We start from the raw sequence: 112955 nt of genomic DNA on the forward strand, positions 1-112955 counted from the left end.
CGCATTTCGGTGATCAGCTTTGTCGGGCTCACGTCGGACCAGGAACGGCAGGGCTTCGTCAACCAGCTCCAGATGGCCCTGTTCGCCTGGATCAAGCGGCACCCGGCGGGCGAGCGGCCGCTGGGCGGGCTCTTCGTGATGGACGAGGCACAGACCCTCGCCCCGTCGACCGGGCAGACGGCCTGCACGGCCAGCTCGATCGCCCTCGCCTCCCAGGCCCGCAAGTACGGGCTCGGGTTGGTCTTCGCCACCCAGGCGCCGAAAGGGCTGCACAACCAGATCGCCGGCAACGCCACCACGCAGTTCTTCGGGCTGCTCAACGCTCCCGCGCAGATCGACGCGGCCCGTCAGTTGGCGGAGGCCAAGGGCGGGCGGCTGCCCGACATCGGCCTCATGCAGAGCGGCCAGTTCTACGTGGCCGGGGAGGGCCTCGCGTTCGTCAAGGTGGACACGCCGATGTGCCTGTCCCACCACCCGAAGGCGCCGCTCAGCCCGGAGCAGGTCGTCGCCAGGGCAGCTCCGGCACAATTCCGGCCGGAGCGCAGTCACCTGCCGGACGCGCCGGCCGTCCGATAACGGACAGGACGCCGAACGCCTTCGCGACGCACTGTTGTAGCAGGTCAGAGGCGTGCGGATGGCGGGCCACAACCCATTCCTAGGGCCCGGCGGGGACAGCACCGTCCCCGCCGACACCGCCGTCACCGAGCCCGACCCCGCGACGGCCCCGGCCTAGCGCAGCGCCGGCCGCCCACGCACCGCGAGGTCGCACTCCGGCAGTCACCGTCCCGGGCGCCCGGGCGGAAGCCGCCTCACCGCCACCGACACCGACGTCCCCATCCCGGCAGCCACCGGAGCCGCGCGGCAACCCCGAGACGAGCGCGGTCGGCGAGCCGTACCCACGACCCGTCCCGGGCCCACGCCGTCGCGTGTCCGGCGACCCGGTCGTCGCCCGACCCATCCTCACCAACCGGAACCGACCGTGGTCACGCGCCGGTCGGTCCGGTCACCGAGCACGAGAGGAGCCGGCAATGGCCGCTCCCACCGCCACCGCCTCCCTGAACGCCTCCACCTACTCACCCGGCGACCAGATGATCCTGACGGTCACCTACGGCGACGCCGACACCAAGCCGGTGACCGTGACGATCGTGGTGACCGACGCGCAGGGCAACAGCAGCGCGCCGGTCAAGGTCACCGCCGTCATCGACCCGCTCACCCTCACCGTCACCGACGACTCCGGCCGCGCCTGGACCAGGGCGTCGGACAACGGGTCCGTCGCCGTCTACCGGGCGGTGGCGTGATGCCCCGGGTCACCGTCACGGTGCGTGACAACGGCGGGCGTACCGCCACCGCGACCGCCGACTACACGATCGCGCCGCCGGTGCTGGGCGGCTACTACCTCTCCGGCGGCGCCGACCCGAAGGCCGACATGGCGGGCGGCAACTTCCGCTCGCTGACCCAGTACCGCAGCTTCGCCGACGGTTACACCTTCCCCGGCTACCAGCGGCCGTGGCTGATCACGCTCGGCAGGGCAGGGGTGCAGATGAACATGGTGCTGGAGCTGAAGCACTACGGCGCGCCCGACGCCGGGCCGCAGACCTTCACCGTGGACGGCGTGACCTACACCGTCCCGGCGCCCGCGATGACCATCCAGCAGCGTCCGGGCACGACCTGGCCCCGGGCGTACGGCTACAGCCAGGTCCTGGCCGGGCACTGCGACGGGCTCTTCGCCCGCGCCCTGTCCCAGTACCGGACCCTGGGCTTCGGGGTGAACATCCAGCTTGCCTCCGAGCTGGACACCGACCACGAGTTCGGCACCACCGAGTCCGGCGTCACCTACCCGTGGGCGCAGTCGGACGCCCGCGCGGTGCAGGCGATGACGTACATCGTGAACTGGTTCAAGGCCCGCCGACTGCCCGCCGGCACGACGTTCTCGGTCGGGGTGGGCGGCTTCGACCGGGCCTGCTTCCAGCGCACCCACCCGGAGGCGCTGATGGCCAGGCTCGACTTCCTCCAGTGGAACGCCTACGCCACCAGCCCCACCCACACGGCGCTGGCCCGGTTCCGCCGGGCGAAGGACTGGGCGGTGGCCGACCTCGGCCCGGTCGCCCTCTCCCGCCCGGTGATCATCGCCGAGTGGGGCGTACGGGTGGCGGAGGTGCCGGACCAGGCGGGCTGGATCGCCACCGTCCCGGCCGCCATCGCCCAGCTCAACGCCGAGCGGGGACCCCGGATCGTGCGGACCAACTACTTCAACTCGGGCTGGGGCACCCTGTCGCCGAAGTCGACGGGCCTGGCCGCGCTGAAGGCGGCGTACGCCACCCGGCCGTACGTCTGAGCGGCCGGCCGGAGGTCCGCCAGGAGCCCGGGGAACCCGGCGGCGGAAGGATAGACGTCGATCATGAGGTCCATCGATGGTGGTATAAGATCCGTCGGATCGTGCGCAGGCCCGCTCGTGCGCCTCCTGGTGCGATGTCCACCGAGCCCGCTGCGCCAGGACAGCCATGGAGATCATGTGAAGTTCAGTCGTCGTCTCGCCCCTGCGATGGCCGCCCTCGTGCTCGCGGTCGGCGCCGTGGTCGCGCCGGCCGGCGCCGCACAGGCGCATCCGGCAGCGGACACGGTAAACGTCTATCCGCCGATCCAGGGTTCGTCCACCTGGGACCGGTTCGGTCTCTCCGGGCCGACCTCGCACCACATCGTCTTCGGCCACTGGGGCTACCCCAACGACTGGGCCGTCGACATCTACCGCAACCCGGGCGCCACGATCGTCTCGCCGTTCGGCACCAAGACCGCTTCCGGGCACCCGGTCGCCGTCAAGGTGGTCACCGTCCAGGCCGGCTGCGCGACCCGCAATCTCGCCGACGGCGGCTACCGCATCGGGCTCGAGGCCCGGGACACCACGACCGGGCAGATCCTCGGCCGGGCGGACGTGATGCACGTGAACAAAAAGCCCGGTGGCATCGTCGTCGGCGCCTCGGTCGGTCCGTGGACCAAGCTCGGCGAGACGGGCCGCTTCCGCTGGTCCAGCTGCTACCAGGTCAACGGTGACAGCGGGGTCCACATCCACCTCGAAGTCATCAACCAGCACCGCTACTCGTGCTACGTGTCCCGTGGTGCGAACACCGCCCTGACCGACCTGACCGTGGTGGGCAAGGTCGGCGTGCACTACACGGGGCAGCGGCAGCGCTGCTGACCCGTCGATGGACGGCGGGCGGGTGCCCAGGCTCCGGCCGGAAGCCGGGACACCCGCCCGGGTAGGGCGCCCGCGTGGGCTTCACCCAGGGTCAGTAGGCCAGCTCCACCGGCCGGCCGAGCACCCGCGCGCCGTTGTTGGCGAGCCAGCCCTCGGCCGCCGCCGCGTGCTGGCTGAACGTGTGGATGTCGCGGAACCGGCGCTGCAACGGTGACGAGTCCCGGGCCGCCCCGCCGCCGGCCGCCCGGTAGCAGGTGTCGACCGCGGCGGCTGCCCGCTCCGTCACCCAGGGCAGCGCGGCGGAGATCCGTGGGTGCAGCGCGGGGATCGCCGCCGGATCGGCGGCGCAGGCGGCCCAGAGCTCGTCGGCCAGGTCCCGCAGCAGCGCCCGGGCGGCCCGTACGTCCAGGTCGGCGCGGCCGAGCTGAAGGCGGAAGGCCGGCGAGTCGGCGAGCGACTGCCGGGCGTAGAGCCGCTGCCGGCCGCCCTCGAGCAGCGCGACCATGTCGTCCAGCGCGCCCTGCGCGATGCCGACCGCCACCGCGCCGAGGTGCAGGACGAAGTGGACCAGCGGCGCCACGAAGCCCGGCCCCGGTACGCAGGGCACGCCGGTGAACAGGTCGAAGCTCTCCTCCGTGGGGCAGAAGGCGTCCGCCACCTCGATGTCGTGGCTGCCGGTGCCGCGCAGGCCGAGCACGTGCCAGGTGTCGTGCACGGTGACCCGGGAGGCCGGGAAGAGCATGGAGCGCATCGCCGGCGGTGCCTCCGCCGGCCCGGCGTCCCCGGCCAGCACGCAGTTGCCGAAGATCCAGTCGGCGTGCCGGGCGCCGCTCGCGAACGCCCACCGGCCGGTGACCCGGAAGCCGCCGTCGACCGGTTCGGCGTGCCCCTGCGGGGCGAACCCGCCCCCGACGACCACGTCCGGCCCGTCGGCGTAGACCTTGTCGAACCGGTCGCGGGAGAGCATCGCCACCAGGTGCGGCGTCTCGGCGCCGATCATCACCGTCCACCCGGTGGAGCCGTCGGCCCGGGCCAGCGACTCCAGCACCCGCAGCCCGGTGCGCAGGTCCGCCTCGTACCCGCCGTGGCTGCGGGGGACGAACATCCGGAAGCAGCCGGCCGCCCGCAGCGAGTCGAGCAGATCGGCGGGCAGCCCCCGGGCCGCCTCGATCTCCCCGGCCCGGCGGGACACCTCCGGGAGCAGCGCGTCCACCGCCCCCGTCAGCCCGTCGGGGTGCTGGTCCTCCATGGGTTCCTCCTCGCCTCGTCGCTCGGCCTCCACTCTGGACCGGCGGGCGACCCGGGGCCAGGCTCGCCGCTATCGGATCCCCGCCACTTCGCGCGATGGGCATCCACCCGGTGCCGCCGCCCGGGGAAGGGCCGGAACGGCACGCCGACCCGGCCCGCTCCCTATGCTCGAAGCATGGAACTGCGGATCTTCACCGAACCTCAGCAGGGCGCGACGTACGACGACCTGCTCGCCGTGGCCCGCTGCGCGGAGGAGGCCGGCTACGGCGCCTTCTTCCGTTCCGACCACTACCTGAAGATGGGCGCGGTGAGCGGCGACCCCGGCCCGACGGACGCGTGGACCACGCTCGCCGGCCTGGCCCGGGACACCCGGCGGATCCGGCTGGGCACGCTGATGACCGCCGCCACCTTCCGGCTGCCCGGCCCGCTGGCCATCACCGTCGCGCAGGTCGACCAGATGAGCGGCGGCCGGGTCGAGCTGGGCATCGGCACCGGCTGGTACGCCGAGGAGCACACCGCGTACGGGATTCCCTTCCCGTCGCTGGGGGAGCGCTTCGACCGGCTGGAGGAGCAGCTCGCGGTCGTCACGGGGCTCTGGGCGACGCCGCCCGGCGCGACCTTCGACTTCGCCGGGACGTACTACCCGGTCAGCGACTCGCCCGCACTGCCGAAGCCGGTGCAGGACCCGCGCCCACCGATCCTGCTCGGCGGCATGGGCCCGAAGCGCACGCCCCGCCTGGCCGCCCGCTACGCCGACGAGTTCAACCTGCCGTTCGCCTCGGTCGAGGACTCCGCCGCCCAGTTCGACCGGGTCCGGGCCGCCTGCGCCGAGACCGGCCGCGACCCGGGCGAGCTGCGCTGGTCCAACGCCCTGGTGCTCTGCTGCGGGCGGGACGACGCCGAGGTGGCCCGCCGGGCCGCCGCGATCGGCCGGGAGCCGGACGAGCTGCGCGAGAACGGCCTCGCGGGCACCCCCGCCGAGGTGGTCGACAAGATCGGCCGGTACGCCGAGATCGGCAGCGAGCGGCTCTACCTCCAGGTGCTCGACCTGGCCGACCTCGACCACCTGGAGCTGGTCGCCGCCGAGGTGAAGCCCCAGCTCTGAACCGGCGGGCAACCGCCGCCCCACCACCGCGTCGACCTCCTGCGCCGACGACGGCGGGAAGTCGCGCGCGGGGCGGCGGCCCCGTCGTGCCGGCCGTCAGGCGTGGCCCACCTTGGGCGCCGGCCCCGGATGGGGCACCGGGCGTGGCGGGGGCGTCGGCGGCGGCGCCGGCTTGGGGCGGGGCGTGGTGCCCGCCGGGTACGCCCCGGCCGACGACATTTGTCCGATGCCGGTCGGGTCGATCTCCTCCTCGGAGGGGAACACGTCGCCCCGCGGGGCGGGATCACGGTAGCTGCTCATCGGCGTAGGGTTCCCCGACGGGGGCGCGGTAACCGTGCCCGATCGACCGGTTTCCGTCCCGCCGGTGCTCGTCGGATGATGCGTCCCGACGACCACGGTGTCGAACGGGGGTACGACATGGAACTGCACCGCAACCGGGGGGCGTTGGTGCTGCCCCTGGCCTGCGTGATCGGGGGCGCGGTGCTGCTGGCGCTGCCGGGGGAGCACGTGCTGCTGCGCCGGCTGGTCGCCGTCGGCGCCGTGCTGCTGGGCGGGGGCGTGCTGGTCGGCCTGCTGCGCCCGTTCCGGTTCGTCATCGGCGCCGACGGCCTGAACGTCCGCCGACCCGGGCTGCGCCGCACGATCGAGTGGACGGAGGTGGCGGCGCTGGCGCTGGCCCGGCCGCCCGCCCGGCAGGGGCTGCCGTCGACGCCTCGACTGCTGCTGGTCCCCGCGCCGGGCGCGCTGGCCGACCTGCCGGCCGACGCGCACCACCCGGTCGACGGCCGGGCCGCGGTGGAGCTGCTGGACCTGGCGCGGGTGCGGGAGAGGCCCGCCGAGGTGGCGGCGGCGCTGACCCGGCACGCCGGGGACCGTTTCGTCGACGCGCTCGGCGGGGCCCCGGCCGCCGACCGCCACCGCACCCCGTGACCACCGCCGGGGCCGGGCCGCGGCACAACTGGGCGGGCAACGTCCGCTACGCCGCCCGCCGCCACCACCGCCCCTCCTCGCTCGACGAGCTGCGCCGGCTGGTGGCGGGCAGCGACCGCCTCCGGGTGGTGGGCACCGGGCACTCGTTCAACCGCCTCGGCGACACCACCGGCGACCTGGTCTCGCTGGCCGGGCTGCCCGCGACCGTCGCGCTCGACCCGGACCGCCGGGCCGTCACCGTGCCGGCCGCCATGCGGTACGGGGACCTCGCGGCCTGGCTGCACGCGCGCGGACACGCCCTGGCCAACCTCGCCTCGCTGCCGCACATCTCGGTCGCCGGGGCGGTCGCCACGGGCACCCACGGCTCGGGGGAGACGATCGGCAACCTGGCCAGCGCGGTCGCCGGCCTGGAACTGGTCACCGCCGGCGGCGACCTGCTGACCGTGGACCGGGCGGCCGACGGGGACACCTTCGCCGGGATGGTCGTGTCGCTGGGCGCGCTGGGCGTCGTCACCCGGGTCACCCTGGACGTGGTGCCGACCTTCGAGATCCGCCAGCACGTCCGCCTCGGCCTGTCCCGCGCGGCGCTGGACGCGGCGTTCGCCTCGGCGTACAGCGTCAGCGTCTTCACCGACTGGCGGTCGCCGCGGCTGCGGGAGGTGTGGGTGAAGCAGCGCGCGGACGCGGCCCCGCTACCGGCGGACTGGCTCGGCACGACGGCGGCCGACGCGCCGCGGCACCCGGTGCCGGGCATGCCCGCGCGGAACTGCACCCCGCAGCTCGGCGAGCCGGGCCCGTGGCACGAACGGCTGCCGCACTTCCGGCTGGGGTTCACGCCCAGCAGCGGGGCGGAGTTGCAGTCGGAGTACCACGTGCCGCGCGGCTCGGCGTCGGCGGCGCTGGCCGCGCTCGATCCGGTGGCGCACCTGATCGCGCCGGTGCTCCAGGTCTGCGAGCTGCGGGCGGTGGCCGCCGACGGGCTGTGGCTCAGCCCGAACCACGGGCGGGACAGCCTGGCCATCCACTTCACCTGGACCGCCGACGCGGCGGCGGTGCTGCCGGTGGTGGCGGCGGTGGAGCAGCGGCTCGCGCCGTTCGCGCCGCGCCCGCACTGGGGGAAGGTCTTCGGCCTCGCCCCGGCGGCGGTCGCCGCGGCCCTGCCCCGGTACGCCGACTTCCTCGACCTGGCGTGCCGGCTCGACCCGGCCGGCACGTTCCGCACCGACCTGCTCGACGCGTACCTCCCGCGGCCCTGACGGGCGGAGGCCGGGGGAGCGGTCCGGTCAAGTGTCGGATGTTTGCCTCGGCGCGTCCGACGGCTTTCCGACAACCGGGTTCCCGTGGTTGCCTCTGACGACCCAGTCGTGTCCACAGAGGAGAAACATGTCCCCGGATCTGGCCGGCGCCGGCGACCGGTTGACGCCGATCGACAACCGCGACCTCGCCCCCATCACCGTCGTGGCCCAGTGCCTGGACAACCAGTGGGTGACCCAGGACCTGCTCGAACGGATGCTGAGCCGGCGGCTGTCGTACCGGGACGTCGAGCGCTCGCGTCGACGCGACGCGCGCGCCGAGTACCTACGCTCGATCCTCAACGCCGAGCAGGTCGTGGTGAACCGGGCGTACTTCTTCAACAACCCCGTCGTCCACCAGGACTTCACCACCGAGGGTCCCCAGCGGGACGCCTTCCGCGCGTTGCTCGACGAGAGCGTGCTCGTTCCGTTCCTGCTGTCCGAGCGCACTCCGGTGGCGGAGCCGCGGTTCGGCGTCGACTCGGCGGGCTGGTCGGCGTGGGTACGCGTGCTCGACGAGGTCGACACCGTCCGTTGCCTGCGCCTGTCCTGGGACGACGCGCAGAACCGGCTGCTCACCGAGCGCTGCATCATCGCCGAGTTCCGTCGCTTCCTGCTCCAGCTGCCGGCGTTCAACCTGGCGGAGCTCCAGCGGGACCTCCGGCTGGACGACGACAGCCTGCCGCTGCTCAAGCGCCGGTTGCAGGAGGTGGCTATGTGGGCCCTCAGCGCCGAGCAGGCCGACCGGGAGGGCTTCTACCGGGAGTTCCTGATGGAGCCCGACACCAACCCGGCCGACGGGATGTTCCGCGCCGGGCCCCTGGTCGCCGAGCTCAAGCAGCTCGTCGACCTGCGCTACAACACGGCCCTGCCGGACGCCGTCGACGGCTTCGCGCTCATCCCGGCGGACTCGCTGCGCCGCACGGCGATGCAGGAGTACCGGCGGGAGCGGCCCCCGGAGCGCGACATGGACGACCTGCTCGGCCTGCTGCGGACGCTGCGGCCGTACGCCTTCGACCTGGTGCAGCTCCCGCTGCGGATCGACCTGACCGGCCTCGAACTGCACCACGTGCACCAGGCCCGCCGGACCGACGAGTGGCGGGGGTACGTGGAGAGCCTCCGGGCCCTGCTGGACGAGCCGCTCGACTTCGTCACCCGCTCCCAGCAGGTGTACGACCGCTACGTCGCACTGGCCCGGCGGCTCACCGACATCGTGGGCGAGCGGCGGCTGGACCGGATCAACGCCTGGGAGCCCGTGATCCGGGTGACCGTCGAGGTGATGGGGAGCAGCGTCTCGATCGTGTTCGACGGCGACCCACGGGTGGAACTGGTCGGGGAGGTGGCCACCGAGGTCGCCGCGCGCGGGGCGACGGCCGTCGTCCGGTTCGCCGTGGTGGGGCGGGACCAGCGGCGGGCGGGGCGCGAACTGGGCACCGGTATCGACGTCATGCGGGTACGTCTCCAGCGGGCCGGGGAGGATTGGCGGGAACTCGTGCGCCGGCTGCGGGAGATGGGCTTCCCGGTGTCGGACGGCGACGAGGAGGGCAACGAGGCGAACATCGACCGGCCGGAGGGGGACGACGGTGACTGACGAGCGGGGCGAGTACGCCGAGCTGCGCAGGCGGCGGCCCGAGTACTTCACCAACCCGCCGGACGCGGCGGTCGAGATCCTCGACGGGGTGGAACAGGTGGCGGCGGCGGAACGCGCCAAGGCGGCGGCGCTGCGGGCCCGTGGCCTGCCGGTCGAGTGGAGCCGGACGGGGGTGGTCTACCGGGACGAGTACGTGACGCTGCTGCGCGACCCGGTCCGCCTCCCGGGCGGGGCCGTCGGGACGTACGTCCGGAAGCTGCCCACGGGCGGCGCCGACGGGGTCGTGCTGCTGCCGGTGCTCGACGGCGGGGTCGTGCTGGTCGAGCACTTCCGGCACGCCACCAGGCGTTGGCACCTGGAGGCGCCCCGGGGGTTCGGCGAGGCCGGGGTGGCCGCCGAGGAGCAGGCCGTCCGGGAGCTGCGCGAGGAGCTGGGGGTGGCGCCGACCCGCCTGGTCGACCTCGGTGAGGTGCACCCCGACACCGGCACCGCGACCGACGCCGTCCGCCTCTATCTCGCCGAGATCGCCGAGCTGGGGCCGGTCGGCGCGGCGGAGGGCATCCGGGCGCCCCGGGCCCACCCGCCGGCGCGGGTCGGCGAGCTGATCAGCGACGGGACGATCACCGACTCGTTCACCATCGCCGCCTGGACCCGCGCCTGGCTGCGCGGGCTGCTGGCGGCCGGGACGCGCTGATCCCGCGACCGTCCGGTGCCGGCCGCCCGTCCGTTCCCCGGCGGCCCGCTCCCGGTCAGTGCCGGTTGCCGGCCATCTGATCGCGGAGGCTGCCGCGCTGCACCGCCCGGCTGATGTCGCTCGGCGAGACGATCCCGACGAGGCGGCCGTCGGCCACCACCAGCGCGCGGCCGTCGGCGCACTCGCTGAGCCGGGGGAGCAGTTCGTTGAGCGGCTCGTCCGGCCGGGCGAGCACCAGCTCGTCGGCGCGGCAGGCCACCTCGGCCAGCGTGGTGCCGGCCCGGCGGTCCGCCGGGATGCCGCGCACCCGGTCGAGGGTGACCAGGCCGACGGGCCGGTCGTCCTCGGTCAGCGGCAGCGCCGTGTGCCGGTACGCGAAGAGGTAGTGGTCGACGAAGTCGCCCACCGTCATCTGCCCCGACGCGGTCTGCGGCTGCGGCGTCATCACGTCGGCCACCCGGATGCCCTGAAGCGCGCTGCCCATCCGGGCCTGCCGCTCCTCCATGCCGGCGGCGCCGATCAGGAACCAACCGATCAGGGCCAGCCACAGCCCGCCGAAGCCGACGCCGGCCAGGAACTGCCACAGCCCCAGCCCGATCAGCACCGCGCCGAGGACCCAGCCGGCCCGGGCGGCGACGACCGAGGCCTTCGTCCGGTCGCCGGTCGCCTTCCACACGGCGGCGCGCAGCAGCCGCCCGCCGTCCAGCGGGGCGGCCGGCAGCGCGTTGAAGACCGCCAGCAGCACGTTGATGCCGGCCAGCCAGGCCAGCGAGCCCAGCAGCAGCCCCTGCACCCCGGCCACGGCGAGCACGACCGCGATCGCGCCGAAGAAGAGCCCGATCAGCAGGCTCACCAGCGGGCCGACGCCGGCGATGCGCAGCTCCGCGCCCGGGTCGCGCGCCTCGCCGCGCAGCTCGGCCACCCCGCCGAAGAGCCAGAGGGTGATCCCGCCGACCTCCAGCCCGTTGCGCTTGGCGACGATCGCGTGAGACACCTCGTGGGCGAGCAGGCCGAGGAAGAAGACCACCGCCGCCGCGAGCCCCGCCAGGACGTACGCGGCGACCGGCCGGTCCGGGTAGGCCCGGGGGAACTGGTTGGCCGACAGCCCCCAGGCGATCAGCGCGAAGATGACCAGGACGCTCCAGTTGACCCCGACCGGTACGCCCGCGATCCGGCCGAGCCGGAAACTCGCCCTCATGTTTCGGGTACTACCCGCGATCGTCGCGCCCATGCCAGTTCGGAAGGCCATGCTGGCCGATGCCGCGACGGGCGGACCGTCCGATTACGAGGTCCTGGCCGGTTGCTGCGCCGGAACTCGGCGTGGTCAGCGCTCAGGCCCACCGCCAGCGGAAATGACGGACGGCGGCCCGCTGAACCAGTCGGGCCGCCGTCCGCAGAATGGGGATCAGAGCGAGCGGATGTTCTCCGCCTGCGGGCCCTTCTGGCCCTGGGTGATGTCGAACTCCACCCGCTGGTTCTCATCGAGGCTGCGGAAGCCACTCGATGCGATCGCGGAGAAGTGGGCGAAGACGTCGGGGCCGCCGCCGTCCTGGGCGATGAAGCCGAAGCCCTTGTCGCCGTTGAACCACTTCACGGTACCTGTAGCCATGTCTGCTCCTTCGCAGGCTGTTGGAGACCGCACGGTGTGCGGACTCTTGCGCCGCCGCGTTGATCGCCCGCGCCGAACCGACACGACAAACGAAAAGAGCGCCTGGATGAGGTTTCAGATAACCCCATCAGGCGCCGGAAACGTCTACGGAAATCAAAACTGCAACAAGGAGACCGTAGCACAGGCGGGTAACAGCCCCTGGTCTCCCTGCGTGTGTCCCTGTCCTGGCGGCGCGACATCCGCAGGTTCTTCGGGGTGCGGCAGACGGTCCTTCTCGTGGTGGAGAAGGACCGTGCGGCGCGGGGTCAGGTAGCGCCGGCCTGCTGGCGGCACTGGTGGTCGCGGTTGTGCTGGAGGGCCTCTTCCAGCTGGTCTTCGAGGATGATGATCCGGCAGGCGGCTTCGAGGGCGGTGCCCTGGTCGACCATCTCCCGGGCCCGTGCGGCCAGGCGCAGTTGGTAGCGGGAGTAGCGGCGATGTCCGCCGGCGGAGCGGAACGGGATGATCAGCTTCGCCTCGTCGAGGCGGCGCAGGAAATCCTGCGAGGCGCCCACGATCTCGGCGGCGCGGCCCATGGTGTAGGCGGGGTAGTCGTCGTCGTTGAGCATGTCGTCGGGTTGGGCCATACATTCCTCTTCGCGAACGAGGGCCCCGGCGCAACACGCGCCGGGGCCCAGGGTTACGGGTTGAGTACACCATCCACCGACAGGTTCGTCGGGTTCTCGTTTCCGCACCGTGCCGCTATCGGCAGGCGGTGCGAGGATCGCATAAGCGTGACCGGAGACCACCTCACGTTCGATGGGACTACGGCGTCCACCTCAGAACTTGCACTACGTCCTGACAGTGGGCGATCCAACGGCGTCCAGCCCTCCCTTTCCTCTTCTTGCATTGCCTACGGTTGCTGTCCGCCGATGCCGGAGCCCCACGCGACTTCATGGCCCCGCACATGTGCGGCGGATCCTTGCTGCATCAGGCGGAGCCCCGAACCTTGCATCGGCCCTGCCTGCGGTCTGCCCTGACCTGGAGTTACGTCAAGGTCTTGTCCTGCACTTGCCGTGTTGCGCGCGGTGATGTGGTTCCACCGCAGTTGCCGAGCGGGCCGCGAGAAGTTCCGGGCCCTGCTTCGACGCTCCTGCTCTCGTCAGCGTCTTTAACCGATCTCTGTCGTCAACGGAGGCAACACTACCCAGCCCCACCAAGAATGTCTAGTCTCGGGAGACCAGATTTTCTCGGCCGCTGATCGCGGGTTTCCCCACCGTGCCGCCGGCCCGCGGGGATGTGCGCCCGGCGACGCGCAGGTCGGCCAGCGCTTCGAGATGACCCGCGCGGTACGCGAGGTGCTGCGGGGGCGGACCCGCCGGTCAAGCTCACCGAGCGCGCGTCGACCCGCCTGGAGCGCGAGGAGAAGCTGCACCTCGTCCGCCCCGGCGGCGCCGTCATCGTGCGCGAGGACGGCGGCGACCTGCGCCGCCGAAGCCGGTCCGGTTCGTGGCTGTCTGAGCTGCGGTACGTAATCAACTGCTTACGGCGACGTTGACGGCTCCCCCGTGGACGTATACCTATTTAGTCATCGTCGTCAATCTTTCGGTCGCCGCCACGAGCCGATGGCCGGGAGACGCAGAGGAGTCCATGTGAACCGACGCACCTTCCGCCGCGCCGTCCTGTCACTCGGCATCGCGACGACCACCCTGGTCGCAGCGACCGGCACCCCGGCGTACGCCCGGCCCGACCACCCCGCACCGGCCCCGGCGGTCGCCAGCCCGGTGTTCGCCATCACCGACGGCGTGGCCCGTCAGGTGGCCCTCACCGGTCGGTCCGAGCTGACCCGGTTGGGCGGCTCCGCCGTGAACGGCCCGGTCGACCTGCTCGCCGCCGGCGTCGACGCCCGGCTCGCCGGCCAACTCCGCGCCGCCAACCAGCGACTGCTGGTCGCCAAGGGCCTGCCGGGCGGCACCGGCTCGCTGTTGCGGTTGCGGCTGGCCCACCCGGACATGCGCGCGGCGCTGGCCCGCGGCGAAGCGCCGCTGGTGGCCGCCACCCCGCCCGACGACTCGGCGACGAGCGTGACCGCCTACGACCGCTCCGGCGGCACGGTGGTGCTGGATGCCACACGGGTGCCGCGGCAGCCGGTGCTCGTGGTGGACGTGGACACCGAGCGGGCGCTCACCGCGGGGCTGGCGATGATGCGCCAGGAGCTGGGCGAGAGGGGCATCGGCCGGGCGGCTCCGGCGCGTCCGGCGACCCGCGCCTCCGGGGCGACCGCGTCGGCCGGTTACTGGGCCACCAAGGTCGACGCGGTCCGGCTGAGCGACGACGAGGAGCCCTGGATCAAGGGGGACGCGGAGATCTACAACCTCGTGGCCGGGTTCGGGTTGGACGGCAAAGTCAAGGTCGACCTCGTGCAGATGCCGTACCTGGATCACGACGGCACCACCTACCAGCCGAACCAGTTGCTGGTGCACTTCTCCTCGTACAAGTACAACCTGGCCGACGTGGTCATGATGGAGGACGACGGGGACACCAACTACGCGGCCCTGGTCAAGGCCATCGCGGGCGCCCTTCTGGTGATCGTGGACGGTGGCGCGTACACCCCGGTGGTCAACGCGATCCTCGACGCCATCCCCACCTCCTGGTACACCGACGACCCGGACTTCGTGGACGCCTGGTACACCCTGAGCACCGCCAGCAGCGGCCGGAAGTACGGCGCCGCCGCCAACGGCTGGATGGACCTCTCCCCGTACTGGGTCGCGCAGTTCTGACCGGGCCGCTCTTCGGGCATAGTGGCGGGGTGGCGAGGTTGACCGTGGAGACCGACGATCCGTACCTCTGGCTGGAAGATCTTGATGGTGCGGACGCCGCGCGGTGGGTGCGGGACCGCAACGCGGAGACCGTCGCCGCCCTGACCGGCGGCGACGCCTTCGCCGCCCTGCGCGCCGGGTTGCGGGAGGTGCTCGACGCGGACGACCGCATCCCCTACCCCGGGTGGCGCGGCGACCACCTCTACTACAACTTCTGGACCGACGCGGTGCGCCCGCGCGGGGTCTGGCGACGGACGACCCTGGAGCAGTACCGCCGGCCGGAGCCGGAGTGGGACGTGCTGCTCGACCTGGACGCGCTGGCCGCCGAGGAGGGCGAGAACTGGGTCTGGGGCGGGGCGACGGTCCTGCGGCCCGGCTACGGGCGCGCCCTGGTCAGCCTCTCCCTGGGCGGGGGCGACGCGGTCGTGGTGCGGGAGTTCGACCTCGACCGCCGCGTCTTCGTCGAGGACGGCTTCACGCTGCCCGAGGCGAAGAGCGACGTCTGCTGGATCGACGTCGACCACGTCTACGTCGCCACCGACTTCGGGCCGGGCTCGCTGACCTCCTCCGGCTATCCGCGCCTCGCCAAGCGGTGGCGGCGGGGCACGCCGCTCGCCGAGGCCGACGTCGTCTACGAGGGGCACGCGGACGACGTCGTCGTGTACGCCACGCACGACCCCACGCCGGGGTTCGAGCGCGACTTCGTGGGCCGCCGGCTGGACTTCTACCGTACGGAGAATTCCCTCCTGACCGGGGCGGGCGAGCGGGTCCCGATCGCCGTGCCGGAGGACGCCCAGTGGGACGTGCACCGGGAGTGGCTGCTGATCCGGCTGCGCTCGCCGTGGCCGGTGGCCGGGGTGACCCACCCCGCGGGCGCCCTGCTGGCGACCCGGTTCGACGCGTTCCTCGCCGGTGGGCGGGAGCTGACGGTGCTCTTCCGGCCCGACGACCGTACGGCGCTCAGCGGCTGGTCCTGGACCCGTAACCGGCTGATCCTGGCCACCCTCGTCGACGTGCGCAGCCGGCTGGAGGTGCTGACGCCCGACGGCGAGGGCTGGCGGCGGGAGCCGCTGCCCGGGGTGCCGGAGTTCGACCACAGCGAGATCGTGGACACCGACCCGGACAACGACGACGCCTACCTGCTCGCCTCGGAGGGGTTCCTCCAGCCGGCGACGCTGCGCCTCGGGCAGGTCGGCGGGGCGGTCGAGACGCTCAAGCGGGCGCCGGCGTCCTTCGACGCGGACGGCCTGGCGGTACGCCAGTTCTTCGCCACCTCGGCCGACGGCACGCGGGTGTCGTACTTCGTGGTCGGGGACCCGGACGCGCCCGCCGGTCCGACGCTGCTCACCGGCTACGGCGGGTACGAGATCTCCCTGACCCCGGGCTACAGCGGGATGATCGGCCGGGGATGGCTGGCCCGGGGCGGCACGTACGTGGTCGCGAACATCCGGGGCGGCGGGGAGTACGGCCCCCGGTGGCACCGCGCCGCGATCCGGGAGAACCGGCCCCGGGCGTACGAGGACTTCGCGGCGGTGGCGGCGGACCTGGTGGCCCGGGGCATCACCACGCCGGAGACGCTCGGCATCGAGGGCGGCAGCAACGGTGGGCTGCTGATGGGCGTGATGCTGACCCGCCATCCGTCGCTCTTCGGGGCCGTCGTCGCGCACGTGCCGTTGCTCGACATGCGGCGCTACCACCGGATGCTGGCCGGCGCCTCGTGGATGGCCGAGTACGGCGACCCGGACGTGGCGGCCGACTGGGAGTTCCTGCGCGGGTACTCGCCGTACCACAACGTCGACGGCGACCGGGCGTACCCGCCGGTCCTGCTCGTCACCTCGACCCGCGACGACCGGGTGCATCCCGGGCACGCCCGCAAGATGGCGGCCCGGCTGCGCGAGCACGGCCACGACGTGTCCTACTACGAGAACGTCGAGGGCGGGCACGGCGCGGCGGCGAACAACGAGCAGCGTGCCTTCGTCTGGGCGCTGACGCTGGAGTTCCTGTGGCGCAAGCTGGCCGGGCAGACGCGCCCGCCCCTGCCGCGCCGGTCCTCGCCGGCCGCCCTGGACGAGCGGGTCGCTCCCTGACCCGAGGGCGACGCGATCCGGGGACCTGCCGGCCGGCCGTGGGTGCCGGCGAACGGAACCGTCAGGCCGTCGGGGGCGGGGTGGGCAGCTCGTCGACCACCACCACCTCGCTGCCGGGGCGCACCTCGGCCAGCAGTTCCCGCTGGCCGCTCCTGGTGAGCCGGATGCAGCCGTTCGTGGTGTTCCGGCCCAGCTCGCCGTCGTGGTACCAGCTGTGGATGCCGATGTGCGCCCCGCGCAGGCCGGCCGGCACCGAGTCGGGGTCGTCGGGCACCGAGCCGAGGGCGTAGATGTCGACGCCCCCGTACACGCTCTGCGGCGGCGGGGTGCGGCCCAGGATGAAGGTCCGGCCCAGCGGGGTCTCCTGGCCGCGCTGGCCGAGGCTGACCTCCCAGCTGCGCACGGCCCGGCCGGCGCGGTACCAGGTGAGGCGGTGGTGCCTGCGTTCGATCACGATCTGGTCGGCCAGCGCCACGGTGGTGTGGCCGCCGGGCGGCAGCCAGGCGAGCGTGCGGTTGGCCGACGGGAGCAGCACCGCCGTCCAGCCGGCCCGCCGCTGGGCGATCGGCATGGTCAGCTCGACGCCGCTGATGGTGGGGTCGAGGAACGCCAGCGGCCGGCCGCCGGGGGCGGTGTAGGCGGCGATGCGGCGGGTCGGGTGCAGGCCCTCGGTCAGCGGCGTGGTGTCCATCGTGTCCCGATCGGCCGGGAAGCCGGTGGGCGCCGGGCCGTAGTCGACCACCGGCAGGTCGTCCGGCGCGGGCGCGGCGACGGGTACCCGCTCCGGCGCGGCGCTGGTCGGGGCCGCGCCGGTCGGCGCGGGTGGCCCGACGACGACCGGCGGCGCGGTGGGCTCGGCCCCGGGGGTCAGCATCCAGCCGGTGGCCCCGCCGGCCAGCAGGAGCAGGGGTACGCCGACGGCGGCGGCCAGCGCGCGGACGTGTCGCCGGTTCATTCGGTCAAAACACACAAACTAACTGTAACGGGTGAACGGCGGCGAAACCCCGTCCCGGCCGGAATGCCGGTCGGGACGGGGTCCGCAGAGGTGGAGCCTCAGCTCAGTCGCGCGCCCACGTGGATGGCGATCGCGTCGTGCGCGGGCACGTTCGCGGCGAACCAGCCGCCGCCGTCCACGGTGATCACCGGCCCGCTGCACGTGCCGTTGCTGAAGGTGCCGTGGACGACGTCGCAGTAGCGGCCGGCCGGCAGCCCGCTCTGGTAGGACCGGCCGTTGACCGCGGAGTCCTCGTCGTTGATCGTGACGTAGCCCTTGCCGGACCGGCCGAAGGCGATGTGGTTGTTGCCGTTGTCGTACCAGTTGACGACGCCGGCGCCCTCGGTGGCGTTGCGGAAGCCGACCATGTTGGCGATGACCGGCCAGCGGTGCTCGCACTCCCACCCGGAGTAGCAGGTGGCGTTCAGGGTCCGCCCGGAGCCGTCCGAGGGCGGGCCCTGGTCGCGCTGGCTGAACGTGTAGCTCGACATCACCGTCGGGGAGCCGTACGGCCAGGCGAGCATGAACGCGTTGGCCAGCGCGTAGATGCCCCGGTCGCGGTAGGTCAGCACCCCGCCGACGTCGCGCTGCGTGTCGTGGTTGTCCACGAAGACGGCCGCCGACGCGCTGGGCAGGTGCCCCCAGCCCTCGCCGAAGTTACGCAGGTAGGCGAGCTTCTCGGAGCGGAAGACCCGGGCCAGGTCCTTGCCGTAGCGGAACTCGTGCACGTCGCCGTTGCCGGTGTACTCGCCCGGCTGGATCGGCTCACCGGCGCCGTGGATGACCTCCTGCACGATGTACGCCGAGCGGGACAGCTTGCCCCTGATGGCGGCGATGTCGGCGGCCGGCATGTGCTTGCTGGCGTCCATCCGGAAGCCGTCGACGCCCAGGGAGAGCAGGTCGTTGAGGTAGCCGGCGATCTTCGTCCGGACGTAGTCCGACTCGGTCTTCAGGTCGGCGAGGTTGACCAGCTCGCAGTTCTGCACCTCCCACCGGTCGTTGTAGTTGGCGATGTCGTCGCCGCCGTTGCGGCCGCAGTGGTGGAAGTCCTGCGTCTGGTAGATCCCCGGATAGTCGTAGTGCCCGTACGCCGAGCCGGCCCAGCCGGTGCCGCCGTTGTCCTGCCCGGACATGTGGTTGACGACCGCGTCGACGACCACCCTCACCCCGGCGGCGTGGCAGGTGTCGACCATGGACTTGAACTGCGCGCGGGTGCCCTTGCGGGACTCGATCCGGTAGCTGACCGGCTGGTACGCCAGCCACCACTGCGTGCCCCGCACGTGCTCCTGGGGCGGCGAGACCTGCACCCAGCCGTAGCCCTTCGGGCCGAGGGTGGTGCGGCACTCGGTGGCCACCGACGACCAGTTCCACTCGAAGAGGTTGGCGATGACCTTCTTGCCGCCTGCCGGGGCCGCGCCGGCCGGGGGAGCGGTAGCGGCGGTGGGGACGATCAGGCCGGCGATCACGCCGAGGGCGACGATCGCCGACAACCGTCGATGTCTCTGCATGGAGGACTCCTGACGGGGTCTGGGGGACGGGGTGGTGGCGAGGCCGGGAGGCCCGGGTGCTGCCAGGATCTTGCAGTACGGCTTGAAAATTTCCGAAAGGTTACAAGCGCATTGCAAGCGCTGTCAATGCATGGGCATGCGTGAATGCCTCGGCCTGCCGGGGTCGCCTCGTCATCGCGGCCGAGCGGTCAGGTGGTTGCGTCGAGCCAGCGCGGCTCCGCAGACACCATGGCAGCCTGCCATCCCCGCCCAACCAGGGAGCAGCGGCACCGGCAGGCGTCGAGAGAGGTGCCGGCTCGGCCTGAGACCCCGTCAGGTGGAGCCGACGAGCAGCCCGCGATCGGCCATGAAGGCTCGCAACGTCTCCGCGTCCTCAGCGGACATCAAGCGGCGTGGGATCACGGTCGCCGGCATCCGGCCGACGTACACGATCCAGAACTCGGGGGTGTCCCGCACCCGGGCCACCCCGTCCCAGGCGATACCGCCGGACTCCGAGCCGCTGCGCATCATGATGTTGTCGTCGGTGATGTCGTAGGCGCCCTCGACGGCGTAGCGACCGGAGCGACGCCGGGCCCGCCACTGCACCCAGGGCGAGTACAACATCGACAGCAGGCCACCCAGGACCATCGCCATGCACAGCGACGAGACCCGGTCACCCCACGAGAACCCCCGCGAGACGGCAAATCCGACCGCCCCGACCGCCACCAGCGCCGCACCGACGTAGCCGAACTTACGCAACCGAACACTGCCGAGCGCAGCGGCCACGCGGCCCGGGTAGGCGGGATCGGCGGGGACGTCGAAACGGATGTGCACGTCAGAACGATAGTGCCCCCTACCGTTCGTCTGCAGCGCCTGACTCGCACCGGCCGGCCGGATCGTCCGTCGTCAGCGGTACGACCTCGACGCACCGGCCGGGATGACCTTCTCACCTGCCTCGTTGCCGCGGATCGGCTTACGACGGGTGGCACAATGCGCCTGTGTCGATCTCCGCGGAAGGCTCTCCCAAGGCTCGCATCGTCACGGGGTTGCTGCGGGACGACAACCGGGTGCTGCTGTGCCACCGATCTCCTCAGCGTCGTTGGTATCCCGACGTCTGGGACATGCCCGGTGGGCACGTGGATCCCGGGGAACTGCCCGGCGCGGCACTTGCCCGGGAGCTTCGAGAGGAGCTGGGCATCGACATCGCGGCGCCGTCGGGTCCGCCCGTGCACGAGGTTCATGCCGACACGTTCGACATGCAGATCTGGCTGATCGAGGCGTGGACGGGGTCTCCGGTCAACGCCGCGCCGGACGAACACGACGCCATCGCGTGGTTCACCGAAGACGCGCTTGGAGAACTGTCCCTGGCTCATGACAGCTACCTCGCGTTGTTCAGCAAGGTCCTCGGCGAGCATCGAGCCTGACCACGACCGGACACGCGCTCCTCAAGAGCAGGGGACGCCGAGCGGCCCGCCAGCCGCCGACCGAGGTTCAGTGGCGTAGACCCTCTGAAGATCACACGTGGGCCTCCGCTTCGGCGCCGGCGCGCGGAATTTCCGCGCGCCGGTGATCCGTCCGCCCTGTCGGTCCGTACTCGATGGGGAACAGGGCCGGCCGGTGGTGCGCCGCCGCGAGACGATCGAGGAGCAGATGGCCCGGGCACAACGGAACCAGAAGCCGCCCACCGTCCGGACCACCAGCACCAGCCGGGGGGCCCGCACCCGGTCCCGGCCCGCGGTGGCCCTGCTGACCCTCTCGGCGCTCGCCGTGCTGTGGGCCGCCACCATGCTGACCGGCGCCGGCTCGGCCGCGTACGCGTACGGCTTCTTCTTCACCGAGTTCTTCGCCGGGGTCGTCGCCCTCGTGGCGTTGAGCCTCACCGTGATGATGGGGCTGCTCGCCACCGACCGGCTGGTGCTGCTGATCCGGCACCGGGTGCTGCTCCAGTCCGCGCACCGGGCCGCCGGCATCCTCGGCGTCGCCGGGCTGGTCTTCCACGTGCTCACGAAGATCGCCACCGGCCGGGCGGCGAGCACCGACGCGGTGGTCCCCTTCGTCGGTGGACGGGGCCTCTACGTCGGCCTCGGCACGGTGGCCGCCCTGCTGATGGTGAGCGTGCTCTGGACCGGTGTCGTCCGGGCCCGCTTCGCCGGGGTCGGACCGAAGTGGCTCTGGCGCACCCTGCACTCGGCCGCGTACCTCTCCTGGCCGTTCGCCATCGTGCACGGGCTCAACGCCGGGCGGCCCGCGAAGCCCTGGGTGCTGCTGAGTTACCTCGCCTGCGTCCTGCTGGTCGTGCTGGCGCTGCTGGTCCGCCTCTCCGTCAGCCTCGGCCGGCGCCGCCGGGAGCAGCACCAGGCCGCCGCGATGAACCAGGCCCTGGCCGGGCGGCCGGCCGAGGACGCCCCGCGCCGGTCGCTGTTGCGGGGCCGGACCCGACGCGCCGACCGTCCGGCGGAGCCGGAGCGGCGCGCGGGGACCTGGGCCGGCGCCACGATCGCCGGTACCACGGTCACCGGCACCTGGTCCGCCCCCGCCGCGCCGCGCCGCGACCCGGAGCGGTTCACCGTGCCGGCCGTGCCCGAGCCCGGCACGATCCGCGACCCGGCACGCCCCCGCCGACGTGCGGCGGAACTCGCCCCGGCCGGTCGGCGCCGAGGCGAGGAGGAGCCCGCGTCGATCAGTTTCCGACGCGAGGAGGAGCCCGCATCGGCTGGCCGCCGGCGGGGCGAGGAGGAACCCGTCCCCACCGGCCGCCGCCGCGCCGGCGAGAGCACTCGCCGGGACCGTGCGGAGCGGGACGGGGCGCGGCGAGTGGTCTCGCCGCCCCGCCGCCGGGAGGAGGCTGAGGAACCCTGGGACAGCCCCCGACGCTGGGAGACGAGCGACCCGATCTCCGCCGGTCCCGTGTCCGCCGCGCCGCGCAGCGGCGGCGGCCGGCACAGCGTCGAGGACGACCGGGACCTCGAACCGGACTACTGGCGGCCCCCGGTCCGGTACGTCCCCGAGGAGGTCCCGCTGCCGGCCGACGACACCCCGACCCTGGTCGACCTCGCGTCCCGGCGGGCACGCCGGGCCGCCGGCGAAAGCCGGTCGGTGCGCCGCCGCCGGGTCAACGCCGACGCCGTCGACGGGGCGTACTGGGCCGGGCTGCGGGGTGAGGCGAGGTGATCCGGACGACCGTGCCTCCGGTGGCGTGCGTCGGCGAGCCCCGGCTCACCGCCGGCTTCGCCGAGTTCGGCCGGCTCGACCTGCCCGCCCACGAGGAGGTGCACGGGCCGGTCGGGCCGATGGAGCCGGCCACCCTGCTCCGGCTCGCCGAGGGCGTACAGCTCAAGGGCAAGGGCGGCGCGGGCTTCCCGTTCGCGAGGAAGCTCCGCGCGGTCCTGGAGTCCTGCGAGCGGCGGGACCTCCCGGCGGTGGTGGTGGTCAACGCCACCGAGGGGGAGCCGGCGAGCTGGAAGGACAAGGTGCTGCTCACCCGGGCCCCGCACCTGGTCCTCGACGGCGCCGCGCTGGCCGCGTACGCGCTGGACGCCGAGGAGATCGTCGTCGGGGTGGCCGACGACGGGGTGGGCCGCGACTCCCTGACCGAGGCGCTGGAGGAGCGCCGGATGCCGGCGCCGACGAGCATCGTCACCGTGCCGCACCGGTTCATCTCCGGCGAGGGCGGAGCCCTGGTCAACGGCATCAACGGCCTGCCGCACATCCCGCCGGGCACCAAGCGCCGCTCCAGCGACTCCGGCGTCGGCGGCCTGCCCACCCTGCTCTCCAACGCCGAGACGTACGCCCAGCTCGCGGTCGCCGCCCGGCTCGGCCCGTACGAGTACGCGGCGCTCGGCACCGACGACGAGCCCGGCACCGTGCTGCTCACCGTCACCGGCGCGGCGGGACGCCCGGCGGTGGTGGAGTGCGCGGCCGGCACCGCGCTGCGCGAGATCCTCGACCTGTGCGAGGTGCCGGACGGGCCGGGCATCCTGACGGGCGGCTACCACGGCAGGTGGATCACCCGGGAGGCGGCGGACCGGGCGGAGATCTCCCGCAAGGGGCTGGCCGCCGTGGGCGGCACCCTCGGCGCGGGCATCCTCGTCCCGCTCGGCGCGGACACCTGCCCGCTCGGTGAGGCCGCCCAGGTGGTGCGCTACCTGGCGGGCGAGTCCGCGGGGCAGTGCGGCCCGTGCCGGATGGGCCTGCCCGACCTGGCCCGCGCCGTCGACCTGGCGGTCTCCGGCAGCGCCCCGGTGGACGTGGTCCGCGCCGCCGCCGGCGACGTGAAGGGGCGCGGGGCGTGCAGCCACCCCGACGGTACGGCCCGGTTCGCGCTCTCCGCGATGGAGGTGTTCGCCGAGGACCTGCGGCTGCACACCACCGGCGAGGGTTGTGGCCGGCGGGTCCGGGCGGTGATGGGCCTGCCGGACGCCCCCGACCCGAACCCGCAGCGGCTCACGCTGGACTGGTCCCGCTGCGACGGGCACGGGCTGTGCGCGCACGTGGTGCCGGACTTCATCCGGCTCGACGGGAACGGCTACCCCGCCTTCCCGCCCACCCCCGTGCCGACCTGGCTGCGCGAGGGCGCGCGCAAGGCGGTCAAGGTCTGCCCCGAACTCGCGCTGCGACTCACCCCCGCCCCCTGAGGGGGGCGGGGGCGGCCGGCGGGTCAGCGGGGGGTGAGGCGGTCGGTGCCCAGGCGGGCCTGGAGGACCTCGGGGACCAGCACCGAGCCGTCGGGCTGCTGGAACTGCTCCAGGATGGCAGGGAAGAGCCGGCTGGTGGCCAGCGCCGACCCGTTGAGGGTGTGCACGAAGCGGGTCTGCTTGCCGCCCGGCTCGCGGTAGCGGATGGCCGCCCGGCGCGCCTGGTAGTCGCCGGCCCAGGAGACCGACGACACCTCCTTGTACTTGCCGGTGCTCGGCATCCACACCTCGATGTCGAGGGTCTTCTTCATCGACGCGCTGGCGTCGCCCGCCGACAGCAGGGTGCGCTGGTAGTGCAGGCCCAGCTTCTCGACCAGGCTCTCCGCGTGCAGGAGCATCTCCTCCAGCGCGGCGTCGGCCTGCTCCGGCAGGCAGAACTGGAAGATCTCCACCTTGTTGAACTGGTGGCCCCGGACGGTGCCCCGCTCGTCCGAGTGCGAGCCGGCCGCCTCGCGGCGGTAGCAGGGGGTGTACGCGAACGCCTTCAGCGGCAGCTTCGCCGTCTCCAGGATCTCGTCCTGGTAGGCCCCGAGGATCGCCGTCTCCGAGGTGGGCAGCAGGAACTGCCCGCGCGGGGCGGACTCCCGGTCCAGGTGGTAGACGTCGTCGTAGAACTTCGGGAACTGACCGGCGGCGAAGCCGGCGGTGTCCAGCAGCAGGTGCGGCGGGAGCAGGAACTCGTAGCCGGCGCTGATGTGCTCGTCGACGAAGAAGTTGAGCAGCGCCCACTCCAGCCGGGCGCCCATGCCCGTGTACATCCAGAAGCCCGAGCCGCCGAGCTTGACCCCGCGCTCGTGGTCGACCAGGCCCAGCATCCGGCTCAGCTCGATGTGGTCGCGGACCTTCTCGATCGCCGGCGGCTCGCCGAAGGCCCGGACGACCCGGTTGGCCTCCTTGCCGCCCGGCAGCACGTCGTCGGCGGGCAGGTTGGGCAGCTCGCTCATCGCGGTGCGCAGCCGCGCCTGCACCTCGTCCAGCTCGGACTCCAGCTCGGCGAGCTGCTTGCGGCCCGCCTCCGGCGTGGAGACCTCCGGCTCGGTGCCGGCGCGCTTCGCCGCCGCGTAGGCGCGCGCCTCGGCCTTGCGGCGCTGCCGCTCGCCGTCGATGCCACTGATCAGGGCGCGGCGTTCCTGGTCGAGCCGCTGGATCTCGTCCAGGGCGCGGTTGACCTCGGCGGGATCCAGTCGCTTCGCCAGCGCGGTCGCCACCGCCTCGCGATCCTTCCGGATCAACTCCATGTCGAGCATGCTGCTCCGTACGCTCCGTCCGGACGTCGGGTGGACCCACCGATGCTACCGCCGCGGCCCGCTCGCGCCCCGGCCCGGTCTCGACGACCCTTCCTTACCCGTCAGGCGGTCAGAGCCGGATGGGCATCAGGACGGAGAACGCCTCGACGTCGTCCGGCCGGCGCACGGCCAGCGGGGCGATCGGCCCGTCCAGCTCCAGCAGCAGCTGGCCCCGGCCGGCCGCGTCGAGGGCCTCCAGCAGATAACCGCCGTTCACCCCGACGCGGAACGCGTCGGGCTCCCCGGCCAGCTCGTCCGCCCCGAGCAGCCGTACCCCGCCCCGGCCGTCCGGGCCGAGCACGGTCACCGCGAGCGGCAGGCCGTCGTGCCGCCGGGTGACGACGGGGGCGTCGGCGCTGGTCAGAGCCGCCCGCAGGGCGTCGGCGTCGACCGTCAGCCGGTGTGCCGCCCCGTCGTCGGGCGTCGGGCGGAGCAGCCGGCGGTGGTCCGGGAAGTCGTACGGCAGGGCGGCGGCGTCGACCGTGCGGCCGGCGACGGAGACGGTGATCGTGCCGGCGGCCACCGTCAGCCGGGCCTCGGGGGTGCTCCCCGCGCCGGTGTCGAGCAGGGCCCGCACCTCGTCGACGAAGGCGACCGGGGCGAGCACCCGCACCCCCGGCCCGTCGACCCGGGCGTCCGCCCGCGCGACGGCCAGCCGGTGCCGGTCGGTCGCCACCAGCCGTACGCCGTCGGCGTCGGACTCGAACAGCACGCCGGCCAGCACCGGCAGGTCGGGGTCGGCGCCGACGGCGAAGCGGACCGCGTCCACGGCGGCGGCCAGGTCGGCGCGGGACAGGACGAGACGGGTGGTCATGGCGGGCTCCCCGGGATCGATGAGCGTACGGATCCGGGAGAGCTCCCTGCGGGCGTCGGCGAGACCGTCCTCCAACCGGCGCAGGTGCGCGTCGAGCAGGCGGTGGATCTGGGCCGGCTCGGATCGCAGCGCGGCGGCGATCTCGGCGACCGGCATGCCGACCCGGCGCAGCCCGGCCACCAGCCGGGCGGGGGCCACCTGGTCGCCCGTGTACCAGCGGTAGCCGGTCACCGGGTCGACCAGGGCCGGGGCCAGCACCCCGGCCGAGTCGTAGAACCGCAGGGCGCTCACGGTCAACCCGCTGGCCCGGGCCAGCTCGCCGATGCTGCGCAGGTCGCTCTCCACGGCGCCGATCCTGTCGTCTCAACCTGGTCGAGGGTCAACCCGCGCGGGACCGGGCGGCCCGACGGTCGGGGCCTGCGCTCAGCGGGGCCGGTCCAGCACCCGGAAGGTCATCCCCGACCGCACCAGCCGGTCCAGCAGCGCGTCGCCCATCGCCGTCACCGGGGTGACCTGCCCCGCCGTGGCCGGCAGTTCGTCGCCGGCCAGGCAGAGCGCCGACTCGCCGAGCATCTTCGCCGTCTCGTCGTAGCCGGGGTCGCCGCCGGCCACCTCGGTCAGCACCCGTCGCCCGCCGCCCGTGGCGACGAACCGGACCCGGAACCAGGACTTCGCCCGCTGCTGCGGCGTCGGCCCCTGCCCGGAGGCGAGCCGGCCGAGCAGCCAGCGCCGGGTCGGCGGCAGCTTCACCAGCGCCACCAGCCCACCCAGCCCGACCCCGCCGGCCAGCACCGTGGGCAGCCGCTTCACGGCGGCGAAGTGCCGGTAGCGGAAGTCCGGCCCGTACTCCGGGCGGGCGGCGGCCGAGCGGCGGACCACCTGCGGGTCGATGGTCGGCAGCGGCACGGTCCACATGCCCAGCTCCTTCGAGCGGGCGAGGCGGCCGGGCACCGCGCGTACCCGCCGCCCGGTCGGTCGCGGCTCGACCTGCCGCCGCTCGCGGGCCGCCCGGGACGCCTCGGCGGTACGGGAGAAGGCGGTGAGCGCCGAGTGGTACGTGCCGGCGGAGAACCGCCCGCCGGCCCGGACGAAGCCGTCGACGGTGATCGGCACGTCGTCCGGGAGGTGCTTGAGCGTGAACCAGACGCCCAGGTCGTGGGGGATCGAGTCGAACCCGCAGGCGTGCACGAGCCGCGCCCCGGTGCGCTCCGCCTCGGCGTGGTGGCGCATGTACATCAGGTCGACGAACTCGGGTTCGCCGGTGATGTCGAGGTAGTCGGTGCCGGCGCGGGCGCAGGCGGCGACCAGCGGCTCGCCGTGGTGCACGTACGGGCCGACGGTGGTGGCCACCACCCGGGCGCTCTCGGCGACCGCCCGCAGCGACTCCGCATCGGTGACGTCGGCGGTGAGCAGGGGCAGCCCGGCCAGCGCCGGGTCGATGGCGGTCAGCCGGTCCCGTACGGCGGCCAGCCTGCCAGGGTTGCGCCCCGCGAGCGCCCAGCGCAGCTCCGGCGGAGCGTTGCGGGCCAGGTACTCGGCGGTCAGCCCCCCGGTGAAGCCGGTGGCCCCGAAGAGGACGACGTCGTATGTCCGCTGCTCACGCATCCACCGAGTCTGCCACCCGGCGCGGCGGGCGGGGCGGCCGACGCGGGCGGTGTCGAAGCCTGGACAGCCGCGGGAGGTGACCCTGGTCGAGCTGTCGGGGCCGAGGTCGCCGGTCTTGACCTTGCCCCTCGGGCAAGGCCCACCCTGGTGCGTGCCGGTCGCTGTGATCGGGCACGAGGAGGATGTCGACGTGGGGCTGCTGACCATCGGGGCGTTCGCCCGGGCGGCGAGGCTGACACCGAAGGCGTTGCGCCTGTACGACCAGGTCGGGATCCTGCCGCCGGCCGCGGTCGATCCCGAGTCCGGATACCGGCTCTACGACCCGGAGCAGCTGCCGCTGGCCCGGCTGGTCGCCCAGCTACGTCGCCTCGGCATGCCACTGGCGAAGATCCGCACCGTGTGCGGCCTGGAGCCCGCGGCGGCGGCCGAGGCGATCACCGCGTACTGGCAGGAGGTCACCGCCGACACCGTGGCTCGCGCGCGGCTCGCCACCTTCCTCGTGGATCGTCTGTCAGGAGGAGGCACCACCATGGTCCAAGCGAATCCCACCCTTGTCGTCCGCTACGCCGCCGGGTGTGACACCGGGGCCGTACGCGACAGCAACGAGGACGCCGCATACGCCAGTGAGCGGTTGCTGGCCGTCGCCGACGGCATGCGAGGGCCTGGCGGCGCCGCAGCCAGCACGGCCGCCATCGACGCTCTCAAAGCGTTGGAACTCGCCGACGTGCCGGCCGCCGACCTGCTGACGATGCTGGCCGGTGCGGTCGCCGACGCCGACCGCACCGTGCGCGCGCTGGCGACCGACGACCACCAGCCGGTCACCACGCTGACCGCGCTGCTGCGCAGCGGCTCCCAGTTGGCCCTGGTGCACATCGGCGACACCCGGGCATACCTGCTGCGCGGCGGCGAACTGTCTCTGCTCACCCAGGACCACACCTGGGTGCAGACCCAGGTGGATCAGGGCAAGCTCGACCGGGACCAGGCTGCCGCGCATCCCGAGCGCGCTCTGCTGGTGCGCGCCCTCGGCGGCGGGCAGCAGGTCGAGGCCGATCTTGCGCTACGCACCGCCCTGCCCGGTGACCGGTATCTGCTGTGCTCCGACGGGCTGTCTGCCGTCGTCAACCGGGCCATCCTGCAATCGGCACTGAGCGTCGCCACCGATCCTGCGCTCACGGTGCGCAGACTGATCGACCTGGCGCAGGCCGAAGGGGCGCCGGACAACATCGCCTGCGTCGTCGCCGACATCGCTGCCGGGTAGACCCCCACGGTCCTGGACGCTCCCTGCGCCGTCGCGGCCCGGCGCAGGGAGTGCTGGGCCGCTGCGCGGAACCGCAGTCGTGGGCGTCCTCGACGTCGCAGCGTTGCGCCTCAGCCGCCGGCGGCCGGGAGATCAGGGCTGAGTACGGCGCGGACGCAGCCGTCGGCCCGGTCCCGGAACAGCGCGTATCCGTGCGCGCCCCGTTCCAACGGCAGCCGGTGGGTGGCCAGGTGCTCGGTACGCAGCTCGTCGCGGGCCATCCGTTCCAGCAGCATCGGGATGTAGCGCTGCCCGTGCTGCCGCGCGCCCCGCACCGTCAGCCCCTTCTGGGTGACCGCCCCGAGCGGGAAGGTGTCGACGAAGCCGGTGAACTCGCCGAGCAGGAAGACCGAGCCGCCCTTGCGGCAGGCGTGCACGGCCTCGCGGACGGCGGCCGGTCGCTCGGCGCCGCCGGCGAACCGTTCGGCGAGCGACCGGGGGCCGTGTCCGTCCCAGGCCGCCCCGACCGCCTCGACGCACACGTCCGGGCCCCGCCCGCCGGTGCGTTCGCGCAGCTCGGCGACGACGTCGGCGAGCCGGTGGTCGATCGTCTCCGCGCCGGCGTGCCGTTCGGCCATCCGCAGCCGCTCCTCCTCGGCGTCGACGACGACCACCCGCTCCGCGCCGAGCAGCCACGCCGCCCGGGCCGCGAGCTGCCCGACCGCGCCCGCACCCCAGACCGCCACCACGTCGCCGGGGCGCACCTGGCCGAGGTCCACGCCCATCCAGCCGGCCGGCGCGGCGTCGGAGGCGAACAGGGCGCGGTCGTCGCTGACCGACTCCGGCACGGCGAACGCGCCGACGTCCGCGTACGGCACCCGGACGTACTCCGCGTGGCTGCCGGCGAAGCCGCCCATCGCCCGGGGCTGGCCGAACGCCCCGCCGGTGGGATGGCCCCAGGCCGCCTCGGTGACGGCCGGGTCGGCGCTGCCGTTGTCGCAGCAGGAGGGCAGGTCGCGCCGGCAGTACCAGCAGCTGCCGCAGGCCACCGACGAGCAGACCACCACCCGGTCGCCGACCCGGTGCCGGCGTACCTCCGGCCCGGCCTCGACCACCTCGCCGAGGAACTCGTGCCCGAGCACGTCCCCGACGGCGAGGAACGGCACCCGCCCGGCCAGCAGCGGCAGGTCCCCGCCGCAGGTGGCGCTCTGCCGGACCCGGACGATCACGTCGTGGCCGTTGCGCAGCTCCGGGTCGGGCACCTGCCGTACCGCCAGCTCGCCCGCGCCCACCCAGCACAGCGCCCTCACCGCGGCGGTCCTGGCGGACGGTCGGCCGGCCAGCGGTCCGCGCGGAGTACCTCGCCGGTCTCGGCGAGCTGCTTGACCTCCCGCAACGCCCGCCGGACCAGCAGCCCGGGATCGTCGCCGACCAGGTGGGCGGCGAGCCCCGCCGGGGCCGCCGCGCCGGGCACCGGCCGGGCGGCCAGCTCCGTGCCCCGGCAGCCGGGGGCCGGCCGCAGCTCGACCTGCACCGCGCCGCCGAGCCGGCGCAGGGGCTCCGGCCAGCGCCCGCCGGGCAGCACCTCGCCGGGCGGGCGGTCGACGGTCACCACCTGCCAGCGCGCGGGCTGCGGGTCGGCGCCGGCCGCGCGGGGCCAGGCCGGCTCCTGCCGCCGTACGGCCAGCGCCCGGCCCGCCGCCGCGACGGCGAACGCCACCGCGGTCGCGCCCGCCAGCCGTCGTCTCCGATCCACCTCGGCTCCGCCTCCCGGTCCCCTCCCACGCCGGACGCACACCGGCGCGCGCGGCCGGTCGCCCGCGTACGACCAGGGTCGGCCGGGGCGGGGTGAAGCCGGCTCCCCCCGAAGGGGTGAACGGGCCCGCGCCGGGTAACCGCCGCCGGCGGGACCTGGGGGAGTGGACGCGTCGGTGGAGGGGCGGGGCCGGATGCCGGAGGACGTACGGGACACGGGAGTCGTCGCGGTCGCACCCGGGCCGGCGGGCACGCCGCTGCTGACGTCGCGGCTGTGCCCCGCCCCGCCGCCGGAACCGCTGGTGCTGCGGCCCCGGCTGCTGCGGGCGCTGGACGAGGGGACCGCCGGGCCGGTCACCCTGGTCCGGGCCCCCGCGGGGTGGGGCAAGACGACGCTGCTCGCCTCCTGGTTCCGGGCCGCCGGGGAGGCCGGCGCGCCGCGGGGCCGGGTGGGGCAGGGGCCCGTGACCGCCGCCGCCGGGGGACGCCGGGACGACGGGCCGACCGGTGCCGCGCCGGGCGACTTCGGCGCGGCGGCGGGCGTACCGGCGGAACCCCGCCGGCCCCGGGCGGCCTGGGTCTCGGTGGAGACGGGCGACGACGGGGACCGGCTCTGGTCCTACCTCGCGGCGGCGCTGCGCGCGGCCACCGGTCCCGCCGACGACGTGCCGGGGCCACCCGTGCCCGACCGGCCACCCCGCCCCGACCAGTTGGAGGTGCTGGCCGCGGCCCTCGCCGCCCGGGAACGGCCGGTGCTGCTGGTCCTGGACGATCTGCACCGGATCACCGACCCCGAGGCCCTGGCCGGACTGGAGTTCCTGCTCCGCCACGCCGAGCAGCGGCTGCGGCTGGTGGTCGGCGCCCGCGCCGGGCTGCCGCTGGCCGTGCACCGGCTGCGGCTGGCCGGCGAGCTGACCGAGGTCGGCCCCGACGAACTGGCCTTCGGCGACGACGAGGTCGCCGACCTGCTCACCGCGCACGGGGTGGCGCTGCCGGCGGCCGGGGTACGCCGGCTGTGGGAACGCACCGGCGGCTGGCCGGCGGCGCTCCGCTTCGCCGCGCTGGCGCTACGCGGGCAGCCGGATCCGGCCCGCTGGGCCGAGCAGTTCGGCGGCGACCAGCCGGACGTGGCGGGCTACCTGCGCGAGGAGGTGCTCGCGGGGCTCGACCCGGACGCGCGGGACGTGCTGCGCCGCTCCGCCGTCGCCGACGCGGTCTGCGCCGGCCTCGCCGACGCGCTGACCGGCCGGACCGACGCCGAGCAGGCGCTGGCCGGCCTGGCCGGCGACGGCGGACTGCTGCGCCGCGACGACAGCCGCCCGCCCTGGTACCGGTGCCCCCCGCTGCTGGCCGACCTGCTGCACGCCGAGCTGGGCCGGCTGCCCGCCGACGAACTGCGCGACCTGCACCTGCGCGCGGCCGGCTGGTACGCCGACAACGGGCGGCCCGCCGAGGCGCTGCGGCACGCGCTCGCCGGCGGCGACCACGACCGGGCCGCCGCGCTCTTCGTGGCCCGCTGGCCGGAGCTGGTCCCGTACGACCGGGAGACGCCCGCCGAGCGCCTGCCCGCGCCCCCGCCGCCGGAGGCCGTGCGCCGCGATCCGGAGCTCGGGCTGGCCTGCGCCGCCGAGCGGGCCCGGGCCGGCGACGCCACCGCCGCCGCCGGGCACCTGCGCGACGCCGTCGAGGCCGCCCGGACGCTGCCGGCGCCGCGCCGGGACCGGTTCCGGCGGCTGGCCACCGCGCTGGAACTCACCCTGGCCCGGCTGGCCGACGACCCCGAAGCGGTACGCGCCGCCGCAGCCCGACTGCTCGCCACCCTCCCCGCACCGTCCCCGGCGTCGCCCGACCCGTCCGTTTCTCCGGCGTCGGCGTCCCCGTTGGCCGGGCCGTCCGTGTCCCCGGCGTCGCCCGACCTGTCCGTGTCCCCGGCGACCGGAGGGTCAGCGGGGCGCGCGGCGCTGTCGGGGAGCGCCGTCGGCGGGCTGCCCGCCGCGCCGGTGCCCGCCGAGCCGCGCGGTGCCGCCGCCGAGGACGCCGACGTGCGGGCGGTGGCCGGCACCGCGCTGGGCCTGGCCGACCTGGCGGACGGGGACCTGCCCGCCGCCGGCCTCGCGTTCGCCCGGTCGCTGTCGGCGGCCCGGGAGGCCGGGCGACCGCGCACGGAGCTGGTCTGCGCCAGCCGGGCGGCCCTGCTGCACGCCGTGCGGGGCGAGCTGCGGGCCGCCGAGACCCTCGCCCGGGACGCCCTCGCCATGCCGCCCTGCCACGGCTGGTCCTGCCGGGAGGATTGTGCCCACGCGTACCTGGCGCTGGCCCTGGTCGCGCTGCACGGGGACCAGCCCGAGGAGGCGGAGGCGAACCTGGCGCTGGCCGCACCGGCCACCGGCGAGCCCGTGGTGGGGGCGGTGGCGGCGCTGTGCCGGGCGTACCTGCTGCGGGACGCCGGTGACCTGCCCGAGGGCCACCGGGTGCTGGCCGAGGCACGGGAGCGGCTGGCCGACCGCCCCCGGGCCGGCGAGCTGACGCACTGGCTGCTGGCCGCCGAGTCGGACGTACGCGGGGCACGGGGTGACCTGGGCGCCGCCCGGGACCTGCTCGGGAGGGCACCCGACGCGAGCGCCCCGCCGCTGGCCGTCGCCCTCGCCCGGGTGGAGTTGCGTGCCGGCGACCCGCGCGCCGCCGGGTACGCGCTGCCGGACTGGGAGTCGCCGGAGGCGGCCGGCTGGCCGCTGCCCGTACGCCTGGACGCCGCCGTGCTCGACGCGGTGCTGGCCGGGCGCGCGGGCGACGACCGGCGGGCCGGACGGCTGCTGGAGCGGGCTCTCGACCTGGCCGGGCCGGAGAGGTTCCGGCGACCGTTCACCCGCGCCGAGCCCGGGGTGCGTGACCTGCTCGCCGCGCACCTGGACGCCGGTACCGCGCACTGGCCGACGGTCAGCGACCTCGTCCGGGGCGCCGACGCGCCGGCCGAGCGGGCCCCGGCGGAGCGGGGCACGGGGACGCTGGACGAGCCGCTGACCGAGCGGGAGCTGACGATCCTGCGCTACCTGCAGAGCATCCTGTCCAGCGTGGAGATCGCGGCCGAGCTGTCCCTGTCGGTCAACACGGTCAAGACCCACGTGCGCAACATCTACCGCAAGCTCGACGCCACCCGCCGCCGCGAGGCCGTCCGCCGAGCCCGCGCCCTCCACCTGATCTGACCCGCCCACCCACCTGCCCACCCGCCCCTCCGCGGTGATCATGAGGTTTGCGCCTTGGGAATGCGCATTCCAGTACGCAAACCTCATGATCACCGACTCGGACGCGGCCCGGAGCCGGGTGGTCCGGGGGTGGTCGGTGGGTTACGGGGTGGCGGTGTCTACGGCCGTCAGGAGGTCCGGTAGGTCGTAGTTGCCGTCGTGGCGGGTGCCGTTGACGAACAGGGTCGGGGTGGCGTGGACGCCGCTGCGGATGCCGCCCACGAAGTCCCGGCGCACCCGGTCGCCGTGCGCCTGGCGCTCCACCTCCGCGGCGACCTCGTCGGCGGGCAGGCCGAGCTGCTCCATGCCGAGCGACAGGTGCACGGGGTCGAGCTGGTCCTGGTGCTCGTAGAGCCAGTCGTGCATCGCCCAGAACTGCCCGCGCCGGCCCGCCGCCTCGGCCGCCTCGGCGGCCTGCTCCGCGTACGGGTGCATGTTGGTGATGGGGAAGTGCCGGTACACCAGCCGCACCGTTTCGGCCCGCTGTCGCAGCAGCTCCCGCAGGTTCGCGTACGCGGCACCGCAGAACCGGCACTGGAAGTCGGCGTACTCGACGATGGTCACCGGCGCGTCCACCGGCCCGCGGACGTTGTCGTGCCCGGTCACCGGGGTCCGCAGGCGGGCGGTGACCTGGAGTGGCGTGGTCATCGGGTCACCTCAGTCATGTCTCCCAGCCTGCTCCGTGACGGGGTGAGGGTGGCTCACCCCGCCCGGGTGGTCCGGCGCGCGGCTCAGCCCAGCACCGGGGCGACCGCGATGTGGTTCTGCACCTCGCGGATGCCCGGCGCGCACCAGACGGTCCGTTCCACCTCGGCCCGCTCCGGCATCGAGTGGACCAGCCCGCCGAGCAGCACGGTGTCGCCGTGCACCCGGACGGTGATCCGCTCCGCCTCGGTGGCCCCGTTGCGGGCCAGCGCGTCGACGATCCGTACCGCCAGGTCGTGCCCGTCCGGCCGGGTGTCCGGGCGGACGGTGATGCCGTTGCTGATCCCGCGTACGCCGGTCAACCGGGCCACGGCGCGTTCGGCGGCGCGGCGCTGGTACTCCCAGTCCACCTCGCCGTGCAGCGTGACCCAGCCGTGCGAGACGGTCACGTCGAGCTGCTCCAGGGGCACGAACGCGTCCCACTCCAGCGTGTGCCCGGCCGCGGCGGCGATGTCCGGGTCGGCGCGTTCCGCGCCGGTGCCGAGGCGTACCGCCAGGTCGTTGGCGACCGCCCGGACGCGTGCCACCCGGTGCGCCGCCCGCTCGGCGGCCCACTTCTTGGCGTAGCTGTCCACCCGGCCGGTCAGCGTGACCACGCCCTCGGCGACCGTCACGCCGATCTCGTGCGGCCGTACCCGGGGTTCCCAGGTCAGCTCGTCGAGGACGGCCGACTGGATGTCCTGGTCGGTGCGGCTGATCGTCTCGATGGCCATCTGTCACTCCTCACGGGATAGCTGCCGGTGCGCACGGGTCCGCCGGGACCGATCCTGGCGCCGGCCGGGGTGATGGCCCCTCACCCGACCCGGATGATCCTTGGGAGCGCTTCCAAGGGGCCGGTCGGATCGGTTAGGGTAAGCGCGTTCCTCGGGTGCGGGAGCCGTCGCGCCGATGACCGGAGCCAGGGCAGCTCCGGCGCGATTCCGCATGTACCCGTTGCCGGGTCCGGCCGTCACCACGTCGGCTCCCGGCGTCCGAACCCGGAAGGAACCGCAGATGCGCAGAAGTTACGCCGGCGCGGTCGTGTCCGCGCTGGTCGTCGCCGCGGCCGTCGTGGCGGCACCGTTCACCGCGGCCGGCGCGCCCACCGCCGCAGCCGCCGAGCCGTACACCTGGAAGAACGTCCGGATCGACGGCGGCGGCTTCGTCCCCGGCATCGTCTTCAACCCCACCGAGAAGAACCTGATCTACGCCCGCACGGACATCGGCGGGATGTACCGGTGGACGCAGGCCACGCAGTCCTGGACGCCGTTGCTGGACTGGGTCGGCGCCGACAGGTGGGGCTGGAACGGCGTGGTCAGCGTCGCCGCGGACCCGGTGCAGACCAACCGCGTCTACGCGGCCGTCGGGATGTACACCAACGACTGGGACCCGAACAACGGCGCCATCCTGCGCTCGGCCGACAAGGGCGCCACCTGGCAGGTCAGCGAGCTGCCGTTCAAGAACGGCGGGAACATGCCCGGCCGGGGCATGGGTGAGCGGCTCGCCGTCGACCCCAACCGCAACAGCATCCTCTACTACGGCGCCGAGGGCGGCAACGGCCTGTGGCGCAGCACCGACTTCGGGGCGACCTGGGCCAAGGTGACCAACTTTCCCAACGTCGGCAACTACCGGGCGGACCCCAGCGACCCGAACGGCTACAACGGCCAGAACCAGGGCCTGACCTGGGTCAGCTTCGACAAGAGCACCGGTACGGCCGGCACCGCCACGCAGACGATCTACGTCGGCGTGGCCGACAAGGAGAACCCGGTCTACCGCAGCACGAACGGCGGCGCCACCTGGGAGCGGATCGCGGGGCAGCCGACCGGCTACCTCGCGCACAAGGGCGTCGTCGACCCGGTGGGCGGGTTCCTCTACATCGCCACCAGCGACACCGGCGGCCCGTACGACGGCGGCAAGGGCGACGTCTGGAAGTTCAGCCGCGCCACCGGCGCGTGGACGCGGATCAGCCCGGTCCCGTCCACCAGCACCGACGCGTACTTCGGCTACAGCGGCCTCACCATCGACCGGCAGAAGCCGAACACCCTGATGGTGGCCACCCAGATCTCCTGGTGGCCGGACGCGATCTTCTGGCGCAGCACCGACGGGGGAGCCACCTGGACCCGGATCTGGGACTTCACCAGCTACCCCAACAGGTCCAAGCGCTACACCATGGACGTCAGCTCCGTGCCGTGGCTGACCTTCGGCAGCAACCCCGCCCCGCCGGAGGAGACCCCGAAGCTCGGCTGGATGAACGAGTCGGTCGAGATCGACCCGCACGACAGCAACCGCTTCATGTACGGCACCGGCGCCACCATCTACGGCAGCACCGACCTCACCAAGTGGGACACCGGCGGCCAGTTCACCATCAGGCCCATGGTCAGGGGCCTGGAGGAGACCGCGGTGCTCGACCTGGTCAGCCCGCCCTCCGGGGCACCGCTGGTCAGCGCGCTCGGCGACATCGGCGGCTTCCGGCACACCGACCTGGACGCCGTGCCGCCGATGCTCTTCACCCAGCCCACCTTCACCAGCACCACCAGCCTGGACTACGCCGAGACGAAGCCGGCCGTGATGGTGCGCGCCGGCAACTTCACCGACGCGGACCGCCCCAACGACAGCCACGTCGCGTTCTCCACCGACGGCGGCGCCAACTGGTTCCAGGGCAGCGAGCCGTCCGGCGTCAACAGCGGTGGCACGGTCGCCGCGTCGGCCGACGGCAGCCGCTTCGTCTGGGCGCCGGGCGACGCCGGCCAGCAGGTGGTGCACTCGGTCGGCTTCGGCAACTCCTGGACCGCGTCGACGGGCATCCCGGCCAACGCGACGATCGAGTCCGACCGGGTGAACCCGAACAAGTTCTACGGCTTCAGCGGCGGCAGGCTCTATGTCAGCACCAACGGCGGGGCGAGCTTCGCCGCCTCGGCCGCCGCCGGCCTGCCCAGCACCGGCAACGTCAAGTTCAAGGCGCTGCCCGGCAGGGAGGGCGAGCTGTGGCTGGCCGGCGAGGGCGGGCTGTGGCGCTCCACCGACTCCGGAGCCACGTTCACGAAGCTGGCGGGGGTCAGCACCGCCGGCAACGTGGGCTTCGGCAAGGCCGCGCCCGGCCGGACGTACCCGGCGCTGTACCTGTTCGGCACCGTCGACGGCCGGCCCGGCGTGCACCGCTCGGACGACACCGGCGCGAGCTGGGTGCGGATCAACGACGACCAGCACCAGTACGGCAACGCGGGCGAGGCCCTGACCGGCGACCCCCGGGTCTACGGCCGGGTCTACCTCGGCACCAACGGCCGGGGCATCCTCGTGGCGGACCGGCTCGGCGGCACGCCCGACCCGACCCCGACGACCTCCACCCCGCCTCCGACGACCCCACCTCCCACGACGCCGCCCCCGACCACCCCGCCTCCCACGACCCCGCCTCCGACGACGCCGCCTCCCACGACGCCGCCGCCGACCAGTGGTTGCACGGCGACCTACCGGGTGACCGGCTCCTGGCAGGGCGGCTTCCAGGGCGAGCTGGTGGTCCGCAACGCCGGCAGCGCGGCGATCGCCGGCTGGACGGTGGGCTGGACCTTCCCCGACGGTCAGCAGATCACCCAGCTCTGGGGCGGCACCCACACCCAGACCGGGGCGACCGTCTCCGTCCGGGACGCCGGCTGGAACGGCGCCCTCGGTGCGGGCGCCACCGCCACCGCCGGCTTCCTGGCCAGTACGGCCGGCGCGAACACCGCCCCGGCCACGGTCACCTGCACCGCCCGCTGACCGCCGCGCTCCGCCGACCGCGCACCCCCGTCCCCACCAGGGGCGGGACGTGCGCGGTCGTGCGGAGCGGCCGCTGGCCCGGGTCTCCTACCAGGGCCCACGGGCTCCGGCTGCCCCGTTCCGGTCGGCACCGCCTCCGGTTCGTGGCCGGAAGGGGAGGCGGGCTACCCGGCACGCACCGAGAGGGCCGGTGTCCCCGCAAGCCATAGGCTCGGAGCTTCGCCCGTCGAAGGAGGGATCCTCCGTGAGTCCGATCAGGACGGCCTACCTCACCGCCGCGCGCTCGGCGGTGGACCTGCTCGCCGACCCCGCCGTAGCAACCCGCTGGGACGAACCGAGCGCCCTGCCCGCGTTCGGTGTGGGGGGCCTGGCCGGCCACCTCGCCAGCCAGGTGCTCGGCGTTCCCGCCGTGCTGGCCGCAACCGTTCCCCCCGGCGACCCCGTGGGACTGCTCGACCACTACGCGCGCAGCACCTGGCTCGGCTCCCCGGTCGACGCCACGGTGAACGTCGCCATCCGCCGCGCCGGTGACGGCCTCGCCGCCGACGGCCCGGCCGCTCTGGTCGACCGGTGCGCCGCCACACTCCGCGAGTTGACGGACGTGCTGGCGGCGGAGCCGTCCGATCGGGTGGTGCACGTCGCCCGTGGCCCGTGGTCGCTCACCCTGGACGACTACCTGGCCACCCGGCTGATGGAACTTGTCGTGCACGCGGACGACCTCGCGGTCAGCGTCGGTGTGCCCACCCCGGAGCTGCCGGCCGAGACGGTCGACCCGGTGCTGACGCTGCTGGCCCGTCTCGCCGTACGCCGACACGGGCAACCGGCGGTGCTGCGCGCCCTGAGCCGGGCGGAGCGGGCCCCGGCGAGCGTCGCCGCCCTCTGACGCCACCCTCCGCAGGGCCGCGAGCCTTCAAAACAGGGCGCAGGCCACGGGCCACGGGCCGCAAGCCGCAAGGCCGCAGACCGCGGGCCGCGAGCCGCAAGCCGCAAGCTGCGGGCCGCGAGCCTCTGAACAGGCCGCGAGACGCAGTACGGCGGGCCGTCTGTCGCGGCACGTCACCTGGAACAGGCGCGGGCCCCGGCCGACCTCGATGGTCGACCGGGGCCCGTTGTCGCGAGCGGTGCCGGACCGGTCAGCCGTCGAGGCCGACGGGGGAGTTGGGTCGGTCGACGTCGACGAACTCGATGTCGTCCATCGCCCGGTCGCCCCGGCTTCCGGCGGCCCGCGCGGCGGTGCCGGCGGCCCAACCGATCGCCGCGCCGACCAGCGTGGCGCCGATCAGCAGCGTCCAGGGCAGCGCGGGCCGGCGGCCGGCGAGCGCGTCGAAGGCCTGGGTGGCCCGGCGCCGGGCCTCGTCCGCCGCCGAGCCCACCAGGTCGCCGGCCTCGTCGGCGAGACCGGAGCCGCCCCGACGGGCCGAACGGGCGGTGTCGCGGACGCTGTCGCTGGCGGAGCTGACCGCCGAGACCAGGTGCTGCCACGCCTGGTCCGTGATCCGCTCGGGCTTGCTGCGGCGGTCCAGCAGGTTGCTTCCGAACATGGTGGTTACCTCCTCGGGGCCGAAGCCGGCGGCCATTTCGACTTCGGCGTCGCACCGGCGTGTGACGGTTCGCTCGTTTCCGCCTGTGCCCCGTGGGGCTGCTCCGCAAACCCCCGTGCCGCGGGTGCGGCGCCCCGGGTGGCGCCGGCGGTCGGCGCGCGGGCCCGGCGTCAGCGGACGGCGACCGCCGCGGTCACGCCCCGCGCGAAGTCGTCGTCGCCGTCGTCGTCATCGTCGCCCCCGCCGCCGCCGAACCCGCAGGCCAGTACGAGGGCCAACAGCGCGCTGACGCCGGCCAGCGCGGCAAGTCTCCTGAGCATCGATCGTCCTCCCGGTCGCAGTCGTGTCTCCGAGCCGATGCTAGGCAGAGCGGGCAAGGCGCGGGGCCGAAGCGGTACGGGCCACGCCGGGGGCCGGCTGTTGGGCGGTGCCGGCGGGAGCCGGCTACCCTGGGGCGCGACGTGTCAGCGGCAGCTGATCGTTGGTCGGACAAAACGTCAATAGTCCGGATAAGGGCGACTTGCTGTGCCCTGATCCGCGAATTGCTCATCCCGAGGGGTGGCGACCGAGGCCGTCAGAGGAATACTCTCGGTCGCGGCCCGCGTACTGATGAGGCGCCCGTTTGACGGGCGAGTGGAGGTGCTCGCGTGAGCCTGTCGATCGTGAAGTCGGTTCTGCCCGGTGGTGTCATCGAGATCGCCCCGCGGGGTGAGATCGACGTCGACACCGCGTACGAGGTGCGCGAGGCCATCGCCGAGGTCCTGACCAAGGGGCGCCCCGGTCGGATCGAGCTGAACATGCGGCTCGTCACCTTCATCGACTCGGTCGGCATCAGCGCGATGGTCGCCGGCTTCCAGACCGCCGAGGTGAGCGGCGTCAAGCTCGTCGTCACCGAGCCGAGCCGCTTCGTGCACCGGCAGCTCTGGGTGACCGGCCTGCTCGGCCTCTTCGGCGCCCCCGAGCCCTACTACGCCGGCGCACCCACCCCCGAGGTCCTCCCGGGCGCCTGACCCGCCCCCGCCGCCGGCCGCGAGGTTGGAGGCGGGCCGCTCAGGCGTCGCCGAGGCCCGACAGGTCGACGTCCGCCACCTCGGTGACCGCGCGGATCGCCGTCACCGAGGCGTACCCCTCGGCCAGCAGCGCCAGGTCGGTGCCGGGCTGCACGGCCTGCCCCGGCTCCTCCAGCGACGTGCGGACGAAGCCGTGCCCGGCCTCCGCCACCGTCATCTGCACCTGGCCGAAGGTGGCCAGCGTGCCCCGGCGCACCCCGCGCAGCCGGCCGTGCGGCAGGTCCGGCGCGTTCACGTTGAGCACGCTCTCCACCGGCCCGGCGGTGAGCCGGGGCAGCAGGTCCAGGGCGACCCGGGCGGCGGTCGGCCAGTGCCGCTCGGCGTCGCGTACCCGGGCGGCGGCGGCCACCGCGGCGCCCCCGCTGGCGGCCGTGGCCTCCCCGGCCGAGAGCACGTCGAGCGAGACGGCCATCGCCCGGCAGCCGTTCGCGGCGGCGGTGAAGGCCGCACCCACCGTGCCCGAGTGCAGCACCGCGCGTCCCGCGTTCGCGCCCCGGTTGATGCCGGACAGCACCACCGCCGGCGGGGGACCGAAGGCGCCGTGCACGGCGATCAGCGCGATGAAGCCGGGGGAGCCGCCGACCGCGAACGCCGGCACCCCCGGCACCTCCGGCAGCGGGTGCTCGTGGACCACCACCTGCCCGTCGCGCTCCACGGCGGTCATCGCGGCGCTGGTGCCGCTCGCCTCCTCCAGCGGCGCGGCGACGACCACGTCCAGGCCCCGGTCCGCCGCCGCCCGCGCCAGCGCCTGGATGCCGGGCGCGGCGATCCCGTCGTCGTTGGTGACCAGTACCCGCAGCGTCATCGCTCGGCCGCCCGTTCGGCCAGCTCGTCGGGGCTGGTCCGCTCCTGCGGCCGGCTGCCGGCCGGTACGAGACGCACCCGGTCGACCAGGCCGGTGATCGAGTCGAGCCGGCCGGTGCCCAGGCCGTGCCGGGTCACGTTCAGCGCGCCGGCCGCCGCGCCGGTACGGATCGCGGTGCGCACGTCACCGCCGCGCGCCACCACGGCCGCCACCCCGGCGGTCATCGAGTCGCCGGCCCCGCGCGGATCGGCCGCCTCCAGCCGGGGCATCTCGACCTCGAAGACCTCGCCGTCGACGAGGGCGAGGGCGGGCTTGTCGGCCCGGCTCACCACCACGTTCTCCGCGCCCCCGGCGTGCAGGTCGTACAGGGCCCGGGTGAGCTGCTCCTCGTCGTCGCCGTCGGCGCGGCCGTCGGCGATCAGCTCCTCGTGGCTGACCTTGAGGAAGAAGACGCCGCTGTCCAGCACGGCGTCCAGGTGCTCGCCGCAGAGGTCGACCACCACCCGGCTGCCGTTGGCCCCCAGGTCGGCGGCGAACCGCCGGTAGAGGTCGGCCGGGACCAGCGACGGCTCGTTCGGCCCGCTCAGCACGCTGACCGAGGCGCGCAGCCCCTCGCCGAGCGCCAGGTTGTAGAGCTCGTCCAGCTCGTGCCGGCTGAGCGGCTGGCCGGGCACGTCCACGATCTCCTGCCGGGAGCCCTCGCGCCGATCGTGCACGTACCCGCCGCTGCCGGAGTCGCGGACCACCACCTTCAGGTGCACCCCCTCGCTGACCAGCAGCGGCTCCAGCACCTGACCGATCTCGCCGCCGAGGGCGGCGCAGAGCACCACGTCGACGCCGAGCGACATCACCATCCGGGCCTGCCAGACGCCCTGCCCGCCGGGGTGCAGGTGCAGCTCCGGCGCCTCGCTGGGCTGGTCGACGGTCACCGTCAGCCGGGGCGTGGGCGCGAAGACCATCACGTGCCCGCTCATCCGTCGTACCCGTTCATGCGCCCATCCTCCGCCGGTCGACACGTACCGTGACCATCCATCAGCTGACCGTAGTGTGGTCGGCGGCCGGACGTCCGGACTCCGGGCGGGATCGGCGCGGCGTTGCCAGGGCGCCCGGCATGCGCGACGATCGGGCGACCACCGACGCTGGGGAGACGGCGTGCTCAGGCGAAGTTCCTTCAGCTACACCGTCCAGGCGCGCTGCTCCCTCGCGGAGGCCGCAGCCCTGCTCGCCGACCCCGGCCGGCAGGAGGACCTGCACCCGCTGATCGTGCGGGTCCGCCGGGTGCCGCCCCGTCCTGGCGCGCGGGCCAGCTACGACATCACCGATCGACTGGCCGCCGGGCCGGTGCGCCTGCCGATCACCTACCGGGCCGACGTCCTCGTCGACGATGCCGACGAGATCGTCACCGTGGCCCGGCAGTGGCCCGCCACCACGGTGCGCAACCACACCCGCCTGCGGGCGGAGCCCGACGGCGTGGTGCGCATCGAGGTCGAGATCACCCTGGCCGCGCCCGCGCCGCTCTTCGGCTACGCGTTCCGCCAGGCCCGCGCCGCCCACCTCGGGCTGGCCGCCCGCCTCGCCGCGGCCCTCGACACGAGCCCGCCCGGGGCACCGGGGGACTGACCGGCGGGACGGGCCCGCAGCGGCCGGAGGCGACGGACGCCGTCGCGCCCCGGTGACCCGCGACGGGCGGGGCACCGGGGGCGCGGGCGTCAGTAGACCGACAGGTGCACGTGGTTGGTGTGGTCGCTGGACGGGTCGCCGTTGGCCCCGCTGTACGACTTCCAGCCGCTGCTGGGCAGCCAGATCTGCCTGTACCAGATCACGTAGAGCACGGCGAGCCGGTCGGCGTTGCGCACGAAGTACGCCGACAGGTTGTTGCCGTACGTCCGGTCGCCGCCGGTGGCGTCGCCGCCGAAGCCGCCCTTCTGGGCCGCGAAGTCGCAGGCCCGGCCCTTCGGGTGTTCGCCCGAGCCGCCGGGGCGGTAGCAGGAGACGTAGCGGGTGAAGCCCGCCGCCTTGGCCTGGTTGAGCGCGTGCAGGGTGCGCGGGGTGATGCAGCCGTTGGCGGGGGTGGGGTCGTTGACGCTGCACGACTCGCGCGGCCAGGAGCCGTCGGAGTTGCGCGGGGCCGCCTTCGCCGTCTTGCTGGAGGTGCCGCCCGGCGAGGCGCCCGCCCCCGTTGACTGCTGCCGCTGTTGCTGCTGCTCGCGGTTGGCGACCGTCAGCGCCCGCTCGGCCTGCTCCTTGCGCTTGGCCATCACGGTGACCTGCTTGCGCTGCTCCCGGATCTCGCCGTCCAGGGCGAGCTTGGTGCGGGTGGCCTGGTCCCGGGTCTCCTGGAGTTCGCGCAGGGCCCGGTCCTCCTTGGCGGCCACCGCGTCGAGGGCGGCGGCACGGTCCATGAAGCCGTCCGGCGAGCTGCTGTTGAGCAGGGCGGACGCCACGCTGAGCCGGCCGGTGCGGTAGGCCGCCCCCGCGATCTCGCCGACCTTGGCGGTGTGCGCGGCCATCTCGACCTCGGTGGTCTTGAGCTGCGCGGCGAGCTGCTGCTGCCGCTTGGCCGACGTGTCCAGGGCGCGCTTGGCGTCGAGGTAGCCCTTGCTGGCGGCCTCCAACTGGGCCCGCAGGGCGGGGGTGCCGCCCTCCTCGTCCTGGCCGGGGGCCGCGGCGAGCAGGCCGGCCCGGGTGGCGGCCGCCGCCGGGGCGGCGGTGACCGGGGCCCCCGCGGCGCCGAGGGCGAGCATCGTGGCGATCAGGGCCGCCGTCCGGGCGGCACGTCGTCGTACAGGTGCCATCACTGGCATACACGTGTCCTTCCGTCAGCCGCCGACCGGGTTAGCTGACGGGTTCGGGACGGAAGATCCCTACCGCTGACGCGGATGCACCCCACGAACATGGTTCCCCGGTTCGCCCCGCCGGGCGATTAGGCGGCGGCCACCGCCGGCACCGGAGGGTGCCGCCTGGCGGAGGCCGAAGCCGAGCCTACCGGTGCCGGTGTGACTGATGCAGCGCAGGTGACGCAGGGTGTACGTCCACTAACAGTCAAATCCGGCATAAGCGCACAATACTCTCCCAGATTTAAGGTTGTCCTCATTACCACTCAACCGACCCGCAGGCCCCGCGCGACGCTCCGGGCTCGATCTGCAACGTGGCGTGCTCGATGTGGAAGTCGTCGTGCAGCGCGGCCCTGGCGGCGCCCAGCACCGCGCCGACCTCCGCGCCGGGTGCCATGGTCAGGTGGGCCGAGGCCACCTCCATCCCGGAGGTCAGCGTCCAGACGTGCAGGTCGTGCACCTCGGCGACGCCGGGCACGGCGGCCAGCCGGTCGTGCACCGCGGTCACCTGGAGGTGCTCCGGCGCGGCCTGCACCAGGATGCGCAGCGCGGCCCGCCCGAGCCGCCAGGTGCGCGGCAGGATGAACACCCCGATCGCGACCGCCACCAGTGGGTCCGCCCACCACCAGTCGGTGGTGGCGATCAGCAGCGCGGCCCCGATCACGCCGAGTGACCCCAGCAGGTCGCCGAGCACCTCCAGGTACGCGCCGTGGACGTTGATGCTCTCCTTCGCCCCGGAGCGCAGCAGCGCGAAGGCGCCGATGTTGGCGAGCAGGCCGAGCACGGCGACCACCAGCATCGGGCCGGCCAGCACCTCCGGCGGGTCGCCGAAGCGGCGTACCGCCTCGATCACGACGTAGACCGCGACGCCGGAGAGCAGCATGGCGTTGGCCAGTGCGGCCAGCACCTCCAGCCGGTAGAGGCCGAAGGTGCGCTGCGGGTCGGCGCCCGCCCGCCGGGTGGCGGCGATCGCCGCGAGCGCCATGCCGATGCCGAGCACGTCGGTGAACATGTGCCCGGCGTCGCTCAGCAGGGCCAGCGAGCCCGTGCGGAAGGCCGCCACCGCCTCCACCACCATGAGGCCGGCGAGCAGCCCGAACGCCGCCCAGAGCCGGCCCCGGTGGCGGTGCGCGGCATTCGCCACCGACCCGTGATGGTGGTCATGACCTGCGCCCACGCGCCCACCCTCCGTCAGGCGTCCGAATTCGCGTTCAATCTATGCTCACATCGCTATGTATGCAAGTAACGGCGGCTCAGCCGATCGGGTCGACGGTGGTCAGCCGCTGGGTGGCCCGGGACAGCGCCACGTAGAGCGTCCGCACCCCCGACCCCGGGTCGGCCCGGATCTCGCCCGGGGCGACGAGGACGACCCCGTCGTACTCCATGCCCTTGGCCTCCAGGCTGGTCACCACCTGCAAACGTGGCGTGCCGAGCCCGCCCAGCCAGCCGGCCACCTCGTCGCGGCGCGGCACCGGCGTGATCACCCCGACCGTGCCCTCCACGTCGGCGAGCAGCGCGCCGGCCGCCGCCACCACCGCGGCCTCCAGCTCCGCCGGCGGCACCACCAGCGCGACCGGGTCGACGCCGGTGGAGCGCACCGCCCGGGGCAGCGGCAGGTCCGGGTGCAGCCGGCGGATCTCGGCCGCCGCCACCGCGAAGATCTCCGCCGAGTTGCGGTAGTTCGTGGTGAGGGTGAAGTGGTGCCGCTTGCGCCGGCCCAGCGCCTGGTCCCGGGCCCGGGTCAGCTCCTCGGGATCCCCCGTCCACGCCGTCTGCGCCGGGTCGCCCACCACCGTCCACGAGGCCAGCCGGCCCCGCCGGCCGATCATGCGCCACTGCATCGGCGAGACGTCCTGCGACTCGTCGACGACGACGTGCGCGTACTCCCGGTAGTCGTCCGGGCGTTCCCGCGCCGCCTCGCGGGCGGCGCGCTGCCGGTCGGCGAAGGTGCTCAGCTCGCGGACCCCGCCGGCCAGCTGGAACGGGTCCCGCTTCGCCCGGGCGGGCTTCATCGGCTTGCCGAGCAGCGCGTCCAGCTCGTCGAGCAGCGCGATGTCGGCGATCGTCAACCCGGCGGCATCGAGGCTGCGGTACGCGTCGGCCAGCAGCCGGATCTCGGCGCGGGAGAGGATCCCCTCGGCGTAGCGGTGCAGCCGGTCCGGACGGGCCAGCCAGCCCAGCACGTGCCGGGGGTGCAGCCGGGGCCACCACGCCTTCAGGAACTCCCGGAACTCCGGCCGCTCGGCGATCTCGTCCTCGAACGCGCGCTGCTCGGGCAGCCGCCCCACGCCCAACCTGCGGGCCTGCGCCCACAGCGCCGCGAAGACCCCGTCGAAGCCGGCCCGGCGCACCTCGTTGCGGCGGGCGCCCCGGGACATCGCCCGGTCCCGGATGCCGTCCAGCTCGCGGCGCTCCAGCCGGAGCAGCTCGCCCCGGTAGAGCAGGCGCAGCTCGGTCGGGCCGCCCGGCACCGCGTCCCGGGCCGCCCGCTCCAGCACCCGCCGCATCCGCAGCGAGCCCTTCACCGCCGCCACCGCCGGCGGATCGGTGCGGGTGGCGGTCAGGCCCGCGAAGAGCGTGCCCAGCGAGTGCAGGGTGGCGGTGTCCTCGCCGAGCGAGGGCAGCACCGAGGCGATGTACTCGACGAAGACCGAAGACGGGCCCACCACCAGGATGCCGCCGCCGGCAAACCGGCTGCGGTCGGAATAGAGCAGGTACGCGGCCCGGTGCAGGGCGACGGCCGTCTTCCCGGTGCCCGGGCCGCCGGACACGATCGTCACGCCCGAGCCGGGGGAGCGGATCGCCTCGTCCTGCTCCCGCTGGATGGTGGCGACGATGTCCCGCATGCCCCGGCCGGTGGCCTTCGACAGCGTGGCCAGCAGCGCGCCGTCGCCGACCACCGCCATGTCGGCGGGCGCGGCGACGGGATCGAGCAGGTCGTCCTCGATCCGGGTGACCCGCTCGGCGGAGGACTGGATCGTGCGTCGCCGCACCACGCCCAGCGGCTGCGCGGGAGTGGCCTGGTAGAAGGCGGCGGCGGCAGGGGCCCGCCAGTCGACCACCAGGGTGGAGGCGTCGTCGTCACGGATGCCGAGCCGCCCGACGTGCAGCACCTGCCGGTCCAGCAGGTCCAGCCGGCCGAAGACCAGGCCCTCGTGCTCGGCGTCCAGCATGTGCCGCCGCCGTGCGGCGTGGAACACCATCGCGTCCCGTTCGACCAGCGCCCCGAAGTTGCCCACCCGGGCGAGCCGGTAGCCCTCCTTCTCGGCGCTGACCGCCGACCGGCGCAGCTCGGCCAGTCGGGCGTACACCCGGTCGAGATGCCGCTGCTCGACGGCGATCTCCTGTTCCAGGGTGGTCTGGTCGGTCACCGCTCGCTCCTCCTGACGTCGGCGGCGGGCGGTGCGAACCGTGCGAACCGCGCCAGGCCAACCGCAAGAGGGTACGGCCCGCAGGCAACCAGCGGCGCCACCGGTGCGGGAAAGGAACCCGCGTCACGCCGCGGGGGGCCGCGGCGGGCTCCCCGCAGGCCCGGTTCAGTCCGCGCGGGCGGCGGCGGTGGCACCCGCCCCGGGGGCGGTGAGCACGCGACGGAGCACGCCGCCGAGCGCCGCGTTGACCTCGTCGGGGCGTTCCATCATCAGCATGTGCCCGGCACCCGGGCAGACGGTCAGCTCGGTCGCCGGCAGCGCGCCGGCGATCGACTCGGCGCAGGGCGGCGGGGTGAGCCGGTCCCGGTCGCCGACCAGGGCGGCGGCCGGCAGGTCGGCCAGCGCGGCGAGGGTGTCCAGCCGGTGCTGCGCCCCGATGGACGCGCGGAACCCGCCGATCGAGCGGAGGGTGGCGCGGGCCACCGCCGAGGTGACCAGGCGGATGTCGTGCGGGTCGCAGCGGTCGCCGAAGAGCATCCAGCGGATGCTGGGACGCAGCGCGCGCAGCAGCGCCCGGGGCGGTCGCCAGGCCCCACACCGGGCCAGCACGCCGGCCCCGGTGGTCTCGGCGAGCCGGATCAGCCGGGCGATGCGGGGCGAGAGGCCGTACGCGGTGTGCGTGTGCCCCTCGGCGGTGGTGGAGACGAAGACCAGCCCGGCCGTCCGGGCGGCGAAGTGCGCGGGGTGGCGGTGCGCGTACTCCATGATCGTCATGCCGCCCATCGAGTGGCCGACCAGCACGACACGACCGGCCGGGGCCACCTCGTCCAGCACCGCGGCGAGGTCGTCGCCGAGCTGGGCCACGGTGGCGGTGGGCAGCGCCATGCAGCTCGACCGGCCGTGGCCGCGGGCGTCGTAGGTCACCACCCGCACCGCGTCGCCGAAGCGTTGCCGTAGGTCGGCGAGCTGCCGGTGCCAGGCCCGCCCGTCCAGCGTCCAGCCGTGCAGCAGCACGACGGTGACCTCGGCGTCGGCCGGTCCACTCGCCTCGACGTGCAGGCGTACGTCGTCGGGAAGACGCACCTCGACGTGCTCCGGCATCGTCACCTCCCCAGGGCCGCACGGAACCGCAACACCGGGGATACCCGGTGGTAACACCGGCTACCCGTCATGAGACCACGGCAACCGTGTCGGTGAGAAGGTTCGCAACCCGCTCCGGGCGGCCGGCGGGCCCGCCAAGCTGGTGGCATGGGGTCGCCCCGGGCCGCGCTGGCCGAGCTGCTCGCCGGCAACCGCCGCTTCGTCAGCGGCCAGCCGGTGCACGGCCACGACGTCACCGCCGCCGCGGCGGCCTCGGGCGACCAGCAGCCGTACGCGGTCCTGCTCGGCTGCATCGACTCGCGGGTGCCACTGGAGGCGATCTTCGACCAGACCTTCGGCTCGATCTGCGTGATCCGCACCGGTGGGCACGTACTGGACCGGGCGGTGCTCGGCTCCATCGAGTACGTGGTCGGTGAGCTGGGCGTGCCGCTGGTGATGGTGCTCGGGCACGAGCGGTGCGGCGCGGTGGCCTCCGCCGTGGACACGCTGCGTGGCGGGCGGTCGCCGGGCGGCGCACTGGCCCACCTCGTCGACCAGATCGCCCCGGCGGTGACAGAGGTGGGCGTCGACGACCCCCGGGTGCACCCGATGGCGGTCCGCCGGCACGTGCTCCGTACGGTCGCCGCCCTGCGCGCCGACGACCGGCTCGCCGTCCCGGTCGCCGCCGGCCGCCTGACGGTGGCCGGCGCCCTCTACGACCTGACGACCGGCGAGGTGACCCTGCTGGAGGTGTAAGAAGGGCACCTGGTGTATAGGAAGGGCCCCTTCCTTACACCTGGGCCCGGCGCTCGGGCGGCGGGCGCAGCAGTGGATGGGGCAGGGCGCAGCGGTGGGTGGGCGGGAACGCAGAACCGCCCGCCGGGGGTCCCGGCGGGCGGTTCAGGTGTCGCGTGGGGGAGGGGGTCAGCCCTCGAAGACGCCAGCCTCGACGAGGCGCTTCTCGGTGGCGTCCCAGCCGTCACCCGGGTGGGTGGTGTTGAGGTTGTTGATCTCGGCGCGGATCTTCGCGGCGTGGCCGGCGGCGGCCAGCACCCGGATCTCCTCGACGAAGGCCTCGGAGTCGGTGCGCAGGTGCGCGGTCTTGCCGTTGGTCAGGTTCCGCACGTAGGCGTGCTTGCCGCCGTTGAGCGGGATGAGGTACTTGAACTCGCCCAGCACGCTGAGGGCGCCACCCTGGCCAGCCTGGCCGGCCCGGACTGACGCGCGCGCGGTCTTAGAGGTGTTGCTCGCCACGGAGGTACTCCTTGCAAGACGTACGGGAGGACGGAACGTCCGGGGGCTGTGCGGACGACACCCTGGTGGGTGGGCCCGCGGAAGATGTGCGCGGCACAGGCCGCCGATGGAACTGTACACGACCGCGGTCCCTGGCTGGTCATCGCGTCGTGAGGGGTCAACCGGGGTGCTCGTCCGACTATTCCGACCCGCGAATTTTCCGATTCCCTGGCGCATCATCCGTCACACCAGTCATCATGTGTTCCAGCAACCACTCGGGTGGTCGAGGTCGTAGGGGAAGACGCACCTCGCTCTCCGGGAGGTCACCGTGCCAACGCGTGGCGTCGTATACGTCCACTCGACCCCGCTCGCCGTGTGCTCACACGTCGAGTGGGCGATCGCGCGCGTCCTCGCCGCGCCGGTCAACCTGCAGTGGACGGCTCAGCCCGTCGATCCCGGCGCACGCCGGGCCGAGTGCGGGTGGACCGGTCGCCCGGGGACGGGCGCCGAGCTGGCTGCTGCCCTCCGGCAGTGGCCCATGATCCGTTTCGAGGTCACCGAGGAACCAAGCCCCGGCGCCGACGGCGAGCGCTTCATGTACGTGCCCGGACGGGGCCTGTTCCGGGCGAGCGTCGGCGCGGCCGGCGACATCCAGCTCGGCGAGGACCGCCTGCGCAGCATCATGGCGGGCGCGCGGGCGCCCGAGGCCCTCGCCCACGCCCTCGACAAGGCGCTCGGCACGGCGTGGGACGCCGAGTTGGAGCCCTACCGGTACGCCGGCGACGGCGCGCCGGTGACCCTGCTCACCCGCGTCGGCTGACGCCGGGGCCCGGACCGGGGCCGACTCATCCTGGCGGGTGAAGGTCAAGTTGCCCCGATAAGGGGTGAACTGGTGGGATGGGCCGCGTGTCGACTACCCCGCGACGTGCCGGCGTCGCGCTCGCCGCCCTGACCGCACTGCTCGTCTCCGGGTGCTCCGGGCCGGCGGACCGCCGCCCCGACCCGGCCCCGACGAGCGCCGCCGCCCCGACGGCCACCCCGACACCCGCCGCGAGCGTCCCCGGCACCGACCCCGCCGCCCGCGCCGCCGCCCTCGTGGCCTCGCTGGCCGACGAGGACCTCGTCGGCCAGGTGCTGATGCCGTACGCCTACGGCGACGCGGCCACGCGGGTCTCGCCCGGCTCGGCGGCCGGCAACCAGGCGCTGGCCGGGGTGGACACCCCCGCCCAGATGGTCGAGAAGTACCGGCTCGGCGGGCTGATCCTGGTCGGCTTCAGCGCCGACGACCCGACCAAGGGCAACCAGGAGACGACGAACGTCGACAACCCGAAGCAGGTACGCGCGCTCACCGACGGCCTGCGTGCGACCGCCGGTCGGCTGCCCGCCGGGCCGGCGCCCTTCCTGATCGGCACCGACCAGGAGCACGGCGTGGTCACCCGGATCACCGACGGCGTGACCCTGCTGCCCAGCGCCCTCGCCGCCGGCGCCGCCGGACGGCCGGAGCTGACCGAGGCCGCCTGGCGGGCGGCCGGCACCGAACTCGCCGCGATGGGAATCAACCTCGACTTCGCCCCTGTCGCCGATGTGCTCGCCACCCGCAGCACCGTGATCGGTTCCCGGTCGTACGGTGCGGACCCGAAGGTGACGGCGGGGCAGGTCGCGGGCGCGGTCCGGGGCCTGCAGGCCGCGGGCGTCGCGGCCACCGTCAAGCACTTCCCGGGGCACGGGCACAGCGCCGCCGACTCCCACGAGGGACTGCCGGTGCTCGATCAGCCCCGCCGGACGCTGGAGACCGGGGCGTGGCCCCCCTTCTCCGCCGCCATCGACGCGGGCACGATGGCCGTGATGTCCGCCCACCTCGACGCGCGGTCGGTGGACCCGGGCACCGCGGCGACCTTCTCGCACAAGCTGCTCACCGGCGTGCTCCGGGGCCAGCTCGGCTTCCAGGGCGTGGTGATCACCGACGGGATGAACATGCCGCCGGCCAAGCGCTGGTCGCCGGGCGAGGCCGCCGTGCGCGCGCTGAAGGCGGGCAACGACCTGATCCTCATGCCGCCGAACGTCCGTCAGGCGTACGACGGGTTGCTCGCCGCGCTCCGCGACAAGTCGCTGCCCCGGACCCGCCTCGTCGAGGCTGCGACCCGGGTGCTGACGATGAAGTTCAAGCTGGCCGACCGGCCCACGCCCGAGCTGTCCACGCTGGCCGGCCCGGCGCACCGCAAGGCGGCGGAGGACCTGGCCGCGGCGGCGGTGACGGTGCTGCGGGGCGCCTGCGGCGGCGGCGTACGGGGCCCGGTGACCGTGACCGCCTCCGGCGGGCGCGAGCACACGCGGGCGGCCCTGACCGAGGCGCTCAAGGCCGCCGGGGTCAAGGTGGTGGCCGGCGGCGGCACGGTGGTGCACCTCGTCGGGTACGGCGACGGCACCGGCGACCTGCGCGCCGACGCCGCCGTCACGGTCGCCATGGACACCCCGTACGTGCTGGCGAAGGCCAAGTCGCCCACCCTCCTGGCGACCTACTCCTCCAGCCGGGCGTCGATGACCGCCCTCGCCGGGGTGCTGGCCGGCAAGACCCGACCGGGCGGCCGGTCCCCGGTGCCGGTGACCGGCCTGTCCGCCACGACCTGCGGCGCCTGAGCCGCGTCAGTCCCGGTTGATCCGGGCCGACTGCTTCACCAGCTGGTACGCCGGCAGCAGCTCCACGGGGTCCGAGGTGTCCAGGCTCAGCACGATCGGGCCGTAGAGGGAGGAGATCGCGATGGCCCGGTCGTGGACCGTGCCGCCGTCCTCCTTGGGGTAGCTCGCCTCGACGGCGTCGACGGTGCCGGCCTTCACCCGCCGGTACTCCGCGTCCACGGCCTCCGGCGCGGAGGCGTCGAGGAAGTACTTGAGGTGCTCCTGTGCGCCGCCGGCGACCCGGTCGACCCGCCACACCCGCAGGAACCCGGTGGAGCCGGTCGGCCGGGCGTCGATCTCGCACAGCATGAGGGCCTTGCCGAGGCGGGGCTCGCCGAACTTCGCCGAACCCTTCACCGCCTCGACCTTCCATCTCGCCGGCACCGAGAAGGTGACCGGCAGCTCGCAGGGTGTGCCCTTGCCGCCCACCGTGGTCCCGGCGGGGGCCGCCACCACCTCGTCGTGCCAGGGCGGGCCGGGGGTCACCGGGGAGGCGGTGACACTCGGCGAGGCCGAAGGGGAGCCACCGGCTGACGGTGCCTCCTTCCCGTCGGCGCAGCCGCCGGTCAGTCCGACGGTGAGCGCCGCGAGCACGGCGGCGCGGGTACGACGTTGCATGGTGTCCATTCCCCGATGACGACGAGAGCCGGCTCATCAAAGCGGCGCGGAGCAGCGACGTCAATCCGGTTGATCTACGGTGCCGCGCGCAGGGCGGCCACCAGCCACTCCACGGCGGGCACCGCGGGCGGGAACGGGGGCCGCCGGTTGAGCACCCCGATCAGCTGCCAGTACCGCTCCACCTGCCGGTCGGTGAAGGTCGCGATGCCGTCGGCGAGCGCGAGCCGTTCGGCGCGGGACAGCCCCGGGTCCACCATCTCGTCGAGCACCGCCCGCGCCCGCCCGGAGTCCGGGGCGATCCCGGCGGCGAGCGCGGCGCGCGCCGGCTCGACGGAGGGCATCGCCGGCGGCGGGGACGTCGCCGCCGCCCCGGCCACCGCCATCGCCCGTACCCGCAGCCGGAAGGCGGGGTCGGCGACCAGCCCGGCCAACTCGACCCAGGCGTCCACCTCCTCGTCGGTGGGCTCGTCGGGCAGGTCGGCGGGGAGCGTCCGCATCGCCCGGGCCAGCCCGTCGCCGCCGGGACCGGGCTCCACGCCACCGAAGACCTCGGCGACGAACTCGTCGATGATCCGTTGCCGCTCGCGGGCGGAGAGGCGGGCCAGGTCGTTCATCAGTCTCAACTCCTCGGTCGTGCTGCCACGTCGGGCGACCGACCGCAGCACCGCCCGGCGCAGCCGCAGGGTGCGGATCTCCGCGTCCAGGGCGCGGCTGTGCGCCTGGGCCACCTCCCGGACGCTCGTCCGCCGCTGGAGGATCCGGCGGACGTCGTCCAGGCCGATCCCCAGCTCCCGCAGGCTCCTGACGAGGTCCAGCCGGGCCACGGCCGCCGCGTCGTAGAGGCGGTAGCCGCCGGTGGACCGGGCGGTGGGCGGGAGCAGGTCGAGGTCGGACCAGAAACGGATCGTCCGGACGGACAGGCCGGTCCGGCGGGCGAGTTGCCCGATGGTGAACAGGTCGGTGCGGTCGGCCACGTCGAAAGCCTCCTGTCTCCAGCCGCTGGAGAGTCAAGCGGGAAACCGGGTCGCGTGCGGCCGCCCCGCCTGGCACCCTCGCGTGCATGGGGACGGCAGAGGGTTTCGCGTACGACGAGCGGTCGGATGGCACGGTGGTCATCACCCACCACGGCCGGGTGGCGGGCACCCTGCGCGGCGGCCGGGCGGCGGAGTTCCTCGCCGAGGTCGACGACGACCCGCAGCTCGTGATGGCCCGGTGGACCGGAAACTACCGCCGGGGCAACGAGCGGACCGCCCGCCAGCATCCCCGCAACCGGGGCTGAGCGACACGCAAGGGCCCGCGCTCGTGCTGAGCGCGGGCCCTTGCGGTGGTACGCGGCCCCACCGCGCGGCGCGGCCGGCCGGCACGCGGTGGCGGCACCGGTGCCGTGGTCGGCCTAGAGGGGGATGTTGCCGTGCGCGCCCCGGGCCGCCGGGGCGGCGGCGAGGGCTTCGGCGATGCGGCGGCGGGTCTCGGCCGGGGTGATGACGTCGTCGACGACGCCGATCTCGAGGGCCCGGTTGACGCCGCCGGCGATGCGGGTCTGCTCCTCGACGAGTTGCGCGCGCAGCGCCTCGCGCTCCTCGGCCGGGGCGGCGGCGAGCTTCTTGCGGTGCAGGATGTTGACGGCCGCGCCGGCGCCCATCACCGCGACCTCCGCGTCGGGCCAGGCGAACACCGCGGTGGCGCCCAGGGAGCGGGAGTTCATCGCGATGTACGCCCCGCCGTAGGCCTTGCGGGTGACCAGGGTGACCCGGGGCACGACCGCCTCGGCGAAGGCGTGCAGGAGCTTCGCGCCCCGGCGGACGACGCCGTCCCACTCCTGGCCCAGGCCGGGCAGGTAGCCGGGGACGTCGACCAGGACGATCAGCGGCACGCCGAGGGAGTCGCACATGCGCACGAACCGGGCGGCCTTCTCGGCGCTGGAGGCGTCCAGGCAGCCGCCCAGGCGCAGCGGGTTGTTCGCGACGACCCCGACGGTACGCCCGGCGAAGCGACCCAGGGTGGTCACCACGTTCGGCGCCCACTTGGCGTGCAGCTCCACCCCGGGGGCGTCCAGCAGCGCCTTCACCACCGGCTTCACGTCGTAGGCCCGGTTCGTCTCGACCGGCATCTTCGCCGTCAGGTCGTGTCCCCCCTCGTCCTGGGCGGACACGTCGTCGGGCGACAGGCGCCCCTGCCGGCCGAGCAGCGCGGCGAGCTTGCGCGTCTCGGCCAGCGCCGTCTCGTCGTCGGCGCAGGTCACGTGGACCACCCCGGAGCGGCGGCCGTGCGGCTCGGGCCCACCGAGGCGGGCCATGTCGACCTGCTCGCCGGTGACGCTGCGGACCACCTCCGGGCCGGTCACGAAGATCCGGCCCGCACCGCTCATCACCACGATGTCGGTCAACGCCGGCCCGTACGCGGCGCCACCGGCCGCCGGGCCCAGCACCGTGGAGATCTGCGGCACCCGCCCCGAGGCCCGCACCATCGCCGCGAACACCTGACCCACCGCGTCGAGGGCGACCACGCCCTCGGCCAACCGCGCACCACCCGAGTGCCACAACCCGATCACCGGCACCCGCTCCCGCACCGCGGTGTCGATCGCGTCCACGACGTGCCGGCACCCCTCGGTGCCCATCGCCCCGCCCATCCGCGTCGCGTCCGTGGCGTACGCGACGACCGGCGAGCCCTCGACCTCACCGCGCGCCCACAGCACACCCGAGGTGTCCCGTGGCACCGACAGCCGCAACGAACCGGCGTCGAACAACGCCCGGAGCCGAACCTCCGGATCCCGATGGTCCGCGACGGACGATGCGTCCACGCCAACGGCGGTGGTGGTCACGTGTGCCTCCATGGCTGTGGTCTCAGGCCCGCGTGAAGACGAGAGCCACGTTGTGCCCGCCGAAGCCGAACGAGTTGTTCAGCGCGGCGGGGATGTCCATGTGGCGCGCCTCGTTGGCCGCCACGTCCAGGCTGAGCCCGTCGTCGGGGTCGTCCAGGTTGATCGTCGGCGGTACGACACCGTCGCGGATCGCCAGGATGGTGGCGATCGACTCCAGCGCGCCCGCCGCGCCCAGCAGGTGACCGGACATCGACTTGGTCGAGGTCAGCACCGGGTGGTCACCCAGCGCCGCGCGCAGCGCGGTGATCTCCGCGACGTCCCCGACCGGGGTCGACGTGGCGTGCGCGTTGACGTGCACGATGTCCGCCCTGGCGACGCCCGCGTCCGCGATCGCCTTCGCGATCGCCCGGATCGCGCCCTCGCCCTCCGGGTGCGGCTGGACGATGTCGTAGCCGTCGGAGGTGAGCCCGGCGCCGGCCAGCCGGGCGTAGACCCGGGCGCCCCGGGCGGCGGCGTGTTCCGCCCGCTCCAGCACCACGATGCCCGCGCCCTCACCCAGCACGAAGCCGTCGCGGCCCTTGTCCCATGGCCGGGAGGCCCGCTCCGGCTCGTCGTTGCGGGTCGACATCGCCCGCATCGAACTGAACCCGGCGATCGGCAGCTGGTGGATGACCGCCTCGGTGCCGCCGGCCACCACCACGTCGGCCCGGCCGGCACGGATCATGTCCATGCCGAGCGCGATCGCCTCGGCGCCGGTCGCGCAGGCGCTGGCCACCGAGTGCACCCCGGCCTTCGCGCCCAGCTCCAGCCCGACCCAGGCGGCGGGGCCGTTCGGCATCAGCATCGGGATCGTGTGCGGGGAGACCCGCCGCGGGCCGGACGCCTCCAGGATGTCGTCCTGGGCGAGCAGCGTCAGCGCGCCGCCGATGCCGGAGCCGACGCTGACGCCCAGCCGCTCCGGGTCCAGCCCGGAGTCGGCCAGACCCGAGTCGGCCCAGGCCTGCTGCGCCGCGATGATCGCGATCGCCTCGGAACGGTCGAGCCGGCGGAGCTTGACCCGGTCGATCAGGCCGGTCGGCTCGACCGCGAGCCGGGCGGCGATCCGGACCGGCAGTTGCTCGGCCCACTCCTGGGTGAGCGGACCCACCCCGGAGCGGCCGGCGAGCATGGCGTCCCAGGTCGACGCGACGTCCCCGCCCAGCGGGGTGGTCGCGCCGAGCCCGGTGACGACGACGTCGGTGTGAGCCATGATCAGGACTGCGCCTCGATGTAGCTGACGGCGTCCCCGACGGTCTTCAGGTTCTGCACCTCGTTGTCCGGGATCTTGACGCCGAACTTCTCCTCAGCCGCCACCACGACCTCCACCATGGAGAGCGAGTCGACGTCCAGGTCGTCGGTGAAGGACTTCCCCTCGGCCACGTCGTCCGGGTTCACCCCGGCAACCTCTTCGAGGATCTCGGCGAGGCCGGCGGTGATCTCGTCACGGGTCATTGCGGTTGGTTCCTCTCATCGTTATTCATTCGACGGCCGACGACGCCGGCCGTCACTCCCCGGCGCAGCGGCCGGAGGGGCTTTTCAGGGGCAGCGGACGACCTGACCGGCGTAGGTCAGGCCACCGCCGAAGCCGAAGAGCAGCACCGGGGCGCCGGAGGGCACCTCCCGCCGCTCGACCAGCTTCGACAGGGCCAGTGGCACGCTCGCCGCCGAGGTGTTGCCGGACTCGACGATGTCCTTGGCGATGATCGCGTTCGGGATGCCGAGGCGCTTGGCGATGCCGTCGATGATCCGGGCGTTGGCCTGGTGCGGCACGAAGGCCGCCAACTCCGACGGGTCCACCCCGGCGCGCTCGCACGCCTGCCGGGCCAGCGGCGCCAGCTCCGTCGTGGCCCAGCGGAAGACCGACTGGCCCTCCTGCTGGATGGACGGGCGCCAGCCCTCGATGCGTACCGCGTCGCCCTTCTCCGGCACCGAGCCCCAGACCACCGGGCCGACGCCGGCGGGCTCGCCCTCGCCGACGGCCGACACCACGGCGGCGCCGGCGCCGTCGGCGAAGATGATGCAGGTGGAGCGGTCCGTCCAGTCGACGATGTCGGACAGCTTCTCCGCGCCGATGACCAGGGCGTTGCGCGAGGCGCCGGCCCGGATGGCGTGGTCGACGGTGCCCAGCGCGTACGCGAAGCCGGAGCAGGCCGTGTTGAGGTCGAACGCCCCGGGCGCGGTGATGCCGAGCTTGGCGGCGACCCGGCAGGCCACGTTCGGGCTGCGGTCGGCGGAGCTGCACGTCGCCACGACGACCAGGTCGATGTCGGCGGCGGTGAGCCCGGAGTTGGCCAGCGCCTTGCCGGCGGCGGCGGCGGCCATGTCGGCGACCGTCTCGCCGTCGGCGATCCGCCGGGTGACGATGCCGACCCGGTCCCGGATCCACTCGTCGCTGGTCTCGACCAGCTGGGCGATGTCGTCGTTGGTGACCACGCGGGAGGGCTGGTAGTGCCCCAGCGCGACGATCCGACTGCCGGTCATCAGGGCTGTCCTTCCGTTCGCGACTGAGAGACTCGCAGGACCGGCTTATTCCTCGCGCTCACGGGGCCGCTTGTCGTTCGCGACTGCGGGACTCGCAGGACCGGCTCATTCCTCGCGCTCACACGTGACCTCCGATGCGGACGAGCGGTTGGCCCGGCGCGACCGGGTCGTCGTGGTGGGCGAGCCACTCGGTGAGCACGCCGCTGCCGTGGGCGGTCACCTCGATCGGGCCCTGCCGGGTGGCCACGTGGCCGACGACCTGGCCGGCGCGCAGCGTGTCGCCCTCGGTGAGCTCCCGCGCCGGCTCGAAGGTGCCGGCCGACGGGGCCACCACCACGCGGAAGTGCATGGTCGGCTCGTGGCCCGGCGCCATGCCGTGCCGGGCGATCAGGTCCCGGGCGGCGGGCAGGTCGTCGGGGGTGTTGAGGGTGACCACCTCGGGGGCCCCGGCCCCCTTCAGCTCCCGCTTCACCAGGCCCGCGAGGGTGCCGGCCGGGGGTAGCTCGATCACGCCGGTCACCCCGAGGTCGGCCAGGGTGCGCATGCAGAGGTCCCAGCGCACCGGCGCGGTGACCTGGCGGACCAGGCGCTGCACCATGTCGCGCCCGTGGTTGACCGCGGCCCCGTCGAGATTCGACAGCAGGATCCGGGCCGGGTCGCTCGGGGTGATCCCGGCGGCCACGGCGGCCAGCGCCGTCTCGGCGGGGGCCATGTACGGCGTGTGGAAGGCGCCGGCCACCTTCAGGCGGATCACCCGGGCCTTCGCCGGCGGCTCGGCGGCGAGCTTCTCCAGCCCCTCGACGGAGCCGGCGGCGACGAACTGGCCGGCGCCGTTGCGGTTGGCCGGGTGCAGCCCGTGCGCGACGATCGAGGCGAGCACCTCCTCGGGGTCCCCGCCCAGCACCGCGGCCATCCCGGTCGGCTCCAGGGCGCAGGCCGCGGCCATCTCCCGCCCGCGTACGCCGGCCAGGGTGATCGCCGCCTCCGCCGGGAGCACCCCGGCGAGCGCCGCCGCGCCCAGCTCGCCGACGCTGTGGCCGACGGTGAGCGTGACGTCGTACATCGGCAGGTGCTCGGCGGCCAGCAGCGCGGCGGCGACCAGCAGCGGCTGGGTCCGCGCGGTGTCCCTGATCTCGTCCGCGTCGGCGGCGGTGCCGAGGTGCACCAGGTCGACCCCGGCCAGCGCTGACCACCAGCGCAGACGTGCTTCGGCGCCGGTGAGGTCCAGCCAGGGAGTCAGGAAGCCGGGTTTCTGGGAACCCTGGCCGGGCGAGAGTACGGCGAGCACCCCTATGACTCTCCCGGATACGCGCGGGTAGCGCTGTGCCGCCCCCGACCAAACCGCACTAGAACCTTTGGAGGTTTCCTACAAAAATCGGCGGCGATCATCACCTGTGTGTGGCGTTTTACTAGCGTTCAGGGTCATTGTCTGGGTTGGTGCCACCGGGACCACCGGGTCGAGCCGGCCGACGGTGAGGGCCACCTGGAGCGCGAAGGCGTCCCGCGCCGCGAGCGGCGAGAAGCCGGTGACGTCCGAGATCCGCCGCAGCCGGTAGCGCACCGTGTTCGGGTGCACGAAGAGGGAGCGCGCGGCGCTCTCCAGCGTGCCGCCGGCCGCGAAGAAGGCGTCGAGGGTTTCCAGCAGTTCCCCGCCGGCCCGCACCAGCGCGGCGTAGACATCGTGCCGCAGCCGCCGGCGCGCCTCGGCGTCCCCGGCCAGCGCCCGCTCCGGCAGCAGGTCGTCCGCCGGCACCGGCCGGGGCGCGGTCGGCCAGGCCGGTGCGGCCCGGAAGCCGGCCAGCGCGGCGCGCGCCGACTCGGTCGCCTCGTCCAGGCTCGGCACGGCCGGACCGACCACCACCGGCCCGTCCCCGAAGGCGCCGAGCAGCTTCCCGGTGGCCGCGACCGGATCGGCGGCGCCGCCGAGCACGATGACCAGCCGGTCGCCGTGCACCCCGCCGATCACCTCCGTGCCGATGCGCCGGGCCTGCCGGTGGACGGTGTGCAGCACGGCGGAGACCTCCCCGCCGGGGGAGCGGCCGACCGCCACCGCCACCGGCGGGGCGTCCGCCCAGCCGAGCGCCGCCGCCCGGCTCGCCAACACGTCCGGCGAGTCGCCCCGCAGCAGCGCGTCCACCAGCAACGCCTGCAACCGGGCGTCCCAGGAGCCGCGCGACTCGGCGGCCCGGGCGTACACCCGGGCGGCGGCGAAGGCGATCTCCCGGGAGAACCGCAGCACCGCCTCGCGCAACTGCTGTTCCTCGCCCTTCGCCGCCAGGTGCGAGACCTGCTCCTCGACGACGTCGATCATCACCTTCACCAGCGCGACGGTCTGCTGGAGGCTGATCGAGCGGGCGAGCGCCTGCGGCGCGGTGGCGAAGACCTCGTCCGAGACCTCCTGGGTGCTGTCCGCCGTGCCGCCGCCGTCGCGCAGCCACTGCACCAGCGACCGGGCGCCGGCCTGGGCCACCAGCATCACCCAGGAGCGGTGGTCGGGCGGCAGGTCGCGGAACCAGGGCAGCGTCTCGTCCATCCGGGCCACGCTGGCGCTGGCCAGCGCCCCCGCCGCCCGCTCGATCCGGCGCAGCGTGGCCGACAGCTCCGTCCCGCCCGGCTCGCTCACCGCCCCAGCCTGACACGCCCCGACCTGCGCCTCCGCGCCGGGCGGCCCGCCGCGCCCCGCCCGGCGCGGGTGACGGGGCGCGTGCCCCGGGTGGTGGTGGGTCAGGCCGGCGGCGGGACGGGCAGCCCCAGCTCCTGGGCCAGGATGGCGGCCTGCACCCGGCTACGCAGGTCCAGCTTGGCGAGGATCCGGCTGACGTGGGTCTTGGTGGTGCTCTCGGCCATCGCCAACCGGTCGGCGACCAGCTGGTTGGACAGGCCGAGCCCGAGACAGGCCAGCACGTCGCGCTCCCGGGGGGTCAGCGCGTCCACCGCCTGCCGGGTCGCGGCGGAGGCGGTGGGGGCGGTCGCCGCGAACTCCGTGATCAGGCGGCGGGTGACCGCCGGGGCGATGAACCCCTCGCCCCGGGCGACCGTCCGCACGGCCGCCACCAGCCCCGCCGCGTCGATGTCCTTGAGGACGAAGCCCGCCGCGCCGGCCCGCAGCGCCCCGAAGACGTACTCGTCGACGTCGAAGGTGGTGAGGACGAGCACGTCGGCGAGCCGGTCGGCGGCGATCTCCCGGGTGGCCGAGATGCCGTCCAGCCGGGGCATCCGCACGTCCAGCACCGCGACGTCCGGGCGCAGCTCCCGGCACAGCCGGACCGCCTCGGCGCCGTCCTCGGCCTCGCCCACCACCTCGACGCCGGCCGCCCCGGCCAGGATCAGCGCCAGCCCGGCCCGCACCGCCGGCTGGTCGTCGGCGAGCAGCACCCGGACCACCTCGGCCATGCCGCCCCGTCGCCTCACGACGCCACCTCCGTCGGCAGCTCCACCCGTACCCGCCAGCGGCCTTCCGCCGGGCCGGCGGCGAACCGGCCGTTCAGCAGCGCCGCCCGCTCCCGCATCCCGATCAGGCCGGCGCCCGCGCCGGTCAGGGCGCCCCGGCCGGCGCCGACCGGGTTCTCCACGCCCACCACCACCCCCGCCGGCTCGTACGCGACCAGCAGGTCGGCCTCGCCGGCGCCGTGCTTGAGCGCGTTGGTCAGCGACTCCTGCACGATCCGGTACGCGGCCAGGTCCACTCCGACCGGCAGCGCACGGGGCTCGCCGCGCCGGGTCGCCCGGACGGTCAGCCCGGCGGCGCGTACCCGGTCCACGAGAGCGTCGACCTCGCTGAGCCGCGCCCGGGTCGTCTCGTCGGTGGCGTCGACGGCCGCCCCGCCCTCCGTCGGTTCCCGCAGCAGCCCGATCATCTGCCGCATCTCGCCCAGTCCCTGCACACTGCTCTCCCGGATCACCCGCAGGGCCGACTCGACCTGCGACCGGTCGAGCCCGGGCACGGAGAGCGCGGCCGTGGCGTGGATGGCCACCGCACTCAGGTGGTTGGCGATCACGTCGTGCAGCTCCCGGGCCATCCGGGCCCGTTCCGCGCCGACGGCCTGCCGGCGGTCCAGCTCCACCAGCCGGGCCGTCTGCTCGGCCCGGGCCCGTTCGGCGACCGCCTGGTCCCGGTACTGCCGCACGCTGATCCCGGTGAGCACCGGCATCACCCCGGCCAGCACCACGGGCGCCCCGATGCCCACGCCCCGCCAGTCACCCCTCAGCAGCACCCCCACCGCCGTGCCGAGGACGCTCAACGCGATCGTGACCTGGAGCAGCCGGCGCCAGGTCCGGGCCGAGCCGAACACGCACGCGTCGTAGAGCACCTGGGTGTAGACGAGGACGGTGGCCAGCGAGCCGCCCATCGCGAGGTCGGCCAGCACCGCCACCGTGCCGAGCGCCAGGCTGGCCCGGGTGGCGACCCGGCGCAGGCCCACGGCCGTGCAGACCAGCGCCAGCGGCAGCAGGAACAGCGGTTCCGGCAGGTCCGGGTGCCAGGACAGCTGCGGCTGCGTGCCCAGCCCGTACAGGACCGCCCCGCCAACCAGGGAGGCGCACGCCAGCACGACGTCCCGCCCACCCGTCCCAACCCCCACCCACCCCACCACCTTCACCCACCCACCGCCCTCACCCGCCCACCCACCCGCCCCACCCCCCGATCCCACCACACCCCCCACCCCGCCCGTTTCCGCCGATCATGCAGTCGTGGTGGGGGACGAATGCTGCACCGGCGTACGAACTTCCCACCACGACTGCATGATCGCGAGGAGGGGGGCGGGGGCGGTGGGGGAGTCGGGTGGGGCGTCGGTGGCGGCCAGTACGGTGGCAGGGCCCGTCGGAGCTAGGCCGGCGGGCGGGGCGAGCGTGAGGAGACTCCGATGGCGCACGGGGAGGCCGAGCACGGCTGCGCCCAGGGCGAGCCCTGCCGGCCGGGCCACCACGAGCAGCAGGCGGCAGCAAAGCACCGCCGGCTGCCCGGAGGGCTCCCGGCCCACTCGCCGGAGCACCCGGCCCGCGCGCCCGAACGCCCCGAGGACGACGTCACGGTGCCCCGGCAGCGCGTCGCGGAACCGACTCCGACCGGCGAGGCCGAGTTGGCGGCGCTCCCGGGCTGCCGCAGCGACCTGCCCGGCTGGGCCGGTGCGCACCGGCACGGCCCGGTCCGCCCCCGGCAGCGCGGCACCCGCCGCGAGCGGCCGCCACGCCGCTGGTGCTGACCACGGCGACGCCGCCCGGCCGCTAGCGTGACCGGTGTGAAGGCGATCGCGATCGACACGTACGGCCCGGCCGACCTGCTGACCGTGCGGGATCTGCCCGACCCGCCGGTCGGCCCGGACACGGTGCTCGTACGCCTCCGGGCGGCCGGGGTGAACCCGGTCGACTGGAAGGTGCGCGAGGGGCACCTGGCCGGTGCGATCCCGGGTCACTTCCCGCTCGTCCCCGGCTGGGACGCGGCCGGGGTGATCGAGGCGGTCGGGCCGGCGGTGACCGGGTTCGCCGTCGGCGACGAGGTCGTCGGCTACGTCCGACGCGACCACATCCAGTACGGCACGTACGCCGAACTCGTCCCGGCGCCCGAGCGGACGCTGGCGGCGAAGCCGGTGCGGGCGTCCTGGGCCGAGGCGGGCGGCCTGCCCCTGGCGGGCCTCACGGCGTACCAGGCGCTCCAGGCGGCCCGCACCGGCGCCGGCGACACGGTGCTGGTGCACGGGGCGTCCGGCGGGGTGGGCCACCTGGCGGTGCAGATCGCCCGCGCGTTCGGCGCCGACCGCGTGATCGGCACGGCCGGCGCGGCCAACCACGACTTCGTCCGGTCGCTGGGCGCCGAGCCGGTCGCGTACGGCGACGGGCTGGCCGACCGGGTCCGCGCGGTCGCGCCCGACGGGGTGGACGTGGTGCTCGACCTGTTCGGCGGCGACGCGCTCGACGTGTCGGCCGAGTTGATCACCCGTCCCGCGCGGCTGATCTCGACGGCCGACCCGGAGCACGTCACCCGGCTGGGCGGCAGCTATCTGTTCGTCAAGCCGTCGACCGTGGACCTGGGCATGCTCGCCGGGCTGGTGGACGCCGGCCGGCTGACCGTCCACGTCGAACGGACGTTCCCGCTGGCGCAGGCGGCGGACGCGCAGCGCCTGGTGGAGGAGGGGCACGTCCGCGGCAAGGTGGTCCTGGAGATCTGACCCCCGCCCGGGGCCGGCCATCCGGCGGGCGCCGGCGGCGGACTCAGCGGGTGCGGCGGCGGACCAGCAGCGCGATCCCGGCGAGCCCCGACGTGATGACCAGCACCACCGCGACGTTGAGCAGCAGCAGCCGCTGCAACTCGCCGAGCGCCTCGTCGATGTCCTTCGCCGGGTTGAGGGCGTCCTCCGGGATGACCCGCTCGCCGCCGCCGACGCCCCCGCTGACGGTGTCGAACTGCCGCTCCAGCGGCACACCCGCCGTGCGGAGGGTCTCCGACATGTTGAGCCGGCCGAGGAACCAGCCCGCGGCGGTCTTGCGGGCGTCCGGCTGCTTGGCCGGGCGGAAGACGCGCGGCCCGCCGACCGCCTTCGGGTAGAGGTCGTACGTCTGCTTCGCGACGTCACCGGCGAACACCACGACCGTGTACTTCGGACCGAGGTCCGCCGCCTTCGGGCCCTTGGGCTGCCCCGTACGGCCGAGGAAGTTGACCTGGTCGATGACCGCCACCACGTGCGCGGGCTGGGCCTCCGCGCGCAGCCGCAGCGGTTCCGCGAGCCCATGCCCGGTGATCTCCACTCCGGCCGGTGGGGTCTTCGGCGCCGCCGTCGCCGTCCCGGCGGAACCGAGCGACAGGACCGCCGCCGCGAGCCCGCCCGCCAACACCGCGACCAGCCGCCGCATCGTTCGGACCATCGCCGCCTCCTCGCCCCGTTCGATGGATGGCTTGCTGCAGGTCACGCGTTGGTTGGCTGACGGGGGTGACCGAACCCGTGCAGGGTGCCACCCTCAAGACTGCGCAGAACGTCGATCGGTTGCAGCTCGTGGAACAGTAATTGGAACTATCTGTGATCCCGGCCCGACCAATGAACGGTAGCCGTGGATCAGCGGGCGGATCGTACCTTTACGGAGGGGTTCATGGGGGGCAGGTTCCCACGGATGGCGCGCACCTGGCCAGTGGTGGTCGGCGTGGCGATCGGTGTGTCGTTGGTGCTGCCGGCCACGCCGGCGGCTGCCCACAACTCGCTGACCGGCAGCGATCCGCGCAACGGCGCCCGGGTGGCCGAGGCACCGTCCCGGATCGAGCTGCGTTTCCTGGCGAAGGCGGACCCGAATACGACGAAGATCACAGTGACCGGTCCGGACAACGTGGCCGCGCTGGGCGGCGCGCCGGCCTTCTCCGGCTCGCGGGTGAGCGTCCCGTTCAAGCCGGGCCGGGCGGGCCTCTACATCGTCGGCTACCAGTTGGCGTCCAGTGACGGGCACCCGGTCTCCGGCGAGGTGCGGTTCACCCTGACCACCGGCACCCCCGCCGAGTCGCCCACCGGCGCGGGCACCGCCGGCCCGAGCGCCCCGGCGTCGGCCGTACCGCTTCCGTCCGGCGCCGCACCGACCTCGGCGGTGCCCGATCCGACGGGCGCGGGCACGCCGGGGTCCGCGGTGCCCGCGGCGAAGGAGAGCGACGACGCGGCCGGGCGCGGCTGGCTGTGGGCGCTCGGCGGCGTGCTTCTCCTGGCCGCCCTCGCCGCCGGCCTGCTGCTGCGCCGCCGCTCCGCCCGCCGCTGACCGGCCCGAGCCCGGGACGCCTCAGCGCCCGGACCCACGGGTCCGGGCGCTGAGCGGTACGCCGGCGTCAGGCACCAACCCGAGCCGGAGCCGGAGCCGGAGGTCGAGGACCGACGTGGCGACGGACCGACGGACCGACGGACCGACGTGGCGGCGGCGTCGCAGGCCGCCCTCCGGCGCGGGTGGGCCGTCCCCGGCAGGGCGCTCGTGGCCCTCGGAACAGGCCCGGCTCAGAACAGGCGGACCCGGGCGGCGCGCAGCCGGCTCAGGGTGCGCTCGCGGCCGAGCACCTCCAGCGACTCGAACAGCGGCAGCCCGACGGTACGGCCGGTGACGGCGACGCGCACCGGCGCCTGGGCCTTGCCGAGCTTGAGCCCGCGCTCGGCGCCGACGGCCTCCAGCGTCGACTTCAGCGTCTCGGCGTCCCACGACTCCAGCGCCTCGAACGCCGCCGTGGCGGCGTCCAGCAGCTCCGCCGAGCCCTCCTTCATCGCCTTGGCCCAGGCGGCCTCGTCGATCAGCGGCGAGGCGAGGAAGAGGAAGTCGACGTTCGGCACGATCTCGCTGAGCAGCGCGATCCGGGTCTGCGCCAGCGGGGCCACGGCCGCGAAGGCGTCCGCGTCGAACTCCTCCGGCTGCCACGGCGGCGGGGCGATGGTGCCGGTGCCCGTCAGCCACGGCCGGCAGGCCTCGACGAACTCCTCGACCGGCAGCGCCCGGATGTACTCGCCGTTGAACGCGCGGAGCTTCTTCTCGTCGAAGAACGCCGGGGAGGGGTTGACGTCCTCCAGCCGGTACTCCTGCTCGATAACCGACCACTCGACGATCTCCCGGTCGCCCGACGGCGCCCAGCCGAGCAGCATCAGGTAGTTGCGCATCGCGGCGGCCAGGTAGCCCTCGTCCCGGAACGCCTCCAGGGCCACCTTGTCGCGGCGCTTGGAGAGCTTCTGCCGCTTCTCGTTGACCACCACCGGCACGTGCGCCCAGATCGGCGGCTTGACCCCGAGCGCCTCCCAGAGCAGCTGCTGCTTCGGGGTGTTGGGCAGGTGCTCCTCGGCCCGGATCACGTGGGTGATGCCCATGGTCATGTCGTCGACCACGTTGGCGAGCAGGAACATCGGCGAACCGTCGCCCCGGGCGATGACGAAGTCCTCGATCAGCTTGTTCTCGAAGGTCGGCTCGCCGCGGATCAGGTCGACGACGACGGTCTCGCCCTCGTCGGGCGTACGGAAGCGCAGGGCGCGCCCCTCGCCGGCCGACAGCCCCCGGTCCCGGCAGAAGCCGTCGTAGCCCTGGTACTGCGAACCGGTGCGGGCCTGCACGGCCTCGCGGGTGCAGTCGCAGTAGTAGGCGCGGCCGGACGCGTGCAGCCGCGCGGCGGCGGCCCGGTGCTCGCCGGCGTACTCCGACTGGAAGTACGGGCCCTCGTAGCCGCCGCGCTCGATGCCGATCCAGTCCAGCGCGGAGAGGATGCCCTCGGTCCACTCCGGCTTGTTGCGGGCCGCGTCGGTGTCCTCGACGCGGAGCACGAACACCCCGCCCTGCTGCTTGGCGTAGATCCAGTTCTGCAGCGCCGAGCGGGCACCGCCGACGTGGAACATACCGGTCGGGGAGGGGGCGAAGCGCACACGTACCGTCACGTCCCCCAGCCTACGGCGGCGCGCGACCGGATTCCGCCAGGGGTGCGGCTCAGGGCACCGAGCGGATCTTCAGGACCAGGACGCTGCCCAGCACGGTGACCGCCGCGGTGACCGCGTAGAGCACCGGGTAGCCGCCGAGGTGCACCACGAGCGGGGCGGAGAGCGCCGGGCCGAGCACCTGCGGGGCGGAGTTGGCGATGTTGATCACGCCCAGGTCCTTGGCCCGGTCGGTCGCGGCGGGCAGCACCTGGGTGATCAGCGCGGCGTCCACCGACAGGTAGACGCCGTAGCCGGCGCCGAGCAGCAGCGCGGCGGCCACGGCCACCGGCCAGACCGGGGCGACGGCGAGCAGCAGCGCGGCGACCGCGATGATCCCGCCGGCGGTGATGACGAAGACCTTCCGCTTCCCGGAGCGGTCCGACAACCGGCCGGCCACCACGGCGGTGGCCGCCAGGCCGGCCGTGTAGAGCAGGATCAGCACCAGCAGGCCGCCCTCGGGGTCGGGGTGGCGCACCTCGTCGGTGAGGAAGTAGAGCAGGTAGAGCGTGCCGAGCGCGTTGCCGAGCTGCACCAGGAACCGGGTGATCCAGGCCCAGCCGAAGTCGGGGTGGCGGCGCGGCGAGATCCACATCGACGCGAGCAGGGCGCGCCACCGCAGCGCCGGCCGGTGCGCCCGGGGCAGCGGGTCGTCGGCGGTGAGCAGCGCGAACGGCAGGGCCAGCAGCAGCACCGCCGCGGCCATCGCCAGGTAGCCGGCGGCGGTGCCGCTCACCACGGCGGTGACCAGCACCACCCCGAGCACCAGCCCCAGCGCCTGGGGGATGCCGACCCAGCCGGAGACGCCGCCGCGCTGGGCGACCGGCACCCGGTCCGGCACGGCGGCGGTCAGGCTGGCCAGCATCGCGTTGAAGCAGACCTGGGCGGCGACCCAGCCGAGCGCGACCCCGGCCACGGTGCGCTGCTGCGCCAGCAGCACCAGGGCCGCCGCGCCGAGCAGCGCCCCGCCGGCGGTCCAGACGTGCCGCCGGCCGAACTCCCGCCCGGCCAGCCGCAGGCAGGTGCGGTCCGACAGCGCCCCGGCGAGGGGGTTGGCGAGCACGGCGGCGAGCGCGCCGAGGCCGGTGACCACGGCCAGCGCCGTCTCCTTGTCGGCCGGAGCGATCTGCTCCAGCTGCTGCGGCAGCAGCACCTGGATGGGCGTGAAGAACGCCATCCAGACCCCGAGGTTCGCCGCGAAGATCAGCGCGATCCAGCCGCGCCGCACCGGCGCGGTCGGCTCGGCGAGCGCCGCCGGCAGCGACGCGGGCGTCGGATCGATGGTGGTCACGGCCGTGAGATCAGGTCGCGGAACCAGGCGTACGAGGACTTGGGCGTACGGAGCTGGGTGTCGAAGTCGACGTGCACGAGGCCGAAGCGCTTGGTGAAGCCCTCCGCCCACTCCCAGTTGTCCAGCAGCGACCAGACGAAGTAGCCGGTCACGTCGACGCCCTCGGCCATCGCCGCGCGTACCGCGCGCAGGTGCCCGTCGAGGTACGCGATGCGCTCCGGGTCGTGCACCCGCCCGTCGGCGTCGGGCGCGTCGTCGTACGCGCAGCCGCTTTCGGTGACCTGGATCGGGGGTAGGTCGTCGGCGTACGTGCGGTGCAGCCAGCCGAGCAGCTCGCGCAGCCCGTCGGGGGCGACCGGCCAGTCGAAGGCGGTACGCGGGTATCCCTCCAGCGGCACGAACTCGAACGGCAGCGGCGAGCCCTCCTGCGGGGCGCGTACGCCGGTGGGGTTGTAGTAGTTGACCCCCAGCACGTCGATCGGCGCGGCGATCACGTCGAGGTCGCCGGCGCGCACCACGGCGGTGTCGAAGCCCAGCTCGGCGGGGTAGCCCCGGCTGAACAGCGGGTCCGTGAAGAGGCGGTTGTGCAGCGCCTCGTACGCCGCGACGGCCGCCCGGTCGGCGTCGGTGTCCCCGGCCGGCCGCACGGGCGAGTAGTTGTTCGCGATGGCGACCGGGCTCGTGGTGCGCGCCCGCAGCGCGGCGACGGCGAGTCCGTGGGCGAGCAGCTGGTGGTGGGCCACCGGGAAGGCGTCGAAGAGCAGCGTCCGGCCGGGGGCGTGCTCGCCCGTGCCGTGGCCGAGGCTCATGTGGATGAAGGGCTCGTTGAGGGTGATCCAGAGCTTCACCCGGTCGCCGAGGCGGGCGGCGGTCGCGTCGGCGTACTCGGCGAAGCGGTGGGCGGTGTCCCGGTTCAGCCAGCCGCCCGCGTCCTCGAGGGCCTGCGGCAGGTCCCAGTGAAAGAGCGTGGCGACCGGGTCGACGCCGTGGGCGAGCAGGTCGTCCACGAGCCGGTCGTAGAAGTCCAGCCCGCGCGCGTCGACCGGGCCGTCGCCGGTGGGCCGCACCCGGGGCCAGGCGATCGAGAAGCGGTACGCCGAGACGCCCAGCCCGGCCAGCAGCGCGACGTCCTCGGCGTGCCGGTGGTAGTGGTCGCAGGCCACGTCGCCGGTGCTGCCGTCGGCGATCCGGCCGGGGGTGTGGGCGAAGGTGTCCCAGATGGACGCTCCCCGCCCGTTCTCGTTGACGCCGCCCTCGATCTGGTAGGCGGAGGTGGACACTCCCCAGCGGAATCCGGCGGGGAACTCGGGCATCGCTGCGGTCGACATGCGCCCTCCCGTACGTGAATCGTGTTCGGGACTCTAGGGCGAGGCCGTCCGTTGCGCCATAGGTCGTACGTCGCCGCAGCGCAAGAGTTTTCGGCGCGTCTTTTCCGAACCCGTCCGTATACGTCCGAATTTGCGCATAGAGTGCCGATATCGTGGGATGTCCTCACTGGAGGAAAGACGGAAATGATCCTCGTGGAACGCAGTGCGCACGTGATGGCGCCGGTGGAAGCGGTCTGGGACGTCGTGCAGCGGGCCGAGCAGTTGCCGGCCTGGCTGGCGGGGGTCCGTGCGGCCGAGGTGCTCTCGGGGGAGGGCTTCGGGCGCCGACAACTCGTCCAGGCCGGACGTGGCGCCGCGCATGAGGCCGAGGTGATCGCCTATCAGGCGCCGACCCTGATCGGCTGGCGCGAACGCGCCAAGGGTGCCGGTGCCCGGGCGGAGGCGCGCACCGAGATCTACGTCCAGCTCACCGCGGACGAGGAGGAGGGCGGGACGATCGTGCGGCTCATCGTCGTACGCTGGCCGGCCGGTCCGGTCAAGGCCGCCCTGCTCCGCCTCGGCCTGCGCCGGGTCGGCGCCGACCTGGAGGACTCGCTCGCCCGGCTGACCGATCTGGCCGCCGTCGGCTGAGCCGGGCACGTCCTGGCGCCCCCCGCGACGGCGGTGGCCCGGTGTCCCCGCCAGGGACTCCGGACCACCGCCGGTTCGCTCGTCGGCCAACGACGAAGGGCCCGGCGCGGGAAGCGCCGGGCCCTCGTCTCGTACGTCCTAGCTGTCGCCGCCGGTCTCGCCGACCGGGGCCGCGTTCACGTCCTCGATGGCGTACTTCTTGGCCGCCTCGGCCGGCACGCCCGCCGGCACCACGCCGCGCAGGGCGAGCTGCCGCAGCGTCGCGACCACCACCGACTCGGCGTCGACGTGGAAGTGCCGGCGCAGGGCGTGCCGGGTGTCGGACATGCCGAACCCGTCCGTGCCGAGCGAGGTGTAGTCGCCGGGCACCCAGCGGGCGATCAGGTCCGGCACCGCGCGCATCCAGTCGCTGACCGCGACCTTCGGACCCTCGGCGTCGGCCAGCTTCTGCTGGATGTACGGCACCCGCTGCTCCGCGCCCGGGTTGAGCAGGTTGTGCTCCTCGCACTCCACCGCGTCCCGGCGCAGCTCCGTCCAGGAGGTCACCGACCAGACGTCGGCGGCCACGCCCCAGTCCTGGGCCAGCAACTGCTGCGCCTTGATCGCCCACTGCATGCCCGTGCCCGAGGCGAGCACGTTGGCCTTCGGCGCGTCGTCGCCCACCGACGGGGCGGGGGAGTAGCGGTAGATGCCCTTGAGCAGCCCCTCCACGTCCACGCCCTCCGGCTCCGCCGGCTGGAGGATCGGCTCGTTGTAGATCGTCAGGTAGTAGAAGACGTTCTCCTGCGCCTCGCCGTACATCCGGTGCAGGCCGTTCTCCACGATGTGCGCGATCTCGAACGCGAACGCCGGGTCGTACGCGACCACCGCCGGGTTGGTGGCGGCGATCAGCAGCGAGTGGCCGTCCTCGTGCTGGAGCCCCTCGCCGTTGAGCGTGGTCCGGCCGGCGGTGGCGCCGAGCAGGAAGCCCCGGGCCATCTGGTCCGCGGCGGCCCACAGCCCGTCGGCGGTGCGCTGGAACCCGAACATCGAGTAGAAGATGTACATCGGGATCATCGGCTCGTCGTGCGTGGCGTACGCCGAGCCCGCCGCCGTGAACGAGGCGACCGAGCCGGCCTCGTTGATCCCCTCGTGCAGGATCTGCCCGCCGGTGGACTCCTTGTACGACAGGAACAGCTCCCGGTCGACCGAGGTGTAGCGCTGGCCGTGCGGCGAGTAGATCTTCTGCGTCGGGAAGAGCGAGTCCATGCCGAAGGTGCGGGCCTCGTCCGGGATGATCGGCACCCAGCGCTTGCCGAACTCCTTGTCCTTCATCACGTCCTTGAGCAGGCGGACGAAGGCCATCGTGGTGGCCACCTTCTGCTTGCCCGAGCCGCGCTTGACGTCGGCGAAGCGCTCCGGGCCGGGGATGGCCAGCCGCTTCTGGCCCGAGCGCCGCGACGGCAGGTAGCCGCCGAGCTGCTGGCGCCGCTCCTTGAGGTACGCGATCTCGTCGGACTTCTCGCCCGGCGTGTAGTACGGCGGCAGGTAGGGGTTGTCCTCCAGCGCCTTGTCCGGGATGTCCAGGTAGAGCCGGTCGCGGAAGGTCTTCAGGTCCTCCAGCGTCAGCTTCTTCATCTGGTGGGTGGCGTTGCGGCCCTCGAAGTGCGAGCCCAGCGTCCAGCCCTTGATCGTCTTGGCCAGGATGACGGTCGGCTGACCGGTGTGCTCCATCGCCGCCTTGTAGGCCGCGTAGAGCTTGCGGTAGTCGTGCCCGCCCCGCTTGAGGTTCCAGATCTCGTCGTCGCTGAGGTCCTCGACCATCTTGCGGGTCCGCTGGTCGCGGCCGAAGAAGTGCTCCCGGACGTACGCCCCGGACTCCGCCTTGTAGGTCTGGTAGTCACCGTCGGGGGTGGTGTTCATCAGGTTGACCAGCGCGCCGTCGGTGTCCGCGGCGAGCAGCGGGTCCCACTCCCGGCCCCAGACCACCTTGATGACGTTCCAGCCGGCGCCCCGGAAGAACGCCTCCAGCTCCTGCATGACCTTGCCGTTGCCGCGCACCGGCCCGTCGAGCCGCTGGAGGTTGCAGTTGATCACGAAGGTGAGGTTGTCCAGCTCCTCGCGGGCGGCCACGCCGATCGCGCCGAGCGTCTCCGGCTCGTCCATCTCGCCGTCGCCCAGGTATGCCCACACGTGCTGGTCCGAGGTGTCCTTGATGCCCCGGTGGTGCAGGTAGCGGTTGAACCGCGCCTGGTAGATCGCGTTCAGCCCGCCCAGGCCCATCGAGACCGTGGGGAACTCCCAGAAGTCCGGCATCAGCCGCGGGTGCGGGTACGACGGCAGGCCGCCACCCGGGTGCGACAGCTCCTGGCGGAACCCGTCGAGCTGGTGCTCGGTCAGCCGCCCCTCCAGGAACGCCCGCGCGTACATGCCGGGGGAGGCGTGGCCCTGGTAGAAGATGTGGTCGCCGCCGCCCGGGTGGTTCTTGCCCCGGAAGAAGTGGTTGAAGCCCACCTCGTAGAGCGAGGCCGAGCTGGCGAAGGTGGAGATGTGCCCACCGACGCCGATCTCGGGACGCTGCGCCCGGTGCACCAGCATGGCCGCGTTCCACCGGACGTACGCCCGGATCCGCCGTTCCACGTGCTCGTCACCCGGGAACCACGGCTCGCGCTCCGGCGGGATGGTGTTGATGTAGTCGGTGGTGGTCAGCGACGGCACCCCGACCTGGCGCTCGCGGGCCCGCTCCAGCAGGCGCAGCATGACGTAGCGGGCGCGCTTTGTCCCGCGCTCGTCGATGACACCGTCGAGCGACTCGACCCATTCGCTGGTCTCTTCAGGGTCGATGTCCGGAAGCTGGCTCGGCAGACCAGCGGTGATCACCGGGCGCTTGCGTTCCGTAGCCACAGGCGTTCCCTCGGTTCTGTGTGGGATAGGTCTCTAGCGCCATCCTGCCCCCTGGTGGCACCTGTCGTCACGCCCACCGCCCGGAGACGCGACGCGCGACACAGGTACCCGCCGGTAACTTTGCGCAACCGGCCGGCTTGCGCGCAAGGAAGGGCACCTTCCTGACGCTATGCGTCAGGAAGGTGCCCTTCCTTGCATCCGGGCGAGCGGCGTCCGGCGGCGGGTGTCGATTCACTCGGGCAGAATGCGCCGTATGCGCAGTGAGGTGATCACCGTCCAGACCGGGGCCCGGCCGACCGTCCGGGACATCACGGCGGAGGCCGAGCGGTTCGTCGCCGGGCAGGGCGACGGCCTGCTGCACGTCTTCGTGCCGCACGCCACCGCCGGGTTGGCGATCATCGAGACCGGCTCGGGGTCCGACGACGACCTGCTGGCCGCGCTCGACGACCTGCTTCCCACCGACGACCGGTGGCGGCACCGGCACGGCTCGCCCGGCCACGGGCGCGACCACGTCCTGCCGGCGTTCGTCCCCCCGTACGCGACGCTGCCGGTCGTCGACGGCCGGCTGGCGTTGGGCACCTGGCAGTCGGTCTGCCTGGTCGACCCCAACGGCGACAACCCCACCCGGACCGTCCGCTTCTCGTTCCTGCCCGGCTGAGGGCGTGCCCGGGCTGCCGGTCAGACCGCCACGTCGCGTCGGGCGAAGGTGGCCGCGCCGACGGCGGCCAGCGCCACGGTGGCGGCGCCGAGCAGCAGCGCCCCGACCGGCTGCACGCCGTCGAGCAGCGGCGAGCCGCCCAGGTACCAGTGGAACGGGGACGCCTCCCGCGCCCAGGCGAGCCCCTGCACCTGGGGCAGGACGGAGTTCGCCAGGTAGCCGAGCACGGCCACCGCGGCGCTGACGCCGAGCGCCGCGGCCCGGCGCCCGGTGGCCGCGCCGACGGCGAAGGCGAGCGCGGCGAAGGCCAGCCCGAACAGGGCCAGGTGCAGGGTCATCGCCGCGAAGCCGCCGACACTGACGCCGTCGAACTGCGCCGGCCCGCTCAGCGCCACCATCGTCAGGCCGAGCAGGACGGCCACCGCCACGATGCCGACCGCCACCGCGGCGAGGCGGAGCAGGGCCAGCCGGGTCCGGCTGACCGGGTGGGCGAGCACCAGGTCGAGTGTGCCGGCCTCCTCGTCCCCGGCCACCGCGCGGGCCCCGGCGGCGATGGCGAACACGGCGATCAGCAGCGGCACCAGCAGGCCGTACACGGCGCTGCCGAGGTAGCCGGCTGCGCTGGTGAGGTCGCTGTAGTTGAACGCCTCCAGCAGCCCCTCCGGGTACGCCTGCAACGCCTTGGTCATCTCCGGCGTCTGCATCGTCGGCCAGAACGAGGCGTACATCGCCCCGACCGCGACGATCGACACGGTCCAGCCGAGCAGCGACCGGCGCGCGTCGTGGAGGGCCTTGGTGAACGGGTCACGCAGCAGCACGGACGGACTCCTCCCGCGAGTAGTAGCCGAAGAACAGCTCCTCGAGATCGGGCTCCTCGGAGAGCAGCCCGATCACCGTGTGCCCGGCGGCCGCCTTGACCAGCGCGTCGGCCCGCCCGTCGAGGCGGCAGCGCAGGGTCGTTCCCGCGACCGTCACCTCGCTGACGCCCGGCAGGGCGGCGAACTCCGCCTCGGCGACCGGCTCGGCGAAGGTGACCTCCACCCGGCGTACGGCACGCTCGCGCAGCTCCTCGACCCGCGCCACGGTGATCAGTCGACCCTCGCGGATGATGCCCACCCGATCGGCGGCCTGCTGCACCTCGCTCATCACGTGCGAGGACATGAACACCGTCCGGCCGTCGGCGCGCGCCTCCCGTACCAACGACAGGAACTCCTGTTGGAGGAACGGGTCCAGCCCGCTGGTCGGCTCGTCGAGGATCAGCAGCTCCGGGTCGTGCATGAAAGCCTGCACCACGCCGACCTTCTGCCGGTTGCCCTTGCTGAGCCCGCTGATCCGCCGGCCGAGGTCCAGGTCGAGCCGGGCGGCCAACCCGTCGATCCGGGCCCTGGGTACCCCGCCGCGCAGGTTGCCCAGGTAGGTGAGCAGCTCCCGGGCGCTCTGCCGGCCGTCCACGACGAAGTCGCCGGCCAGGTAGCCGATCCGGCGGCGCAGGGCGACCCCTTCGCGGCGGGGGTCCGCGCCGAGGACGCTGATCCGGCCGCTGGTCGGGCGGATCAGGTCGAGCAGCAGCCGGATCGTGGTGGATTTGCCGGCTCCGTTGGGACCGAGGAACCCGTACACCTCGCCGCGCTCGACCCGCAGGTTCAGCCCGGTCAGGCCCCGGTTGCGTCCGTAGGTCTTGACCAGGTCGCCGGTCTCGATGGCGGGCTCAGCCATCGCTGCCTCCCCTCTTGTCGTACTCGGCCTCGAAGCGTTCGACGAGCTTCGGCATCTCGCGCTCGACGAACGCGTAGAAGTCGCGCATCACCCGCAGCCGTTCGCTGCCGGGCGCGCCCTCGCCGCCGACGACGGTCAGCCCCTGCTCCATGAGCTGGCGGAACACCCGGAACTTGGTGGCGTCGGCGGCGATGCGGATGATCGCGTCCGGCCTGACCTCGTAGGCGTGCCCCCGGTGGCCCGACACCGGCACCCGCCGGGCCAGCCCGCTGGTCTCCAGCATCCGCATGCCGGTGCTGACCGAGCCCTTGGAGAGCCCGAGACCCTCGGCGAGCTGGGCACTGGTCTGCCACGGCGGGTCGCAGACGAGCAGCCAGCCGAGCAGTTTGCCGTACGCCGGCGGCAGGCCGAGCCCGCTCAGCACGACGGCGGCCTCCTCGGCGTAGTGACGCTGGGCGGACACTTCCGTCATCGACTCCTCGTTTCGAACATTCAATAAGTTCTAAACTGACGGTACGCGCGGGGCGGCGTCCCCGGCAAGGGGTGTCACGCCGCCGGCAGACCCGTACGGCCCGGGCGCCGAACTATCGGCCGAAAGTAGGATGTGCGGCATGGCGCAGCACACCGTCCCCGTCGGCCCGGCGGATCCCACCCGCGCGGCGCTGGCGGGCGACGTGGTGCGCCGCATCACGCACGTCGCCGCCGCGCTGCGCCACCGCCAGGACCTGGAGATCGCCGAGCTGGGGCTGACCCCCGCGACCGCGCGGGCGCTGCACGAGCTGGACCCCGACCTGCCGCTGCCGGCCCGCGACCTCGCCGAAGGGCTGGGCTGCGACCGCTCCAACGTGACCGCCCTGGTCGACAAGCTGGAGCGGGCCGGGCTGGTCGAGCGGCACGCCGACCCCGCCGACCGGCGGCAGAGGACGCTGGTGGTGACCGGGCCCGGGCGGCGGGTGCGGGCCCGCGTGCACCAGGTCATGTCGGACTCCCGACTGCTCGCCGGGCTCACCGACGAGGAACTGGCGACCCTGCGCGAGCTGGTCTGGAAGGTCTCCGACGGCGGCTGCCCCGAGCGGTGCGACGACGACTGACCCACACCGCGTCGTTCGTGTCCGAGTGGGCGCACAGGCCGCTCGTCGGTAATGCTGTCCGACGTGACCACCCCGCAAGATCTCGACGACAGGTTCCGGGAGACGCTGGCCGCGCTGGCCATCCCGTCGCAGCGGCGTGACCCCGCACGGCCGGTCACCGACGACACGACGCTGACCGGCGCGCGGGCGCTGGACCTCTTCGACGCGCAGGCCATCAGTCGCCAGCTCGACCTGGCCGGCCGGTGGCTGCGCAGCTTCGGCGAGGGCTATTACACGATCGGCTCCGCCGGCCACGAGGGCAACGCCGCGGTCGCCGCCGCGCTGCGCGCCACCGACCCGGCGCTGCTGCACTACCGCTCGGGTGCCTTCTACTGCGTCCGCGCCGCCCAGGCCGCCGGGTGGACGCCGGCCGAGCGACCCAGGGCCGACCCGGACGGGACCGACCAGCCCGAGGCTGACCAGCCCTCGGGCGAGCGGTTCGACGCCGAGCGGTTCGACGCCGAGCGGTCCGATGCCGGGCGGTCCGATGCCGGGCGGGGCGGCACCGACCGGCCGGCGGCGGCCGACGGGCCCGTCGAGGCCGCGCCGGGCGACCCGGACGGCCCCGGCGACGGTTCCGCGCCGGACGCCGCCGACCCGGAGGAGCCGACCGGTGGCGCCGGGTCCGCCGTGGACCGGCCGCTCCGCCCGGGGTACGCCGAGGCGGCCCGCGACGTGCTGCGGGGCATGGTCGCCTCCAGCAGTGAGCCGCTCGCCGGTGGTCGGCACAAGGTCTTCGGCCGGGCCGACCTGGCCGTCGTCCCGACCACCTCCACGATCGCCTCGCACCTGCCCCGCGCCGTCGGGATGGGGCTGGCGGTGGAGCGGCTGCGCCGGCTGGAGACCTCCGGTCGGCGGGACGGGGCGCCGACCAGCGGCGGTGAGGGCGCCGCGCACACCTCCTGGCCGCCGGACGCCATCGTGGTCTGCTCGTTCGGCGACGCGTCGGTCAACCACGCCAGCGCCACGGCCGCGTTCAACACCGCCGGCTGGTACGACCACACGGGCCTGCGCATCCCGGTGCTCTTCGTCTGCGAGGACAACGGCCTCGGCATCAGCGTCCGCTCCCCGAAGGGGTGGGTGGAGACCACCCTGCGGTCGAAGCCGGGGGTCCGTTACTTCTCCGCCGACGGCGGCGACCTGCCGCGGGCGTACGAGGCGGCCGTCGAGGCGGCGGCCTGGGTGCGCCGGCACCGACGCCCCGCCGTGCTGCACCTGTCGACCGTACGGCTGATGGGGCACGCCGGCGCGGATGCCGAGACCGCGTACCGGAGCCCCGGGGAGATCGCGGCCGACCTCGCCCGGGATCCGCTGACCGCCACGGCACGGCTGCTGGTGGAGGCGGGCCTCGCCACCGGCGAGGAGCTGCTGGCCCGGTACGACGAGATCGGCTGGCAGGTGCGGCGGATCGCCGAGGAGGTGCTGGACGAGCCGAAGCTGACCGCACCGGCCGACGTGGTCGCCCCGCTGGCCCCGCGCCGGCCGGCACGCCTCGCCCGGGCGGTGGCGGACGCGGCGGCGCGTGCCGGCGGCCCCGGCGCCGGCGCCCGGGCGGAGGCGTTCGGCGGGAAGCCGCCGGAGCTGACCGGCCCGCTGACGCTGGCGCAGAGCATCAACGCCGCGCTCGCCGACGGGATGCTCGACCATCCGCAGCTGGCGGTGTTCGGCGAGGACGTCGGCGCCAAGGGCGGCGTGTACGGGGTGACCAAGGGGCTGCGGGACCGCTTCGGCGTGGCCCGGGTCTTCGACACGCTGCTCGACGAGACCTCGATCCTCGGGCTGGGGCTCGGCGCCGGGCTGGCCGGGATGCTGCCCGTGCCCGAGATCCAGTACCTGGCGTACCTGCACAACGCCGAGGACCAGCTGCGTGGCGAGGCCGCCACGATGCAGTTCTTCTCGCAGGGTGCGTTCCGCAACCCGATGGTGGTGCGGGTGGCCGGGCTGGCGTACCAGGAGGGCTTCGGAGGGCACTTCCACAACGACAACTCGGTGGCCGTACTCCGGGACGTGCCGGGCCTGGTGATCGCGGTGCCGGCACGGCCGGACGACGCCGCACCCATGCTGCGCACCTGCCTGGCCAGCGCGGCGGTGGACGGCAGCGTCTGCGTCTTCCTGGAGCCGATCGCGCTCTACCACACCCGCGACCTGTACGTCGACGGTGACGGTGAGTGGCTTTCCCACTACGCCGAGCCCGGCGCGTGGACCGGCGGTCACGTGCCGATCGGGCGGGCCCGCGTGTACGGCGTCGGCTCCGCCGAGGATGTCACGATCATCACGTTCGGTAACGGGGTGCCGATGTCGTTGCGTGCGGCGGCGACCCTCGCCGACGAGGGGATCGGCACCCGGGTGGTGGACCTGCGCTGGCTCTCCCCGCTGCCGGTGGCCGACATCATCCGGGAGGCGGCGGCGACCGGCCGGGTGCTGGTCGTGGACGAGACCCGCCGCTCCGGCGGGGTCGGCGAGGGGGTCATCGCGGCCCTGGTGGATGCCGGATATGTCGGAGCGGCGCGGCGGGTGGCCGGAGTTGACTCTTTTGTACCATTAGGCCCGGCGGCCCGTCAGGTTCTGGTCTCCGAGGAAGCAATTACCCAGGGTGCCCGCACGCTTCTGGCACGGTAAATTCCGTTCCACCCGGTGCGCCACTTGCGCGGGGAGCCACAACTGTGTGGACTTTGCCCTGACGGCGTCGACGCGACGCCGCGGGCAGGGATGAGATGAGGAGGCACGCGACAGTGAGCGCGACCGCTGGTCAGGCCGCCGACGGGGTACGCAGCCTGGCGGACCGGTTCGGGATCGAACCGGGGATGGTCGTCATGGAGATGGGGTACGACGACGACGTCGACCAGGATCTCCGTGACGCCCTGACCGACCGCTGTGGAGATCTGGTCGACGAGGACACCGACGAGGTGGTCGACGCGGTGCTGGTCTGGTACCGCGACGGCGACGGTGATCTCTTCGAGCTTCTCGTCGACGCCCTCGGCCCGCTGGCCGACAACGGTGTCGTGTGGCTGCTCACGCCCAAGGCGGGGCGCGAGGGGCACGTCGAGCCGAGCGAGGTCGCCGAGTCCGCGCCCACCGCCGGCCTCCAGCAGACCTCCACCGTCAACGCCGGCCGGGACTGGAGCGGCGCCCGCCTCGTCCTGCGCCGCGGGGCCAAGGGCAAGAAGTAGGCCGGCATCGGCGATCACCCGGCGGCGCCCGCTGCCGGGTGTGGCAGGCTGTTGCCCATCCGACCCCATCCTGAGGAGCTCGCATGCCGATCGAGGTTGGCGCCGAGGCGCCGGACTTCGTGCTCAAGGACCAGAACAACCAGGAGGTCCGGCTCTCGGACTTCCGTGGCAAGCGCACCGTGCTGCTGGTCTTCTACCCGCTCGCCTTCACCGGGATCTGCCAGGGTGAGCTGTGCGAGGTGCGGGACAACCTCAACGACTACGTCAACGACGACGTCCAGGTGCTGACCGTCAGCGTCGACTCGGTCTACGCCCACAAGATCTGGGCCGACAAGGAGGGCTACCAGTTCCCGCTGCTGGCCGACTTCTGGCCGCACGGCGCGGTCGCCCAGTCGTACGGCGTCTTCAACGACGTCGCCGGCATCGCCAACCGGGGCACCTTCGTGATCGACAAGGCGGGCGTGGTCCGCTTCGCCGAGATGAACATGCCGGGGGAGGCGCGCGACCAGCAGGGTTGGCGCAAGGCCCTCGCCGAGGCCGTCGCGGCCTGATCGACCGGGCACGCCATACGACCGGGCCGGTGGGGGCAGGGTAAGCTTGCCACCCTCCGGCCCGCCGTACGGGCGTTCCGGGCGCGTAGCTCAGTGGGAGAGCACTCGCCTTACAAGCGAGGGGTCGCAGGTTCGAAACCTGCCGCGCCCACACTCTGACCAGCACGGGAGCGGGCCGCCGGATGACCGGCGGCCCGCTGTCGTGGGCGATCAGCTCGCGCAGACGGCGTACGCGCGCACCTTCCAGTTGCTGCTGAAGCCGTCCTCGTCCTCCATGGCGCGGACGGTGACGACGGTCGAACTCGTGGCCCGCATCTCGGTCAGGCGCACCTGGCCGTCGCCGCCGAGGATCTCGCCGCCCACCCCGTGCACGCGCGTGCCGGTAGGGCAGGTGGCGGTGACCGACTGGATGGAGGCGGAACTGTAGACGCTGTCGTCGATCACCCGCTGCTCGCCGGGCAGCGGGTCGGCGCAGATCGCGGTGGCGTCCAGCCACCACGAGCCGGCGAAGCCGGTGCCGTCCTCGGCGCCTGCCACCACGACGCTGTTCTGGTGGATACGCAGATCCTCCAGGACGACCTCGCTGTTCGACGCCCCGACGACCGCGCCGCCGACCCCGATCGCGCGCTTGCCGGCCGGGCAGGACTTCTCGAACCAGTTCGACGTGCCGAAGCTCGGCGCGGAGCTGCCGGACACCATCACCAGACCGGCGGGCGGCGTGGCGCAGATGGCGTTCGCCGTGACCGCCCAGTTGCCGCCGACGCCGTTCTCGTCCTCGCGGCCGGTGACCGAGTACGCGTCCCCGCCGATCAGCGGCCGCATGATGTCCATGCCGACCTGTCCGAGGCCGGAACCGGTGATCGCGCCGCCGCCGCCGATGACCTTGGTGCCGGCCGGGCAGGTGGCGTTCTGCGTCTTCGCGCTGCTGTTGCTGGGGCCGGTCGTCGTCTTGTAGGTCAGGCCGGGCACCGCCGCCACCGGCCCGGCAAGGGCGATCTGGCCGAGCACGAGCGCGCTCAACGCGGCCCCGCCCATGGCAGCCGTCCGACGCGTCCACCGGTTGCTGTTGAATCCCTCTCGCATGGTGTCTTCCTCTCCCTGGCGCTGTTCGCTTGCGATGACACCGGTAGGAGAGAGGTGGGGTCGGGATGCCAACAGAAAGTTCGAAGAAAAATTTCCCGCGGTTCTAATTGACCGGACGACGAGGAGCGAGGGACTGGATGGACATGGCGGCACCGGACGACATCGCCCTGGTCGAGGCGCTGCGGCGCGGCGAGCGGGCCGGGCTGGAGGGCATGTACCGGCGCTACGCCGACCGGCTCTACACGTACGCCAGGACCATGCTGCGCGAGCCGGAGGCCGCCGCGGACGCCGTCCACGACGCGTTCCTCACCGCCAGCCAGCGCATCGACCAGCTCCGCGAGCCCGACCGGCTGCGCTCCTGGCTGTACGCGATCGTGCGCAACGAGTGCCTCCGGCAGCTGCGGGAGCGGTCCCGCTCCCTGCCGCTGGAGGAGGCCGGCGAGCCGGTGGCCGACATCGCCGACCCGGGCACGGGCGTCAACGCCGATCAGGTACGCGACCTGGTGCACAGCGCGGTGGCGGCGCTGAACCCGGGCGACCGTGAGGTGGTCCACCTGGCCATCCGCCACGACCTGTCGTCCGCTGACATCGGCGCGGCCCTCGGGGTGCCCACGAACCACGCGCACGCCCGTCTCTCGCGCGCCCGCTCGCAGCTCGAACGGGCGCTGGGGGCGCTGCTGGTGGCCCGCACCGGAGCCCGGGACTGCCCGGGTCTCGCCGATCTGATCGACGGCTGGCAGGGCCGGCTCACCCCGACGCTGCGCAAGCGGGTGTCGCGACACATCGAGAGCTGTGCGGTGTGCGGGCTGCTCCGGCGCGAACAGCTCAGCCCGGCCGCGCTGCTGTCGGCGTACACGGCTCCGGCCTTCCTGGTCGTCGCCGACTCGGTGTGGCCGCGACTGGCCGAGGCCGCGACCGGCGCCCTGGCCGATCCGGTACCCGGCGCGGGGATCGATCCGGCGGGCACGGTCACGGCCGACGCCGCGCCGGCCGACCCGACGCTGCCCGCCGATCCGGCGGCGCCAGCGCCGGTATCGACGGTCGATGCGGCACCGTCCGCCGATCCGGCCTCGCCGTCCGGCCCGGCAGCGTCCGCCGACCCGGCGCCGCCGGCCGAGGCACTCCCCGGGACGGGGGACACCGGACAGGCGCAGGGGGCCGCTGAGGGGCCCGCAGCGGATGGCGCGGTCGACGGGCCTACGCCCGCGGCGAACGGGCCGGTGACCCCGGACGGTGCGGCGGCGAGGCCCTCGGGCGGTGTGACGGCAGCGTCCTCGGCCGGTGTGGCAGTGTCCTCGAACGATGTGGCAGCCGCTCCGGGCGACGCGGTGGCGTCGCGCGGTGCGGCGCATCCCGTGCGGACGACCTCGCCTGCGAACCGCAAGCGGCACCGCCGGCAGGTGGCCGCGTCCGTGGCGCTGCTGATCCTCCTCGCCGCACTCGGGACCTGGGCGCTGGCACCCGGGCGCCCGACCGCCGCGCAGGACGCCGCCGGCCAGCCGGTGTCGGAGACGCGCGGACCGGCGGCCGGCGATCCGGTGACGCCCGCCTCCGCGCTGCCGTCGGGCACCGCTGTGGTAACCGGCACGCGGGCCGCCGAACCGCCGCCAGCCGGCGCCGTCGGTCCGACACCCGGCCGCGTGGTCACGCCGGCGGACGGCGACGGGGTCACCCGGACTGACGCGCCCGACGCCGTGCCGGGTGGCCCCGCGCCCTCGCCGACCACGGCACCGACCAGACCTCCGGCCGTGCCCCGGCCGACCGTCACGCCGAAGGTGGCGGCGCCGTTCACGGTCTCCGCCACCGCCCACGTGCGGTGCGGCTCGGACACGTACACCCTCGTGGTGCAGGCCACCGGCAGTGCCACGCTCGGCGACGCCGAGGTGCGCTGGACACCCGCCGGGGGCAGGACGTCGGTCCGGGCCCTGACGGTGGACGGATCGACCGCGCGGGCGACCGTCGGGCATCTGCGCGCACCGACGCTGACCTGGTCGGTACGGGCGACTGCCGGGGACGGCCGCACGGCGGGCAGCCCGACCTACACGGTCACCGATCCGTGCGTACGGCCGGGATAGCCGGGACGGTCGCGGGCGGCCTGCGGGATCAGCGGCCCGTCGGCGTCACTGTGGACGGAACCGGGCGCAAGTGGACCCCTTTGTCCTACTTGTCCTTCCCGGGCGGCCCGGTCCGTACGGCTGAAATACGGTGTCGGGGTGGCGACGCTGAGACTTGAGCCGATGACCGCCGAGCAGTACCTCCGGTATCGGCTGCGGGCGGAGGCGAGCTACGCGCAGCACATCGCCGAGTCCGGCGCGCTGCCGGCACCGGAGGCCGAGCAGAAGGCCCAGGAGGATTACGCGAAGCTCCTGCCCGACGGCCTGGCCACGCCGGGGCACCATCTCTGGACGGCCCGCGACGGTGACGACGAGGTCGGCATGCTCTGGCTGCACGTCGAAGAGAAGTCGGACGGGCCGCACGCCTTCTGCTACGACGTCGAGGTGCGACCGGAACTGCGGCGCAGGGGTCACGGGCGGGCCATGTTCCAGGCCGTCGAACAGCGGTGCCGGGAGTGGGGAGTCGTCTCGATCGGCCTGAGCGTCTTCGGCTTCAACCTCCCCGCGCGCAGGCTCTACGAGCAGTTGGGCTTCGAGGCGACCGCCATCCAGATGCGCAAGCGGCTGTAGCTCACGGCCAGCCCGGCCGCCCCGTCCCGTCTGAGGGAGTGCGCGCCCGGACGGCCGATCGGCCGCGTACGTCGTGCGGGCCGGGGTTGGATGGGGCGATGAGCTACGCGGAGGTCGCCGGGCTGCGCCTGTGGTACGAGGAGCACGGCGCGGGCCGCCCGCTGCTGTTGTTGCACGGCGGCTTCGGGTCGGTGGAGACGTTCGCGCCGATCCTGCCGGCGCTGGCCGCGCGTCGTCGGGTGATCGCGGTCGACCTCCAGGGCCACGGGCGCACCGCCGACGTCGACCGTCCGCTGCGCTACGAGTCGATGGCCGACGACGTCGCGGCGTTGATCGAGCACCTCGGCCTGGCCGAGGCCGACGTGCTGGGCTACTCGCTCGGCGGCGGCGTGGCGCTGCGTACGGCGATCCAGCACCCGGCGCGGGTGCGCCGGCTGGTCGTCGTCTCCGCCCCGTGCCGGCGGCCGGGCTGGTATCCGGAGGTGCTGGCGGGCATGCCCGAGCCCGACGAGGAGGCGGGCGAGCGGATGCGGGGCACGCCGCCGCACGCGCTCTACGCCCGCGTCGCGCCCCGGCCGGGGGACTGGTCGCGGCTCTGGGCGAAGACCGGCGAGCTGCTGCGCCGCGACTACGACTGGTCGGCCGAGGTGGCCGCCCTCGCCGTGCCCACCCTGCTGGTCTTCGCCGACGCCGACTCGGTCAGCGCCGCGCACGCGGTGGAGTTCTTCGGGCTGCTCGGCGGCGGCCACCGGGACGCCGGCGGGGACGGCACCGACCGCCCGGCCTCCCGGCTCGCCGTGCTGCCGGGGCTCACCCACTACGACATCGTCGTCTCGCCGGCGCTGCCTGCCGCCGTCCTGCCGTTCCTCACCCACCCGGTGTCGCCGCCCGGCTGACGCCGGGCGCCGCCGGAGCCCCCGGCCGGTGCGTTCCGGGCCGCCCGGTCACTCCGCCTCGGTGGGGCGGGCGTAGTGGAGGATGACCACTCCGCTGTCGAACGGGCGGGTGTCGACCAGGTCGAAGCGGCGCGGGTCGAACCCCCGGGCGACGAGCGGAACGCCGCTGCCGATCACGCACGGGTTGAGCTTGACGACCAACTCGTCGACGTCGGGCAGGAGCTGGCCGGCGAGCTGTCCGCCGCCGCAGAGCCAGATGTCGCGGCCGGGGCGGCGCTTCAGCTCCCGGACGAACTCCACCGGATCCGTGGAGACGATCTCCACCTCCGGCTCGGCGGCCGGCGGCAGGGTGCGGGAGAAGACGTACTGCTTCAGGTGCGCGTACGGGCTGGTGACGCCCATCTTCAGCGCCGGGTCGTAGGTGGCCCGGCCCATCAGCACCGCGTCGAAGCGGCCCTCCGGCTCCTCGATGCCGAACTGCGGGTGGGCGAACGTGGGGAGCGTCTGCGGCCAGTTCGCCGTCAGGTGGGCCGCCACGTCGGGATCCAACCGCAGGAAGTCGTACGACCCGTCGGGGCCGGCGATGAAGCCGTCGAGGGTGCTGGCGACGTAGTACACGAGTTTGCGCAAACCGATCCCCAATCACTACTGGTGTCGTGGATGAAGGTACTACACGCGTAGTGGTTGTTGCTACGGTGTTTCCGTGGCGAGAAACGTGGAACGACGGGCGGCCCTGGCCGACGCGGGGTTGCGGGTGCTGGCGGCGACCGGGGCACGCGGCCTCACCCACCGGGCGGTCGACGCCGAGGCGGGCGTGCCGACGGGCACCGCCTCCAACTACTTCCGCTCCCGGGACGCGCTGCTCGGCGCGCTCGGCGAGCGGATCATGGAGCGGTTCGCCCCCGACGAGCGGGTCCTGGCCGAACTGGGCGCCCGCGAGCCGTCCCTGGAGCTGTTCACGGACTACCTGCGCTACATCGTCGAGCGGACCACGCGGCAGCCCGACCTCACCCGGGCGCTGATCGAGCTGCGGCTGGAGGCGGCCCGCCGCCCCGACCTGGCCCGGATCCTCGGCGACACCCTGCGGCGCGGCTACCGCGACGACGTCGCGTTCCACCTCGCCGCCGGATTACCGGGTGGCGCGTTCGAGGTCGCTCTGCTGCACTACGCCGTGGACGGGCTGCTGCTCGATCTGCTCGGCACGTCCATCGAGGCGGGATTCGACCCCGACGACGTGGTCGTGGCGTTCGTGTCCCGGCTGGTCGGCCGTGTCGACCGGTGACTGCGACACAGGGAGGCGGCATGGTGGAACTGGTGCCGATGACGGCCGAGGAGTTCGCGCGGGTGCGGGAACCGCTCGTGCGCTCGTACGCCGAGGCGATGGTCACCGACCGCGGCCTGGCGCCGGCCGCGGCCCTGGAGCGGGCCACCACCCAGCTGCGCGAACAGCTCCCCGACGGCGTCGACAGCGCCGGCGCCCTGCTCCGCACCGCCCGGGTGGGCGACGTCGAGGTGGGGTGGCTCTGGGTCGGCCTTCCCGGCGGCCCCGCCGGGCCCCACACCGCCTGGCTCAACAACGTCGAGGTGCATCCCGGACACCGCAGACAGGGGTACGGGCGACGGATGATCCAGCTCGTCGAGGCGGAACTCGCCGCCCTCGGGGTGCCCGAGCTGGGGCTGAACGTCTTCGGCTCCAACACCGGGGCCATCCACCTCTACCACGACCTCGGCTACCGGGTGGCCGCCCAGCAGATGACGAAGCGGATCTCCCCGGCCGGCTGAGCCCGTCAGGAGTGTTCCCCGGCGCAGCGGGAACCCCGCCCCGGACGCACCTGGGGAGGAGCGACGGATGAGGCATGGCGGCGGACTGACCATCGGTGTGCTCGGCTCGTACGGCGGTCGCAACCTCGGTGACGAGGCGATCCTGAGCGGTCTGCTCGCCGATCTGCGCGAGCAGGAGCCGAACGGGCGGATCATCGTCTTCTCCCGGAACCCGGAGCACACCAGGACCGCCCATCCCGACGTGGAGGCGGTGCCCTGGGAGGGGATCAGCCGGACCGACTCGGCGCTGGTCCTGGCCCAGCTCGACGTGCTGATCCTCGGCGGCGGCGGCATCCTCTACGACCGGGAGGCCCGCCGCTACCTGCGGGTGGTCCGGGTCGCCCAGGAGCGGGGCCTGCCGCTGCTGACGTACGCGGTGGGGGTCGGGCCGCTCAGCGAGGACGTGGACACCGGCATGGTGCGGGAGACCCTGGCCAGCGCCACCCAGGTGACCGTACGGGACCAGGAGTCCCGGATGGTGCTGGAGGAGGCGGGGCTGCTCAACCCGATCACCGTCACCGCCGATCCCGCGTTCCTGATCGAGCCCGAGGACTTCCCGGCGGAGCTGCTCCGCGAGGAGGGGGTGCCGGCGGGCAAGCGGCTGGTCGGGATGAGCGTGCGGGAGCCGGGCCGGGCCGCCGAGCGCCTCGACGTCGACGGCTACCACCGCCTGCTCGCCCAGATCGGCGACTTCCTGGTGCACCGGATCGACGCCTACGTGCTCTTCGTCCCGATGGAGCGCGACGACATCCGGCACTCGCACGGCGTGCTGTCGCACATGGTCGCCGCCGAGCGGGGCCGGATCCTGCACGGCACCTACTCGCCCCAGCAGGTGCTCGGGCTGATGCGCCACTTCGACCTGGCCGTGGGCATGCGGCTGCACTTCCTGATCTTCGCCGCGATGGCGGGCACGCCGTTCCTGCCCCTGCCGTACGCCGGCAAGGTCTTCGACCTCGCCCAGCGGCTCGGGGTGCCGGCGCTGCGCGGCGTGGAGCGGGAGGTCGAGGGCCCGCTGCTGGCCGAGGTCGACCGGCTCTGGGACGAGCGGGAGCAGCGGGCCGAGGCCACCGCCCGACGGGTGGCCGAGGTGTGCGAAGAGGCCCGGGGAACCTCCCAGGTCACCCGCGCCGTGCTGGACAGCCTGCGGGCCCGCAGCCTGGCCCCGGCGGTCTGACCCGCCGGCTCAGACCGCCGGCCCCCGCCAGCGGTAGCGCCACCGGTCGGCCTCGGCGTCCACGGACTCCAGCTCGTAGATCTCCGCCTCGGCCAGCCCCTTCGCGCCGAGGTGGTGATGGGTCAGCGGCGGTCGGCCGTTCGGGTCCAGCTCCACGGTGACGGTCTCGCCGTCGGCCACGCCACCGACCAGGGGGATCTCTGCCGTTGATGCCATGCGCCCCATCCTGCCCCGCCCGGGAGGACCCCGCAGCGGATAGCGGGGCAGCGGGCCGGGGCGCGCTCCGCCCGCCGCCGGCCGGCGCGGCGACCTGACCCGGTGCGCGCCGCCCGCCGCCCGCCGACGCACGGCGGGCTCAGCGACGCGGCAGCAGGTCGGGCGGATACTCCATGCCGTCGTGGGTGCAGGCCGCCGCGGCGACCCGGGCCGCGTACGCCGCCGCGTCGGTCAGCGCCGCGCCGCGCAGCCGGGCGGCGATCACGCCCGCCGCGAAGGCGTCCCCCGCGCCGTTGGTGTCGACGACCGGTGCGGGCGGCGCGGCGGCGGGCACCGCCGTCGGTGCGCCCCCGCCGGTGTGCAGCTCGGCGCCGTCCGCCCCCCGGGTCACCAGCACCGTGCGGGGCGCCAGCGTGGCGGCGAGCGCGCCGGCCCCCGCGCCCAGCCGGACCCCGCTGACGAAGACCAGGTCGGCCACCTCGGCGAAGGGCCAGTGGTAGGCGTTCCCGCCGTCCCAGTCGTGCAGGTCGGTGGAGAGGGCGGCCCCGCCGGCCAGTCCCGCGCGCAGGGCGGGCAGCAGGGGAAGCGTCCAATCCATGATCGACAGATGTACGTGGGCCGCCTGCCGGACCAGCGCGGCCACGTCGGCCGTCGGGAACGGGGCGGGCCCGTGCCAGGGGCGCGGGTCGTAGAGCGACATCCGCCGGCCGGCCGGGTCGACCATGTTCACCGACCGCCGGGTGCCGGCCGGGGCGTCGCCCAGCACGGCGTGCACGCCGGTGCGGGCCAGCGCGGCGCGGACCACGTCGCCGGCCGGGTCGGCACCGATGACGTCGACCACCGCCACCCGGAGCCCGAGCGCGTGCGCGGCGAGCGCCACCCCGGCGCCGGTGTTGCCGATCCGCAGGTCGATCGGGTCGACGGTGACGGAGTCGGCGGCCGGCAGCGGGATCGCGGGCACCCGTACCCGCACGTCGACGCCGAGACCGCCGATCACGAGGAGGTCGTACACGCGCCCGACCCTATCCCCGCCGCCCGGCGGACACGGGGCCCGGGCCGCCCACCGTCGGCTCGTCCGGACGGCCGACGGTGTGCTGGCCGGGGCCGTCGGTCCGGACCGATATCCTCGCCGGGGTCGTCGCGAGGAGGGGGACGCGTGCTGGTCGTCCACGGGGTCTGGCGCTCCGGCGTGGGGCTCGCCGTCTGGGCCGAGGACAGCGCGCTGCCGGCCCACGCGCCGCGCCGCCCGGGCCGGGCGCCCCGGGAACGGCCGCACCCGTTCGCCGCCGACCACGCCGCGCTCGTCGCCGCGCTGGCCGCGGCGGCCGAGCCGGCCCACCCCGGCACCGCCCTGCTCACCCTCCCCACCCGGGCCGGCGCACCGCTGGACTCCCCGGAACTCGTCCGCGCCGACGTCGCGGGGGCGGTCCGCGGGCCGGTCACCCTCGCCGGCTGGCGGGTGCCCGTCCTCCGGTACGCCCCCGACGCCGCCCTGGCCCTGCTGCGCGGCGTCGACGCGGTGGCCGCCGTGCCGGGCGCGACCCTGCGCCACCTCGCCGAGCTGGCGGACTTCGCGGTCGACCTGGCGGCCCGGGGACGGGTCCTGCCCGGCCTCGCCGAGGCACCCCCGGCGGCTCGCTCCCGGGCGGCCAGCGGCGGCTGCGCGGCTACTCCGGCTCCGGGCCGGACCCGCGCGGGCGGGCAGCGGGCGGAGGCCGGCGCCCGGGCGGTCTGGCGACCGCTGCTGACCGGCACGGACGCCGCCTGGGCCCGGGCGCTGGCGCTGGCCCTGCCCCCGGCCGCCCGCGCCGCCACCGGGCCGGACGAACCGGGCGCCCCCGGTGCCGCCGCCGGGGCGGACACCCTGTCCGGGCCAATCGCCGCCCGTCGCGCGCGACCCGGCCCGCCCGCCGGGCGCCACCGGCCCGCGCCGGCCGCCGTCGACGCGCCGGGCGCGCTGGTCGCCGACGCGCTCGACGCGCTCACCGACGCCGCCGTCCGGGCCGCCCTGGCGGAGACAGCGCTGGCCCGGGGCGTACGCCCGAACGGCGCGGTGCCGGCCTGGCTGGCCGCGCTCACCGGGCCGGTGCGGGAGTTCGCCGCCGACCCGGCCGCGCTGGACACCCTCCGCGCCGAACTGGACGCCTGGCAGCGTGACGCGGCCGGCGGGGCGGTGCGGGCCAGCTTCCGCCTGGTCGAGCCGCCGGCCGAGGAGCTCACCGAGCCGGTCGTCGTGGTGCCCGCCGACCCGGCGGCGACGGCGCGGCCGGCCGGGCGGTGGCGCATCGAGTTCGGGCTCCAGGCGGCGGACGAGCCGAGCCTGCACGTGGACGCCGGGCAGGTCTGGCGGGCGCCGGCGAGCGTCGCCGGGCTGGCCGGTCGCGGCGGCGACCCGCAGGAGACCCTGCTCGCCGAGCTGGGGCGCGCCAGCCGGCTCTGGCCCGAGCTGGACACCGCCCTGCGTACGGCCACGCCGGAGGCCCTGGAGCTGGACGTCGAGGGGGCGCACCGGTTCCTGCGCGAGGGCGCGCCGGTGCTGCACGCCGCCGGGTTCGCCGTGCTGCTGCCGTCCTGGTGGCGGCGCCCGTCGTCCCGGCTCGGCGCCCGGTTGCAGGCCCGCAGCCGGACCGCCCCGGGCACCGTCGCCGCCACCGTCGGGGGCGTCGGGCTGGACGCCCTCGTCGACTACCGCTGGGAGGTGTCCCTCGGCGACCAGCCACTCACGGCCGAGGAACTGGCGTCGCTGGCCGCGCTGAAGACCCCGCTGGTGCGGCTGCGCGGGCAGTGGGTGGAACTGGACCCGAAGCGGCTCGCCGCCGGCCTGCGGCTGCTCCGTTCCTCCGGGGAGCTGACCGTCGCCGACCTGCTCCGGCTCGGCCTGACCGACGCCGAGCAGCCGGACGCGCTGCCGGTGCTGGAGGTCGGTGCCGACGGCGCCCTGGGCGACCTGCTGGCCGGGGCGGTGGAGCGCCGGCTCGCCCCGCTGGACCCGCCGCCGGGGTTCCACGGCACGCTGCGGCCGTACCAGCGGCGAGGGCTGGCCTGGCTGGCGTTCCTCCAGTCGCTGGGGCTCGGCGCGGTGCTCGCCGACGACATGGGGCTGGGCAAGACGGTGCAACTGCTCGCCCTGCTCGCCGGGGACCCGCCGGACGCCGGCCCGACCCTGCTGGTCTGCCCGATGTCGCTGGTGGGCAACTGGCAGCGGGAGGCGGCGCGGTTCACGCCGGGGCTGCGCGTACACGTGCACCACGGCGCGGAGCGGGCGCGGGGCGAGGCGTTCGGCGCGGCCGTGCACGACGCGGACCTGGTCCTCACCACCTACTCGGTCGCGGCCCGTGACGCGGTCGAGCTGGCCGGGATCGACTGGCGGCGGGTGGTGGTCGACGAGGCCCAGGCCATCAAGAACGCCGCCACCCGGCAGGCCGAGGCGGTCCGCGCGCTGCCCGCCCGGCACCGGATCGCCGTCACCGGCACGCCCGTGGAGAACCGGCTGGCGGACCTCTGGTCGATCATGCAGTTCGCCAACCCCGGCCTGCTCGGGCCGGCGGCGACCTTCCGCAAGAAGTACGCCGAGCCGATCGAGCGGCACGGCGACGCCGAGACGGCCGAGCGGCTGCGCCGGATCACCGGCCCGTTCGTGCTGCGCCGGCTCAAGACCGACTCCTCGATCATCTCCGACCTGCCGGAGAAGCTGGAGATGGAGGTGCTCTGCAACCTCACCGCCGAGCAGGCCTCGCTCTACCGGGCGATCGTCGACGACATGATGGCGCGGATCGAGTCCAGCGACGGCATCGAGCGCCGTGGGCTCGTGCTCGCCGCCATGACCCGGCTCAAGCAGGTCTGCAACCACCCCGCGCAGCTGCTGCGCGACGGCTCGGCGCTGCCCGGCCGCTCCGGCAAGCTGGCCCGCCTGGAGGAGATCCTGGACGAGGTCCTCGCGGCGGGGGAGCGGGCCCTGCTCTTCACCCAGTACGCCGAGTTCGGCGGCATGCTGCGCGGGCACCTGTCGGCCCGCTTCGGCCGGGAGGTGCTCTTCCTGCACGGCGGCGTCGGCAAGGCCGACCGGGACGCCATGGTGACCCGGTTCCAGTCCCCGGGGGGACCGGCGATCTTCGTCCTGTCGCTCAAGGCCGGCGGCACCGGGCTCACCCTCACCGAGGCCAACCACGTGGTGCACGTCGACCGGTGGTGGAACCCCGCCGTCGAGGACCAGGCCACCGACCGGGCGTTCCGCATCGGCCAGCGGCGCCGGGTGCAGGTCCGCAAGTTCGTCTGCGCCGGCACGGTGGAGGAGAAGGTGGCGGCGCTGATCGCCGACAAGCGCAGCCTCGCCGCCTCGGTCGTCGGCACCGGCGAGCAGTGGGTCACCGAGCTGTCCACGACGCAGCTGCGCGAGCTGTTCACCCTGGAGGCCGGGGCGGTGGTGGAGTGAGCGGGCAGGCGCAGGGCGACGGCGGCGCCAACGGCCGGTTCGCCGACTACGGCCGGCCCCGCCGGGTCGACGGCGGGCTGCGGGCCCGCAGCACCCGGGGGGCCATCGGCCGGTCCTGGTGGTCCCAACGCTTCCTGGAGGTGCTGGAGTCGTTCGCCCTCGGCACCCGGCTGACCCGTGGCCGGTCGTACGCGCGGGCCGGCCAGGTGGTCCGCCTGGAGGTCGCCCCGGGCACCGTCGGCGCCGTCGTGCAGGGCTCCCGCGCGCAGCCGTACGAGGTGAGCATCGCGCTGCCGCCGTTTCCGGAGGCGGTCTGGGCCCGCGTGGAGGCGGAGCTGGCCGCCCAGGCGTTCTTCAGCGCCCGGCTGCTCGCCGGCGACCTGCCCCCGGAACTGGAGGAGCTGTTCGGGGCCGCCGGCGCCCCGCTCTTCCCCACCGGCGTGGCGGAGCTGCGTCAGCGGTGCAACTGCCCCGACTTCGCCGTTCCCTGCAAGCATCTCGCGGCCACGTTCTACCTGCTCGCGGAGGCGTTCGACGCCGACCCGTTCCAGTTGCTGCACTGGCGGGGCCGGAGCCGGACGCAGCTGCTCGACCGGCTGCGCGTCCTGCGGGCCACCGCCGCAGGCGCCGACGACCAGTCGGCCGTGACGGAGACCGCACCGGCGACGCCGTCCCTGCCGGACGATGCCGTGCCGCGGGCCGTGCCGTCCCTGCCGGACGATGGCGTGTCGCGGGCCGTGCCGTCCACAATGGACGGTGCCGTGCCGGCCACGCTGGGTGGTGCCACGCCGCCGGCGGTGCCGTCCATGTCGAACGGTGCCGCGCCGGCCGCGCCGTCCACGCTGGACGGTGCGGTGGCGCCGACCGCGGAGTCCACGCGGGACGGCGGTGTAACGGGTCCCGGGCGGGACGCCGTGGCCGTCCCGCCGGTCGGGGCGTCCCGGGCGCTCGCCGGCCTGCCGCCGGCGCCGCTGGCCGAGGCGGTCGACCGGTTCTGGCTGCCGCCGGTCCCGTTGCCCGACCGGCCACCCAGCCTGTCGACCGGCCCGGACCTGCTGCTGCGGCAGCTCGGCGCGCCGGCCCCCGCCATCGGCGGGCCCGGTCTCCTGGAGCGGCTGCGGCGGGCGTACCGGCTCCTCGGCGGGTGAGACCGCCGGCGGAACGGTACGCGGCCCCGGTTCACAGCCAGCGGCGGCGGAACCGCCACATGAGTGCGGCGTTGGCCACCAGGACCACCGCGCAGACGGCCCCGGCCAGTCGCCCGGCCAGCACGGTCATCGCCGGCAGCGAGGCCCACAGCACGATCGTCAACAGCATCAGCCACCGGCCGCGACGGGCCCGGGCCCGGTTGTCGAGCCGGGCGAAGAACGCCGGATCGCTCTCCCGGAGCTGACGGGTGATCTGTTCGAACCTGCGCTGATCCTCTTTGCTGAGCATGTGCCTTCCCCTCACGTGTTCAGCGGTTCGGCGGCATACCCGCTGCGGCGGCGGCTCACGCTCCCGTCCTGCTGCTACTTTGCCGCCCCGCCCCGCCCGGCCCACGCCCGTCCGGCCGCGCCCCGGCCCTCCGGGTGCGCGGGGGAGCGCCTCAGCGCAGGCTTAGCCGCACCTTAAGTTTGCCTGTGGCGATGAAAGGGGCCTCCCGCGCCGGGCCGGCCGCGATGGCCGGGTCCGGCCCGTGCCGTGCCGCGTACGCCCTGCTCGCGAGGTCCGTGCCGGACCGCGCCGAGTTCCGGTGTCGGCGATCCGCGCTGAGCGGCGCCTTAAGTGCCGTCCTGGGGGCTTCCGGTGCTGCTTGAAGGCACCTGAACGCTTCATTACCTTCCGGTGACAACCCCCTCAGGCACCAGTCGCCGCACCTGCCCCCGTGCCCGGTGCCAGTCGTCGCGGCGCAGCAGAAACGGATTGGTACATGGCCGACCAGAATGTGCCACCACGGCGACCGCGGGACGATCGCGGATGGGACGGGCGTCAGTACCCCGCCGCCGGCGACGGTCACCGCGACACCTACGCCCCCACCCCGTACGGCCACGACGCGCGCGCCCCGCACCAGGGCGGACACCCCGAAGGCACGCAGGGCCAGTACGCGCACGCCGGGCACCCGGCCGCGCGCGGGCCGCAGTGGGTCGGCCCGGAGGGCTTCGCGCGGCAGACCGCCGCGCCGTCGGCCGGCCCGGGACTGCCCAACCTGGACGACGGCGACGAGCCGGGCCGCAAGGTCGGCCGGCGCAAGGCCCTCGTGGCCCTCGGCGGCACCGCGGCCGTGGTCGCCGGTGGCGCCGCCCTGGCGATGACCCCGCAGATCCGCAGCCTCCTCGGCGACGAGGCGGTGGCCGGCGACGCCACCGGCACCACGGTCACCGACGGCACCCCTGCCCGGCCGAGCGGCCAGCAGCCGAGCACGGTGCGCACCTACACCGAGCAGAACGAGAGCTACATGGGCTCCCGGGCCGGCGAGGCGCTGAAGAAGAACGCGCCGGCCGGCGGCCGGACCTTCTCCGGGCCGGCCGCCGCCGCTGCGGAGACCAAGGTGACCGTCAAGACGGTGCTCGCCAAGGACCCGGTCCTGCACCTGGCCCGGCGGGCCACCTTCGGCGCCACCGGGCAGGTCCTCGCCGACATCAGGGAGCGGGGCATCGACGGCTGGCTGCGCTGGCAGCTCGACCCCGACAAGATCGCCCCGACGAAGGCCGAGCTGAAGCTCGCCGACCTGCCGACGCTGAAGCTGGGCACCGCGCAGCTTCGCGAGCAGCGCGAGCAGCTCAACGAGCGCGGCGCGCAGCCGGAGAAGGAGCTGGTGGACGCCACCATCGCCCGGCAGATCTGGTCGCAGCGGCAGCTGTTCGAGGTCATGGTCGACTTCTGGAACGACTTCCTGCACGTCGCCGCGGACTTCGACGGGGGCGAGGTCTACCGCGCGTCCTTCGACCGGGACGTCGTGCGGGCGCACGCCCTCGGCAGCTACCCCGAGATGCTGCTCGCCGCGAACCGGCACCCGGCGCTGCTGCTCTACCTCAACCAGAACGACTCCCGGGCCGACGCGGTCAACGAGAACCTGGCCCGCGAGAACCTGGAGCTGTACTCGGTCGGCGTCGACGGCGGCTACACCGAGAAGGACGTGCGGCAGGCGGCCCTGCTCCAGACCGGCCGGGGCGTCAACGACGGGAAGTACGTGTTCCGCCCCGAGCGGCACTACGTCGGCAAGGTGAAGGTGCTCGGCTTCACCCACGCGAACGCCTCGAAGGACCCGAAGAAGGCCGAGGCGGCCATCGACGCGTACATCACGTACATCGCGCTGCACCCGTCCACCGCGAAGTACGTGGCGCAGAGCCTGGCCACCCGGTTCGTCTCGGACACCCCGCCGAAGTCCCTCGTGGAGCGGCTGGCGAAGTCGTACAGCCTGAACAAGGGCATGATCAAGCCGGTGCTGATGACGCTGTTCAGCTCCTCGGAGTTCTGGGCGGCGGTGGGCCAGAAGGTGCGCCGGCCGATGGAGTACCTGGTCGCCACGTACCGGGCCCTGGGCGTGTCCCCGGAGGCGTCGCCGAAGCACGACAACGGCGACAACAAGCGCACCCCGTACGCCCGGGGGCTGCGGCAGATCCACGACAGGATGCGCGAGCTGGGCCAGTACCCGATGGGCCAGCCCACCCCCGACGGCTACCCGGACGTCTACGTGGCCTGGACCTCCGCCGGCACCATGGTCCACGGCTGGAACGAGGCGGGCGAGCTGCTCGCCGGCCGACGCACCGTCTTCACCTACACCCCGCCGGAGAAGCTGGTGGCCCGGCCTCCGGCCACCGCCGGGGCGTACGTGGACGCGCTGGCCCTGCGGCTGGTGGGTCAGAAGCTGAGCGCCAGGGAACGGTCCCTGATCCTCGGCGTGGCCGGCGTGGCTGCCGGCGACAAGGTCGACGCCACGTTCGACGGGGCCGTCACCGCCGTAGCGCGGGCGATCCTCGCTTCCCCCCAGCACCACCTCCGGTGAGGCACCCGATGGAGAAGACTGTGCACACGTTCCCCCTGCACCCCGAATGCCCCGACCTGCGGCGGCTGGCCGACGACCCGGCCGAGGCGCTGCTGCGGGCGGAGGCCGACATCGTCGCCGCCGAGAACGCCGCCGAGGCCGACCGCTACCGGCGGCTGGAGGACCTCGAGGAGGCCCAGCAGGACGGTCGGGGCGTGACCCGGCGGACGTTCGTGGCCGGCGCCGCCGCCACCGCCACCGCCCTCGCGACCGCCCAGTTCGTCACCACCTCCGCCTCGTTCGCCGCCACCAAGACCGGCACCCTGATCCACGTCTTCCTCTACGGCGGACTGGACGGGCTGAGCCTGGTCGCCCCGGCGGACGACCCGGTGCTCGCCAAGGCCCGCCCCGACCTGCTGCTCGGCGACGACTCCCTGGCCGTCGGCCGCGGCTTCAAGCTGACCAGCGCGTTCAAGCCGCTGGAGAAGTGGCTGAAGAGCGGCAACCTGGGCTTCGTCCCGGCGGTCTCCGACGAGCGGTTGTCCCGCAGCCACTTCCAGGCGGCGGACGCCTGCAACCTCGGCGGCCTGCCCAGCGAGACCGGCGGCCGGGGCTGGCTGGACAGCCTGGTCGACGCGCTCGGCACGGGCACCGCGTTCCGCAGCGTCGGCATCGGCAGCACGCTGCCCCGGTCGCTGGTCGGCAACAACGGCGCGCTGTCCCTCAACAGCGTCGGTTCGCTGCGACTCAACGGCGACGACCGGTACCGGGCCGCGACCGAGAAGGCGATCAAGGGTCTCTTCACCGGGATCAACCACCCGGTGCAGGAGGCCGTGCAGGACGGCCTGGGCGCGCTGGCCACCGCGCAGCGCCTCGCCGCGAAGCCGTACCAGCCGGCCGAGGGCGTCGAGTACAAGGGCGTCGGCTACGCGTTCCAGCAGCTCGCCCAGCTCATCAAGGGCGGGGCGAACGTCCGGGTCGCCACCGTCGGGATGGGCGGCTACGACACCCACGAGAACCAGGGCACCCGCGACGGCGGTCAGCTGCACCGGCGGCTCAACGAGCTGGCCAACGCCATGGCGGCGTTCTTCACCGACCTGGGGGAGAAGTCGGCCGACGTGACCATCATGGTCTCCAGCGAGTTCGGCCGGCGGGTCGCCTCCAACGGCGGCGGCACCGACCACGGCCACGGCGGGGTGGTCACCGTGCTCTCCGGCCGCAAGCTCACCGGCTCGCTGCTGGGCAACTGGAACGGGCTGGCCGACCTGGACTCCGGCGACGTGCCCGAGTACAACAACATGTTCAACGTCTACGGGGCCGTCGCGCAGGGCCGCTTCGGGCTCACCAACGCGGAGGTGGACAAGATCTTCCCCCGGCAGAAGTACCGCCCGATGAAGCTGTACGCGTGACGTACCCGCGCACCCACGCCGCCGGCCGCCGCACCGGGACGACCCCGTCCCGGCGCGGCGGCCGGCCGGCTGCGGACGTACGCCCCCTGGTGCCGCCGCGACGCGGACCCGGCGGCCGGCGGCTGCTGGCCGCGCTGCTCGTCGTCGGCCTGCTCGCCAGCGTGCTGCCCTGGTGGCTGGACACCCCGCCCGGATCGCTGCGGACGACGGCCGCCACCGTGACCGCCGCCGGCCGGATCACCGGGCTGGTCGCCGGCTACCTGCTGCTCGTGCAGGTGCTGATGATGAGCCGGCTGCCGATCCTGGAGCGGTGGGCCGGCGGCGAGCGGATCGCCCGCTGGCACCGCGACGTCGGGGCCACCCTGCTGGTGGCCGTGCTCGCGCACGCGTCGCTGATCCTGGTCGGCTACGCCGACCTGGAGGACAACCCGGTGCTCACCGAGGCCGGCGTGCTGCTGCGCGACTACGAGGACATGGTCTCCGCGTTCGCCGCCGCCGGCATCCTGGTGCTGGTCGGCCTCACCAGCGTCCGGGCGATCCGGACCGCGCTGCCGTACGAGCTGTGGCACGCCCTGCACCTGTCGAGCTACGCGGTGCTGCTGCTGGGCTTCGCCCACCAGTTCAGCAACGGTGCGCAGCTGTTCCGGCCCGGCCCGGTGCGTACCTTCTGGATCGCGATGTACGTGGTGGTGCTCGCCGCACTGCTCTGGGGCCGGGTCGTCGCGCCGCTGGCGTTCAACCTGCGGCACCGGCTGCGGGTCGCCGACGTGGTCGCGGAGAGCCCGGACACGATCTCGATCTACCTGACCGGCGACCGGCTGGAGCGGCTGGAGATGCTCGGCGGGCAGTTCTTCCGCTGGCGGTTCCTCGCCCGGGGCTGCTGGTGGCAGGCGCACCCGTTCTCGGTCTCGGCCGCCGCCAACGGCCGCTGGCTGCGGCTCACCGTCAAGGTGGTCGGCAGGCACACCGCCGACCTGCGCGACCTCGAAGCGGGCACCCGCGTCTGGGCGGAGGGCCCGTCGGGCACCTTCACCGCCGCCCACCGCACCCGTGAGCGGGCCCTGCTGATCGCCGGCGGCAGCGGGATCACCCCCATCCGGGCCATGCTGGAGGAGCTGCCGCCCGGCGCCGCGCTGATCTACCGCGCCCGCACCCCGGGCGACGTGCTGCTGCACCGCGAGCTGGACTGGCTCGCCGAGGCCCGCGACACCGCGATCTGGTACGTCGTCGGCTCCCGCGACGATCCCGGCCCCCGCCAGGTGATGAGCCCGGACGGGCTGCGCCGGCTGGTGCCCGACCTCGCCCGGCGCGACGTCTACCTCTGCGGGCCGCCCGGCCTGGTCGAGCAGTCGCTGCGGGTGCTCCGCGAGGCCGGCGTGCCCCGCCGGCAGATCCACCTGGCCACGTTCGAGCTGTAGGAAGGCTTCCATGCGTCGCGCCCTGCTCGCGATCACCGGCCTGGCGGCCGGCACCACCGCCATGGTGGTGCTGAAGGGCTCGCCGGGCACCAGCCCCGTCGCCCAGGACCTGCCGGCGGCGCCCCCACCGGTGGCCCCCGCGCCGGCCGGTCCGACCCCGGGCGGCGGGGAGGTCTCCGCCCCGGCGTCGCCGGCCCGCACCAGCGCGTCCCCCCGGCCCGGTCGCACCGCCACCCGGGCGCCGGCGAGCCGGCCCAGCGCCACCAGCCGGGCGCCGTCCGCGCCGCGCACCACCACGAAGCCGCCGCCCGCGCCGACGACCCGCACCGTCACGGGGCCGGTGGTGGAGAACGAGTACGGCAACGTGCAGGTGCAGATCACCCTCTCCGGGACGCGGATCGTCGACGTGGTGGCCCTGGAACTGCCCGAGGAGACCGCCCAGTCCGACCAGCGCAGCGAGCAGGTCGACGGCCGCTACAGCGGCGGCTCCGGGCTGGTGGTGCAGCGGCAGAGCGCCGATGTGGACACCGTCTCCGGGGCGACCGCCACCAGCACCTCGTACAAGCAGTCGTTGCAGGCCGCGATCGACCGGGCGAGGTGACGTGCCGGCGGTGGGACGGCGCGAGCCGGGCGGGTGTCCGCCGGCGACCAGGCCGGGGCTGCGCCGGGTCGAGCAGGTCATGGGCACCGCGATCAGCCTCGACCTCGCCGACGACCTGCCCCCCGCCGAGCTGGCCGGGCTGGCCGGGGACGTGTTCGCCTGGCTGCGCGAGGTGGACGCCCGGTTCAGCACGTACCGGGCCGACAGCGAGGTGTGCCGCGTCGACCGGGGCGAGCTGCCGCTCTCCGGGGCGGGCGCCGACCTGCGGGAGGTGCTGGCGCGCTGCGCCGACCTGTGGAAGGTCACCGACGGCTGCTTCGACGCGTACGCCACCGGGCGGCTCGACCCGTCCGGCTACGTCAAGGGCTGGTCGGTGCAGGTCGCCTCGGACCGGCTGCTCGCCGCCGGGGCGGCGAACCACTGCCTGAACGCCGGCGGCGACGTGCGGGTACGCGGCCACTCCTCGACCGGGCGACCGTGGCGGATCGGCGTCCGCCACCCGTGGGACGCGATGTCCACCTGCCTCGTGCTCACCGGCACCGACCTGGCCGTGGCCACGTCCGGCGTCTACGAGCGCGGCCACCACGTGCTCGACCCGCGCCGGGGCGTGCCGGCCCGGGGGCTGCGCTCGGTCACCGTGGTCGGGCCGGACCTGGGGCTGGCCGACGCGTACGCCACCGCGGCCGTCGCGATGGGCCCGGCCGGCATCGGCTGGCTGGAGGGCCTGCCCGGGCACCAGCACGCGGTCGTCACCGACGACGCCCGCCTCCTGCACTCCACCGCCCTGCCCCTGGCCAGTTGAGGGTCAGCGGAAAGGGCGGGTGGTGGCGGGGCGGGAGCCGAGGGGGCGGGGGCGGCCCGGGCGGGAGCCGACGGGACGGGTGACCGGCCAGCGGCGGCGCGGCCGGTGCCGGGGTGGCGGCTCCGCGCCGTCCGGCTGTCGCGCGGTGTCGTCGGTGGACATGCAACCCCCGCTCCCGGCGCGGGTGCGCCGTCGTCGTGCTCAACGAGCGCCGGCCCTCCGGCGTCGCTGCCGTGCCGCCGTCACATGCCCCGACGCGGCAGCGGCAGGTGCCCGGGGAGCAGGTCGGAGGTGACCCTGACCCCGGTGGCCCGCAGGGCCTCGATCAGCGCGTTCTGCACCAGGTAGGAGTCGGGCAGTTGCCAGCGGGCCTGTTCGGGCGCGACCGCCCACCGGACGGTGCCCTCCGGCAGCCGGGTCGGTGGGGCCGGGATCCAGGAGCCGGGACCGTGCCGGACCACGTGGAAGCAGTGGTCAAGCTCGGGGCGGAGCGGGTCGCCGGGGCGGACCAGGAACATCCAGCGGCCGGTCGGGGTCACCAGCACCGGCCCGCGTACGCCGACGCCGGCCGGGTGCGTCCGGACCGCGTCCAGCACGTGCCGGCCGAGGTGCGTGGGGACCTCCAGCACGTCGAACGCCCGCCCGGTGGGCAGCAGCACCCCGTGCGGCCGGGTGCGCCACCAGGTCGCGACCCGGGCCGGGTCGGCGCTCGCCGCGTGCTCCCAGTTCTCCAGGGCGGGGTGGCAGCCGACCGTCGGGCAGCCGGCCCGCCCGCAGACGAAGCGGCTGCGGGCGAGGCAGGCGCCGGGGGTGACGTCCCAGCCGTGCAGGGCGTACCGTACGGCCACCCGGCGCAGCCGCACCCGTTCCAACGGGGACAGTTGAACGACGCGCGGCGCGACATTCCCCCACATGTGCCATCTCCCCTCGCCGGACCCGGCCGGTGCCCAGGTCGCATGTCGAGCACCGTCACTGCCGTAACCCGCGATCGTTGAGCTGACGAACGGCTCGTGCAACTTGCACGAAAACTACGAGAACTGGCTGTATGGCTGACGCACACGCTGTGCGACCAGCGAAAACCTGAGACGTACGGATCGATCGCCGCACCCGGCAGGACCGGCCGGCACGCCCGCTCGAGCAGGCACAGGGGAAGGAACGAGTGGATGGACGAGTTGCCCATCGGGCGGCGGGTGGCCTACTGGCGGGGGCGGCGCAAGATGTCGCAGCAGGTCTTCGCCGACCGGCTGGGCAAGTCGAAGAGCTGGGTGGACAAGATCGAGCGCGGGGTGCGCCGGCTGGACAAGTTCTCCGTCCTCTACGAGATCGCCGACATCCTCCAGGTCGACGTGCAGCTGCTGCTCGGCAAGGACCCGGAGCGGCGTACGGACGCGCTGAACTGCATCGACCAGGTGGAGGTGCAGGAGATCCGGGCGGCCCTGGAGCGGTACGACTCGATGAGCGCGTACTTCGACGCCGCGCCGTGCCCACCCCCCCTGGCCGACATGCGCAAGGCCGTCAACCACGCCTGGCTCACCTACCAGTACGGCCGCTACGGGATGCTCACCCGGGCGCTGCCGAAGCTGCTGCGCGACGCCCAGGCCGCCGACGCCGGCCACGGCGGCGACCAGGCGGTCGAGGCGGCCCACCTGCTCGGGCAGGTCTACCAGATCGCCTCGTCGGTGCTGCGCAAGCTGGGCGAGTGCGACCTGGCCTGGCTGGCCGCCGACCGCTCGATGGCGGTGGCCCAGCGCGCCGACGACCCGCTGCTGGCCGGCATCGCCACCACCCGGGTCTGCAACGCGCTGGTGGCGATGGGCCGCCCCCGGCCCGCGCTCGAACTCAACGTCACCATCGCCAACCGGCTCGCCCCCGGCTCCGGCAACGCCGCCGACCCGGCCCTGCTCTCGGTCTACGGGATGCTGCTGCTCCAGGGGGCGATGGCCGCCGCCCGGATCGGCGACTCCGCCACGGTCGGCGACCTGATCAACGGGGCCCAGGAGGCCGCCGTCCTGCTGGGCGGTGACCACAACCACTACTGGACCTCGTTCGGGCCGACCAACGTGGAGCTGCACCGGGCGGCGGCGGCGGTCGAGCTCGGCGACGGGGGCCGGGCGGTCGAGGTGCACCAGCAGCGCATCCAGGAGCCGGCCTTCGGCGCCCTGCTGCCGGAGCGCCGGGCCCACCACCTGCTCGACATCGCCCGGGGCTTCGCCCAGATCGGCGACGTGGCCAATGCCGGCGAGATGCTGCTGCGCGGCGACCGCCTCGCCCCGTCGGAGATCCGCTGCCGGCCGATCGCCCACGAGGTGATGTCGGACGTCCTGCGTCGCACACGTGGTGCGCCGCCTTCTCCGATTGCGGAGTTGGCTGAGCACATGGGAGTTGGGGTATGAGCGCGGAGCCGGCCTGATGACCGGCCCGCGCCCGAGCAGCGAGCGCCGTGAGGTGCTCTACGTCATCGCCTGCGGTTCGCCGCTGGCCCGCCACGTCGGCCGGCTCGTCGAGCTGGCCCACCAGGACGGTTGGGACGTCTGCGTGGTCACCACGCCGGACGGCGCCAAGTTCGTCGACCGGGCCGCGCTGGCCCGGCAGACCGGCCATCCGGTCCGCACCCACTACAAGAATCCGGGCGATCTCGACGTGCTGCCGCAGGCCGACGCGATGATCGTCTGCCCGGCGACGGTCAACACCGTCAACAAGTGGGCGGCCGGGATCACCGACACACTGGCCCTCGGGCTGCTGGTGGAGGCGCAGGGCCTGGGCGTGCCGGTGGTGGCGGTGCCGTACACGAACGCGGCGATGGCGGCCCACCCGGCCTTCCGGGCGGGCATCGCCCGGCTCGCGGAGTGGGGGGTCACGGTGCTCTTCGGCGATGACGTCTTCCCGTTGCACCCGCCGGGCACCGGCGAGCGGCACGTGCACGCCTTCCCGTGGGACCTGGGCCTGGCCGCCGTACGCGACCGGCTCTGCCCCGTCGCATGACGTGTGAGGAAGGGCCCCTGGCAATCGCGTACGCGATTGCCAGGGGCCCTTCCTCACACCCGGGACACGCCGTCGCGTCGGTGGGCGAGGGCCCCGGCCGGGGTCCGCGCCGGTAAGCTGGCCCGCCGTGAGCACCAACGCAGTCCCGCCGACCGTCGCCGACGTGGTCGCCGAGCTGGAGCGGCGCTATCCGCCGGCCTGGGCCGAGGACTGGGACCGCGTCGGGCTCGTGCTCGGTGAGCCGTGCGCCCCGGTACGCCGGGTCCTCTGCGTCGTCGACGTGGTGCCGGAGACGGTCGCCGAGGCGCTCGACGCCGGCGTCGACATGATCGTCGCCCACCATCCGCTGCTGCTGCGCGGCGTCTCCTCGGTGGCCCCCACGACCTTCAAGGGCCGGATCGTGCACCGGCTGATCAAGTCCGACGTGGCGCTGTACGTCGCGCACACCAACGCCGACGTGGCCGCCCCGGGGGTCTCCGACGCCCTCGCCGCCCGGTTCGGGCTGACCGGGCTGCGCCCGCTGCACCGGCCCGCACCCGGCTCGCCCGCGCACGGCGACGGCCGGGGGATCGGTCGGATCGGCGAGCTGCCGGAGCCGATGACGCTGGCGGAGCTGACCCGGCACGCCGCCGCCGTGCTGCCCGCCACCGCCTGGGGAGTTCGCGCCGCCGGGGATCCCGGGCGTATGGTTCGTACCCTCGCGGTCAGCGGCGGCGCGGGGGACGGCTTCCTCGCCGACGCGACCGCGGCCGGGGTGGACGCGTTCCTCACCGCCGACCTGCGCCACCACCCGGCCGGCGAGCACCTGGCCGCCGACGGCCCGGCCCTGCTCGACGCCGCCCACTGGGCGACGGAACGACCGTGGCTGGACGACCTGGCCGTCCTCCTGCGGGAGGCGACGGGTGTCGAGACGCTGGTGTCCGACCTGGCCACCGACCCGTGGACCGTACACGCCGCCCCACCCGCGGTGGACGACAAGGAGCCCCGACCGTGAAGGCTGACCCCCAGGTCCAGCGCCGCCTGCTCGACCTCCAGGCGATCGACACCACCCTCGCCCAGCTCGCCCACCGGCGCCGTTCACTGCCGGAGCGGGCCGAGCTGGACGCGCTGGCCCGGGAGCTGTCCGCGCTGGAGGACGAGCGGGTCCGCGCCCAGGTCGCGGTCGACGACCTGGACCGGGACATCGCCCGCATGGAGAAGGACGTCGACCAGGTGCGGGCCCGCAAGGCCAAGAACGAGGCCCGGCTCGCCGCCGGCACCGGCCCGGCCAGGGAGCTGGAGGCCCTCCAGCACGAGCTGGTCTCGCTCAACCGCCGCCAAGGCGACCTGGAGGACGCCGAGCTGGAGCTGATGGAGCAGCGGGAGACGGCCCAGGGCGTGCTGGACGGCGTCGAGCAGCGGCTCGCGGAGGTGCGGGAGAAGCGCGACGACGCCGAGCGGCGCCGCGACCAGAGCCTGGCCGAGATCGCCAAGGAGGAGGAGTTCAAGCGCGGCGCCCGCCAGCCGCTGGCGGGCGACCTCCCGGCCGACCTGGTGCAGCTCTACGACAAGATCCGCGAGGACACCGGGCTGGGCGCGGCGCTGCTGACCGCCGGCCGGTGCGGCGGCTGCCGTCTGACGCTCTCCGGCGCCGACGTGGCCCGGATCCGCAGGACCGACCCGGACGAGGTCGTCCGCTGCGAGGACTGCCGACGGATCATGGTCCGTACCAACGAGTCCGGCCTGTAGCCCGTGGCGCCGCGCGTGGTCGTCGTCGAGGCCGACGGCGGATCCCGGGGCAACCCCGGCCCGGCCGGCTACGGCGCGGTGGTCCGCGACGCGGACACCGGTGAGGTGCTGGCCGAGCGGGGCGAGTCGATCGGCGTCGCCACCAACAACGTCGCCGAGTACCGGGGGCTGATCGCTGGGCTGGAGGCCGCCGCCGAGCTGGGCGCCGCCGAGGTCGAGGCCAGGATGGACTCGAAGCTGGTGGTCGAGCAGATGTGCGGCCGCTGGCAGATCAAGCACCCCGGGCTGCGTCCGCTCGCCGCGCAGGCCGCCGGGCTGGTCAACCGCTTCGCCGCCGTGCGGTTCCACTGGATTCCCCGGGAACGCAACCGGCACGCCGACGCCCTCGCCAACGCCGCCATGGACGCCGCCGCCGGCAAGGCGCCGACCCGGGCCGCCGTCGCGCCGCCGCGCGTCGTGGAGCCGCCGCGCGAGGTCGCCGGTCCCGACTCGCCGGCCCGCGCGAAGGCCCGGGAGGTGGCCGCCCGCGCCGCGTCGGCGACGAGCACCGGCACCGACCCGGCCACCGCGCCCGCCTCCTGGGAGCCGCGGCCGAGCTTCACCGCCACCCGGCTCATCCTCGTCCGGCACGGCGAGACGGCCTTCACCGAACAGCGCCGCTACTCCGGCCGTGGCGACGTGCCGCTCTCCGAGCGCGGCCGGGCCCAGGTCCGGGCCACGGCCGCCCGGGTGGCCGCGCTGGCCCCGACCGTCGCGGCCGTGGTCAGCTCACCCCTGTCCCGGTGTACGGCGACCGCCGAGGCGATCGCCGGTGCGCTCGGCGGCGTGCCGGTGCGCCGCGAGGACGACCTGATCGAGTGCGACTTCGGGGCCTGGGAGGGGCGCACGTTCGCCGAGGTCCGCCAGGAGTGGCCGGGCGAGATGGACGCCTGGCTGGCCTCGACCCGGGTGGCCCCGCCGGGCGGCGAGTCGTTCGTCGACGTCGCCGAGCGCTGCCGTCGCGTGGTCGACGGGCTGTGCCGGGCGTACCCGGGGGAGACCGTGGTGGTGGTCTCGCACGTCTCGCCGATCAAGCTGGTGCTGCGCGACGCCCTCGCGGCCGGCGACGGCTTCCTGCACCGGCTCTTCCTGGACGCGGCCGGCATCTCGGTGCTCGACACGTGGCCCGACGGCGGCGTCGCCGTCCGTACGGTCAACGACACCGCGCACCTCGCCGGGATCTGAGCCGGGCGGCCGGTCGTCCGGCCGCTCCGGTTCGCCGTTCGGCGCACGCCGTCCGCCGTTCGGCGCAGCAATCTCCTCCTGTAGAACGTGACCCCGGTCACAGAGTCGTAGCCTCCGGCCGTCATCAGTGTCGATCTACGACTCGCGGAGGTTTGTCGTAATGGCCGCACCCGAACCGGAGGCGCCGACAGCGGCGCGCTCCAGGGCGAAGGACCACAGCCCCTGGAACTGGTTGCTCTTCATCCCCATCGTGGTGCCCCTGATCCCGGTCTTCTTCAACGCCGACTCGCCCCGGTTCCTCGGCTTCCCGCGCTTCTACTGGCTCCAGCTCGTCTACATCCTGCTCGGCGTGGCCACCACCACGCTGGTGTACCAGATGACGAAGAAGCGGGCCGGCACGCCGTCGGACGCGCCCGGCGACACGGCGGCGGGTGATCGCTGATGTGGCGCGACCACCTCACCGAGATCATCGTCTTCTCGGTGCTCTTCCTGCTGGTCAGCGGAATGGGATTCGTGGCGGCCCGGTGGCGGGCCCCGAAGGACATGGCCCACCTCGACGAGTGGGGGCTGGGCGGGCGCAACTTCGGCGGCTGGATCACCTGGTTCCTGGTGGGCGGTGACCTGTACACCGCGTACACCTTCGTGGCGGTGCCGGCGCTGATGTTCGGTGCCGGCGCGGCCGGCTTCTTCGCCGTCCCCTACACCATCGTCATCTACCCGCTGGTGTTCCTGGTGCTGTGCCGGCTCTGGTCGGTCTCGCACCGGCACGGCTTCGTCACCCCGGCGGACTTCGTCCGCAAGCGGTTCGACTCGCCGGTGCTGGCGCTGCTCATCGCGATCACCGGCATCGTGGCGACGATGCCGTACATCGCGCTGCAACTGGTCGGCATCGAGGCGGTGCTCAAGACCATGGGGGTGACCGGCGAGAGCACGCTGGCCCGGCACCTGCCGATCATCGTCGCCTTCGCGATCCTGGCCGCGTACACCTACCAGTCGGGGCTGCGCGCGCCGGCGCTGATCGCGTTCGTCAAGGACACGCTGATCTACATCGTGATCCTGGTGGCGGTGCTCTACCTGCCGTACAAGCTGGGCGGCTGGGGCGAGATCTTCGACGCCGCCGACGCGAAGTTCGACGCGTCGCCGAACCCCAACGACGGAGTGCTGCTCAACGCCAACAACCAGCTCCAGTACGTCACGCTGGCGTTCGGCTCGGCGCTGGCGCTGTTCCTCTACCCGCACAGCATCACGGGCGTGCTGGCCAGCCGGAACCGCGACGTGATCAAGCGGAACATGTCGGCGCTGCCCGCGTACAGCCTGCTGCTCGGGCTGATCGCGCTGCTCGGCTTCATGGCCATCGCGGCCGGGGTGAAGCCGCTGCCCGGCTCGAAGGAGGGCACCGTCGACAGCAACACGGTGGTGCCGGTCCTGTTCGACCAGCAGTTCCCCGACTGGTTCGCCGGCGTCGCGTACGCGGCCATCGGCATCGGCGCGCTGGTGCCGGCGGCGATCATGTCGATCGCGGCGGCGAACCTGTTCACCCGCAACATCTACAAGGAGTACCTGAAGCGGGACGCCAGCCCCGCGCAGGAGGCGAACGTTTCCAAGATCACCTCGCTGGTGGTGAAGGTCGGCGCGGTGGCCTGCATCGTCTTCCTCGACCCGCAGTTCTCCATCGACCTCCAGCTCATCGGCGGCGTGATCATCCTCCAGACGCTGCCGGCGGTGGCGCTGGGCCTCTACACCCGCTGGTTCCACCGGGGGGCGCTGATCGGCGGCTGGATCGCGGGCATGGGACTGGGCATGTGGATGCTCTACCAGATCCCGAACGCCGCGACCGGCCGCAAGCACTTCGGCGGCTCGGCGTTCCCGCTGGCCGACTTCGGCTTCGACACCCCGAAGACGATCTACGTCGGGATCGTGGCGGTACTGGTCAACCTCGCGGTCGCGGCGCTGCTCACGGTGGTGCTGCGGGCGGCGAAGGTGCGCGACGGCGGCGACGGCACCACGTCGGACGACTACTTCGCCGACGAGGGCGACCCGCGCGTCGTGCCCGGCCCGCACCGGGACGCCGACGCCGCCCCGGAACCGGTCGCCTGAGCCACTCCCGGGACCGCGTCGCCCCCGGCCCCCTGCGGCCGGGGGCGACGCGGCGGGGTGGACGCCCTTCGTACGCTGACGACCATGACGAGACGCGCGCTGGTGGCCGTCCTCGGCGGCTCCGCCGCGCTGCTGCTGGCGGTCGTCGGGTGCGTGGGGGCCGCGATCCGGGCCGTCGACAACGACCCGGGCGACACGCCCGAGTGCCGGGAGTCGGTGCGCGCCGAGGAGGCGAAGGTGCGCACCGACCGGTGGGCTCCGCCCGAGCAACTGCCCGACCTCGGCGACTACCCGGAGATCCGCTGGCAGTTGCGCTCGTCGGGCGACCCGTGCGGCCGCGCGCCGGGCCCGGTGGACTGGGCGTACCAGGGCGTGGTCCGGCTGCGTCCGGCGGACGCGCGGACGCTGGCGCAGCGGTACGACTTCGTGCCGTACGCACCCGCTGTCCCGGCTCCCCACTCCGGCAGCCCGGCGGACGCGTGGCCCGCTCTCGCGCCGTTCCTGCCGGCCGCGCCCCGGTGGCTGCACAGCCGGGCGTACGACGAGGCGACCCCGGCCACGCGGTGGCGGACCGCCTTCCTGGACGTCGAGCACCGGACGCTCTTCTTCACGCTCCACGACCACTAGCCGCCCGGGCGTGCGTCCTTCGCCCGGCCGACCGGTCACCTGTCCAGCCTCCCGGTCGGGCACCTGTCGCCGAGGCTCAGCGCAGCGCGCGCCAGAGCAGGTAGAGCCCGATCGACGTGCCGAAGACCACGATCAGCACCTTGAGCACCACCGGCGGCAGCCGGCGCACCAGCCGCGCACCGGCGTACCCGCCGACCAGCGTCGCCGGCGCGACCACCGCCACGGCCGCCCAGTTCACCGGCCCGAACAGCGCGAACACCACGAGCGTGGTCAACCCGACCAGGGCGGAGAGCAGGTTCTTCAGCGCGCTCACCCGCGCCAGCGTGGCGTCCAGCACCAGGGCCAGGCCCGCGACCAGCATCACCCCGAGGGCCGCGCCGAAGTAGCCGCCGTACACCGCGCCGACGGCGACCATGGCCTGCACGGTGACCGTACGGCGGCGCGGCGCCAGGTCGCGCGGATGCCCGACGAGCCGGCGCAGCGGATCCTGGAACGCCAGCACCGCCGTCGCCCCGAGCACCAGGAAGGGCACCACCAGCTCGAACGCCCGGGCCGGGGTGGCCAGCAGCAGCAGGGCGCCGGCGATCGTGCCGACGATCGTGGTGGGCACCAGCGTGGCCAGCACCCGCCGGGGCGGCAGGTCCTGCCGGCTGCCGGCCACGCTCGCCACGTACCCCGGAAAGACCGCGACCGAATTGCTCACGTTGGCCGGCACCGGCGGCAGGCCCACCGCGATCATCGCCGGAAAGGTGATGAGCGAGCCCCCGCCGGCCACCGCGTTGACCGTGCCCGCGGCGAGGCCGGCGGCGAGCAGCAGCGCGGCGTCGGAGACATCCATGGTCACCAGAGGCTAGTACCCGCGTCCGCCAGGACGGGTGCCGGACAGCCCCGGGGCGGCAATAGGCGCGGCCGTGGCGTCGTTAGGATGGATGCGCGACGGACGAGTCGACCGGGCGGTCGCGTCGGCGGGCTCCGGCCCGCCGCCGAGGAACGTCCGGACTCCACAGGGCAGGGTGGTTGCTAACGGCAACCCGGGGCGACCCGCGGGACAGTGCCACAGAAAACAGACCGCCGACCCCATCGGGGACGGTAAGGGTGAAACGGTGGGGTAAGAGCCCACCAGCACCCCGGGTGACCGGGGTGGCTCGGTAAACCCCACCCGGAGCAAGGCCAAGCAAGGGCCGTCACCAGACATGATGACGACCCGGCGCAGACGCTTGAGGGCTGCCCGCCCGATGTCTGCGGGTAGGCCGCTCGAGCCTGCCGGCGACGGCAGGCCTAGATGGATGGCCGCCGCCGACGCGAGCCCCTCGGGGCGCGCGCCGGTCACAGAATCCGGCGTACAGGTCGACTCGTCCGTCGCCCACCAGCTCAGAGCCACGATCAAGGCTCTGAGCTGGTCTTTTGTCTGGTGCCGTCGGTCGACCTTGGTCAGCGTTGGGCGGCGTTTGACGGTCGGCCACGGCCTGAGACGGTCGGCCACGGCCTGGGCACCGGTTCAGCAGCGTCTCGGTGTGCCGTGTCCAGGAGAGCTAGGAGGGATCCTCCTCCGGTGCGCTTTCCACGTGGGCCACTTCGGCTTCCAGGATATTCGCTACGAGAATCGCGAGGCCGATCCGAGGTTGGGGTACTCAGCGCCTGGTCTCGTACCTGGTCAGGATCACGCCGCCAGGGAACGTCCGGGTCTCCACCAGGGTCAGGTTCACCCACTTGTCCAGGGCCGCGAAGAACGGCGTGCCGCCACCTACCAGGACCGGATGGGTGACGATCGCGTACTCGTCGATCAGCCCGTCCCGCATGGCCACTGCGGCGAGTGTGGCGCCAGCGATGTCCATGGGGCCGCCGTCCTCGGCCTTGAGCCGGGTGATCTCGGTGACCGCGTCGCCGGTGACCAGGCGGGTGTTCCAGTCGACCGTGCTGGTCGTCGAGGAGAACACCACCTTCGGCATGTCCCGCCAGCGGCGGGCGAACTCGATCTCCGCCGGTGTGGCACCCGGCTGCTGGTCGACGGTCGGCCAGTGGGAACTCATCGTCTCCCACAGTCTGCGCCCGTACAGCGCCGTGCCTGTCGCCTTCACCCGGTCGGACCACCACTGGAACAACTCGTCGCTCGGCACACTCCAGCCGAGGTCGTCGCCGGGCGCGGCGATGTATCCGTCCAGGCTCAGGTTCATGCCGAAGGTCAGTCTTCGCATGGTAGTCAGCCTCCCGTGAGCCGATACTCGGCGTACAGACCAGCACGGCACGGAAGAATCATCGGTCACGCCACACCGAGGGTCGGTTCACCACCATGCCAGGACTCCTTGGCGCCATGGTGGCGATGCGTGCCCTCGGTGACCCGCAACCCGGCAACCGCAACGACACCA

General features: G+C 74.2%; 102 protein-coding genes, 1 tRNA gene, 1 other RNA gene, 4 pseudogenes and 1 riboswitch (1 of these 109 cut by a window edge). Of the genes and pseudogenes, 58 read left to right on the forward strand and 50 right to left on the reverse strand.

The window, feature by feature from the left end; translation table 11 throughout:
• The 4 genes from EV374_RS18800 to EV374_RS18815 all read left to right on the forward strand — a co-directional run.
• A protein-coding gene (locus EV374_RS18800) for a helicase HerA domain-containing protein (protein WP_132237132.1) crosses the window boundary here: on the forward strand, positions 1 to 576 show its final stretch. 2679 nt of this gene lie to the left of the window's left edge; 576 of the gene's 3255 nt are visible here — the last part of the coding sequence; the start codon falls outside the window, past its left edge; the stop codon is at positions 574 to 576.
• Positions 577 to 1028: 452 nt separating this feature from the next.
• Positions 1029 to 1298, forward strand: a complete 270-nt coding sequence (locus EV374_RS18805) for a hypothetical protein (protein WP_132237134.1) — start codon at positions 1029 to 1031, stop codon at positions 1296 to 1298.
• Positions 1298 to 2335 carry a hypothetical protein gene (locus tag EV374_RS18810; protein WP_132237136.1) on the forward strand — a complete coding sequence of 346 codons (1038 nt, stop codon included), beginning with the start codon at positions 1298 to 1300 and terminating at the stop codon, positions 2333 to 2335. Before EV374_RS18805 ends, EV374_RS18810 begins: the two co-directional genes overlap by 1 nt.
• 177 nt (positions 2336 to 2512) lie before the next feature.
• Positions 2513 to 3193 (forward strand): hypothetical protein, encoded by a 681-nt coding sequence (locus tag EV374_RS18815; protein WP_207914351.1) that lies wholly within the window; start codon positions 2513 to 2515, stop codon positions 3191 to 3193.
• Between the two features lie 91 nt (positions 3194 to 3284).
• Here the strand turns inward: EV374_RS18815 and EV374_RS18820 are convergent, their stop codons facing one another.
• Positions 3285 to 4442, reverse strand: a complete 1158-nt coding sequence (locus EV374_RS18820) for an acyl-CoA dehydrogenase family protein (RefSeq protein ID WP_132237138.1) — start codon at positions 4440 to 4442, stop codon at positions 3285 to 3287.
• 174 nt (positions 4443 to 4616) lie between these two features.
• On the opposite strand from EV374_RS18820, the gene EV374_RS18825 reads away from it, so the two are divergent.
• Positions 4617 to 5546 (forward strand): LLM class F420-dependent oxidoreductase, encoded by a 930-nt coding sequence (locus tag EV374_RS18825; RefSeq protein ID WP_132237140.1) that lies wholly within the window; start codon positions 4617 to 4619, stop codon positions 5544 to 5546.
• 96 nt (positions 5547 to 5642) lie between these two features.
• On the opposite strand, the gene EV374_RS18830 is transcribed toward EV374_RS18825, so the two are convergent.
• Positions 5643 to 5846, reverse strand: a complete 204-nt coding sequence (locus tag EV374_RS18830; protein ID WP_132237142.1) for a hypothetical protein — start codon at positions 5844 to 5846, stop codon at positions 5643 to 5645.
• Between the two features lie 75 nt (positions 5847 to 5921).
• Here EV374_RS18830 and EV374_RS18835 point away from each other — a divergent pair, with 75 nt between their 5' ends.
• From EV374_RS18835 to EV374_RS18850, 4 genes are all read left to right on the forward strand, one after another.
• The gene (locus EV374_RS18835) at positions 5922 to 6476 is read left to right on the forward strand and encodes a hypothetical protein (protein ID WP_132237144.1); all 555 of its coding nucleotides are present in this window, start codon (positions 5922 to 5924) and stop codon (positions 6474 to 6476) included.
• On the forward strand, positions 6473 to 7732 hold the full coding sequence (locus EV374_RS18840; RefSeq protein ID WP_132237146.1) for an FAD-binding protein: 1260 nt from the start codon (positions 6473 to 6475) through the stop codon (positions 7730 to 7732). The genes EV374_RS18835 and EV374_RS18840 overlap by 4 nt, the downstream gene beginning before the upstream one ends.
• 127 nt (positions 7733 to 7859) lie before the next feature.
• Positions 7860 to 9359 carry a hypothetical protein gene (locus EV374_RS18845; RefSeq protein WP_132237148.1) on the forward strand — a complete coding sequence of 500 codons (1500 nt, stop codon included), beginning with the start codon at positions 7860 to 7862 and terminating at the stop codon, positions 9357 to 9359.
• Positions 9352 to 10053 (forward strand): NUDIX hydrolase, encoded by a 702-nt coding sequence (locus EV374_RS18850; protein ID WP_132237150.1) that lies wholly within the window; start codon positions 9352 to 9354, stop codon positions 10051 to 10053. Before EV374_RS18845 ends, EV374_RS18850 begins: the two co-directional genes overlap by 8 nt.
• 55 nt (positions 10054 to 10108) lie before the next feature.
• Here EV374_RS18850 and EV374_RS18855 read toward each other — a convergent pair whose 3' ends face one another.
• The 3 genes from EV374_RS18855 to EV374_RS18865 form a co-directional block, all read right to left on the reverse strand.
• Positions 10109 to 11251, reverse strand: a complete 1143-nt coding sequence (locus EV374_RS18855; protein ID WP_132237152.1) for a site-2 protease family protein — start codon at positions 11249 to 11251, stop codon at positions 10109 to 10111.
• A gap of 207 nt (positions 11252 to 11458) precedes the next feature.
• Positions 11459 to 11662: a cold-shock protein gene (locus EV374_RS18860; protein ID WP_132237154.1), complete on the reverse strand. Its 204-nt coding sequence runs from the start codon at positions 11660 to 11662 to the stop codon at positions 11459 to 11461.
• 305 nt (positions 11663 to 11967) lie between these two features.
• Entirely contained in the window at positions 11968 to 12288 is a 321-nt protein-coding gene (locus tag EV374_RS18865) for a MerR family transcriptional regulator (protein ID WP_132237156.1), read from the reverse strand.
• A gap of 1005 nt (positions 12289 to 13293) precedes the next feature.
• Between EV374_RS18865 and EV374_RS18870 the strand changes: the two genes are divergently transcribed.
• Positions 13294 to 14421, forward strand: coding sequence for a DUF3103 family protein (locus EV374_RS18870; RefSeq protein ID WP_486485838.1), 1128 nt, complete (start codon positions 13294 to 13296; stop codon positions 14419 to 14421).
• 29 nt (positions 14422 to 14450) lie between these two features.
• Positions 14451 to 16547, forward strand: coding sequence for a prolyl oligopeptidase family serine peptidase (locus tag EV374_RS18875; protein WP_486485839.1), 2097 nt, complete (start codon positions 14451 to 14453; stop codon positions 16545 to 16547).
• A 61-nt stretch (positions 16548 to 16608) separates the two neighbouring features.
• Here EV374_RS18875 and EV374_RS18880 read toward each other — a convergent pair whose 3' ends face one another.
• From EV374_RS18880 to EV374_RS18890, 3 genes are all read right to left on the reverse strand, one after another.
• Positions 16609 to 17502, reverse strand: coding sequence for a L,D-transpeptidase family protein (locus EV374_RS18880; protein WP_132237372.1), 894 nt, complete (start codon positions 17500 to 17502; stop codon positions 16609 to 16611).
• 98 nt (positions 17503 to 17600) lie between these two features.
• Positions 17601 to 19049, reverse strand: coding sequence for an alpha-amylase (locus EV374_RS18885; RefSeq protein ID WP_132237160.1), 1449 nt, complete (start codon positions 19047 to 19049; stop codon positions 17601 to 17603).
• A 312-nt stretch (positions 19050 to 19361) separates the two neighbouring features.
• A complete protein-coding gene (locus tag EV374_RS18890) occupies positions 19362 to 19862 on the reverse strand; it encodes a YcxB family protein (protein ID WP_132237162.1) in 501 nt (166 codons plus the stop codon).
• A 164-nt stretch (positions 19863 to 20026) separates the two neighbouring features.
• On the opposite strand from EV374_RS18890, the gene EV374_RS18895 reads away from it, so the two are divergent.
• From EV374_RS18895 to EV374_RS18905, 3 genes are all read left to right on the forward strand, one after another.
• Positions 20027 to 20452 (forward strand): NUDIX hydrolase, encoded by a 426-nt coding sequence (locus tag EV374_RS18895; RefSeq protein ID WP_132237164.1) that lies wholly within the window; start codon positions 20027 to 20029, stop codon positions 20450 to 20452.
• A 193-nt stretch (positions 20453 to 20645) separates the two neighbouring features.
• Complete coding sequence (locus EV374_RS18900) at positions 20646 to 22199, forward strand: ferric reductase-like transmembrane domain-containing protein (RefSeq protein ID WP_486485840.1); 1554 nt, start codon at positions 20646 to 20648, stop codon at positions 22197 to 22199.
• Positions 22196 to 23662 carry an NADH-quinone oxidoreductase subunit NuoF family protein gene (locus EV374_RS18905; protein ID WP_132237166.1) on the forward strand — a complete coding sequence of 489 codons (1467 nt, stop codon included), beginning with the start codon at positions 22196 to 22198 and terminating at the stop codon, positions 23660 to 23662. Before EV374_RS18900 ends, EV374_RS18905 begins: the two co-directional genes overlap by 4 nt.
• 23 nt (positions 23663 to 23685) lie before the next feature.
• Here EV374_RS18905 and serS read toward each other — a convergent pair whose 3' ends face one another.
• From serS to EV374_RS18920, 3 genes are all read right to left on the reverse strand, one after another.
• The gene (gene serS / locus EV374_RS18910; RefSeq protein WP_132237168.1) at positions 23686 to 24969 is read right to left on the reverse strand and encodes a serine--tRNA ligase; all 1284 of its coding nucleotides are present in this window, start codon (positions 24967 to 24969) and stop codon (positions 23686 to 23688) included.
• Between the two features lie 109 nt (positions 24970 to 25078).
• On the reverse strand, positions 25079 to 26155 hold the full coding sequence (locus EV374_RS18915) for a DNA polymerase III subunit beta family protein (protein ID WP_132237376.1): 1077 nt from the start codon (positions 26153 to 26155) through the stop codon (positions 25079 to 25081).
• 90 nt (positions 26156 to 26245) lie between these two features.
• Positions 26246 to 27427, reverse strand: a complete 1182-nt coding sequence (locus tag EV374_RS18920; protein ID WP_132237170.1) for a saccharopine dehydrogenase NADP-binding domain-containing protein — start codon at positions 27425 to 27427, stop codon at positions 26246 to 26248.
• 190 nt (positions 27428 to 27617) lie between these two features.
• Between EV374_RS18920 and EV374_RS18925 the strand changes: the two genes are divergently transcribed.
• The gene (locus EV374_RS18925) at positions 27618 to 28685 is read left to right on the forward strand and encodes a MerR family transcriptional regulator (RefSeq protein WP_132237378.1); all 1068 of its coding nucleotides are present in this window, start codon (positions 27618 to 27620) and stop codon (positions 28683 to 28685) included.
• A gap of 110 nt (positions 28686 to 28795) precedes the next feature.
• Here EV374_RS18925 and EV374_RS18930 read toward each other — a convergent pair whose 3' ends face one another.
• On the reverse strand, positions 28796 to 29974 hold the full coding sequence (locus EV374_RS18930; RefSeq protein ID WP_132237172.1) for a zinc-dependent alcohol dehydrogenase: 1179 nt from the start codon (positions 29972 to 29974) through the stop codon (positions 28796 to 28798).
• Positions 29971 to 30420 (reverse strand): hypothetical protein, encoded by a 450-nt coding sequence (locus EV374_RS18935; RefSeq protein WP_132237174.1) that lies wholly within the window; start codon positions 30418 to 30420, stop codon positions 29971 to 29973. The genes EV374_RS18930 and EV374_RS18935 overlap by 4 nt, the downstream gene beginning before the upstream one ends.
• Positions 30421 to 30613: 193 nt before the next feature.
• On the opposite strand from EV374_RS18935, the gene EV374_RS18940 reads away from it, so the two are divergent.
• On the forward strand, positions 30614 to 33622 hold the full coding sequence (locus EV374_RS18940) for a winged helix-turn-helix domain-containing protein (protein ID WP_132237380.1): 3009 nt from the start codon (positions 30614 to 30616) through the stop codon (positions 33620 to 33622).
• A gap of 141 nt (positions 33623 to 33763) precedes the next feature.
• Here EV374_RS18940 and EV374_RS18945 read toward each other — a convergent pair whose 3' ends face one another.
• Complete coding sequence (locus tag EV374_RS18945; RefSeq protein ID WP_132237176.1) at positions 33764 to 34309, reverse strand: DsbA family protein; 546 nt, start codon at positions 34307 to 34309, stop codon at positions 33764 to 33766.
• Positions 34310 to 34392: 83 nt separating this feature from the next.
• A complete protein-coding gene (locus EV374_RS18950; RefSeq protein ID WP_132237178.1) occupies positions 34393 to 35079 on the reverse strand; it encodes a BON domain-containing protein in 687 nt (228 codons plus the stop codon).
• A 280-nt stretch (positions 35080 to 35359) separates the two neighbouring features.
• On the opposite strand from EV374_RS18950, the gene EV374_RS18955 reads away from it, so the two are divergent.
• Positions 35360 to 38098 carry a cellulose binding domain-containing protein gene (locus tag EV374_RS18955; protein WP_132237180.1) on the forward strand — a complete coding sequence of 913 codons (2739 nt, stop codon included), beginning with the start codon at positions 35360 to 35362 and terminating at the stop codon, positions 38096 to 38098.
• A gap of 244 nt (positions 38099 to 38342) precedes the next feature.
• On the forward strand, positions 38343 to 38981 hold the full coding sequence (locus tag EV374_RS18960; RefSeq protein ID WP_132237182.1) for a maleylpyruvate isomerase N-terminal domain-containing protein: 639 nt from the start codon (positions 38343 to 38345) through the stop codon (positions 38979 to 38981).
• Positions 38982 to 39231: 250 nt separating this feature from the next.
• Here EV374_RS18960 and EV374_RS18965 read toward each other — a convergent pair whose 3' ends face one another.
• Both EV374_RS18965 and EV374_RS32655 read right to left on the reverse strand, forming a co-directional pair.
• On the reverse strand, positions 39232 to 39639 hold the full coding sequence (locus EV374_RS18965) for a hypothetical protein (RefSeq protein WP_121400322.1): 408 nt from the start codon (positions 39637 to 39639) through the stop codon (positions 39232 to 39234).
• 170 nt (positions 39640 to 39809) lie between these two features.
• Positions 39810 to 39959, reverse strand: a complete 150-nt coding sequence (locus tag EV374_RS32655) for a hypothetical protein (protein ID WP_165947838.1) — start codon at positions 39957 to 39959, stop codon at positions 39810 to 39812.
• A gap of 327 nt (positions 39960 to 40286) precedes the next feature.
• Here EV374_RS32655 and EV374_RS18970 point away from each other — a divergent pair, with 327 nt between their 5' ends.
• Complete coding sequence (locus EV374_RS18970) at positions 40287 to 40649, forward strand: STAS domain-containing protein (protein WP_088998998.1); 363 nt, start codon at positions 40287 to 40289, stop codon at positions 40647 to 40649.
• Positions 40650 to 40689: 40 nt separating this feature from the next.
• Here EV374_RS18970 and surE read toward each other — a convergent pair whose 3' ends face one another.
• On the reverse strand, positions 40690 to 41514 hold the full coding sequence (gene surE, locus EV374_RS18975; RefSeq protein ID WP_132237184.1) for a 5'/3'-nucleotidase SurE: 825 nt from the start codon (positions 41512 to 41514) through the stop codon (positions 40690 to 40692).
• Entirely contained in the window at positions 41511 to 42488 is a 978-nt protein-coding gene (locus EV374_RS18980) for a PfkB family carbohydrate kinase (RefSeq protein WP_207914353.1), read from the reverse strand. The genes surE and EV374_RS18980 overlap by 4 nt, the downstream gene beginning before the upstream one ends.
• Before the next feature lie 178 nt (positions 42489 to 42666).
• Here EV374_RS18980 and EV374_RS18985 point away from each other — a divergent pair, with 178 nt between their 5' ends.
• Entirely contained in the window at positions 42667 to 43134 is a 468-nt protein-coding gene (locus EV374_RS18985; protein WP_132237186.1) for an SRPBCC family protein, read from the forward strand.
• Between the two features lie 89 nt (positions 43135 to 43223).
• Here the strand turns inward: EV374_RS18985 and EV374_RS18990 are convergent, their stop codons facing one another.
• The 4 genes from EV374_RS18990 to EV374_RS19005 all read right to left on the reverse strand — a co-directional run bounded on the left by EV374_RS18990 (position 43224) and on the right by EV374_RS19005 (position 48820).
• Positions 43224 to 44309 (reverse strand): VldE C-terminal domain-containing protein, encoded by a 1086-nt coding sequence (locus tag EV374_RS18990; RefSeq protein ID WP_207914369.1) that lies wholly within the window; start codon positions 44307 to 44309, stop codon positions 43224 to 43226.
• 13 nt (positions 44310 to 44322) lie between these two features.
• Positions 44323 to 44454: riboswitch (cyclic di-AMP (ydaO/yuaA leader) on the reverse strand.
• Between the two features lie 153 nt (positions 44455 to 44607).
• Positions 44608 to 45525 (reverse strand): cation diffusion facilitator family transporter, encoded by a 918-nt coding sequence (locus EV374_RS18995; RefSeq protein ID WP_132237190.1) that lies wholly within the window; start codon positions 45523 to 45525, stop codon positions 44608 to 44610.
• 76 nt (positions 45526 to 45601) lie between these two features.
• Entirely contained in the window at positions 45602 to 47719 is a 2118-nt protein-coding gene (locus EV374_RS19000) for an AAA family ATPase (RefSeq protein ID WP_132237192.1), read from the reverse strand.
• A 165-nt stretch (positions 47720 to 47884) separates the two neighbouring features.
• A complete protein-coding gene (locus tag EV374_RS19005; protein ID WP_132237194.1) occupies positions 47885 to 48820 on the reverse strand; it encodes an alpha/beta fold hydrolase in 936 nt (311 codons plus the stop codon).
• 147 nt (positions 48821 to 48967) lie between these two features.
• Here EV374_RS19005 and EV374_RS19010 point away from each other — a divergent pair, with 147 nt between their 5' ends.
• Positions 48968 to 49555 carry a carbonic anhydrase gene (locus EV374_RS19010; RefSeq protein WP_132237196.1) on the forward strand — a complete coding sequence of 196 codons (588 nt, stop codon included), beginning with the start codon at positions 48968 to 48970 and terminating at the stop codon, positions 49553 to 49555.
• Between the two features lie 168 nt (positions 49556 to 49723).
• Here the strand turns inward: EV374_RS19010 and EV374_RS19015 are convergent, their stop codons facing one another.
• Entirely contained in the window at positions 49724 to 50053 is a 330-nt protein-coding gene (locus tag EV374_RS19015; protein ID WP_074313395.1) for a hypothetical protein, read from the reverse strand.
• Positions 50054 to 50360: 307 nt separating this feature from the next.
• Between EV374_RS19015 and EV374_RS19020 the strand changes: the two genes are divergently transcribed.
• Entirely contained in the window at positions 50361 to 50852 is a 492-nt protein-coding gene (locus EV374_RS19020) for a DUF3145 domain-containing protein (protein WP_121400330.1), read from the forward strand.
• A 77-nt stretch (positions 50853 to 50929) separates the two neighbouring features.
• Complete coding sequence (locus EV374_RS19025; protein WP_132237198.1) at positions 50930 to 52669, forward strand: glycoside hydrolase family 3 protein; 1740 nt, start codon at positions 50930 to 50932, stop codon at positions 52667 to 52669.
• Between the two features lie 6 nt (positions 52670 to 52675).
• Here EV374_RS19025 and EV374_RS19030 read toward each other — a convergent pair whose 3' ends face one another.
• Both EV374_RS19030 and EV374_RS19035 read right to left on the reverse strand, forming a co-directional pair.
• Positions 52676 to 53326, reverse strand: coding sequence for a lipoprotein (locus EV374_RS19030; protein ID WP_132237200.1), 651 nt, complete (start codon positions 53324 to 53326; stop codon positions 52676 to 52678).
• 74 nt (positions 53327 to 53400) lie between these two features.
• The gene (locus EV374_RS19035) at positions 53401 to 54300 is read right to left on the reverse strand and encodes a helix-turn-helix domain-containing protein (RefSeq protein WP_132237202.1); all 900 of its coding nucleotides are present in this window, start codon (positions 54298 to 54300) and stop codon (positions 53401 to 53403) included.
• An 86-nt stretch (positions 54301 to 54386) separates the two neighbouring features.
• On the opposite strand from EV374_RS19035, the gene EV374_RS19040 reads away from it, so the two are divergent.
• Entirely contained in the window at positions 54387 to 54605 is a 219-nt protein-coding gene (locus tag EV374_RS19040) for a hypothetical protein (protein WP_132237204.1), read from the forward strand.
• A gap of 114 nt (positions 54606 to 54719) precedes the next feature.
• Here EV374_RS19040 and EV374_RS19045 read toward each other — a convergent pair whose 3' ends face one another.
• The 8 genes from EV374_RS19045 to EV374_RS19080 form a co-directional block, all read right to left on the reverse strand.
• Positions 54720 to 56159, reverse strand: coding sequence for a carboxyl transferase domain-containing protein (locus EV374_RS19045; protein WP_207914355.1), 1440 nt, complete (start codon positions 56157 to 56159; stop codon positions 54720 to 54722).
• A 10-nt stretch (positions 56160 to 56169) separates the two neighbouring features.
• Positions 56170 to 57396 (reverse strand): beta-ketoacyl-ACP synthase II, encoded by a 1227-nt coding sequence (gene fabF, locus EV374_RS19050; RefSeq protein WP_132237208.1) that lies wholly within the window; start codon positions 57394 to 57396, stop codon positions 56170 to 56172.
• A gap of 2 nt (positions 57397 to 57398) precedes the next feature.
• Complete coding sequence (locus tag EV374_RS19055) at positions 57399 to 57638, reverse strand: acyl carrier protein (protein WP_007072348.1); 240 nt, start codon at positions 57636 to 57638, stop codon at positions 57399 to 57401.
• 84 nt (positions 57639 to 57722) lie between these two features.
• Positions 57723 to 58667 (reverse strand): beta-ketoacyl-ACP synthase III, encoded by a 945-nt coding sequence (locus EV374_RS19060; protein ID WP_132237210.1) that lies wholly within the window; start codon positions 58665 to 58667, stop codon positions 57723 to 57725.
• Between the two features lie 118 nt (positions 58668 to 58785).
• On the reverse strand, positions 58786 to 59955 hold the full coding sequence (locus EV374_RS19065; RefSeq protein ID WP_132237212.1) for an acyltransferase domain-containing protein: 1170 nt from the start codon (positions 59953 to 59955) through the stop codon (positions 58786 to 58788).
• Between the two features lie 78 nt (positions 59956 to 60033).
• Positions 60034 to 61395, reverse strand: a complete 1362-nt coding sequence (locus EV374_RS19070; RefSeq protein ID WP_486485848.1) for a PucR family transcriptional regulator — start codon at positions 61393 to 61395, stop codon at positions 60034 to 60036.
• A complete protein-coding gene (locus EV374_RS19075) occupies positions 61392 to 62060 on the reverse strand; it encodes a response regulator transcription factor (protein WP_132237384.1) in 669 nt (222 codons plus the stop codon). The genes EV374_RS19070 and EV374_RS19075 overlap by 4 nt, the downstream gene beginning before the upstream one ends.
• 14 nt (positions 62061 to 62074) lie before the next feature.
• Entirely contained in the window at positions 62075 to 63247 is a 1173-nt protein-coding gene (locus tag EV374_RS19080; RefSeq protein WP_207914357.1) for a histidine kinase, read from the reverse strand.
• A gap of 282 nt (positions 63248 to 63529) precedes the next feature.
• On the opposite strand from EV374_RS19080, the gene EV374_RS19085 reads away from it, so the two are divergent.
• Positions 63530 to 63868, forward strand: coding sequence for a hypothetical protein (locus EV374_RS19085; RefSeq protein ID WP_132237216.1), 339 nt, complete (start codon positions 63530 to 63532; stop codon positions 63866 to 63868).
• Between the two features lie 36 nt (positions 63869 to 63904).
• Complete coding sequence (locus tag EV374_RS19090) at positions 63905 to 64831, forward strand: NADP-dependent oxidoreductase (protein ID WP_207914359.1); 927 nt, start codon at positions 63905 to 63907, stop codon at positions 64829 to 64831.
• Positions 64832 to 64874: 43 nt separating this feature from the next.
• Here EV374_RS19090 and EV374_RS19095 read toward each other — a convergent pair whose 3' ends face one another.
• The gene (locus EV374_RS19095) at positions 64875 to 65525 is read right to left on the reverse strand and encodes a hypothetical protein (protein ID WP_132237218.1); all 651 of its coding nucleotides are present in this window, start codon (positions 65523 to 65525) and stop codon (positions 64875 to 64877) included.
• Positions 65526 to 65768: 243 nt separating this feature from the next.
• Between EV374_RS19095 and EV374_RS19100 the strand changes: the two genes are divergently transcribed.
• Entirely contained in the window at positions 65769 to 66395 is a 627-nt protein-coding gene (locus tag EV374_RS19100) for a copper resistance CopC family protein (protein ID WP_486485841.1), read from the forward strand.
• Positions 66396 to 66625: 230 nt separating this feature from the next.
• Here the strand turns inward: EV374_RS19100 and gltX are convergent, their stop codons facing one another.
• The 3 genes from gltX to EV374_RS19115 are packed head-to-tail and all read right to left on the reverse strand — an operon-like array spanning position 66626 to position 70690.
• Entirely contained in the window at positions 66626 to 68035 is a 1410-nt protein-coding gene (gene gltX / locus EV374_RS19105; protein ID WP_132237222.1) for a glutamate--tRNA ligase, read from the reverse strand.
• Between the two features lie 49 nt (positions 68036 to 68084).
• Positions 68085 to 69362 carry an MFS transporter gene (locus tag EV374_RS19110; RefSeq protein WP_132237224.1) on the reverse strand — a complete coding sequence of 426 codons (1278 nt, stop codon included), beginning with the start codon at positions 69360 to 69362 and terminating at the stop codon, positions 68085 to 68087.
• The gene (locus tag EV374_RS19115; protein WP_486485842.1) at positions 69359 to 70690 is read right to left on the reverse strand and encodes a beta-glucosidase; all 1332 of its coding nucleotides are present in this window, start codon (positions 70688 to 70690) and stop codon (positions 69359 to 69361) included. Before EV374_RS19115 ends, EV374_RS19110 begins: the two co-directional genes overlap by 4 nt.
• Positions 70691 to 70873: 183 nt before the next feature.
• Between EV374_RS19115 and EV374_RS19120 the strand changes: the two genes are divergently transcribed.
• Positions 70874 to 71320, forward strand: coding sequence for an SRPBCC family protein (locus EV374_RS19120; protein WP_121400347.1), 447 nt, complete (start codon positions 70874 to 70876; stop codon positions 71318 to 71320).
• A 138-nt stretch (positions 71321 to 71458) separates the two neighbouring features.
• On the opposite strand, the gene aceE is transcribed toward EV374_RS19120, so the two are convergent.
• Positions 71459 to 74203, reverse strand: a complete 2745-nt coding sequence (gene aceE, locus EV374_RS19125) for a pyruvate dehydrogenase (acetyl-transferring), homodimeric type (protein WP_132237226.1) — start codon at positions 74201 to 74203, stop codon at positions 71459 to 71461.
• 253 nt (positions 74204 to 74456) lie between these two features.
• Here aceE and EV374_RS19130 point away from each other — a divergent pair, with 253 nt between their 5' ends.
• On the forward strand, positions 74457 to 74861 hold the full coding sequence (locus tag EV374_RS19130) for a YjbQ family protein (protein WP_132237228.1): 405 nt from the start codon (positions 74457 to 74459) through the stop codon (positions 74859 to 74861).
• A 20-nt stretch (positions 74862 to 74881) separates the two neighbouring features.
• On the opposite strand, the gene EV374_RS19135 is transcribed toward EV374_RS19130, so the two are convergent.
• Genes EV374_RS19135 through EV374_RS19145 form a run of 3 tightly spaced genes read right to left on the reverse strand, consistent with a single transcriptional unit; the run spans position 74882 to position 77049 of the window.
• Positions 74882 to 75679: an ABC transporter permease subunit gene (locus tag EV374_RS19135; RefSeq protein ID WP_484516364.1), complete on the reverse strand. Its 798-nt coding sequence runs from the start codon at positions 75677 to 75679 to the stop codon at positions 74882 to 74884.
• Entirely contained in the window at positions 75666 to 76577 is a 912-nt protein-coding gene (locus EV374_RS19140) for an ABC transporter ATP-binding protein (protein WP_132237230.1), read from the reverse strand. Before EV374_RS19140 ends, EV374_RS19135 begins: the two co-directional genes overlap by 14 nt.
• Positions 76570 to 77049: a helix-turn-helix domain-containing protein gene (locus EV374_RS19145; protein ID WP_132237232.1), complete on the reverse strand. Its 480-nt coding sequence runs from the start codon at positions 77047 to 77049 to the stop codon at positions 76570 to 76572. The genes EV374_RS19140 and EV374_RS19145 overlap by 8 nt, the downstream gene beginning before the upstream one ends.
• Positions 77050 to 77188: 139 nt before the next feature.
• Here EV374_RS19145 and EV374_RS19150 point away from each other — a divergent pair, with 139 nt between their 5' ends.
• The 6 genes and pseudogenes from EV374_RS19150 (at position 77189) to EV374_RS19170 (ending at position 81579) form a co-directional block, all read left to right on the forward strand.
• Entirely contained in the window at positions 77189 to 77668 is a 480-nt protein-coding gene (locus EV374_RS19150; RefSeq protein ID WP_132237234.1) for a MarR family winged helix-turn-helix transcriptional regulator, read from the forward strand.
• Between the two features lie 51 nt (positions 77669 to 77719).
• Positions 77720 to 78238 (forward strand): annotated as a pseudogene (locus tag EV374_RS33520) (transketolase); the annotation flags it as partial.
• 105 nt (positions 78239 to 78343) lie between these two features.
• Positions 78344 to 80326 (forward strand): annotated as a pseudogene (locus tag EV374_RS19155) (transketolase C-terminal domain-containing protein); the annotation flags it as partial.
• A gap of 113 nt (positions 80327 to 80439) precedes the next feature.
• A complete protein-coding gene (locus tag EV374_RS19160; protein WP_132237238.1) occupies positions 80440 to 80877 on the forward strand; it encodes a DUF3052 domain-containing protein in 438 nt (145 codons plus the stop codon).
• An 83-nt stretch (positions 80878 to 80960) separates the two neighbouring features.
• Complete coding sequence (locus EV374_RS19165) at positions 80961 to 81428, forward strand: peroxiredoxin (protein WP_121400357.1); 468 nt, start codon at positions 80961 to 80963, stop codon at positions 81426 to 81428.
• 79 nt (positions 81429 to 81507) lie between these two features.
• Positions 81508 to 81579: transfer RNA gene (locus EV374_RS19170), tRNA-Val, on the forward strand.
• 59 nt (positions 81580 to 81638) lie between these two features.
• Here EV374_RS19170 and EV374_RS19175 read toward each other — a convergent pair.
• Positions 81639 to 82511 carry a hypothetical protein gene (locus EV374_RS19175; RefSeq protein WP_132237240.1) on the reverse strand — a complete coding sequence of 291 codons (873 nt, stop codon included), beginning with the start codon at positions 82509 to 82511 and terminating at the stop codon, positions 81639 to 81641.
• A gap of 137 nt (positions 82512 to 82648) precedes the next feature.
• Between EV374_RS19175 and EV374_RS19180 the strand changes: the two genes are divergently transcribed.
• From EV374_RS19180 to EV374_RS19190, 3 genes are all read left to right on the forward strand, one after another.
• The gene (locus EV374_RS19180) at positions 82649 to 84586 is read left to right on the forward strand and encodes a sigma-70 family RNA polymerase sigma factor (RefSeq protein WP_132237242.1); all 1938 of its coding nucleotides are present in this window, start codon (positions 82649 to 82651) and stop codon (positions 84584 to 84586) included.
• A 138-nt stretch (positions 84587 to 84724) separates the two neighbouring features.
• On the forward strand, positions 84725 to 85195 hold the full coding sequence (locus EV374_RS19185; protein ID WP_132237244.1) for a GNAT family N-acetyltransferase: 471 nt from the start codon (positions 84725 to 84727) through the stop codon (positions 85193 to 85195).
• Between the two features lie 98 nt (positions 85196 to 85293).
• The gene (locus EV374_RS19190; RefSeq protein WP_132237246.1) at positions 85294 to 86091 is read left to right on the forward strand and encodes an alpha/beta fold hydrolase; all 798 of its coding nucleotides are present in this window, start codon (positions 85294 to 85296) and stop codon (positions 86089 to 86091) included.
• Positions 86092 to 86139: 48 nt separating this feature from the next.
• Here EV374_RS19190 and EV374_RS19195 read toward each other — a convergent pair whose 3' ends face one another.
• A complete protein-coding gene (locus EV374_RS19195) occupies positions 86140 to 86721 on the reverse strand; it encodes a dihydrofolate reductase family protein (protein WP_132237248.1) in 582 nt (193 codons plus the stop codon).
• Positions 86722 to 86794: 73 nt separating this feature from the next.
• Between EV374_RS19195 and EV374_RS19200 the strand changes: the two genes are divergently transcribed.
• The 3 genes from EV374_RS19200 to EV374_RS19210 all read left to right on the forward strand — a co-directional run bounded on the left by EV374_RS19200 (position 86795) and on the right by EV374_RS19210 (position 89086).
• Positions 86795 to 87373 carry a TetR family transcriptional regulator gene (locus EV374_RS19200; protein ID WP_132237250.1) on the forward strand — a complete coding sequence of 193 codons (579 nt, stop codon included), beginning with the start codon at positions 86795 to 86797 and terminating at the stop codon, positions 87371 to 87373.
• A 20-nt stretch (positions 87374 to 87393) separates the two neighbouring features.
• Complete coding sequence (locus EV374_RS19205) at positions 87394 to 87873, forward strand: GNAT family N-acetyltransferase (protein WP_132237252.1); 480 nt, start codon at positions 87394 to 87396, stop codon at positions 87871 to 87873.
• Between the two features lie 67 nt (positions 87874 to 87940).
• Positions 87941 to 89086: a polysaccharide pyruvyl transferase family protein gene (locus EV374_RS19210; protein ID WP_132237254.1), complete on the forward strand. Its 1146-nt coding sequence runs from the start codon at positions 87941 to 87943 to the stop codon at positions 89084 to 89086.
• A 9-nt stretch (positions 89087 to 89095) separates the two neighbouring features.
• Here the strand turns inward: EV374_RS19210 and EV374_RS19215 are convergent, their stop codons facing one another.
• Both EV374_RS19215 and EV374_RS19220 read right to left on the reverse strand, forming a co-directional pair.
• Complete coding sequence (locus EV374_RS19215) at positions 89096 to 89302, reverse strand: hypothetical protein (RefSeq protein ID WP_132237256.1); 207 nt, start codon at positions 89300 to 89302, stop codon at positions 89096 to 89098.
• 139 nt (positions 89303 to 89441) lie between these two features.
• The gene (locus EV374_RS19220) at positions 89442 to 90314 is read right to left on the reverse strand and encodes a carbohydrate kinase family protein (RefSeq protein ID WP_132237258.1); all 873 of its coding nucleotides are present in this window, start codon (positions 90312 to 90314) and stop codon (positions 89442 to 89444) included.
• 144 nt (positions 90315 to 90458) lie between these two features.
• On the opposite strand from EV374_RS19220, the pseudogene EV374_RS33525 reads away from it, so the two are divergent.
• From EV374_RS33525 to EV374_RS33530, 3 genes and pseudogenes are all read left to right on the forward strand, one after another.
• Positions 90459 to 91509, forward strand: a pseudogene (locus EV374_RS33525) (ATP-dependent helicase); the annotation flags it as partial.
• A gap of 65 nt (positions 91510 to 91574) precedes the next feature.
• Positions 91575 to 93734, forward strand: a pseudogene (locus EV374_RS19225) (DEAD/DEAH box helicase); the annotation flags it as partial.
• Positions 93731 to 94882 (forward strand): SWIM zinc finger family protein, encoded by a 1152-nt coding sequence (locus tag EV374_RS33530; RefSeq protein WP_486485843.1) that lies wholly within the window; start codon positions 93731 to 93733, stop codon positions 94880 to 94882. The pseudogene EV374_RS19225 and the gene EV374_RS33530, both read left to right, overlap by 4 nt.
• A gap of 31 nt (positions 94883 to 94913) precedes the next feature.
• Here the strand turns inward: EV374_RS33530 and EV374_RS19240 are convergent, their stop codons facing one another.
• Positions 94914 to 95171, reverse strand: a complete 258-nt coding sequence (locus EV374_RS19240) for a DUF3040 domain-containing protein (protein WP_121400370.1) — start codon at positions 95169 to 95171, stop codon at positions 94914 to 94916.
• A gap of 475 nt (positions 95172 to 95646) precedes the next feature.
• On the opposite strand from EV374_RS19240, the gene EV374_RS19245 reads away from it, so the two are divergent.
• The 5 genes from EV374_RS19245 (at position 95647) to EV374_RS19265 (ending at position 101931) form a co-directional block, all read left to right on the forward strand.
• On the forward strand, positions 95647 to 97722 hold the full coding sequence (locus EV374_RS19245; protein WP_132237262.1) for a DUF1800 domain-containing protein: 2076 nt from the start codon (positions 95647 to 95649) through the stop codon (positions 97720 to 97722).
• A 20-nt stretch (positions 97723 to 97742) separates the two neighbouring features.
• Entirely contained in the window at positions 97743 to 99110 is a 1368-nt protein-coding gene (locus EV374_RS19250) for a DUF1501 domain-containing protein (RefSeq protein WP_486485844.1), read from the forward strand.
• Positions 99107 to 100528 (forward strand): ferredoxin reductase family protein, encoded by a 1422-nt coding sequence (locus EV374_RS19255; protein ID WP_132237266.1) that lies wholly within the window; start codon positions 99107 to 99109, stop codon positions 100526 to 100528. Before EV374_RS19250 ends, EV374_RS19255 begins: the two co-directional genes overlap by 4 nt.
• A 10-nt stretch (positions 100529 to 100538) precedes the next feature.
• Positions 100539 to 101129 (forward strand): FMN-binding protein, encoded by a 591-nt coding sequence (locus EV374_RS19260; RefSeq protein ID WP_132237268.1) that lies wholly within the window; start codon positions 100539 to 100541, stop codon positions 101127 to 101129.
• A gap of 79 nt (positions 101130 to 101208) precedes the next feature.
• On the forward strand, positions 101209 to 101931 hold the full coding sequence (locus tag EV374_RS19265; protein WP_132237394.1) for an FAD:protein FMN transferase: 723 nt from the start codon (positions 101209 to 101211) through the stop codon (positions 101929 to 101931).
• 242 nt (positions 101932 to 102173) lie between these two features.
• On the opposite strand, the gene EV374_RS19270 is transcribed toward EV374_RS19265, so the two are convergent.
• Positions 102174 to 102845, reverse strand: coding sequence for a bifunctional DNA primase/polymerase (locus tag EV374_RS19270; RefSeq protein ID WP_132237270.1), 672 nt, complete (start codon positions 102843 to 102845; stop codon positions 102174 to 102176).
• A 249-nt stretch (positions 102846 to 103094) separates the two neighbouring features.
• Between EV374_RS19270 and EV374_RS19275 the strand changes: the two genes are divergently transcribed.
• From EV374_RS19275 to EV374_RS19310, 8 genes are all read left to right on the forward strand, one after another.
• Positions 103095 to 104324 carry a helix-turn-helix domain-containing protein gene (locus EV374_RS19275; protein WP_132237272.1) on the forward strand — a complete coding sequence of 410 codons (1230 nt, stop codon included), beginning with the start codon at positions 103095 to 103097 and terminating at the stop codon, positions 104322 to 104324.
• Between the two features lie 16 nt (positions 104325 to 104340).
• Positions 104341 to 104913, forward strand: coding sequence for a flavoprotein (locus tag EV374_RS19280; RefSeq protein ID WP_132237274.1), 573 nt, complete (start codon positions 104341 to 104343; stop codon positions 104911 to 104913).
• Between the two features lie 163 nt (positions 104914 to 105076).
• Positions 105077 to 105907: a Nif3-like dinuclear metal center hexameric protein gene (locus tag EV374_RS19285; protein WP_207914374.1), complete on the forward strand. Its 831-nt coding sequence runs from the start codon at positions 105077 to 105079 to the stop codon at positions 105905 to 105907.
• Positions 105904 to 106641, forward strand: a complete 738-nt coding sequence (locus tag EV374_RS19290) for a CT398-like coiled coil hairpin domain-containing protein (RefSeq protein WP_132237278.1) — start codon at positions 105904 to 105906, stop codon at positions 106639 to 106641. Before EV374_RS19285 ends, EV374_RS19290 begins: the two co-directional genes overlap by 4 nt.
• A gap of 3 nt (positions 106642 to 106644) precedes the next feature.
• A complete protein-coding gene (locus EV374_RS19295; RefSeq protein ID WP_132237280.1) occupies positions 106645 to 107865 on the forward strand; it encodes a bifunctional RNase H/acid phosphatase in 1221 nt (406 codons plus the stop codon).
• Positions 107866 to 108025: 160 nt separating this feature from the next.
• The gene (locus tag EV374_RS19300) at positions 108026 to 108307 is read left to right on the forward strand and encodes a DUF3311 domain-containing protein (protein ID WP_132237282.1); all 282 of its coding nucleotides are present in this window, start codon (positions 108026 to 108028) and stop codon (positions 108305 to 108307) included.
• A complete protein-coding gene (mctP, locus tag EV374_RS19305) occupies positions 108307 to 109962 on the forward strand; it encodes a monocarboxylate uptake permease MctP (RefSeq protein WP_132237284.1) in 1656 nt (551 codons plus the stop codon). Before EV374_RS19300 ends, mctP begins: the two co-directional genes overlap by 1 nt.
• A gap of 84 nt (positions 109963 to 110046) precedes the next feature.
• Positions 110047 to 110589 (forward strand): hypothetical protein, encoded by a 543-nt coding sequence (locus EV374_RS19310; RefSeq protein ID WP_132237286.1) that lies wholly within the window; start codon positions 110047 to 110049, stop codon positions 110587 to 110589.
• A gap of 76 nt (positions 110590 to 110665) precedes the next feature.
• Here EV374_RS19310 and EV374_RS19315 read toward each other — a convergent pair whose 3' ends face one another.
• Entirely contained in the window at positions 110666 to 111427 is a 762-nt protein-coding gene (locus tag EV374_RS19315) for a sulfite exporter TauE/SafE family protein (protein WP_132237288.1), read from the reverse strand.
• A gap of 103 nt (positions 111428 to 111530) precedes the next feature.
• On the opposite strand from EV374_RS19315, the gene rnpB reads away from it, so the two are divergent.
• Positions 111531 to 111948: RNase P RNA component class A (gene rnpB, locus EV374_RS19320), an RNA gene on the forward strand.
• A gap of 272 nt (positions 111949 to 112220) precedes the next feature.
• Here rnpB and EV374_RS19325 read toward each other — a convergent pair.
• Positions 112221 to 112784 carry a dihydrofolate reductase family protein gene (locus EV374_RS19325; RefSeq protein ID WP_132237290.1) on the reverse strand — a complete coding sequence of 188 codons (564 nt, stop codon included), beginning with the start codon at positions 112782 to 112784 and terminating at the stop codon, positions 112221 to 112223.
• Positions 112785 to 112955: the final 171 nt, after the last annotated feature.

It is taken from the genome of Micromonospora sp. CNZ303 (assembly GCF_004345505.1).

Excerpts from the sequence above, each read along its gene's own strand:
- EV374_RS18805 (WP_132237134.1), top strand. The coding sequence starts at position 1,029 with ATGGCCGCTCCCACCGCCACCGCCTCCCTGAACGCCTCCACCTACTCA.
- EV374_RS18810 (WP_132237136.1), top strand. The coding sequence starts at position 1,298 with ATGCCCCGGGTCACCGTCACGGTGCGTGACAACGGCGGGCGTACCGCC.
- EV374_RS18820 (WP_132237138.1), bottom strand. The coding sequence starts at position 4,442 with ATGGAGGACCAGCACCCCGACGGGCTGACGGGGGCGGTGGACGCGCTG.
- EV374_RS18825 (WP_132237140.1), top strand. The coding sequence starts at position 4,617 with ATGGAACTGCGGATCTTCACCGAACCTCAGCAGGGCGCGACGTACGAC.
- EV374_RS18830 (WP_132237142.1), bottom strand. The coding sequence starts at position 5,846 with ATGAGCAGCTACCGTGATCCCGCCCCGCGGGGCGACGTGTTCCCCTCC.
- EV374_RS18835 (WP_132237144.1), top strand. The coding sequence starts at position 5,922 with ATGATGCGTCCCGACGACCACGGTGTCGAACGGGGGTACGACATGGAA.
- EV374_RS18845 (WP_132237148.1), top strand. The coding sequence starts at position 7,860 with ATGTCCCCGGATCTGGCCGGCGCCGGCGACCGGTTGACGCCGATCGAC.
- EV374_RS18855 (WP_132237152.1), bottom strand. The coding sequence starts at position 11,251 with ATGAGGGCGAGTTTCCGGCTCGGCCGGATCGCGGGCGTACCGGTCGGG.
- EV374_RS18860 (WP_132237154.1), bottom strand. The coding sequence starts at position 11,662 with ATGGCTACAGGTACCGTGAAGTGGTTCAACGGCGACAAGGGCTTCGGC.
- EV374_RS18865 (WP_132237156.1), bottom strand. The coding sequence starts at position 12,288 with ATGGCCCAACCCGACGACATGCTCAACGACGACGACTACCCCGCCTAC.
- EV374_RS18880 (WP_132237372.1), bottom strand. The coding sequence starts at position 17,502 with ATGAACCGGCGACACGTCCGCGCGCTGGCCGCCGCCGTCGGCGTACCC.
- EV374_RS18885 (WP_132237160.1), bottom strand. The coding sequence starts at position 19,049 with ATGCAGAGACATCGACGGTTGTCGGCGATCGTCGCCCTCGGCGTGATC.
- serS (WP_132237168.1), bottom strand. The coding sequence starts at position 24,969 with ATGCTCGACATGGAGTTGATCCGGAAGGATCGCGAGGCGGTGGCGACC.
- EV374_RS18920 (WP_132237170.1), bottom strand. The coding sequence starts at position 27,427 with ATGCGTGAGCAGCGGACATACGACGTCGTCCTCTTCGGGGCCACCGGC.
- EV374_RS18940 (WP_132237380.1), top strand. The coding sequence starts at position 30,614 with ATGCCGGAGGACGTACGGGACACGGGAGTCGTCGCGGTCGCACCCGGG.
- EV374_RS18945 (WP_132237176.1), bottom strand. The coding sequence starts at position 34,309 with ATGACCACGCCACTCCAGGTCACCGCCCGCCTGCGGACCCCGGTGACC.
- EV374_RS18950 (WP_132237178.1), bottom strand. The coding sequence starts at position 35,079 with ATGGCCATCGAGACGATCAGCCGCACCGACCAGGACATCCAGTCGGCC.
- EV374_RS18955 (WP_132237180.1), top strand. The coding sequence starts at position 35,360 with ATGCGCAGAAGTTACGCCGGCGCGGTCGTGTCCGCGCTGGTCGTCGCC.
- EV374_RS18965 (WP_121400322.1), bottom strand. The coding sequence starts at position 39,639 with ATGTTCGGAAGCAACCTGCTGGACCGCCGCAGCAAGCCCGAGCGGATC.
- EV374_RS32655 (WP_165947838.1), bottom strand. The coding sequence starts at position 39,959 with ATGCTCAGGAGACTTGCCGCGCTGGCCGGCGTCAGCGCGCTGTTGGCC.
- surE (WP_132237184.1), bottom strand. The coding sequence starts at position 41,514 with ATGACGCTGCGGGTACTGGTCACCAACGACGACGGGATCGCCGCGCCC.
- EV374_RS18980 (WP_207914353.1), bottom strand. The coding sequence starts at position 42,488 with ATGAGCGGGCACGTGATGGTCTTCGCGCCCACGCCCCGGCTGACGGTG.
- EV374_RS18990 (WP_207914369.1), bottom strand. The coding sequence starts at position 44,309 with ATGGCACCTGTACGACGACGTGCCGCCCGGACGGCGGCCCTGATCGCC.
- EV374_RS19005 (WP_132237194.1), bottom strand. The coding sequence starts at position 48,820 with ATGCCGGAGCACGTCGAGGTGCGTCTTCCCGACGACGTACGCCTGCAC.
- EV374_RS19010 (WP_132237196.1), top strand. The coding sequence starts at position 48,968 with ATGGGGTCGCCCCGGGCCGCGCTGGCCGAGCTGCTCGCCGGCAACCGC.
- EV374_RS19025 (WP_132237198.1), top strand. The coding sequence starts at position 50,930 with ATGGGCCGCGTGTCGACTACCCCGCGACGTGCCGGCGTCGCGCTCGCC.
- EV374_RS19030 (WP_132237200.1), bottom strand. The coding sequence starts at position 53,326 with ATGCAACGTCGTACCCGCGCCGCCGTGCTCGCGGCGCTCACCGTCGGA.
- EV374_RS19040 (WP_132237204.1), top strand. The coding sequence starts at position 54,387 with ATGGGGACGGCAGAGGGTTTCGCGTACGACGAGCGGTCGGATGGCACG.
- EV374_RS19045 (WP_207914355.1), bottom strand. The coding sequence starts at position 56,159 with ATGGAGGCACACGTGACCACCACCGCCGTTGGCGTGGACGCATCGTCC.
- fabF (WP_132237208.1), bottom strand. The coding sequence starts at position 57,396 with ATGGCTCACACCGACGTCGTCGTCACCGGGCTCGGCGCGACCACCCCG.
- EV374_RS19055 (WP_007072348.1), bottom strand. The coding sequence starts at position 57,638 with ATGACCCGTGACGAGATCACCGCCGGCCTCGCCGAGATCCTCGAAGAG.
- EV374_RS19060 (WP_132237210.1), bottom strand. The coding sequence starts at position 58,667 with ATGACCGGCAGTCGGATCGTCGCGCTGGGGCACTACCAGCCCTCCCGC.
- EV374_RS19075 (WP_132237384.1), bottom strand. The coding sequence starts at position 62,060 with ATGGCCGAGGTGGTCCGGGTGCTGCTCGCCGACGACCAGCCGGCGGTG.
- EV374_RS19085 (WP_132237216.1), top strand. The coding sequence starts at position 63,530 with ATGGCGCACGGGGAGGCCGAGCACGGCTGCGCCCAGGGCGAGCCCTGC.
- EV374_RS19095 (WP_132237218.1), bottom strand. The coding sequence starts at position 65,525 with ATGGTCCGAACGATGCGGCGGCTGGTCGCGGTGTTGGCGGGCGGGCTC.
- EV374_RS19100 (WP_486485841.1), top strand. The coding sequence starts at position 65,769 with ATGGCGCGCACCTGGCCAGTGGTGGTCGGCGTGGCGATCGGTGTGTCG.
- EV374_RS19115 (WP_486485842.1), bottom strand. The coding sequence starts at position 70,690 with ATGTCGACCGCAGCGATGCCCGAGTTCCCCGCCGGATTCCGCTGGGGA.
- EV374_RS19120 (WP_121400347.1), top strand. The coding sequence starts at position 70,874 with ATGATCCTCGTGGAACGCAGTGCGCACGTGATGGCGCCGGTGGAAGCG.
- EV374_RS19130 (WP_132237228.1), top strand. The coding sequence starts at position 74,457 with ATGCGCAGTGAGGTGATCACCGTCCAGACCGGGGCCCGGCCGACCGTC.
- EV374_RS19140 (WP_132237230.1), bottom strand. The coding sequence starts at position 76,577 with ATGGCTGAGCCCGCCATCGAGACCGGCGACCTGGTCAAGACCTACGGA.
- EV374_RS19145 (WP_132237232.1), bottom strand. The coding sequence starts at position 77,049 with ATGACGGAAGTGTCCGCCCAGCGTCACTACGCCGAGGAGGCCGCCGTC.
- EV374_RS19150 (WP_132237234.1), top strand. The coding sequence starts at position 77,189 with ATGGCGCAGCACACCGTCCCCGTCGGCCCGGCGGATCCCACCCGCGCG.
- EV374_RS19165 (WP_121400357.1), top strand. The coding sequence starts at position 80,961 with ATGCCGATCGAGGTTGGCGCCGAGGCGCCGGACTTCGTGCTCAAGGAC.
- EV374_RS19175 (WP_132237240.1), bottom strand. The coding sequence starts at position 82,511 with ATGCGAGAGGGATTCAACAGCAACCGGTGGACGCGTCGGACGGCTGCC.
- EV374_RS19180 (WP_132237242.1), top strand. The coding sequence starts at position 82,649 with ATGGACATGGCGGCACCGGACGACATCGCCCTGGTCGAGGCGCTGCGG.
- EV374_RS19190 (WP_132237246.1), top strand. The coding sequence starts at position 85,294 with ATGAGCTACGCGGAGGTCGCCGGGCTGCGCCTGTGGTACGAGGAGCAC.
- EV374_RS19205 (WP_132237252.1), top strand. The coding sequence starts at position 87,394 with ATGGTGGAACTGGTGCCGATGACGGCCGAGGAGTTCGCGCGGGTGCGG.
- EV374_RS19210 (WP_132237254.1), top strand. The coding sequence starts at position 87,941 with ATGAGGCATGGCGGCGGACTGACCATCGGTGTGCTCGGCTCGTACGGC.
- EV374_RS19215 (WP_132237256.1), bottom strand. The coding sequence starts at position 89,302 with ATGGCATCAACGGCAGAGATCCCCCTGGTCGGTGGCGTGGCCGACGGC.
- EV374_RS19240 (WP_121400370.1), bottom strand. The coding sequence starts at position 95,171 with ATGCTCAGCAAAGAGGATCAGCGCAGGTTCGAACAGATCACCCGTCAG.
- EV374_RS19245 (WP_132237262.1), top strand. The coding sequence starts at position 95,647 with ATGGCCGACCAGAATGTGCCACCACGGCGACCGCGGGACGATCGCGGA.
- EV374_RS19260 (WP_132237268.1), top strand. The coding sequence starts at position 100,539 with ATGCGTCGCGCCCTGCTCGCGATCACCGGCCTGGCGGCCGGCACCACC.
- EV374_RS19265 (WP_132237394.1), top strand. The coding sequence starts at position 101,209 with ATGGGCACCGCGATCAGCCTCGACCTCGCCGACGACCTGCCCCCCGCC.
- EV374_RS19270 (WP_132237270.1), bottom strand. The coding sequence starts at position 102,845 with ATGTGGGGGAATGTCGCGCCGCGCGTCGTTCAACTGTCCCCGTTGGAA.
- EV374_RS19275 (WP_132237272.1), top strand. The coding sequence starts at position 103,095 with ATGGACGAGTTGCCCATCGGGCGGCGGGTGGCCTACTGGCGGGGGCGG.
- EV374_RS19280 (WP_132237274.1), top strand. The coding sequence starts at position 104,341 with ATGACCGGCCCGCGCCCGAGCAGCGAGCGCCGTGAGGTGCTCTACGTC.
- EV374_RS19300 (WP_132237282.1), top strand. The coding sequence starts at position 108,026 with ATGGCCGCACCCGAACCGGAGGCGCCGACAGCGGCGCGCTCCAGGGCG.
- mctP (WP_132237284.1), top strand. The coding sequence starts at position 108,307 with ATGTGGCGCGACCACCTCACCGAGATCATCGTCTTCTCGGTGCTCTTC.
- EV374_RS19310 (WP_132237286.1), top strand. The coding sequence starts at position 110,047 with ATGACGAGACGCGCGCTGGTGGCCGTCCTCGGCGGCTCCGCCGCGCTG.
- EV374_RS19315 (WP_132237288.1), bottom strand. The coding sequence starts at position 111,427 with ATGGATGTCTCCGACGCCGCGCTGCTGCTCGCCGCCGGCCTCGCCGCG.
- EV374_RS19325 (WP_132237290.1), bottom strand. The coding sequence starts at position 112,784 with ATGCGAAGACTGACCTTCGGCATGAACCTGAGCCTGGACGGATACATC.